The 111,682-nt window shown below is 64.8% G+C and carries 105 protein-coding genes (2 of these 105 only partly in view); 53 read left to right on the forward strand and 52 right to left on the reverse strand.

From position 1 onward, the window contains the following. The 4 genes from ACOXXX_RS08985 to ACOXXX_RS09000 form a co-directional block, all read left to right on the forward strand. A protein-coding gene (locus ACOXXX_RS08985) for a competence/damage-inducible protein A (RefSeq protein ID WP_422826232.1) crosses the window boundary here: on the forward strand, window positions 1–78 show its 3' end. The gene continues 645 nt to the left of window position 1, outside the view; only the last 78 of its 723 coding nucleotides appear in the window; its start codon lies off the left edge, out of view; the stop codon is at window positions 76–78. Then, window positions 75–809, forward strand: coding sequence for a GNAT family N-acetyltransferase (locus ACOXXX_RS08990; RefSeq protein WP_422826233.1), 735 nt, complete (start codon window positions 75–77; stop codon window positions 807–809). The genes ACOXXX_RS08985 and ACOXXX_RS08990 overlap by 4 nt, the downstream gene beginning before the upstream one ends. Window positions 810–822: 13 nt before the next feature. Next, window positions 823–1,380 (forward strand): peroxidase-related enzyme, encoded by a 558-nt coding sequence (locus ACOXXX_RS08995; RefSeq protein WP_422826431.1) that lies wholly within the window; start codon window positions 823–825, stop codon window positions 1,378–1,380. A gap of 79 nt (window positions 1,381–1,459) precedes the next feature. Beyond that, window positions 1,460–2,296 (forward strand): OmpA family protein, encoded by an 837-nt coding sequence (locus tag ACOXXX_RS09000; protein ID WP_422826234.1) that lies wholly within the window; start codon window positions 1,460–1,462, stop codon window positions 2,294–2,296. A 66-nt stretch (window positions 2,297–2,362) separates the two neighbouring features. On the opposite strand, the gene ACOXXX_RS09005 is transcribed toward ACOXXX_RS09000, so the two are convergent. Then, complete coding sequence (locus tag ACOXXX_RS09005) at window positions 2,363–3,274, reverse strand: LysR family transcriptional regulator (RefSeq protein WP_422826235.1); 912 nt, start codon at window positions 3,272–3,274, stop codon at window positions 2,363–2,365. A 215-nt stretch (window positions 3,275–3,489) separates the two neighbouring features. Between ACOXXX_RS09005 and ACOXXX_RS09010 the strand changes: the two genes are divergently transcribed. Then, the gene (locus ACOXXX_RS09010; RefSeq protein WP_422826236.1) at window positions 3,490–3,933 is read left to right on the forward strand and encodes a DUF4399 domain-containing protein; all 444 of its coding nucleotides are present in this window, start codon (window positions 3,490–3,492) and stop codon (window positions 3,931–3,933) included. A 53-nt stretch (window positions 3,934–3,986) separates the two neighbouring features. Here ACOXXX_RS09010 and ACOXXX_RS09015 read toward each other — a convergent pair whose 3' ends face one another. From ACOXXX_RS09015 to ACOXXX_RS09050, 8 genes are all read right to left on the reverse strand, one after another. After that, on the reverse strand, window positions 3,987–4,547 hold the full coding sequence (locus ACOXXX_RS09015) for a type 1 glutamine amidotransferase domain-containing protein (protein WP_422826237.1): 561 nt from the start codon (window positions 4,545–4,547) through the stop codon (window positions 3,987–3,989). A gap of 132 nt (window positions 4,548–4,679) precedes the next feature. Continuing rightward, on the reverse strand, window positions 4,680–6,707 hold the full coding sequence (locus ACOXXX_RS09020) for an FAD-dependent oxidoreductase (protein WP_422826238.1): 2,028 nt from the start codon (window positions 6,705–6,707) through the stop codon (window positions 4,680–4,682). 62 nt (window positions 6,708–6,769) lie between these two features. Beyond that, window positions 6,770–7,435, reverse strand: coding sequence for a DUF2306 domain-containing protein (locus ACOXXX_RS09025; protein WP_422826239.1), 666 nt, complete (start codon window positions 7,433–7,435; stop codon window positions 6,770–6,772). A 45-nt stretch (window positions 7,436–7,480) separates the two neighbouring features. After that, window positions 7,481–7,987 carry a peptide-methionine (S)-S-oxide reductase MsrA gene (gene msrA, locus ACOXXX_RS09030; protein WP_422826240.1) on the reverse strand — a complete coding sequence of 169 codons (507 nt, stop codon included), beginning with the start codon at window positions 7,985–7,987 and terminating at the stop codon, window positions 7,481–7,483. Continuing rightward, window positions 7,984–8,433, reverse strand: coding sequence for a peptide-methionine (R)-S-oxide reductase MsrB (gene msrB, locus ACOXXX_RS09035; RefSeq protein ID WP_422826241.1), 450 nt, complete (start codon window positions 8,431–8,433; stop codon window positions 7,984–7,986). The genes msrA and msrB overlap by 4 nt, the downstream gene beginning before the upstream one ends. Before the next feature lie 148 nt (window positions 8,434–8,581). Further along, window positions 8,582–10,573 (reverse strand): hydantoinase/oxoprolinase N-terminal domain-containing protein, encoded by a 1,992-nt coding sequence (locus tag ACOXXX_RS09040; RefSeq protein ID WP_422826242.1) that lies wholly within the window; start codon window positions 10,571–10,573, stop codon window positions 8,582–8,584. After that, the gene (queG, locus tag ACOXXX_RS09045; RefSeq protein ID WP_422826432.1) at window positions 10,573–11,613 is read right to left on the reverse strand and encodes a tRNA epoxyqueuosine(34) reductase QueG; all 1,041 of its coding nucleotides are present in this window, start codon (window positions 11,611–11,613) and stop codon (window positions 10,573–10,575) included. Before queG ends, ACOXXX_RS09040 begins: the two co-directional genes overlap by 1 nt. A gap of 72 nt (window positions 11,614–11,685) precedes the next feature. Next, window positions 11,686–12,351, reverse strand: a complete 666-nt coding sequence (locus ACOXXX_RS09050; RefSeq protein ID WP_422826243.1) for a glutathione S-transferase family protein — start codon at window positions 12,349–12,351, stop codon at window positions 11,686–11,688. A gap of 184 nt (window positions 12,352–12,535) precedes the next feature. Here ACOXXX_RS09050 and ACOXXX_RS09055 point away from each other — a divergent pair, with 184 nt between their 5' ends. Continuing rightward, window positions 12,536–13,159 carry a LysE family translocator gene (locus ACOXXX_RS09055; RefSeq protein WP_422826244.1) on the forward strand — a complete coding sequence of 208 codons (624 nt, stop codon included), beginning with the start codon at window positions 12,536–12,538 and terminating at the stop codon, window positions 13,157–13,159. 25 nt (window positions 13,160–13,184) lie between these two features. Here the strand turns inward: ACOXXX_RS09055 and mtgA are convergent, their stop codons facing one another. From mtgA to ACOXXX_RS09080, 5 genes are all read right to left on the reverse strand, one after another. Continuing rightward, window positions 13,185–13,928, reverse strand: coding sequence for a monofunctional biosynthetic peptidoglycan transglycosylase (mtgA, locus tag ACOXXX_RS09060; RefSeq protein WP_422826245.1), 744 nt, complete (start codon window positions 13,926–13,928; stop codon window positions 13,185–13,187). 314 nt (window positions 13,929–14,242) lie between these two features. Continuing rightward, entirely contained in the window at window positions 14,243–18,781 is a 4,539-nt protein-coding gene (gene gltB / locus ACOXXX_RS09065; protein ID WP_422826246.1) for a glutamate synthase large subunit, read from the reverse strand. A gap of 12 nt (window positions 18,782–18,793) precedes the next feature. After that, a complete protein-coding gene (locus tag ACOXXX_RS09070) occupies window positions 18,794–19,333 on the reverse strand; it encodes a hypothetical protein (protein WP_422826247.1) in 540 nt (179 codons plus the stop codon). Further along, window positions 19,330–19,761 (reverse strand): GFA family protein, encoded by a 432-nt coding sequence (locus ACOXXX_RS09075; protein WP_422826248.1) that lies wholly within the window; start codon window positions 19,759–19,761, stop codon window positions 19,330–19,332. The genes ACOXXX_RS09070 and ACOXXX_RS09075 overlap by 4 nt, the downstream gene beginning before the upstream one ends. Beyond that, window positions 19,758–21,191 (reverse strand): NAD(P)-dependent oxidoreductase, encoded by a 1,434-nt coding sequence (locus ACOXXX_RS09080; protein ID WP_422826249.1) that lies wholly within the window; start codon window positions 21,189–21,191, stop codon window positions 19,758–19,760. The genes ACOXXX_RS09075 and ACOXXX_RS09080 overlap by 4 nt, the downstream gene beginning before the upstream one ends. A 220-nt stretch (window positions 21,192–21,411) precedes the next feature. Between ACOXXX_RS09080 and ACOXXX_RS09085 the strand changes: the two genes are divergently transcribed. Then, window positions 21,412–22,215: an undecaprenyl-diphosphate phosphatase gene (locus tag ACOXXX_RS09085; protein WP_422826250.1), complete on the forward strand. Its 804-nt coding sequence runs from the start codon at window positions 21,412–21,414 to the stop codon at window positions 22,213–22,215. A gap of 76 nt (window positions 22,216–22,291) precedes the next feature. On the opposite strand, the gene rlmH is transcribed toward ACOXXX_RS09085, so the two are convergent. From rlmH to ACOXXX_RS09100, 3 genes are all read right to left on the reverse strand, one after another. Next, complete coding sequence (gene rlmH, locus ACOXXX_RS09090) at window positions 22,292–22,762, reverse strand: 23S rRNA (pseudouridine(1915)-N(3))-methyltransferase RlmH (protein ID WP_422826251.1); 471 nt, start codon at window positions 22,760–22,762, stop codon at window positions 22,292–22,294. Next, window positions 22,762–23,142, reverse strand: coding sequence for a ribosome silencing factor (gene rsfS / locus ACOXXX_RS09095; protein WP_422826252.1), 381 nt, complete (start codon window positions 23,140–23,142; stop codon window positions 22,762–22,764). The genes rlmH and rsfS overlap by 1 nt, the downstream gene beginning before the upstream one ends. 131 nt (window positions 23,143–23,273) lie before the next feature. Beyond that, window positions 23,274–23,816, reverse strand: coding sequence for a hypothetical protein (locus ACOXXX_RS09100; protein ID WP_422826253.1), 543 nt, complete (start codon window positions 23,814–23,816; stop codon window positions 23,274–23,276). Between the two features lie 74 nt (window positions 23,817–23,890). Here ACOXXX_RS09100 and ACOXXX_RS09105 point away from each other — a divergent pair, with 74 nt between their 5' ends. Together ACOXXX_RS09105 and ACOXXX_RS09110 are read left to right on the forward strand one after the other, a co-directional pair. Then, entirely contained in the window at window positions 23,891–24,430 is a 540-nt protein-coding gene (locus tag ACOXXX_RS09105) for a DUF2975 domain-containing protein (protein ID WP_422826254.1), read from the forward strand. After that, window positions 24,430–24,657 (forward strand): helix-turn-helix domain-containing protein, encoded by a 228-nt coding sequence (locus tag ACOXXX_RS09110; protein WP_422826255.1) that lies wholly within the window; start codon window positions 24,430–24,432, stop codon window positions 24,655–24,657. The genes ACOXXX_RS09105 and ACOXXX_RS09110 overlap by 1 nt, the downstream gene beginning before the upstream one ends. Here the strand turns inward: ACOXXX_RS09110 and ACOXXX_RS09115 are convergent. Both ACOXXX_RS09115 and deoC read right to left on the reverse strand, forming a co-directional pair. Continuing rightward, window positions 24,645–26,984, reverse strand: a complete 2,340-nt coding sequence (locus tag ACOXXX_RS09115) for an aldehyde dehydrogenase family protein (RefSeq protein WP_422826256.1) — start codon at window positions 26,982–26,984, stop codon at window positions 24,645–24,647. The genes ACOXXX_RS09110 and ACOXXX_RS09115 overlap by 13 nt on opposite strands. Window positions 26,985–27,057: 73 nt before the next feature. Then, complete coding sequence (deoC, locus tag ACOXXX_RS09120) at window positions 27,058–28,053, reverse strand: deoxyribose-phosphate aldolase (RefSeq protein WP_422826257.1); 996 nt, start codon at window positions 28,051–28,053, stop codon at window positions 27,058–27,060. Between the two features lie 237 nt (window positions 28,054–28,290). Between deoC and ACOXXX_RS09125 the strand changes: the two genes are divergently transcribed. The 9 genes from ACOXXX_RS09125 to infB all read left to right on the forward strand — a co-directional run bounded on the left by ACOXXX_RS09125 (window position 28,291) and on the right by infB (window position 38,795). Further along, entirely contained in the window at window positions 28,291–29,259 is a 969-nt protein-coding gene (locus ACOXXX_RS09125) for a metal ABC transporter solute-binding protein, Zn/Mn family (protein ID WP_422826433.1), read from the forward strand. A 3-nt stretch (window positions 29,260–29,262) separates the two neighbouring features. Beyond that, window positions 29,263–30,069 carry a metal ABC transporter ATP-binding protein gene (locus tag ACOXXX_RS09130; protein ID WP_422826258.1) on the forward strand — a complete coding sequence of 269 codons (807 nt, stop codon included), beginning with the start codon at window positions 29,263–29,265 and terminating at the stop codon, window positions 30,067–30,069. Between the two features lie 7 nt (window positions 30,070–30,076). After that, a complete protein-coding gene (locus ACOXXX_RS09135; RefSeq protein WP_422826259.1) occupies window positions 30,077–31,282 on the forward strand; it encodes a metal ABC transporter permease in 1,206 nt (401 codons plus the stop codon). Beyond that, entirely contained in the window at window positions 31,282–32,187 is a 906-nt protein-coding gene (locus ACOXXX_RS09140) for a metal ABC transporter permease (protein ID WP_422826260.1), read from the forward strand. Before ACOXXX_RS09135 ends, ACOXXX_RS09140 begins: the two co-directional genes overlap by 1 nt. A 74-nt stretch (window positions 32,188–32,261) precedes the next feature. Continuing rightward, window positions 32,262–33,263, forward strand: a complete 1,002-nt coding sequence (locus ACOXXX_RS09145) for an aldose epimerase family protein (protein ID WP_422826261.1) — start codon at window positions 32,262–32,264, stop codon at window positions 33,261–33,263. 163 nt (window positions 33,264–33,426) lie between these two features. Beyond that, a complete protein-coding gene (gene rimP / locus ACOXXX_RS09150) occupies window positions 33,427–33,996 on the forward strand; it encodes a ribosome maturation factor RimP (RefSeq protein ID WP_422826262.1) in 570 nt (189 codons plus the stop codon). A 5-nt stretch (window positions 33,997–34,001) separates the two neighbouring features. Next, a complete protein-coding gene (gene nusA / locus ACOXXX_RS09155) occupies window positions 34,002–35,621 on the forward strand; it encodes a transcription termination factor NusA (RefSeq protein WP_422826263.1) in 1,620 nt (539 codons plus the stop codon). Window positions 35,622–35,633: 12 nt separating this feature from the next. Further along, window positions 35,634–36,269, forward strand: a complete 636-nt coding sequence (locus ACOXXX_RS09160; protein ID WP_422826264.1) for an RNA-binding protein — start codon at window positions 35,634–35,636, stop codon at window positions 36,267–36,269. Between the two features lie 9 nt (window positions 36,270–36,278). Continuing rightward, window positions 36,279–38,795: a translation initiation factor IF-2 gene (gene infB, locus ACOXXX_RS09165; protein WP_422826265.1), complete on the forward strand. Its 2,517-nt coding sequence runs from the start codon at window positions 36,279–36,281 to the stop codon at window positions 38,793–38,795. A 77-nt stretch (window positions 38,796–38,872) separates the two neighbouring features. Here infB and ACOXXX_RS09170 read toward each other — a convergent pair whose 3' ends face one another. From ACOXXX_RS09170 to ACOXXX_RS09185, 4 genes are all read right to left on the reverse strand, one after another. Continuing rightward, window positions 38,873–38,995 (reverse strand): hypothetical protein, encoded by a 123-nt coding sequence (locus ACOXXX_RS09170; protein ID WP_422826266.1) that lies wholly within the window; start codon window positions 38,993–38,995, stop codon window positions 38,873–38,875. Between the two features lie 134 nt (window positions 38,996–39,129). Beyond that, entirely contained in the window at window positions 39,130–39,528 is a 399-nt protein-coding gene (locus tag ACOXXX_RS09175; protein WP_422826267.1) for a (deoxy)nucleoside triphosphate pyrophosphohydrolase, read from the reverse strand. 104 nt (window positions 39,529–39,632) lie between these two features. After that, on the reverse strand, window positions 39,633–40,862 hold the full coding sequence (gene argJ / locus ACOXXX_RS09180; RefSeq protein ID WP_422826268.1) for a bifunctional glutamate N-acetyltransferase/amino-acid acetyltransferase ArgJ: 1,230 nt from the start codon (window positions 40,860–40,862) through the stop codon (window positions 39,633–39,635). 3 nt (window positions 40,863–40,865) lie between these two features. Further along, complete coding sequence (locus ACOXXX_RS09185) at window positions 40,866–41,732, reverse strand: peptidylprolyl isomerase (RefSeq protein ID WP_422826269.1); 867 nt, start codon at window positions 41,730–41,732, stop codon at window positions 40,866–40,868. A gap of 178 nt (window positions 41,733–41,910) precedes the next feature. On the opposite strand from ACOXXX_RS09185, the gene secA reads away from it, so the two are divergent. From secA to ACOXXX_RS09200, 3 genes are all read left to right on the forward strand, one after another. Next, window positions 41,911–44,643, forward strand: a complete 2,733-nt coding sequence (gene secA / locus ACOXXX_RS09190; protein WP_422826270.1) for a preprotein translocase subunit SecA — start codon at window positions 41,911–41,913, stop codon at window positions 44,641–44,643. A gap of 124 nt (window positions 44,644–44,767) precedes the next feature. Next, the gene (locus ACOXXX_RS09195; protein ID WP_422826271.1) at window positions 44,768–45,739 is read left to right on the forward strand and encodes a translocase; all 972 of its coding nucleotides are present in this window, start codon (window positions 44,768–44,770) and stop codon (window positions 45,737–45,739) included. A 22-nt stretch (window positions 45,740–45,761) separates the two neighbouring features. Then, complete coding sequence (locus ACOXXX_RS09200; RefSeq protein ID WP_422826272.1) at window positions 45,762–47,321, forward strand: substrate-binding domain-containing protein; 1,560 nt, start codon at window positions 45,762–45,764, stop codon at window positions 47,319–47,321. Window positions 47,322–47,330: 9 nt separating this feature from the next. On the opposite strand, the gene radC is transcribed toward ACOXXX_RS09200, so the two are convergent. From radC to dnaK, 3 genes are all read right to left on the reverse strand, one after another. Further along, window positions 47,331–48,092: a RadC family protein gene (gene radC, locus ACOXXX_RS09205; RefSeq protein WP_422826273.1), complete on the reverse strand. Its 762-nt coding sequence runs from the start codon at window positions 48,090–48,092 to the stop codon at window positions 47,331–47,333. Between the two features lie 108 nt (window positions 48,093–48,200). After that, window positions 48,201–49,361, reverse strand: a complete 1,161-nt coding sequence (gene dnaJ, locus ACOXXX_RS09210) for a molecular chaperone DnaJ (protein WP_422826274.1) — start codon at window positions 49,359–49,361, stop codon at window positions 48,201–48,203. An 80-nt stretch (window positions 49,362–49,441) separates the two neighbouring features. Beyond that, window positions 49,442–51,352 (reverse strand): molecular chaperone DnaK, encoded by a 1,911-nt coding sequence (gene dnaK, locus ACOXXX_RS09215; RefSeq protein WP_422826275.1) that lies wholly within the window; start codon window positions 51,350–51,352, stop codon window positions 49,442–49,444. Window positions 51,353–51,575: 223 nt separating this feature from the next. Here dnaK and ACOXXX_RS09220 point away from each other — a divergent pair, with 223 nt between their 5' ends. Further along, window positions 51,576–52,181 (forward strand): alpha-ketoglutarate-dependent dioxygenase AlkB family protein, encoded by a 606-nt coding sequence (locus ACOXXX_RS09220; RefSeq protein ID WP_422826276.1) that lies wholly within the window; start codon window positions 51,576–51,578, stop codon window positions 52,179–52,181. Window positions 52,182–52,200: 19 nt separating this feature from the next. Here the strand turns inward: ACOXXX_RS09220 and ACOXXX_RS09225 are convergent, their stop codons facing one another. Next, a complete protein-coding gene (locus ACOXXX_RS09225; RefSeq protein WP_422826277.1) occupies window positions 52,201–52,791 on the reverse strand; it encodes a COG3650 family protein in 591 nt (196 codons plus the stop codon). Beyond that, a complete protein-coding gene (locus ACOXXX_RS09230; RefSeq protein ID WP_422826278.1) occupies window positions 52,788–53,618 on the reverse strand; it encodes an ABC transporter permease in 831 nt (276 codons plus the stop codon). The genes ACOXXX_RS09225 and ACOXXX_RS09230 overlap by 4 nt, the downstream gene beginning before the upstream one ends. Window positions 53,619–53,747: 129 nt before the next feature. Between ACOXXX_RS09230 and cysQ the strand changes: the two genes are divergently transcribed. The 8 genes from cysQ (at window position 53,748) to ACOXXX_RS09270 (ending at window position 63,180) form a co-directional block, all read left to right on the forward strand. Beyond that, a complete protein-coding gene (gene cysQ / locus ACOXXX_RS09235; protein ID WP_422826279.1) occupies window positions 53,748–54,545 on the forward strand; it encodes a 3'(2'),5'-bisphosphate nucleotidase CysQ in 798 nt (265 codons plus the stop codon). Window positions 54,546–54,548: 3 nt separating this feature from the next. Next, window positions 54,549–55,778 carry a glycosyltransferase family 2 protein gene (locus tag ACOXXX_RS09240; protein WP_422826280.1) on the forward strand — a complete coding sequence of 410 codons (1,230 nt, stop codon included), beginning with the start codon at window positions 54,549–54,551 and terminating at the stop codon, window positions 55,776–55,778. A gap of 141 nt (window positions 55,779–55,919) precedes the next feature. Next, on the forward strand, window positions 55,920–56,813 hold the full coding sequence (gene galU, locus ACOXXX_RS09245) for a UTP--glucose-1-phosphate uridylyltransferase GalU (protein WP_422826281.1): 894 nt from the start codon (window positions 55,920–55,922) through the stop codon (window positions 56,811–56,813). A gap of 6 nt (window positions 56,814–56,819) precedes the next feature. Then, on the forward strand, window positions 56,820–57,803 hold the full coding sequence (gene galE / locus ACOXXX_RS09250; protein ID WP_422826282.1) for a UDP-glucose 4-epimerase GalE: 984 nt from the start codon (window positions 56,820–56,822) through the stop codon (window positions 57,801–57,803). Then, window positions 57,757–58,989 (forward strand): glycosyltransferase, encoded by a 1,233-nt coding sequence (locus ACOXXX_RS09255; protein ID WP_422826283.1) that lies wholly within the window; start codon window positions 57,757–57,759, stop codon window positions 58,987–58,989. Before galE ends, ACOXXX_RS09255 begins: the two co-directional genes overlap by 47 nt. Before the next feature lie 70 nt (window positions 58,990–59,059). Continuing rightward, on the forward strand, window positions 59,060–60,046 hold the full coding sequence (locus ACOXXX_RS09260) for a glycosyltransferase family 2 protein (RefSeq protein ID WP_422826434.1): 987 nt from the start codon (window positions 59,060–59,062) through the stop codon (window positions 60,044–60,046). After that, on the forward strand, window positions 60,043–61,743 hold the full coding sequence (locus tag ACOXXX_RS09265; RefSeq protein WP_422826284.1) for a beta-1,6-N-acetylglucosaminyltransferase: 1,701 nt from the start codon (window positions 60,043–60,045) through the stop codon (window positions 61,741–61,743). The genes ACOXXX_RS09260 and ACOXXX_RS09265 overlap by 4 nt, the downstream gene beginning before the upstream one ends. A gap of 6 nt (window positions 61,744–61,749) precedes the next feature. Then, window positions 61,750–63,180 (forward strand): sulfotransferase family 2 domain-containing protein, encoded by a 1,431-nt coding sequence (locus tag ACOXXX_RS09270; RefSeq protein WP_422826285.1) that lies wholly within the window; start codon window positions 61,750–61,752, stop codon window positions 63,178–63,180. A gap of 21 nt (window positions 63,181–63,201) precedes the next feature. On the opposite strand, the gene ACOXXX_RS09275 is transcribed toward ACOXXX_RS09270, so the two are convergent. The 6 genes from ACOXXX_RS09275 to ACOXXX_RS09300 form a co-directional block, all read right to left on the reverse strand. Beyond that, window positions 63,202–63,666, reverse strand: a complete 465-nt coding sequence (locus ACOXXX_RS09275) for a PTS sugar transporter subunit IIA (protein WP_422826286.1) — start codon at window positions 63,664–63,666, stop codon at window positions 63,202–63,204. Window positions 63,667–63,720: 54 nt separating this feature from the next. Then, complete coding sequence (gene hpf / locus ACOXXX_RS09280; RefSeq protein WP_422826287.1) at window positions 63,721–64,284, reverse strand: ribosome hibernation-promoting factor, HPF/YfiA family; 564 nt, start codon at window positions 64,282–64,284, stop codon at window positions 63,721–63,723. Window positions 64,285–64,536: 252 nt separating this feature from the next. Further along, window positions 64,537–65,295, reverse strand: a complete 759-nt coding sequence (lptB, locus tag ACOXXX_RS09285) for an LPS export ABC transporter ATP-binding protein (protein WP_422826288.1) — start codon at window positions 65,293–65,295, stop codon at window positions 64,537–64,539. Further along, window positions 65,295–65,789 carry a lipopolysaccharide transport periplasmic protein LptA gene (gene lptA, locus ACOXXX_RS09290; protein ID WP_422826289.1) on the reverse strand — a complete coding sequence of 165 codons (495 nt, stop codon included), beginning with the start codon at window positions 65,787–65,789 and terminating at the stop codon, window positions 65,295–65,297. Before lptA ends, lptB begins: the two co-directional genes overlap by 1 nt. A 10-nt stretch (window positions 65,790–65,799) precedes the next feature. After that, the gene (gene lptC, locus ACOXXX_RS09295; RefSeq protein ID WP_422826290.1) at window positions 65,800–66,408 is read right to left on the reverse strand and encodes an LPS export ABC transporter periplasmic protein LptC; all 609 of its coding nucleotides are present in this window, start codon (window positions 66,406–66,408) and stop codon (window positions 65,800–65,802) included. Between the two features lie 14 nt (window positions 66,409–66,422). Next, on the reverse strand, window positions 66,423–67,037 hold the full coding sequence (locus ACOXXX_RS09300) for a ribonuclease D (RefSeq protein WP_422826291.1): 615 nt from the start codon (window positions 67,035–67,037) through the stop codon (window positions 66,423–66,425). A 953-nt stretch (window positions 67,038–67,990) separates the two neighbouring features. Here ACOXXX_RS09300 and ACOXXX_RS09305 point away from each other — a divergent pair. After that, the gene (locus ACOXXX_RS09305) at window positions 67,991–68,680 is read left to right on the forward strand and encodes a sugar transferase (RefSeq protein ID WP_422826292.1); all 690 of its coding nucleotides are present in this window, start codon (window positions 67,991–67,993) and stop codon (window positions 68,678–68,680) included. A gap of 149 nt (window positions 68,681–68,829) precedes the next feature. On the opposite strand, the gene ACOXXX_RS09310 is transcribed toward ACOXXX_RS09305, so the two are convergent. Further along, window positions 68,830–69,636, reverse strand: coding sequence for an FAS1-like dehydratase domain-containing protein (locus ACOXXX_RS09310; RefSeq protein ID WP_422826293.1), 807 nt, complete (start codon window positions 69,634–69,636; stop codon window positions 68,830–68,832). Between the two features lie 41 nt (window positions 69,637–69,677). On the opposite strand from ACOXXX_RS09310, the gene ACOXXX_RS09315 reads away from it, so the two are divergent. Together ACOXXX_RS09315 and ACOXXX_RS09320 are read left to right on the forward strand one after the other, a co-directional pair. After that, window positions 69,678–70,076 (forward strand): VOC family protein, encoded by a 399-nt coding sequence (locus tag ACOXXX_RS09315; protein ID WP_422826294.1) that lies wholly within the window; start codon window positions 69,678–69,680, stop codon window positions 70,074–70,076. Between the two features lie 169 nt (window positions 70,077–70,245). Next, a complete protein-coding gene (locus tag ACOXXX_RS09320; RefSeq protein WP_422826295.1) occupies window positions 70,246–72,342 on the forward strand; it encodes a Hint domain-containing protein in 2,097 nt (698 codons plus the stop codon). A 416-nt stretch (window positions 72,343–72,758) separates the two neighbouring features. On the opposite strand, the gene ACOXXX_RS09325 is transcribed toward ACOXXX_RS09320, so the two are convergent. The 3 genes from ACOXXX_RS09325 to ACOXXX_RS09335 form a co-directional block, all read right to left on the reverse strand. Continuing rightward, window positions 72,759–73,310 carry an NADPH-dependent FMN reductase gene (locus ACOXXX_RS09325; RefSeq protein WP_422826296.1) on the reverse strand — a complete coding sequence of 184 codons (552 nt, stop codon included), beginning with the start codon at window positions 73,308–73,310 and terminating at the stop codon, window positions 72,759–72,761. A gap of 105 nt (window positions 73,311–73,415) precedes the next feature. Continuing rightward, entirely contained in the window at window positions 73,416–74,084 is a 669-nt protein-coding gene (locus ACOXXX_RS09330) for an OmpA family protein (protein WP_422826297.1), read from the reverse strand. 158 nt (window positions 74,085–74,242) lie between these two features. Further along, on the reverse strand, window positions 74,243–75,088 hold the full coding sequence (locus tag ACOXXX_RS09335) for a methylated-DNA--[protein]-cysteine S-methyltransferase (RefSeq protein ID WP_422826298.1): 846 nt from the start codon (window positions 75,086–75,088) through the stop codon (window positions 74,243–74,245). Between the two features lie 118 nt (window positions 75,089–75,206). Between ACOXXX_RS09335 and nth the strand changes: the two genes are divergently transcribed. From nth to ACOXXX_RS09350, 3 genes are all read left to right on the forward strand, one after another. After that, window positions 75,207–75,851: an endonuclease III gene (gene nth / locus ACOXXX_RS09340; protein ID WP_422826299.1), complete on the forward strand. Its 645-nt coding sequence runs from the start codon at window positions 75,207–75,209 to the stop codon at window positions 75,849–75,851. Then, window positions 75,848–76,837, forward strand: a complete 990-nt coding sequence (locus tag ACOXXX_RS09345; RefSeq protein ID WP_422826300.1) for an adenosine kinase — start codon at window positions 75,848–75,850, stop codon at window positions 76,835–76,837. Before nth ends, ACOXXX_RS09345 begins: the two co-directional genes overlap by 4 nt. Before the next feature lie 177 nt (window positions 76,838–77,014). After that, on the forward strand, window positions 77,015–78,154 hold the full coding sequence (locus ACOXXX_RS09350) for a S8 family serine peptidase (RefSeq protein ID WP_422826301.1): 1,140 nt from the start codon (window positions 77,015–77,017) through the stop codon (window positions 78,152–78,154). A gap of 10 nt (window positions 78,155–78,164) precedes the next feature. Here ACOXXX_RS09350 and polA read toward each other — a convergent pair whose 3' ends face one another. The 3 genes from polA to ACOXXX_RS09365 form a co-directional block, all read right to left on the reverse strand. Then, entirely contained in the window at window positions 78,165–81,236 is a 3,072-nt protein-coding gene (polA, locus tag ACOXXX_RS09355) for a DNA polymerase I (RefSeq protein WP_422826302.1), read from the reverse strand. Between the two features lie 61 nt (window positions 81,237–81,297). Further along, window positions 81,298–82,296 carry a hypothetical protein gene (locus ACOXXX_RS09360; RefSeq protein ID WP_422826303.1) on the reverse strand — a complete coding sequence of 333 codons (999 nt, stop codon included), beginning with the start codon at window positions 82,294–82,296 and terminating at the stop codon, window positions 81,298–81,300. Between the two features lie 262 nt (window positions 82,297–82,558). Further along, entirely contained in the window at window positions 82,559–82,735 is a 177-nt protein-coding gene (locus ACOXXX_RS09365) for a zinc-finger domain-containing protein (protein WP_422826304.1), read from the reverse strand. 74 nt (window positions 82,736–82,809) lie between these two features. Here ACOXXX_RS09365 and ACOXXX_RS09370 point away from each other — a divergent pair, with 74 nt between their 5' ends. Next, window positions 82,810–83,748 (forward strand): ABC transporter ATP-binding protein, encoded by a 939-nt coding sequence (locus tag ACOXXX_RS09370; protein WP_422826305.1) that lies wholly within the window; start codon window positions 82,810–82,812, stop codon window positions 83,746–83,748. A gap of 94 nt (window positions 83,749–83,842) precedes the next feature. On the opposite strand, the gene ACOXXX_RS09375 is transcribed toward ACOXXX_RS09370, so the two are convergent. Together ACOXXX_RS09375 and ACOXXX_RS09380 are read right to left on the reverse strand one after the other, a co-directional pair. Continuing rightward, the gene (locus ACOXXX_RS09375) at window positions 83,843–84,211 is read right to left on the reverse strand and encodes a histidine triad nucleotide-binding protein (protein ID WP_422826306.1); all 369 of its coding nucleotides are present in this window, start codon (window positions 84,209–84,211) and stop codon (window positions 83,843–83,845) included. Window positions 84,212–84,224: 13 nt separating this feature from the next. Further along, on the reverse strand, window positions 84,225–85,802 hold the full coding sequence (locus tag ACOXXX_RS09380; protein WP_422826307.1) for a DUF5928 domain-containing protein: 1,578 nt from the start codon (window positions 85,800–85,802) through the stop codon (window positions 84,225–84,227). Window positions 85,803–85,945: 143 nt separating this feature from the next. On the opposite strand from ACOXXX_RS09380, the gene ACOXXX_RS09385 reads away from it, so the two are divergent. Then, a complete protein-coding gene (locus ACOXXX_RS09385) occupies window positions 85,946–86,764 on the forward strand; it encodes a sulfotransferase family protein (RefSeq protein ID WP_422826308.1) in 819 nt (272 codons plus the stop codon). 10 nt (window positions 86,765–86,774) lie between these two features. On the opposite strand, the gene ACOXXX_RS09390 is transcribed toward ACOXXX_RS09385, so the two are convergent. Next, window positions 86,775–87,365 (reverse strand): DUF1285 domain-containing protein, encoded by a 591-nt coding sequence (locus tag ACOXXX_RS09390; protein WP_422826309.1) that lies wholly within the window; start codon window positions 87,363–87,365, stop codon window positions 86,775–86,777. A 69-nt stretch (window positions 87,366–87,434) separates the two neighbouring features. Here ACOXXX_RS09390 and ACOXXX_RS09395 point away from each other — a divergent pair, with 69 nt between their 5' ends. The 4 genes from ACOXXX_RS09395 to ACOXXX_RS09410 are packed head-to-tail and all read left to right on the forward strand — an operon-like array spanning window position 87,435 to window position 94,109. Continuing rightward, the gene (locus tag ACOXXX_RS09395) at window positions 87,435–88,442 is read left to right on the forward strand and encodes an AAA family ATPase (protein WP_422826310.1); all 1,008 of its coding nucleotides are present in this window, start codon (window positions 87,435–87,437) and stop codon (window positions 88,440–88,442) included. Continuing rightward, the gene (locus ACOXXX_RS09400; protein WP_422826311.1) at window positions 88,439–89,314 is read left to right on the forward strand and encodes a DUF58 domain-containing protein; all 876 of its coding nucleotides are present in this window, start codon (window positions 88,439–88,441) and stop codon (window positions 89,312–89,314) included. Before ACOXXX_RS09395 ends, ACOXXX_RS09400 begins: the two co-directional genes overlap by 4 nt. Further along, window positions 89,311–92,070 carry a DUF4159 domain-containing protein gene (locus ACOXXX_RS09405; protein WP_422826312.1) on the forward strand — a complete coding sequence of 920 codons (2,760 nt, stop codon included), beginning with the start codon at window positions 89,311–89,313 and terminating at the stop codon, window positions 92,068–92,070. Before ACOXXX_RS09400 ends, ACOXXX_RS09405 begins: the two co-directional genes overlap by 4 nt. Continuing rightward, entirely contained in the window at window positions 92,067–94,109 is a 2,043-nt protein-coding gene (locus ACOXXX_RS09410) for a glutamine amidotransferase (protein ID WP_422826313.1), read from the forward strand. Before ACOXXX_RS09405 ends, ACOXXX_RS09410 begins: the two co-directional genes overlap by 4 nt. Window positions 94,110–94,168: 59 nt before the next feature. Here ACOXXX_RS09410 and ACOXXX_RS09415 read toward each other — a convergent pair whose 3' ends face one another. Genes ACOXXX_RS09415 through ACOXXX_RS09425 form a run of 3 tightly spaced genes read right to left on the reverse strand, consistent with a single transcriptional unit; the run spans window position 94,169 to window position 95,704 of the window. After that, window positions 94,169–94,534 carry a hypothetical protein gene (locus ACOXXX_RS09415; RefSeq protein WP_422826314.1) on the reverse strand — a complete coding sequence of 122 codons (366 nt, stop codon included), beginning with the start codon at window positions 94,532–94,534 and terminating at the stop codon, window positions 94,169–94,171. A gap of 36 nt (window positions 94,535–94,570) precedes the next feature. Next, window positions 94,571–95,290 (reverse strand): DUF599 domain-containing protein, encoded by a 720-nt coding sequence (locus ACOXXX_RS09420; protein ID WP_422826315.1) that lies wholly within the window; start codon window positions 95,288–95,290, stop codon window positions 94,571–94,573. 3 nt (window positions 95,291–95,293) lie between these two features. After that, on the reverse strand, window positions 95,294–95,704 hold the full coding sequence (locus ACOXXX_RS09425; RefSeq protein ID WP_422826316.1) for a CopD family protein: 411 nt from the start codon (window positions 95,702–95,704) through the stop codon (window positions 95,294–95,296). A gap of 116 nt (window positions 95,705–95,820) precedes the next feature. Between ACOXXX_RS09425 and ACOXXX_RS09430 the strand changes: the two genes are divergently transcribed. From ACOXXX_RS09430 to ACOXXX_RS09460, 7 genes are all read left to right on the forward strand, one after another. After that, window positions 95,821–97,269 (forward strand): FAD-linked oxidase C-terminal domain-containing protein, encoded by a 1,449-nt coding sequence (locus ACOXXX_RS09430; protein ID WP_422826317.1) that lies wholly within the window; start codon window positions 95,821–95,823, stop codon window positions 97,267–97,269. Between the two features lie 67 nt (window positions 97,270–97,336). Beyond that, window positions 97,337–98,464 carry an FAD-binding protein gene (locus ACOXXX_RS09435; protein WP_422826318.1) on the forward strand — a complete coding sequence of 376 codons (1,128 nt, stop codon included), beginning with the start codon at window positions 97,337–97,339 and terminating at the stop codon, window positions 98,462–98,464. Next, the gene (locus ACOXXX_RS09440) at window positions 98,461–98,802 is read left to right on the forward strand and encodes a hypothetical protein (protein ID WP_422826319.1); all 342 of its coding nucleotides are present in this window, start codon (window positions 98,461–98,463) and stop codon (window positions 98,800–98,802) included. Before ACOXXX_RS09435 ends, ACOXXX_RS09440 begins: the two co-directional genes overlap by 4 nt. A 1-nt stretch (window position 98,803) precedes the next feature. Next, entirely contained in the window at window positions 98,804–100,165 is a 1,362-nt protein-coding gene (gene glcF / locus ACOXXX_RS09445; RefSeq protein ID WP_422826320.1) for a glycolate oxidase subunit GlcF, read from the forward strand. 168 nt (window positions 100,166–100,333) lie between these two features. Then, window positions 100,334–101,059 (forward strand): trypsin-like serine peptidase, encoded by a 726-nt coding sequence (locus tag ACOXXX_RS09450; protein ID WP_422826321.1) that lies wholly within the window; start codon window positions 100,334–100,336, stop codon window positions 101,057–101,059. Further along, window positions 101,059–101,883, forward strand: a complete 825-nt coding sequence (locus ACOXXX_RS09455) for a trypsin-like serine peptidase (protein ID WP_422826322.1) — start codon at window positions 101,059–101,061, stop codon at window positions 101,881–101,883. Before ACOXXX_RS09450 ends, ACOXXX_RS09455 begins: the two co-directional genes overlap by 1 nt. Window positions 101,884–102,022: 139 nt before the next feature. Then, window positions 102,023–102,490, forward strand: coding sequence for an Hsp20 family protein (locus ACOXXX_RS09460; protein ID WP_422826323.1), 468 nt, complete (start codon window positions 102,023–102,025; stop codon window positions 102,488–102,490). Between the two features lie 95 nt (window positions 102,491–102,585). On the opposite strand, the gene ACOXXX_RS09465 is transcribed toward ACOXXX_RS09460, so the two are convergent. Both ACOXXX_RS09465 and ACOXXX_RS09470 read right to left on the reverse strand, forming a co-directional pair. Next, window positions 102,586–104,745, reverse strand: coding sequence for an esterase-like activity of phytase family protein (locus ACOXXX_RS09465; RefSeq protein ID WP_422826324.1), 2,160 nt, complete (start codon window positions 104,743–104,745; stop codon window positions 102,586–102,588). A 159-nt stretch (window positions 104,746–104,904) separates the two neighbouring features. Continuing rightward, complete coding sequence (locus ACOXXX_RS09470) at window positions 104,905–106,380, reverse strand: NAD-dependent succinate-semialdehyde dehydrogenase (protein ID WP_422826325.1); 1,476 nt, start codon at window positions 106,378–106,380, stop codon at window positions 104,905–104,907. 78 nt (window positions 106,381–106,458) lie between these two features. Between ACOXXX_RS09470 and ACOXXX_RS09475 the strand changes: the two genes are divergently transcribed. Continuing rightward, entirely contained in the window at window positions 106,459–107,250 is a 792-nt protein-coding gene (locus tag ACOXXX_RS09475; RefSeq protein ID WP_422826326.1) for an alpha/beta hydrolase, read from the forward strand. Between the two features lie 223 nt (window positions 107,251–107,473). After that, window positions 107,474–108,679, forward strand: a complete 1,206-nt coding sequence (locus ACOXXX_RS09480) for an aminopeptidase P family protein (RefSeq protein ID WP_422826327.1) — start codon at window positions 107,474–107,476, stop codon at window positions 108,677–108,679. A gap of 45 nt (window positions 108,680–108,724) precedes the next feature. Here the strand turns inward: ACOXXX_RS09480 and ACOXXX_RS09485 are convergent, their stop codons facing one another. The 3 genes from ACOXXX_RS09485 to ACOXXX_RS09495 form a co-directional block, all read right to left on the reverse strand. Continuing rightward, window positions 108,725–109,279 carry a hypothetical protein gene (locus tag ACOXXX_RS09485; protein ID WP_422826328.1) on the reverse strand — a complete coding sequence of 185 codons (555 nt, stop codon included), beginning with the start codon at window positions 109,277–109,279 and terminating at the stop codon, window positions 108,725–108,727. A gap of 78 nt (window positions 109,280–109,357) precedes the next feature. Next, the gene (locus ACOXXX_RS09490; RefSeq protein WP_422826329.1) at window positions 109,358–109,693 is read right to left on the reverse strand and encodes a cupin domain-containing protein; all 336 of its coding nucleotides are present in this window, start codon (window positions 109,691–109,693) and stop codon (window positions 109,358–109,360) included. 120 nt (window positions 109,694–109,813) lie between these two features. Beyond that, window positions 109,814–110,242, reverse strand: a complete 429-nt coding sequence (locus ACOXXX_RS09495) for an organic hydroperoxide resistance protein (RefSeq protein ID WP_422826330.1) — start codon at window positions 110,240–110,242, stop codon at window positions 109,814–109,816. 120 nt (window positions 110,243–110,362) lie between these two features. On the opposite strand from ACOXXX_RS09495, the gene ACOXXX_RS09500 reads away from it, so the two are divergent. Continuing rightward, the gene (locus ACOXXX_RS09500) at window positions 110,363–110,806 is read left to right on the forward strand and encodes a MarR family winged helix-turn-helix transcriptional regulator (RefSeq protein WP_422826331.1); all 444 of its coding nucleotides are present in this window, start codon (window positions 110,363–110,365) and stop codon (window positions 110,804–110,806) included. Between the two features lie 121 nt (window positions 110,807–110,927). Beyond that, on the forward strand, window positions 110,928–111,682 hold the 5' portion of the coding sequence (locus tag ACOXXX_RS09505) for a hypothetical protein (RefSeq protein WP_422826332.1). 322 nt of this gene lie beyond the right edge of the window; only the first 755 of its 1,077 coding nucleotides appear in the window; its start codon is at window positions 110,928–110,930; its stop codon lies off the right edge, out of view.

Genomic DNA, 111,682 nt, shown 5'->3' on the forward strand with positions numbered 1-111,682 from the left:
AATATCGTGATCCGGGGCACCGATGGCGCGCGGATCGACGCCGCCATGGCACGGCTGTCAAAGCTGTTCCCGGAATGACCCCCGACGCGCAGACGCTTTACGACGTGACCGAGGCGACATGGCCGCCCGCAGCGCGCACCGACGCAGGCCCCTGGGTGCTGCGCGACGGGGCGGGCGGCGGCAAACGGGTGTCAGCGGCCACGGCGCAGGGCGACTGGCAGACCGACGATGTGCCCGCCGCCGAACAGGCGATGCGGATGCTTGGCCAGACCCCGCTTTTCATGATCCGGCAGGGAGAGGACGCGCTGGACGCCGCATTGGCCGCGCGCGGCTATCAGGTGATCGACCCGGTCACCCTCTGGCTTTGCCCGATCGCGAAACTGACCGACAAACCCCTGCCCCGTGTCACGGCCTTCGCGATCTGGGAGCCGCTGGCCATCATGCGCGAGATCTGGGCCGCGGGCGGCATCGGGCCCGACCGGCTGCGCGTCATGGCCCGTGTCACCGGGCCCAAGACCGGGATTTTCGGGCGCACCGGCGACAAACCGGCAGGGGCGGGCTTTTGCGCGCTGCACGGTGACATCGCCATGGTGCACGCGCTGGAAATCGCGCCCGCGCACCGCCGCAAGGGTCTGGGCGACTGGATGATGCGCTGCGCCGCGATCTGGGCCGAGAAACAGGGGGCGGCCTGGATGTCGGTGCTCTGTACACAGGCCAATGACGGGGCCAACGGTCTCTATGCTTCCCTCGGCATGACGGCTGTGGGACAGTACCACTATCGCATCCTGCCCAACCCGGAAGGCCCCTGACGTGACCAAGGACATGCCCACCGCGCTCGACCTGCCGATGGTCGATCCGCTGCCGCCCGAGACGCAAAAGTATTTCGACATCTGCCAGGACAAGCTGGGCATGATCCCCAACGTCCTGCGCGCCTATGCCTTCGACATCGACAAGCTCAACGCCTTTACCGCGCTCTACAACGATCTGATGCTGGCCGACTCGGGCCTGAGCAAGCTGGAGCGCGAGATGATCGCGGTGGTCGTGTCGTCGGTGAACAAGTGCTTTTACTGCCTGACCGCGCATGGTGCCGCCGTCCGCCAGCTGTCCGGCGATCCCAAGCTGGGCGAGATGATGGTGATGAACTGGCGCGTGGCCGATCTGGACCCACGCCAGACCGCGATGCTGGGCTTTGCCGAAAAGATCACTAGATCCAGCGCCGAGGTGGTCGAGGCCGACCGCGCCGTCCTGCGCGATGCCGGGTTCAGCGACCGCGACATCTGGGACATCGCCAACGTCGCGGGATTCTTCAACATGACCAACCGCGTCGCCTCTGCCACCGACATGCGCCCCAATGACGACTACCACGCGCAGGCGCGCTAGGGCCTTTTTGGCCGCGTGCTTCCTGGCTGCTCCGGCCTGGGCTGCCGAACTGGCACTGCCCGGGGGCGCGCGGCTGCAGATGGAATCAACATCCGACGCGGCCAGCTACCGGCTGCCCATCGGCCCCTGGACGGGCGAAGAGGGCATCGCCGCGCTGCGCATCGAAGGGGCCAAGACCCGGCAGGCCTGGCGGGTGGACGGGCAAAGCGCCACGACCCTGCAGATCCTGGCACCGCTGCGCGACCAGCTTCAAGCGGCGGGGTACGAGGTGATCTTTGAATGCAGCGCCGCGGCCTGCGGCGGTTTCGATTTCCGGTTCGAGACCGAAGTGCTGCCCGGCCCGGCGATGTACGTGAACCTCAGCGATTACCGCTTTCTATCGGCGCGCAAACCCGGCGAGGCCACCGATGCGGTCAGCCTGTTGGTCAGCCGGTCATCGGCGGCGGCGTTCATCCAGATCATCCGCCTGACCGACGCGGCCACCACGGCGCCGGTCACGGTCACCACCAGCCAGCGCCCCGTCCTGTCGCAAAGCACCGAGGAGCTGGCCCGGCGGTTGGACAGCACCGGGCATGTGGCGCTTCTGGACCTGGAGTTTGCCATCGGGTCGTTCGACCTGGGCGACGCGGCGATACCGTCGCTGGAACAGATCGCGGAATACATGGCGGCCAATCCCGACCGCCGGATCGTCTTTGTCGGGCATACAGACGCCACCGGATCGCTCGAGGCCAATATCGCCCTGTCGCGGCGTCGTGCCAGCGCCGCGGTCCGGTACCTGATCGACCGTCACGGCATCGCGCCGGGCCGTCTGTCGGCGGACGGGGTGGGCTATCTTTCGCCGCTGTCCACGAACCTCACCGAAGAGGGCCGTGCGCTCAACCGCCGGATCGAGGCGGTTGTCCTGCCCGAGAATTGACCCTGCAAAAGAAAACGCCCCAGCCAAAGCCGGGGCGCAAGGTGGCCTTGAAAAGGCTGGGAAAACTCAGACCTTCCAGTCGACGGGTCCCTTGTCGGCAAAGGCGTGAACCAGAAAGTCGATGAAGGCGCGAACCTTGGGCTGGGTGAACCGCCCCGGCGGATAGACGGCGTAGATGCCTTGCGTCTCGGCCGGAAGATCGGGAATCGCATCCTCGACCAGCCCCTGTTCCATCGCATCGGCGTAAAGGAACGATGGCAGGTAGGCGATGCCAAGACCGGCCACGCACGCATTGAGCAGCGATTGCCCGTCGTTCACCGACAGCCAGCCCGCGGTGCGCACCTGGCGCTTTTCACCGGAGGGTGCGGTGACCTTCCAGACGTTGCCGCTGGCCTGGTTGGAATAATGCAGAAGCTTGTGTTCGTTCAGATCATCGATCTTTTGCGGGCGCCCGAATTTCTGGAAATACGACGGGCTCGCGATCATCCGCTTGGTGGTTTCGGTCAGCTTGCGGGCGCGCAAGGTGCTGTCTTCCAGCTCTCCGATGCGCACAGCCATGTCGAAGCCTTCGGAAATCAGCTCAACATAGCGGTTGTTCAGCACCATGTTGACGGTGATGTCGGGGAATTCGGCCAGGAAGTCGCCCAGCACCGGGCTCAGATGATTGACGCCGAAATCGGTGGCGACGCTGATCCGCAGAAGCCCCGACGGCGCGCTTTGCATCGAGGTCACCAGCGCATCCGCCTCGCCCGCGTCGTTCAGCACGCGCCGCGCGCGGTCGTAATAGGCCAGGCCAATCTCGGTCGGGCTGACACGTCGGGTGGTGCGGTTCAGCAGCCGCGCACCAAGCCGTGCCTCAAGCGACGACACATGCTTTGACACGGCAGATTTCGAGATCCCCATTTTTTTAGCGGCATCGGTAAAGCCCCCCTGGTCCACGACCATGGCAAAGGCCTCCATTTCCGTCAGACGATCCATCCGTCACTCCCAAAGCATTAAAATACGAGGCACTGTATGCTGGCGAATTCGGGCACAACTGCGGCGCGGGACGGACAATACAAGGGTAATTGGTGGCAGTGTCCGGCTGAGGGAAACAACCTCCGGCTTGGCGTCAGGCACAGCAGCGCTACTTATTCGCGAGCGATGGGTGCCCGAATTCCGGTGTGCCATCGCCACATTTGGGAGGAGAGAATATGCTGTTCAAATCGACCCTGGCCGCAGCGGCCCTGTCGCTGCTTGCGCTGCCCGTGCTGGCGCAGGACACTGAAGCCAACCCCGATGCGTCGCTTTATTTCATCGGGATTGAGGATGGCGATACCGTCAGTTCGCCGCTGACCTTGCGGTTCGGCCTGTCGGGCATGGGCGTGGCCCCGGCGGGCACCGAGAAAGAGATGACGGGCCATCATCACCTTCTGATCGACCGCCCGCCGCTGGGAGAAGGCGAGATGGGCGAAGACGAGCTGACCTCGTCGCTACCGTCCGACGACAATCACCGGCATTTCGGCGGCGGTCAGACCGAAACCAGCATCGAGCTGGAGCCGGGCGAGCACACGCTGCAGCTGGTTCTGGGGAACATGAACCACGTGCCCCACAATCCGCCGGTCACATCAGACCAGATCACCGTGACGGTGGAATAGGCGCAAAAAGGGCCGCAGAAACTGCGGCCCTTTCTCGTTCGTTGGAAGAGGGTTCAAGCGGCCCGACGGTCGTGCGCACCTTCTTCGATCTCTTCAATGATCTTGGCGACAAACGCCGACAAATCGCCGGGGTTGCGGCTGGTCACGATGCCTTGGTCGGCAATGACCTCAACATCTTGCCAGTGGGCACCGGCGTTCTGAACGTCGGTCTTGATCGAATGGTAAGACGTCATCTGGCGCCCTTTGGCAATTCCGGCCTCGACCAGAATCCACGGCGCGTGGCAGATGGCGGCGATGGTCTTGCCCGCGCCGAAAAAGCCCGTCACGGTTTTCAGGGCATCGTTTTCAACGCGCAGCAGATCGGGGTTGATCTGGCCGCCCGGCAGCACCAGCGCGTCGTAGTCGGCGACGTTCACGTCAGCCAAGGCAAGATCGGCCTCGGCCTCGTTTCCCCAGTCGTCGGTATCCCAGCCCTTGATCGGCTTGCCGTCAAGGCTGGCCACATGGACGGTCGCGCCTGCCTTGCGCAGCTCGTCGCGCGGCACTTCCAGCTCGGACTGTTCAAAGCCGTGGGTGGACAGGATCAGGATCTTCGATTCGGTAATGCTCGGCATCACGTCCTCCTTTCGGTTTGGCGCCGGATCATGCCGCCGCCTTCACCAAGAGAACGCGCATCGCGACGCTCTGTTCCGCGTCATCTGGCCTTGTGCGCGACGTCGCGCCGTCACCCGACCGGGCGCCGGGGGTCAGAGCGTGGCGGCGAGCCGCGTGCCCTGGTCGATGGCGCGCTTGGCGTCCAGTTCAGCGGCCACATCCGCCCCGCCGATCACGTGGCAGGTCACGCCGCGCGCCTCCAAAGCGTCCGCCAGCGACCGTTCCGACACCTGCCCCGCGCAAAGCACCACGTTGTCGCAGGCGATGACGCCAGGCCGTTCCCGGGCTTCGCCATAGGACACATGCAGCCCCTCGGCGTCGATGCGCTCGTAATTCACACCGGCCTGCATCTCGACCCGCTTCATCTGCAGCGCCGCGCGATGGATCCAGCCAGTCGTCTTGCCCAGCCGCTTGCCGGGCTTTTCCGCCTTGCGCTGAAGCATGGTGACCTGTCGGGCCGGGGCCTCAGGCTGCGGACCTTCGGGGGCCAGACCGGCGCGCGCCTCGGCCGGATCGGTGACCCCCCATTCGCGCATCCATTCGGGCAGGTGTTCGGTCGGGCTGTCGCCGTTGTGCACCAGGAATTCCGACACGTCGAAGCCGATGCCGCCTGCGCCAACGACGGCGACGCGCTGACCCACTGGGGCCTTGCCGCGCAGCACATCGACATAACCAAGCACGTTGTCGCCGTCCTGACCCGGGATGCCGGGATCACGCGGCAGCACGCCGGTGGCCACGATCACCTCGTCAAAGCCGGTCAGATCCTCGGCGCCGACCGCCTGTCCCAGCCGGGTTTCGACCCCGTGCAGATCGACCATGGTCCGGAACCAGTCCACCAGGCCCCAGAACTCTTCCTTGCCGGGCACCTGCTTGGCCATGTTGAGCTGGCCGCCAATCTCGTCGGCCTTGTCGAAAAGCGTGACGCTGTGCCCGCGTTCCGCCGCGGTGATCGCCGCCGACAGGCCCGCGGGGCCTGCGCCCACGACGGCCACGGTCTTGGGGGTGTCGGTCCTGGTCACCACCAGCTCGGTCTCGAAACAGGCCTTGGGGTTGACCAGGCAGGATGAAATCTTGCCCTGGAAGGTGTGATCCAGACAGGCCTGGTTGCAGGCGATGCAGGGGGCGATCTGCGCGGCGCGGCCCGATGCGGCCTTGGATACGAATTCGGGGTCGGCCAGAAACGGGCGCGCCATGCTGACCATGTCGGCGCAGCCCGTCGCCAGCACCTCTTCGGCCACGTCAGGCGTGTTGATCCGGTTCGAGGTGATGATCGGGATGCCGACCTTGCCCATCAGCTTTTTCGTGACCCAGGCAAAGGCCGCGCGCGGGACCGAGGTGGCGATGGTGGGCACCCGCGCCTCGTGCCAGCCGATGCCGGTGTTGAGGATCGTCGCGCCCGCCTCCTCGATCCGTTGGGCAAGTTCGACCACCTCTTCGTGGGTCGAGCCGTTGGGCACCAGGTCGATCATCGACAACCGGTAGATCACGATGAACTGGGGCCCCACAGCTTTGCGCACGCGGCGGACGACCTCGATCGGCAGGCGCATGCGGTTTTCGTAAGAGCCGCCCCAGCGGTCGGTGCGCTTGTTGGTGTGGGTGACGAGGAACTGGTTGATGAAATACCCCTCGGACCCCATCACTTCGACGCCGTCATAGCCCGCCTCCTTCGCCCTGCGGGCGGCCTCGGCAATGTCGGCGATCTGCTTTTCGATGCCGTCCTCATCCAGCTCTTTCGGCGCGAAGGGCGAGATCGGGGATTTCACCGCGCTGGCCGACACGCATTCGGGGCCGTAGGCGTAGCGCCCGGCGTGCAGGATCTGCATGGCGATCTTGCCGCCGCCGTCATGGACGCGGTCGGTGACCATCCGGTGATTGGCGATGTCCTGATCGGTGAAAAGGCCCGCCGCCCCCGGAAACACCCCGCCTTCGCGGTTGGGGGCCATGCCGCCGGTGACCATAAGCGCCACGTCGGTGCGGGCGCGCGCGGCATAGAATTCCGCAACGCGGTTCCAGTCGCCGGTTTCCTCGAGGTTGGTGTGCATCGATCCCATCAGCACGCGGTTCTTGAGCGTGGTGAACCCCAGATCGAGCGGTTCCAGCAGCTTCGGATAATCGGACATGGACGGCCTCCCTCGGTTTGCGCCACATCACCCGATTGCGCCGCCCCTGTCACGGCGGAACGTCACGTCAGATGCGCCACGGGTCGCGCGCGCCGTCGCAGCCAAAGCTCCAGAAGCAGTAGATACGGCAGGTAGAAGGCGACGTTCTGCACCAGATCGAACGGCCCGGTAAAGGCCTTGTTCGACCCCGCGCCGTCTGTCGCAAGGTACCAGAGGCCGTAGTGCACACGATATATCCACGACCCGATGGCCAACACGAAAAGCCGCAGCGCCCAGGTGCGGTGGCGCATGAAATCACGGGCCCGGGCAAAACGGATGGTTTGCAGCGCCGCCGCGATCATCAGAAGGCCGTAAAGCAGAAAGCCCGCATCCATCGGCGCGCCGCCGATGGTGCCGCGGGTGACGATAAAGACCGATCCGGCCACGCCCGTGAGCAGGGCACCGACCACCAGCACCCTGCCCGCGCCGCGATGCCAGCACGGATACCGTCGGCGCAGCGTGCTGCTGAGTTGCAATGGCACCAGCAAGGTGATCACCGCGCCGGTCAGCATATGCGCAAAGATCGACGCGTTGCCCAGCGGCGCATCCGGTGCATGCAGGTAGGTGTCGCGCAGCGGCGCCAGCCCCAGACCTTCGCCCCCGAAGGTGACCGCGTGCAGCGCAAAGGGGGCCACCAGAAGGACCAACAGGCCCAGGGCCAGGCCCGGCCAGGGCACCCGCGCCAGCATCACGGCAAAACGCCCCGCCGGTCGGGCGGGGCGCAGATTGTCACATCATTCCGCCGCATCGCGACGAGGCAGAACCCAGTCGGGCCGCGGGAAATGGCAGGTGTAGCCATTTGGAAACCGCTCCAGGTAATCCTGATGCTCCGGCTCTGCTTCCCAGAAATCCCCGACAGGTTCGACTTCGGTCACCACCTTGCCGGGCCAGAGACCGCTGGCATTCACATCCGCGATGGTGTCCTCGGCCACGGCTTTCTGATCCTCGTCGACATAATAGATCGCGGAGCGATAGCTCAGACCGATGTCGTTGCCCTGACGGTTCTTCGTGGTCGGGTCGTGAATCTGGAAAAACACCTCGAGGATGCGGCGATAGCTGATCACCTCGGGGTCAAAGATGATCTCGATCCCCTCGGCATGGGTGCCGTGGTTGCGATAGGTCGCATTGGGCACATCCCCGCCGGTATAGCCGACGCGGGTCGAATCGACCCCCGGCAGCTTGCGGATCAGATCCTGCATGCCCCAGAAACAGCCACCGGCCAGTACAGCGCGTTCACTCATGCCACATCCTCCACCTGATCCAGATAGGCACCATAGCCTTCATCCTCCATATCGTCGCGGTGAATGAACCGCAGCGAGGCAGAGTTGATGCAATAGCGCAGCCCGCCCCGATCCGCGGGGCCGTCGGGGAACACATGCCCCAGGTGCGAATCACCGTTGGTAGACCGCACCTCGGTGCGGATCATACCATGGCTGGTGTCGCGCAACTCGTTCACATGCGCGGGTTCGATCGGCTTGGTAAAGCTGGGCCAGCCACAGCCCGATTCGTACTTGTCGGCGCTGGCAAACAGCGGCTCACCGCTGACGATGTCGACGTAGATGCCGGGTTCCTTGTTGTCGAGGTACGCGCCGGTGCCGGGGCGTTCGGTCCCGTTTTCCTGGGTCACACGAAACTGCTCGGGCGTCAGCGAGGCGATCACGTCCGGGTCTCTGGTATATTGGGTCATCTTGTCCCCTTTGCTTGATCTCTGCCCCATAAGATGGGGTTTCGGGCGCAAAAGCAAAGCTCTGTTACAGCGGGGTCAGAACCGCGTGACCGGGGTTTCATCCGGGCCGACGCCGCCCCATCTACAAGGTGCTGGGTCCTGACCCGGCTCACACCGCGATACGCGGCCTGCCCGAGGCTTCGGCGGTAACCACAGCTTCCAGAAAGACCTCGCGGGCCTCGGCCTCGACGGTCTTGACCTCGCGCCGAAGGGTCACACCGATATCGCCTGCGCCCGCCGCCTCGGCCTCGGCGCGGGCCTCTGCCGATAACACGGCTTCCAACGCCGCTATCGCCGCCTCGGCGGTGCGGTGATCCTGCGGCCCTTCGGTCAGATGCACGCGGAACAGTCCCTCGGCCGGGGCGGTGACAGTGCCGGTGCGCCGGAACGCGACCTGCCCCACCACCGCGCCGATGGCATTGGCGACATCGCCATGCTCTGGCAGTTCCACCTGCGCATTCAGCCAGTCGCCCACCGCCGGATAATGGCACCGGGCCGAGGCCCCCAACCCCACCACCGGCAGGCGCAGCCGCGCATCAAGGCCCAGCACACCGCGATGGCCCCGCAGACCCGCCTGCATCAGCGGATGGCGCGCCAGATCGCCCGGCGCGCCGTCCCATCCATCCTCGGCAAAGGCCGTCTCCAACAGCGCCAGCCCGGTCTGCGTCACCAGCTGATCGACGATGCGCTGCGCCAACGCCTCGGGCCCTTCGGCCAGCCGTGCGCCCGACCCGGTGCGCCGCCGGGCCATCAGCCCAAGCGCCAGCCGCGCCGCATCCGCGTCCCAGTCACCAAGCCGCCCCAGCACATGCACCGCATCCGTCGGCGTGACGCCCGCCACCTGCACCAGCCCGCGCCCCACCAGCCGCTGGAGAGCCTGTGTTTCCAGCCGGTTGCGCAGCACCGCCTCCAGCGGCTGAACGCCGTCGCCGATCCGCTCGAGCACCGCCGCGTCGCGCGCGCCAAGGCCGCCCGTGTCCTGCCCCGGCACGGCGCGCACGAACCGCCCGTCGTGATCGCCCGGCAGGACCGACCGCGCCTGCCGTTCCAGCGCCGCATGCACCGCGTCAGGGGCATCGCGTGCGATCAGCGACACCGGGATCAGCCGCCGCGGTCCCAGCGTCACACCGCCCGCCAACCCTTCACCGATCACATGCACCTCGGAATCGCCGCCCAACCCGTGGGTGCGCATCGCCACCGCCTCGACCATCGTGCGGTAGGGGCCGACCTGCGCACCGGCGGGGTCGATCTGCGGCACGCCAGCCCGCAACAGCGCGATATCCGTGGTGGTGCCACCGATGTCGGACACCAGCGCATCTTGCGCGCCGGTCAGCCAGCGCGCGCCGACGATGCTGGCCGCCGGGCCGCTCAAGATCGTCTCGATCGGGCGTTCCTGCGCCTGCGCGGCGGAAATCAGCGCCCCGTCGCCGCGCACCACCATCATCGGCGCGACAATGCCCAGATCGCGCAGCGTCTCTTCGGCCCGGGCAATCAACCGGTGCGTCAACCCCACCAGCCGCGCGTTAAGAAGCGCGGTAAGCGCCCGCTTCGGCCCCCCGAGCTTGGCCGAAAGCTCATGCGATGAGGTCACGGGCCGTCCGGTCACCCGGCGCAACAGGTCGCGCGCCGCAAGTTCATGTGCCGGATTGCGCACCGCGAACTGCGCGGCCACCGCAAATGCCGACACCTCCTGCGCGCCCGCCCACTCCTCGAGCACGGCCAGATCAAGCGGCGCGGCCTCGCCCCCCGCATGGCTGTGCCCCCCGGCCAGCAGCAGCACCGGATCGCCACCCAGCGCCGCGTTGAGCCCGTGGGTTTCCAGATCACGCGCCGCGAACCCGATGTAGACAAGGCCAATCCGCCCGCCCTGCCCTTCGACCAGCGCATTCGTGGCCAGCGTCGTCGACAGCGAGGCCAGGGCCACGTCGCCCGCCGCCACATCCGCCTGTTGCAGGACCTGGCGGACCGCCGCGCCGATGCCGACGGCCAGATCGTGCCGCGTCGTCAAAGCCTTGGCCTTGGCCAGGACCTCGACTTCGTCGCGGATCAGCACCGCGTCGGTATAGGTGCCCCCGGTGTCCACGCCCAACAGGATCGCCATTACGCCCTCTCCAACCGTTGCGCGGCCCATCGCGCCGCATCACGCACCGTCTCGTCCACATCCTCGCACAGCGCCTGCGCCGGGGCCCGCAGCCGCGCCGCGCCGGAATTGCCGATGGCGTAGAGCACATTGCGCACGAACCGCCCGCGCCCGATCCGCTTGATCGGTGAGCCCGAGAACAGCGCCCGGAACGCTGCATCGTCCAGCCCCGCCAGATGCGCGAGATCAGGGGCCAGCAGATCGGGCCGGGCGTGATATTTCACCTCGCGCGCCCGCTGCGCGAACTTGTTCCACGGGCAGACCGCCAGACAGTCGTCGCAGCCGTAGATGCGGTTGCCCATCCACGCCCGCAAACCCGGATCAACCGGCCCTTTATGCTCGATCGTCAGGTACGAAATGCAGCGCCGCGCATCCAGCTGGTAGGGCGCGGGAAAGGCGTCGGTCGGGCAGATATCAAGGCAGGCGCGGCACGAGCCGCAGTGATCCACCTCGGCCTCGTCCACCGGCAGATCGAGCGTGGTGAAGATCGACCCGATAAAGAACCAGGACCCCATGTCGCGGCTCACAAGGTTGGTGTGCTTGCCCTGCCAGCCTAGACCCGCCGCCTGCCCCAGCGGCTTTTCCGGTACGGGGGCGGTGTCGACGAAAACCTTGACCTCGGTCTCGGCGCCCGCCTGCGCGATCAGCCAGCGCGCCAGCCGTTTCAGCCGCTTCTTGACCACGTCGTGGTAATCCCGGTTCTGCGCATAGACCGAAATCGCGGCCTCTTCGCGCCGGTCCAGAACCTCCAGGGGATCATGTTCGGGCGTATAGCTTTCGCCCAGCATGATCACAGACCGCGCCTCCGGCCACAGCACCTGCGGCGCGCCGCGCCACTCGGCCCGATCGGCAAGCCAGGTCATCTGCCCGTGATAGCCCTTGTCCAGAAAGGCCCTGAGCCTTTCGGGTACATGGCCCACGTCCCAGGGGCGGCAGATGCGGCAAAGGTTGAATCCAGCCGTCTCGGCCTCGGCCCGCAGCAGCGCTTTCAGGTCCGTCATCGATGCGCCCTGCGGGATGGCGGGCGGGGCGTCGCCGCAGGCGCGCGTCCGTCCTGCCATGCCGCCCCCGGATCAGAAATCCAGATCGGCATAATGCGCCGGCGGCGGGAATCCCGGCACCTGGTCGGCCAGGATCGACCGGAACGCCGGGCGCGACTTGATCTTGGCGTACCAGTCCTTGACCGTATCGCTGCGGTTCCAGTCCACGTCCGAGATATAATCGAGCGACGACAGATGCGCCGCAGCTGCGAAATCCGCCAGCGTCATCGAATCCCCCGCCAGCCAGCGCCGGTGATCCAGAAGCCAGGCCATGTAGTCCAGGTGATACTTGATCGCCTTGGCCCCCGCCTTCACGTTCGAACTGTCGGGATAGCCCTTTCCCATGACCTTCTTGTTGACCCGCTCGTACAGCAGTTTCGACGTGACCTCGTTGTGGAACTTGTCGTCGAACCAGCCCACCAGCCGCCGCACCTCATAGCGGTTTTCGGCCTGCCGGGGCATCAGCGGCGGTTCGGGGTGCACCTCTTCGATGTATTCACAGATGGCAAAGGACTCTGCCATCGTCTTGCCGTCGATCTTGAGCACCGGAACCTTGGCCGCCGGGTTGCGGCGCAGGAAATCGGCGTCCTTCTCCCAGTAACGCTCCTCCACCAGCTCGCATTCGATCTTCTTCTCCGCAAGGCTCAACCGCACCTTGCGGCAGAAGGGCGAGAGCGGCACGTGGTAGAGCTTGGCCATGGTGGAGGATATCCGGGGTTGCGGCGTATCCACCCTACTTGCCGCGAATTGGCTGGTAGTTCAACTGGTCGCGCATGGGTCCGGCCCGAAAGCGCCGGGCACCTGCGCCCGCCCGCTTGACCTGCGCCGCCGCTGCCGGGAGAGTCGGACGCACCCGAAACGCGGCATGACAAGGAAGAGCGGAATGGTGGACATGATCGGCATCTGGGCCGCCCTAGCGGCCTTTGTGGTCGTCGCTGCGGCCCCCGGTCCGGCAACGCTGGCGCTGGCCACGGTCGCGATGCGCGCCGGGCGCGGCCCGGGCCTGCGGTTCAGTCTGGGCCTGGCGGTTGGCCTGGCGTTCTGGGGGCTGGTGGCCGCGGCGGGGCTGGGCGCGCTGCTCCAGGCCTCGGCGCAGGGGCTCACGGTGCTGAAGCTCCTCGGCGGCGCCTACTTGCTCTGGCTTGCCGTCGGTGCTGCCCGCAGCGTCTGGGAGGGGACGGACGATGACGCTGCGCAGAACGGGCGCAGCGCTTGGTTCCGGCAGGGTCTTCTGCTGAACCTCTCCAACCCCAAGGCCGTTCTCGCGTGGATGGCAACGCTGTCGCTGGGGCTCGACGCGCAGGGCGGCGTTGCGCAGGTGATGATCGTCACCGCCCTGTGCAGCGGCGCAGGCTGCGCCATCTATGCCGTCTACGCTCTTGCCTTTTCGGTGAGCGGCGTCCGGGCGGGATACCGGCGGGCGCGCCGCTGGATCGACGCCGCGGCGGCGGGGCTATTCGCACTTGCCGGGTTCGGGCTGATCCGGTCGGCGCTGTCACGCGGCTGATCGCGGCCCGCCCCCTGCGCCCCGGTCAGTCCGCCTCGAAACAAGCGGCGCGGCCGTCGCGCTGGATCGTCGCGGCGCCGTCGCGGATGCTGTTTGCCCGGCGCTGGACAAAGCGGGTGGGCTGCGATGCCGACCGGTCCTTGGGATCGGGCAGGATCGCCGCCAGCCGGGCGGCCTGCGTGGCGCTCAGCTGGTCCGGCGTGACGCCGAAATAGTGGTCGGCGGCGGCATGCACGCCGAAAACGCCCTCGTCGAATTCCGCGACGTTCAGATAGACCTCGACGATCCGGCGCTTGGACCACAGCGCCTCCATCACCGGGGTGATCAGCGCCTCCATCGCCTTGCGGGTATAATTGCGCCCGTGCCAGAGGAACGTGTTCTTGACCACCTGCTGGCTGATCGTGCTGGCGCCGCGTGTGCCCCCCTCTTCGATGGCGTCGCGGATCGCATCCATGTCAAAGCCCCAGTGGGTGCAGAAATTCGCATCCTCCGCCGCCACGACCGAGCGCAGCATCACCGGCGCGATCCGGTCGGCATCGACCCAAGTGTGATCGACCGACGCGCCAAGGCGCTGGCCTTCCTGCACCATGTAGATCGTCGTGGGCGGGTTCACGACCTTGTAGAGCAGCACCAGCAACACGACCACGGACGCCGCCACGAAAACCGCGCGCCACAGCCAGCGCAGAAGCCAGCGCACCGGACGGATACGGGGCTTTGCGGCCTTGGCCTTTTTCGATATTCCGGAGGTGGATGCGCGCGCTTTTGCCATGACCTCATGCTATCTTTGGCACCGCGATGCGGGAAACCCTTTTCGTCAACCAACGGCCCGAATGTCGCGCCGGGTCGGCGTCGACAGCCACAGAGGAGGATGGCCGTTCGAGCGCCGTTTCGGCGATCCGGGATTGATGCAACATCTGCGTGCCCGCCGCGGGCATTGTCCTTGTCGCCCAGACAATCAGTGGATCGCATCCGAATTGGGTGACAGTCTGGGAATAATGTGGCGGTTCCGGGGCGATTTCACACCGCCCGACGGAAAAGGACCACGCCATGCGACGCGGCCCCTCATGATCCGTGATCCGGCACCTATTCGGCAGGCATCGCCGAGGCTTCGATGCTCAGAGGATGCGGAATCTTGTCCAGCATTTCCTTCGGGCAGACCTGCACGAAGTTGCCGCGCTCCAGCTCCCAATGCTGCAGGATGTCCTGCGCCTTGCGGCTGCCGGTCTCAGCCGCGTGCCGTTCGATCAGCTCTTCCAGCTCGGTCAGCCAGTGATCCACGGTGACTGGACAGGTCACGATGCTTTCGTGGTTCATCAGGTCATTGGCCTTGCCATCGGGATCGTACAGATAGGCCATCCCGCCGGTCATGCCCGCACCAAAGTTGGCGCCTACAGCCCCCAGGATCACCGCGACCCCGCCGGTCATGTATTCGCAACCGTTCGACCCGCAGCCTTCAACCACGACCTTGGCGCCCGAGTTGCGCACCGCGAACCGTTCGCCCGCGCGGCCTGCGGCGAACAGGTACCCCTCGGTCGCGCCATAAAGCACGGTGTTGCCGATGATGGTATTGTCCGACGCGGTAAGCGGCGAATGCATCGGCGGACGCACGACGATGGTGCCACCCGACAGGCCCTTGCCGACATAGTCGTTGGCATCGCCCGACACCTCGAGCTTCAGCCCCGGTGCGGCAAAGGCCCCCAGCGACTGTCCGGCAGAGCCCGACAGCTTGATCGTCAGGTGGTTGGGTTGCAGTGCGTTGCGCATGCCGAACTTGCGCACGATGTGGCTGCTGGTGCGCGTGCCGACGGTGCGGTGGGTATTCTGCACCGCATAGGACAGCTGCATCTTCTCTCCTTCCTCCAGGAACCGCGCGGCGTCGCGCACGATTTCCGCATCCAGCGTGTCCAGCACCGGGTTGCGGGGCTTGTCGCGGTCATAGACGATGTCGTCGGACCCATCGACCTTGATCAGCAGAGGGTTGAGGTCGAGATCGTCCAGATGATCCGAGCCGCGGCTGACTTGCCGCAGAAGGTCGGCCCGCCCGATCACGTCATCCAGCGACCGCGCCCCGATAGAGGCGAGGATTTCGCGCACCTCGGTGGCGTAGAAGGTGATCAGGTTGACCACCTTGTCGGCATTGCCAGTGAACTTGGCGCGCAGATCCTCGTCCTGCGTGCAGACGCCGACGGGGCAGGTGTTCGACTGGCACTGGCGCACCATGATGCAGCCCATGGCGATCAGCGCGGCGGTGCCGATGCCGTATTCCTCGGCCCCCATCATCGCCGCCATGACGATGTCGCGCCCGGTGCGCAGACCGCCGTCGGTGCGCAGGGTGACCCGGCTGCGCAGGTTGTTCATCGACAGCACCTGGTGCGCTTCGGTCAGGCCCATTTCCCAGGGCAGACCGGCGTATTTGATGCTGGTCGCCGGGCTGGCACCCGTACCGCCGTTATGGCCGGAAATCAGGATGATGTCGGCCTTGGCCTTGGCCACACCCGCCGCGATCGTGCCGACACCGCTGGACGCCACAAGCTTGACCGTCACCTTGCAGCGCGGGTTGATCTGCTTGAGGTCGTAGATCAGCTGCGCCAGATCCTCGATCGAATAGATGTCGTGGTGCGGCGGCGGGCTGATCAGGGTGACACCCTTGGTCGAATGGCGCAGCCGCGCGATCAGGTCGGTGACCTTCATCCCCGGAAGCTGGCCGCCCTCACCGGGCTTGGCGCCCTGGGCCACCTTGATCTCAAGCTCTTCGCATTGGTTGAGGTATTCCGCCGTCACACCGAACCGGCCCGACGCCACCTGCTTGATCTTGGCAGACGGGTTGTCGCCGTTGGGTTCGGGCACGAAATGTGCCGGATCCTCGCCGCCCTCGCCGCTGTCGGACTTGGCACCGATGCGGTTCATCGCAACGTTCAGCGTCTTGTGCGCCTCGGGGCTCAGCGCACCCAGCGACATGCCCGGCGTCACGAACCGCTTGCGGATCGAGGTGATGCTTTCCACCTCTTCCAGTGGCACGGCGGGGCCGATGGGTTTCATCGCCAGCAGGTCCCGCAGATGGATCGGCGGGTTGGCCTGCATCGCCTTGGAATAGGTCTTCCACAGCTCATAGCTGGCCTTGTTGCAGGCCGCCTGCATCAGGTGCATCGTCTGCGCGCCCCAGGCATGGGTTTCGCCGGTCTTGCGCGCCTTGTAGAAACCGCCGATGGGCAGCACGTCACGTCCGCCGCGGAACCCGAGGCTGTGCACCTCTTCGGCCTTGGTCTGGATGCCGCTGACACCGATGCCGCTGATCCGGCTGATCATGCCGGGGAAGTATTCCGCACACATCGCGCGGCTCAGGCCAACGGCCTCGAAATTCAGGCCGCCACGATAGGACGAGATCACCGAGATGCCCATCTTCGACATGATCTTGAGCAGGCCCTGATCCACCGCCTCGCGGTACTTGGCCACGGCTTCGGTCAGGCTCAGGTCAAGCAGACCGCGGCTGATGCGGTCGGCCAGGCTGTCCTCGGCGAGGTAGGCGTTGACCACCGTGGCACCGGCACCGATCAGCACGGCAAAGTAATGCGGGTCGATGCATTCGGCGCTGCGCACATTGAGCGAACAGAAGGTCCGCAGGCCCTTGCGCGTCAGATGGCTGTGCACCGCGCTGGTGGCCAGGATCATTGGCATCGCGACCTTGTCTTCGGACTGGTGCTGATCGGTCAGGTTCAGATGCCCCGCGCCCGAGCGCACCGCATCCTCGGCCTCTGCGCGGATCCGCTCCAACCCGTGGCGCAGCGCGTCCTTGCCCGCGCCCACGGGGAATGTGCAGTCGATCTCGACCATGCCGGCGTTGAAATGCGTGCTCAGATCGTCGAACTGCGCGTTGCCCACGAACGGGCTGTCGAGCACCAGAATTTCAGTCTGGGCCGAGGATTCGTCGAGCACGTTCTTGAGGTTGCCGAACCGGGTCTTCAGGCTCATCACACGGAATTCGCGCAAGCTGTCGATCGGCGGGTTCGTCACCTGACTGAAATTCTGGCGGAAATAGTGCGACAGCGGGCGGTACTTCTTCGAAAGCACCGCAGAGGGCGTGTCATCGCCCATCGACGCCAGCGTTTCCTTGCCGTCCTCGGCCATCGGGGCGAGGATCTGCTCGAGCTCTTCGATGGTGTAACCGGCGGCGATCTGACGGCGGCGCAATTCCGCGCCTTCGAAGATCGGCTTTTCGGTGATCTTGGCCATCGCGGAATCAAGTTCATTGATCTTGCCGACCCATTCACCGAATGGCTGATTGCCCGCAAGACGGTCCTTGATTTCGACGTCGTGGTAAAGCTTGCCCTCTTTCATGTCGACGGCGATCATCTGGCCTGGGCCCAGCGCGCCCTTTTCTCGCACCGTGCCTTCGTTCACCGGGACCATCCCAGCCTCGGATCCGGCGATCAGCAGCCCGTCGCCGGTGACGACATAGCGCATCGGGCGCAGGCCGTTGCGGTCCAGCCCGCCGCAGACCCAGCGGCCATCGGTCATGGCCAGGGCGGCTGGGCCGTCCCACGGCTCCATCACCGAGTTGCAGTAGGAATACATGTCGCGCCACGACTGCGGCAACTCAATGGCCTGCTTGGACCACGATTCAGGGATCAGCATGGTCTTGGCCATCGGCGCCGACCGGCCCGCGCGCACCAGCACCTCGAACACCCCGTCAAGCGCGGCGGAGTCGGACGCGCCGTTGGCGATGATCGGCTTGATATCCTCGGCCATGTCGCCAAAGGTCGCCGAGGCCATGCGGATTTCATGGCTTTTCATCCAGTTGACGTTGCCCTTGAGCGTGTTGATCTCGCCGTTGTGGGCGAGCATGCGGAAGGGCTGCGCCAGCCACCACTGCGGAAAGGTGTTGGTGGAATAGCGCTGGTGATAGATCGCGAAGGCCGATTCAAACCGTTCGTCCTGCAGATCGGGATAGAAATCCGCCACCTGCTCGGCCAGCATCATGCCCTTGTAGATGATCGACCGGCAGGACAGTGACGCGATGTAAAGTCCGTTGATCCCGGCGCTGGCCGCGGCCTTTTCGATGCGGCGGCGGATCACGTAAAGCTCGCGTTCAAAGGTTTCCTCGTCCACGCCCTTGGCGTTCGAGATCAGGATCTGCTCGATCTCGGGCCGCGTCGCGTTGGCTTTTTCCCCCAAGCAGTCGACGTTCACCGGCACGTGCCGCCAGCCGTAGATATAATGCCCCATGCGCAGCACTTCGGTTTCCACGATGGTCCGGCAGGCTTCCTGCGCGCCAAAGTTCGTGCGCGGCAGGAACACCTGGCCCACGGCAATCAGCTCGTCCTTGCGGGGGGCGTGACCAGTGCGGTCGATCTGATCGTAGAAGAACGACACCGGAATCTGCACGTGAATGCCCGCGCCGTCACCGGTCTTGCCATCCGCATCGACAGCGCCGCGGTGCCAGATCGCCTTGAGCGCGTTGATTCCCGAATCCACGACCTGCCGGCTGGGTTTTCCGTCCAGACTGACCACAAGACCGACGCCGCAGGAGGAATGCTCGTCGGCTTCGGAATACATGCCGTTCTCGGCCATCCACTTGCGCTTGGCTTCTTCTGCCCGCACCCAGTTTTCATCGTACTTGGTCATAGGAGGTCCTCCTTAGTGGCCGTCGTGCTGGCCGTGTCCGGCATCGCCGTAACCGCGGGCCTGATTGTAAAGCATGGTTTGGTGCCGCGTCAGAATCGGCGCGGTTTCAAGATGTGCCGCCAGATGTACGGCGCGCAACTGCGCCTCGATCCGCGCCGCGTCAGCGGTCAGGTCGGTCAATGTCTCGGCGTCGATCACGCCTTCGGCAAAGCCGCGGTCCAGTGCTGCCTCGGCGGCGACATATTCCGCCCCCAGCACCCGCGCCTCTGCCTGCATCGCGTCGAACACGGCCTGCACCTGCGCGCGCTGATCGTCGCTCAGCCCCAGGTCCGGGGCGAGGTCGAGCACATGTGACGGACCGGGATAGCCGTTGAGTTCCGCTGCCTTGGCAAAGCCCCAGCCGCGACCCGCCAGCAGCGCCTCGATATCCTGCTCGGACAGAGACGCGATGGCGCGCTGGTCCTGTCCGGCATAAGGCTGCGTTTCGGCCTGCGCCGTCTCGCTGGCGAGCAAAACCGCTGCGAATGTGATAGCCAGCTTGGTCTGTCTCATGTCGGCTCTCCCACGGGGGATGGGTTCATTGCTTCGTATTCTGCTTCGGTCGCCCGATTATGGTCGCCCTGCGGCTGCGCCCAGCACAGGGCGCGGTCGGTGTAGATTTCGGATTTCACCGGCCAGTCCCGCGCCCCGGCGAAAAGCCCCGGCATCAGGTCGTGTTCGTCGCGGCCTTCGTCACGCATGTAAAGGTGGCTGCCGCAGGTCCCGCAGAACGCCCGGAACGATGCAGGCGATGAGGCGTGTTCGACCACCGGACCGGTCAGCGCCACCTCTTTCGCGGGAAAGGCGGCAAAGACCGCCCCGGACCAGCGCTTGCACATGTCGCAATGGCAGATGCCGACCCAGCCCGGCGGATCGCCCACCGAAACCTCGACCGCGCCGCAGAGGCAGCGGCCATGCAGCTTTTGGCGCTCCGCGCTCATTCCGCCGCCACCGATCCCGCGGTGTTGAACCGCTCGAGGATGGCTTCGGCGCAATCGCGTCCGTCACGGATGGCCCAGACCACGAGGCTCGCGCCGCGAACGATGTCGCCGATGGCATAGACCCCGTCCAGATCGGTCGCGCCGGTGGTGAATTCCGCCCGCACCGTGCCCCAGCGGGTCACGGCGAGTTCCGGCTGACCCCAGAGCGTCGGCAGGTCCTCGGGCTCGAACCCCAGCGCCTTGATCACGATGTCGGCCTCTTCGACATAATCCGACCCCTCGATCACCTCGGGGCTTTGGCGGCCCGTGGCGTCGGGCAGCCCCAGGCGCATCTTTTCGACGATGACACCGGTCACCGGATCGCCCTTGAACCCCTTGGGCGCGGTCAGCCATTCGAACTTCACGCCTTCTTCCTCGGCATTCTGCACCTCGCGCTGCGAGCCGGGCATGTTGGCGCGGTCCCGGCGATAGAGGCATTTGACAGATGTCGCGCCCTGACGGATCGCGGTCCGCACGCAGTCCATCGCGGTGTCGCCGCCGCCGATCACGACGATCTTCTTGCCCTCGGCATTCAACTCACCGCTGTCGAATTCCGGCACCTCGTCGCCGAAACTCTTGCGGTTGGACGCAGTCAGGTAATCGATGGCGCGGACGATGCCCTTGGCCCCCGATCCCGGGCCCTGAAGGTCGCGGGTCTTGTAGACGCCGGTGGCGATGATGACCGCGTCGTGCTGGTCGCGGATCTCTTCGAACGAAAGATCCTCTCCGACGCTGCAGTTCATCTTGAAGCGCACGCCGCCCTCTTCCAGCTGCGCGTTGCGGCGCATCACCACATCTTTCTCCAGCTTGAAGCCGGGAATGCCATAGGTCAGCAGCCCGCCCGACCGGTCGTAGCGGTCGTAGATCGTGACCTGAACGCCCTGCCGCCGCAGCACATCCGCCGCCGCCAGCCCGCCTGGGCCGGCACCGATGATGCCGACGGATTCGGTGCGTTCGGCACGGGGCTTGATCGGCTGGACCCAGCCTTCTTCCCATGCCGTGTCGGTGATGTATTTTTCGACCGCGCCGATGGTGACAGTGCCGTGGCCCGACTGCTCGATCACGCAGTTGCCTTCGCACAGGCGGTCCTGCGGGCAGATGCGGCCGCAGATCTCGGGGAAGGTGTTGGTGGCCTGGCTGACCTCATAGGCCTCTTGCAGGCGGCCTTCGGCGGTCAGGCGCAGCCAGTCTGGGATGTTGTTGTGCAGCGGGCAATGGCTTTGGCAATAGGGCACGCCGCACTGGCTGCAACGTCCGGACTGCTCTTTCGCCTTCGCATCGGCATATTCCGCATAGATCTCGTGAAAATCCTTCGCGCGGACGTTTGCATCCCGCTTTTCGGGCATGGCCCGCTCGATCTTAACGAACTTCAACATCGGCTGCTTCGCCATGGCGCGTACAACTCCGCTTTTTGAGTGGTTGCGCTTCTTTACGCAATGACAGGACAGAAGAAAAGTAAAAGATGCTGACCTATATTCAGAAAGTTTTCGCTGCGGAGCCGATTTTCATGCTGCACTACAGCATTTTAGGTATCATTTCGGACCTAAATTACAGCTTCCCTTTGAAAATGGGCCGCTTATACCCGTCTGCGAACAGACACAGAGCAGCCGCATGAGCCTTTTTCACCTTCTCCTCCTGGCGCTGGTCCAGGGGATCACCGAGTTCCTGCCGGTTTCCTCTTCGGGCCACCTGATTCTGATGCCCGGCCTGACCGGGATGCAGGATCAGGGGCAGGTGCTTGATGTGGCGGTGCATCTGGGCACCCTGCTTGCGGTCATCCTGTATTTCTGGGCCGACGTGAAGATCGCCGCCGCCGGGACCCTGAGACTGCTGCAAGGCCGGGTCGACACGCAAGGGGCATTCCTTGCGCTTTGCCTTGCCATCGCGACCGTCCCGGTGATCCTGGTCGGACTTGCCTTGAAATTAAGCGGACTTGATGACGCCTTGCGCTCGGTCGCGGTGATCGGCTGGGCGATGCTGATCTTCGGGCTGGTGCTTTACTGGGCTGACCGGACCGGGGCCGAGGCCAAGACCGCGCGTGACTGGACGTTGCGGGATGCCCTTGTCATGGGGCTCTGGCAGGCGGTGGCGCTGATCCCCGGCACATCGCGGTCGGGCATCACGATCACCGCGGCGCGGCAGTTGGGCTATGCCCGGACCGACGCGGCGAAGCTGGCGATGCTGATGTCGATCCCGACGATCCTGGCCTCGGGCGCGCTGCTGGGGATCGAGGTGGTGGGTACCGCCGACCTGCAGGCGGCCCGCGACGGGGCGATCGCCGCCGCCTTTGCCTTTCTCGCGGCGCTTCTGGCGCTGAGCCTGATGATGCGGCTCTTGCGGTCGGTGAGCTACACGCCGTACGTGATCTACCGCGTCATTCTGGGCGTCGTGCTGCTGGTCTATGCCTACAGCTGAAGGATCGCCAGGGCGATACGAGAGACGCTGTCTCTCGTGCTCTCTGGAGGTATTTTGCCAAGAAGAAGGGGGAGGATCAGGCCCGGTGGTAGGGGCCGCCCGAAAGGATCGACGCGGCGCGGTAGAGCTGTTCGGCGAGCATTACCCGCGCCAGCATGTGCGGCCAGACCATCTTGCCGAAGGACAGAAGCTGCTGCGCCTCGTCGCGCAGCGCAGGATCGATGCCGTCGGCGCCGCCGATGACAAAGGCCAGATCGCCGGTGCCCGCGTCGCGCCAGCCGACCATCCGTTGCGCGAAATCGGGTGAGGTCATGACCTGCCCGCGCTCATCCAGCGCGCAGAGCGTCGCGCCCGCGGGCAGCGCCTTGCGCAGGAGCGCCGCCTCGGCCGCCATGCCGCCGCCCTTGCGGTCCTCGACCTCGTGCACCGCAGCCGGGCCGAGGCCGATGCCCCGCCCGGTTCGGTCGAACCGCTGCAGATAGTCCTGGATCAGGTCGCGTTCGGGACCGGCCCGCAGCCGGCCCACGACGCACAGATGCACCCGCATTACTGGGTCTTGGCACCCGTTTGCAGACCGGCGGGCAGCCACATCTTTTCAAGCTGGTAGAAGTCGCGCACTTCCGGGCGGAAGACGTGCACGATCACGTCGCCTGCGTCGATGAGAACCCAGTCGCCGGTGTCCTTGCCTTCGACCTTGGCCGAGATGCCGAAGTCGTGCTTGAGATCCTCGATCAGCTTGTCGGCCAGCGCCGCCACCTGACGCGAGGACCGGCCCGAGCAGATCACCATGTAATCGCCAATAGCGGTCTTGCCGCGCAGATCGATCTGCACGACCTCTTCGGCCTTGTTGTCATCGAGGGATTTGAGGATTGCCGCGAGGATCGTTTCGCTGGTCACATCCAGGTCGGTCACACCCATCACGGGCATTCCCGGGGTTGCGGCTGCGGCCGCATTTGCCGTTGCTGACAGGACATTGTCCTCCTTCAGGTCGCGCGCCGCAAAACGTCCCGGCGCCGGACGTGGTCAAAAGATAACATCGGCATTGTGAAATCTCAATGTCATGGGACATCCGTGCAGGCCTTTACGCCGCTTTTTGCCGTTTCAGCGAGCATTTCTTCGTAGCGCCGCACCTTGACCGGGCGCAGCAGCGGCCGCTCCGGGCCGCCGGGTTCGAGGATGATCCCGGCGGACATCCGGTCGTCGGGGTCGGGGCCCGCGCCGGTGCGGCAGGCGGTGATGGACAGGCTCATGCTGCCGGTGGTGCCGTCGGGATCGACCGCTTCCCACGCACGGATCCGGGCCTGCAGACGGCGCAGCGGCACCAGATCCGCCGGGGCCACACGCAGGCGCCGTGCCTCGGCGGCGCCGCGGCGTTCGAGGATGTACCGCCCTTCAAGGCTTTGGTCCCCGCGGGTGGCGGAGAGGCTGAGTTCCGCGCCGCCGTCGGGCAGATCCAGCCCGTCCGGCAGGTGCGCGATCACCTCAAAGTCGCCGGGGTCGGCCTCGAGCGGGGAAAGGCCCGACAGGCGCATCAGCGTGACCGGGTCGACCGCGCTGCAGGCGGTGAGGGCGAAGAACAGGGCGAGGACGGCAGTTTTCATGATATTCTCCTATTGTGGAATCATTTTTTATTGTTATACGTTAATTTATAAAAGCAAGACAAGAGGTCACGCCAATGACATCCCTGCCTACCGACACCCGCCGCTTTGCGGAATTCCTGCGTTACGCCGCCCTGGCCGGCATCGTCATCGTTGTCCTGTCCTGGGGCTGGACCGTGCTCGACCCGCAGCGGCTGGCCGATGCCCGCGCCGAAGAGCTGGGCCTGGATCGGGTCGGCGCGGCGCTGGGGCCGGGCGCGCGGATCCTACTGCTGGTCATGGCGGCGCTGTCGGGCGCGGCGGTGATCGCGACGCTGATCCCGGCGGCGCGCCTCTGCCGGGCCTATTCCCGCGACGCGGCGCTGAGCGTCGAGGCGGCGGCAGCGATCAGCGGAATCGGTTGCGGGCTGGTCGCACAGGCGGCGATGGGGGTGCTGCGGCGCACAGGGGACACGCTGGCCCTGACGCTGGGCGCACCGGCGGGCGAGCGGACGCTGGCCCTTGGCTTTGGCAGCACCGACCTGGGCCTTGCCCTTGCCGCGTCGCTGATGCTGATGATCGGGCTGGTGATGCGCCAAGCGGTCGACATCGCGCGCGACAACGCCGGGTTCGTCTGATGCAGATCGTGGTGCGGCTGGACGTGATGCTGGCGCGGCGCAAGATGCGGTCGCGCGAACTGGCCGAACGGGTCGGAATCACCGAGCAGAACATTTCGCTGCTGAAATCGGGCAAGGTCAAGGGCATCCGCTTCGAGACGCTGGCCCGCATCTGCGACGTGCTCGATTGTCAGCCTGGCGATCTGCTCGAGGCGGTGGACGACGCCGGAGGCACTCAGGCGCCGTAGGGCACCCAAACGGTCTTGACCTCGGTCGCGGCGTCCAGAAAGGCGCGGCCTTCGCCCTCTGCCGACATCCAGTCGCGCGACCGGGAGTCGTTGACCCAGCTGCGTTTGAGGTTGCCCGCTGACGCGCGTTCGATCCCTTCGGAAAGGTCGCTGGACGAAAAGCTCCAGATCGCGTCGATATCCATGTGGCTGGCCAGGGTCGGGGCAAGCTCTTCGTGCTTGCCGGTCAGGATGTTCACCACCCCGCCCGGCACGTCGGATGTCTCGAGCACCTGATAGAACTCCGTCGCGGCCAGCGGGAACGGCTCTGACGCCACCAGCACCACGCGGTTGCCCATGGCGATGGCAGGCGCCATGGCCGATACCAGCCCCAATAGTGGCAGGTGGTCCGGGCAAAGCGCACCGATCACGCCGCAGGGTTCGCGCATCGCCAGCGCCACGCCGCGCATCGGCACGGACCGGACCTGCCCGTCGAACTTGTCGGCCCACGCGGCATAGGTGAAAAGGCGCTTGATGGCTGCGTCCACCTCTTTCGCGCCTGAACGTGCGCCGGTCAGGCGGTTGATCAGCGTGGCGAACCCGTCCGCGCGGGCGGCAAGGTTTTCCGCGATGTAGTAAAGGATTTGCGCACGCAGATGCGCCGTGGTGCCGGACCACGCCTTGGCGCCGCGCGCCGCCTCGACCGCGTTGCGGATGTCCTTGCGATTTGCAATGGGGGCCTGCCCGATCAGCTTGCCCGACCGGTCAAAGATGTTGCGGGCATAGCCACCGTCCGGCCGCGCCTGTTTGCCCCCGATGTAAAGCTTCGCGGTGCGGTCAACCGGCTGCGCCTCTGCCGTGTCGCCGCTGAACGGCTTGACCGGCTGCAGCCTTTTCGCTGTGCCCTTGGCGCGGGTGTAGGCCATCAGCCCTTCCCAGCCACCTTCGCGCCCGAAGCCGGATTCGCGCACGCCACCAAAGCCTGCCGCGGCGTCGAACATGTTGGTGCCGTTGATCCAGACCACGCCGGCGGCCAGTTTCGGCGCGATGTCGAGCGCGACGTTGACGTTCTCGGACCAGAGCGTCGCGGCCAGCCCGTAGCGGGTGTTGTTGGCGATCTCGACCGCCTCAGCCGGGGTGCGAAATGTCGTCGCGGTGAGGACCGGGCCAAAGATCTCTTCCTGCATGAGATGCGACGCCGGGCTGAGCCCGGTGATCAGCGTCGGCGGGTAAAAGCAGCCGTCCGGCAGCGGCGTGGCGGCCTGGTAGGTGTCGCCTTCGGCATTGGCGCCGACCAGATCGGTGATCCGGGCATGCTGCACCGGATCGACGATGGCGCCCACGTCGATGCATTTGTCGAGCGGATCGCCGATGCGCAGCTTGTCCATCCGCGCGCGCAGCTTGGCATAGAAGGCCTCGGCTATGCCCTCCTGCACGATCAGCCGCGATCCGGCACAGCAGACCTGCCCCTGGTTGAACCAGATTGCATCGACCAGACCTTCGATGGCGCTGTCGATATCGGCATCCTCGAAGACGATGTAGGGCGACTTGCCGCCAAGCTCGAGCGTGAGCGCCTTGCCCGACCCCGCCGTCGCCTCGCGGATGCGGCGCCCGACCTCGGTCGAGCCGGTGAAGGCGATCTTGTCGACCTTTGCGTTGACGATCATTTCGCCCACGGCGCCATCGCCGGTGACGATGTTGACCACGCCTTTGGGCAGCCCGGCCTGGCGGCAGATGTCGGCGAAAAGCAGCGCGGTGAGCGACGTGTATTCCGCCGGTTTCAGCACCACCGTGTTGCCCATGGCCAGGGCCGGCGCGACTTTCCAGGCCAGCATCAGCAGCGGAAAGTTCCACGGGATGATCTGGCCGCCGACGCCCAGCGCCTCGCGGTCGGGTAATTCGCTGTCCATCAGCTGCGCCATGCCGGCGTGGTAATAGAAATGCCGCTGCGCCAGCGGAATGTCGATGTCGCGGCTTTCGCGGATGGGTTTGCCGTTGTCGAGCGTTTCCAGCACCGCGAAAAGCCGCGCGTGTTTCTGCAAGAGCCGCGCAAGCGCATAAAGGTAGCGCGCCCGCCCCGGCCCGCCGAGGTCCGCCCATTTGGCTTGCGCGCGCCGCGCGGCGGCGACGGCGGCGTCGACATCGGACTGCGTCGCCTGTGTCAGCGTCGCCAGCACCTCACCGGTGGCGGGATTGCGGCTGTCGAAGCCGTCGCCGGGCGCGGTCATCGCGCCGTCGATGAAATGTCCGAAGCGGCTGCCCTGATCGACGATCCAGGCCAGCGCATCCCCCGCGCTTTCGGGGGCGGGGCCGTATTCCATTGTCTCGAAAATCTCGCTGACTGTCATTGTCCTGCCCTCTCCTCTGGGGCGCGTTTTCCTTCAGGAAAACGGATCGGAATTCTTGAGAATTCCGCGCCCGTCAACTCATCGCGTGTCGCCAGGAGGCGGAATAGGCCCCAGTGACATGGTGTTCCAACTGCCGCTCTATGTCGCCCAGAAGGCTCGAGGCGCCAAAGCGGAACAGATCGGGCATCAGCCAGCGATTTCCCAGCTCCTCCTTGATCAGGGCCAGGTAAACCAGCGCATCCTTGGCCTTGGATATCCCGCCCGCCGGTTTGTACCCGACGCGAAAGCCGGTCGCCTGGTGATAGTCCCGGATCGCGCGCAGCATCACCAGCGTCACGGGCAGCGTCGCGTTCACGCCTTCCTTGCCGGTCGATGTCTTGATGAAATCCGCCCCGGCCATCATGCAAACGAGCGACGCGCGGGCGACGTTCTGCAGCGTTCCCAACTCTCCGGTCGCAAGAATCGCCTTGACGTGTGCGGTGCCGCAGGCGGCGCGGAAGGCGGCCATCTCGTCGTACAGTCCCTGCCAGTTGCCGGTCAGCACGTGGCGGCGCGAGATCACGATGTCGATTTCCGCAGCCCCCGCCGCCACCGATTCGCCGATCTCGGCCACGCGCAGGTGAAACGGCGACAACCCCGCCGGAAAGCCCGTGCTGACCGCGGCGACGGGTATGCCCGATCCCTGAAGCGCCGCCACCGCAGACGCGATCATGTCGTGATAGACACAGACCGCGCCGGTGGTCAGGTTTGGCAGGCCCAGGGCCTCCAGCAGGTCGGCCCGCACCGGCTGGCGCGCCTTGGCGCAGAGCCGCGCAACGCGGCCGGGCGTGTCGTCGCCCGCCAAGGTCGTGAGGTCGATGCAGGACACCGCGCGCGCCAGCCAGGCCGCCTGATACTCCTTCTTGACCGACCGCCGCCCCGGCAGGCCGGCCGCGCGACGTTCGATCGCCGACCGGTTCGCGGTCGCGCGCATCACCCAGTCCAGATCCAGCGGCTGGCCGGGATTGCGCGGCTCCAGTGTCTGCGGCAGGTGATGCGTATCGGTTGTGCTGGCCCCGTGTCCCGGCATGTCACCCTCCGTCCGGTGCGGCTGTTTTCCTGCCGACTTTGGCGACTGCCCCGGCCAAGTTCAAGCGCAACGCCACGCAACCCTTTGCGCAATAACCTGTCGAGATGTGGCGCGGCCCTGCCAGACGCTCGGATTAAAGGCATTTCAGCTTTGCTCTTGCGAATTATTCGCAATTTACTTGATGTTTTGCGAATGACTCTCATATACATCTGGATATACCCGCTGGAGGCGCCCCCGATGATCCTTGACCGCCGTACGCTTCTCACCGGCCTTGCCGCATCGGCCCTGGTCGGCGCCCTGCCCGGCCGTGTGGCCGCGGCGGAGACTTTGAACGTGGTGGCGACGACCGGCATGATCGGCGATGCCGCCCGCGCCATCGGCGGCGACGCGATCAGCCTCAGCACGCTGATGGGGCCGGGGGTCGATCCGCACAGCTATCGCCAGACCCGGACCGATATCGTGGCGCTGTCCCGCGCGGATGTCGTGCTTTGGAATGGCCTCTACCTCGAGGCGCAGATGGAAGATTTCCTGCTGCGCCTGGGTGCGCAGAAACCCGTCGTGCCGGTGGCCGAGGCCTTGCCCGACACCGAACTGCTGCGGCATGCCGATTACGAGGGCCGCGCCGATCCGCACATCTGGATGGTGCCCGACCTGTGGCAGCACGCCGTGGGCGAGGTGCGCGATACGCTGATGGCCGCGCGCCCCGACGCCGCGGACAGCTTTGCCTCCGCCGCCGACGCCTACCTGGCGGATCTGGCGGCGGTCGGCGACTATGCCCGCGCGACTCTGGCGCAGGTGCCGGAAGATGCCCGGGTGCTGGTCACCGCGCACGACGCCTTTGGCTATTTCGGGCGCGCCTACGGGTTCGAGGTCATGGGAATCCAGGGCATCTCGACCGAAAGCGAGGCGGGTCTGCAACGCATCGGTGCGCTGGTCGATACGCTGGTAAATCGCAGGATCAAGGCAGTCTTTGTCGAAAGCTCTGTCTCTGACCGCAATATCCGCGCGCTGATCGAAGGTGCCGCGGCTCAGGGCCACGAGGTGGTGGTCGGGGGCGAGCTGTTCTCGGACGCGATGGGCGTGCCCGGCACTTACGAAGGTACCTATGTCGGCATGATCGACCACAACGCCACCGTCATTGCCCGTGCGCTGGGGGCCGATGTGGCGCCGCGTGGCATGACCGGCAAACTGTCGGCGGGGCTCTGATCCATGTCCTCGAAGATCAGCCTTGCCGCAGAGGGCGGACGCCCCGTCACCCCCGATCCCGCGCACAGCCCGCTGGCGCTGCGCGGCATCACCGTGTCTTACGGTGAACAGCCGGTGGTCTTTTCCGTCGACATGACCGTGCAAGAGGGCGCGATTACCGCCATCATCGGGCCCAACGGCGCCGGGAAATCCACGCTATTGAAGGCGGCGCTTGGCATCGTAACACCGCTTGCCGGGCGCGCCATGGTCTTTGGCCAGCCTTTGGCCCAGGCGCGCGACCGCATCGCCTATGTTCCACAACGGGCCAGCGTCGACTGGGATTTCCCGACCGAAGTGCTCGACGTGGTGCTGATGGGGCTTTACCGCGAACTGGGATTGCTGCGCCGGGTGCGGCCGCGCCATGTGGCCAAGGCGATGGCCTGCCTTGCGCGCGTCGGCATGCAGGATTTCGCCGAACGCCAGATCGGCCAGCTGTCGGGCGGTCAGCAGCAGCGCGTGTTTCTGGCGCGCGCTCTGGCGCAGGAGGCGGATCTTTACTTGCTGGACGAACCCTTTGCCGGGGTGGATGCCGCCACCGAAAAAGCGATCATCGAGGTGCTGAAATCCCTGCGGTCCGAAGGCAAGACGGTCGTCGCGGTGCACCATGACCTGTCCACGGTGCGGGCCTATTTCGACAATGTGTTCCTGATCAATCGCCGCAAGATGGGCGAAGGGCCGGTCGATGCGGCCTTTACCGCCGAGGCGCTGCAGGCGACCTATGGCGGGCGGCTGGCGGACGGCCAGATCACGCAATTATCGCTGGGCGTCTGAGGCCACGATGCTGACCGACGCCCTGCTTCTGCAACTGGGCTACAACGCCACGCTGGTGGCGCTGGGGTCCGCCGCCTTGGGTCTGGCGGCGGGGGCCACTGGCACGTTTCTGGTCCTGCGCAAGCGGGCGCTGGTGTCCGATGCGGTCAGCCACGCCACCCTGCCCGGGCTGGCACTGGCGTTCATGGTGATGGTGGCGCTGGGCGGCGACGGGCGCGGGCTGGCCGGGCTGATGGCCGGATCGGCGCTGTCGGCGTTCCTGGGCCTGCTCTGCGTCAGTTGGCTGACGCGCCACACGCGCCTGGCCGAGGATGCGGCCATCGGGTCGGTGCTGTCGGTGTTCTTCGGGTTCGGCATCGTGCTTCTGACCGTGGTGCAGACGATGTCGGCCGGGCGACAGGCGGGGCTGGAGAGCTTCTTGCTGGGGTCGACCGCCGGCATGCTCTTCCAGGACGCCGTGCTGATCGCGGGCGGCGGGCTGATCGTGCTGGCGCTGGTGCTGGCGCTGCGGCGCCCCATGCTCATGGTCGCCTTCGACCCCGGATTCGCCGAAACCCAGGGCATTCCGGTCGCCCGGGTGGACCTTGCGATCATGGCGCTGGTCATGGCGATCACGGTCGTGGGGCTCAAGGTCGTGGGGCTCATCCTCATCGTGGCGCTGCTGATTATTCCCGCCGTCACCGCCCGGTTCTGGACCAACCGCGCCGACCGCGTTGTGCTGCTGGCGGGCCTTTTCGGTGGGCTGGCAGGCTATTCCGGCGCCGCGATTTCGGCCACGGCGCCGGACCTTCCGACCGGTCCGATCATCGTGCTGGTGGGCTTTGGCCTTTTTGTCCTGTCGCTGCTTTTCGCGCCGGGGCGCGGGGTGCTGGCATCGGTCCTGAGGCATCTGCGGTTCCAGCGCCGGGTGCACCTGCGTCAGGGGCTGCTGTCGCTTGCCATGGGTCAGCCGGTCTATGAGGGGCTGACCCGCCGGATGCTGCGCACCCGCGGCCTGATGCGCGCCGACGGCGTGCCCACCGACGAAGGCCGCGCGCAGGCGCAATCGGCGCTTCGGGATGAAAACCGCTGGCAGGCGCTGCGCACCAGCACGCATCTGTCGGAGCTGGCCACTCGCGACGACGGGCTGACCGGCATCGAAGAGGTGCTGACCCCCGACCAGATCGCGGACATCGACGCCCGCCTGCGCGGCCCCAGAAAGGTTGGCCCCTGATGGGTATGGAGTTCGTCGCCCTGTCGCTGCCGCCGCTTCTGATCGGCATCTTTGCCGCCGTGGCCTGCGCTCTGCCGGGCAATTTTCTGGTGTTGCGCCGCCAGTCGCTGATCGGCGACGCGATCAGCCATGTGGTCCTGCCGGGGATCGTCGTCGCCTTTCTTCTGACGGGCCGCATCGCAGCGGGGCCGATGATGCTGGGCGCGGCTGGGGCGGCGTTCGTCGCGGTGATCCTGATCGAGACGATCCGCCGCCTGGGCCGGATCGACACCGGGGCGGCGATGGGCGTGGTCTTTACCGCGATGTTCGCGGCGGGGGTGCTGCTGCTGGAGCAATCCGACACCTCGTCGGTCCATCTGGATGTGGAACACGCGCTGTTCGGCAACCTCGAAAGCCTGATCTGGCTCGAGGCAACGGGATGGTCGTCGCTGCTCGACCCCGCGGCGCTGGCCGGGCTGCCGGTGGAACTGCCCCGGATGGCGGGCACGCTTCTGGTGGTGAGCCTTTTCACCTGGCTCTTCTGGCGACCCCTGAAGCTTGCCACCTTTGACGAGGATTTCGCCCGGACGCTGGGCCTGCCGGTGGCCGCGCTCAGCCTTGGCCTGGTCATTTCCGCAGCGGTGGCGGCGGTGGCGGCATTCGACGCAGTAGGGTCGATCATCGTGATCGCGATGTTCATCTGCCCGCCTGCCGCTGCGCGCCTGATGACCAACCGCCTGTCCCACCAGCTTTGGTGCAGCGTGGTCTTCGCCACGCTGTCGGCCATCCTGGGATATGTTCTGGCGGGCTACGGACCCTTGTGGTTCGGCGCTTTGAACGCCGTGTCCGCGGCCGGGATGATCGCCACGGTGTCGGGTCTGATCCTCGCGGTCACCGCCGTGATCGGACCGCATCGCCGCGGCTGAGGCATCGCCTTCCCGGCGCAATGTGCTATCTCCAGGGTCCGGCTGCTGAAGGAACAAGGACAAGGGATACCGCGATGACCCCGACAGACACCCCGCAGGAATTCGGCACCTTGCCCGACGGCAAGACGGTCAAGGCCATTCGCCTGCGGGGTGGCGGGCTGTCTGCAACGCTTTTGACCTTTGGCGCCCGGGTGCAGGACCTGCGCCTTGACGGGGCCGACCATCCGCTGGTGCTGGGGGCCGACACGCTCGAACCCTATCTCGACCCGATGATCTATCACGGGGCCATCGTGGGGCGCTTTGCCAACCGCATCGCGGACGGGCGGTTCACGCTTGATGGCGAAACCTACCGGACCGATCCCAACGAAGGTAAACGGCAGACGCTGCATGGCGGGGCGGATGGCACCGCGGCGCATCTGTGGGAGATCCGGGAGGTGTCGGCCGACAGCGCCACGCTGTCGCTGACGCTGCCGGACGGGCACATGGGCTTTCCCGGTGCGCTGACGATCCTCGCCACGCACAGCCTGCCCGGTGACGGGACCCTGGCGATCGAGATCACCGCCACCACCGACGTGCCGACCCCGTGCAGCTTGGCGCATCACGGCTATTTCACCCTGGCCGACGGACGACCGGTGTCTGAGCAGGAACTCTGGATCGACGCGGACCGTTATCTGCCGGTGGACGACCGGCTGATCCCGGTGCCCGAGGCGCCCGCCCCGGTCGCGGACACCCGGTTCGATTTCCGCACCCCCCGGCGGATCGGCACCGACGGGATCGATCACAATTTCTGCCTGAACGAGACGCCGGGCGACATGCGCAAGGTCGTCCGCGTGACGGCTGACAACGGCCTGTCGCTGGAGGTCGAAACCGACCAGCCGGGCCTGCAGGTCTATGACGCCAACAGCCAGCCAAAGCTGACCGGGCTGGGCGGCAGGGCCTATGGCGCCTTTGCCGGGCTGGCGCTGGAAACCCAGGCTTGGCCCGATGCCGTGAACCGCCCGAATTTTCCGGATGCCATCCTGCGCCCCGGCGAAACCTACCGCCACCGCGTACACTACCGCTTCGCGCGGGACTGACGCCCACGGCGCAACCCCCTTGCAGACTCGGATGGGTGCGCGTATATCCCCTTCAACAGCGGCGCGTCGGGGTCCACACCCGAGGCTCCACCGGGAAATATCAACGGGCCGCGCGCCCGTTTTTTTGTGCCTGATCGCCAGAACACCAAGACCCAAGGACAGCATGACCGACCTGATCGCAAAATCCGCCATGGACCGGCGCCTGGCCGAGATCGTGACACCCGTGATCGAAGACATGGGGTTCGAACTTGTGCGCATCCGCCTGATGGGCGGCAACACGCCGACGCTTCAGATCATGGCCGAACGCCCCGAGGGCGGGATCGAAGTGGACGAATGCGCCGACATCTCGAACGCCGTCAGCGCCATTCTGGATGTCGAGGATCCGATCCTCGATGCCTACACGCTCGAAGTGTCCAGCCCCGGCATCGACCGCCCGCTGACCCGGCTCAAGGATTTCGACACCTTCGAAGGGTACGAAGCCAAGCTCGAGACGGCAGAGCTGATCGACGGGCGCAAGCGGTTCAAGGGCGAACTGGCCGGTGTCGAAGGCAGCGAAGTGCTGATCAACATCGCCGAAGGCACGGTCGGTCTGCAGTTCGACTGGCTGACCGAGGCCAAGCTGGTGCTGACCGACGAACTGATCAAGGAAATGCTGCGCGCGCGCAAGGCGGCGGCAGTGGATGAAAGCAAATTTGACGAGATCGCGGCCGACGACGGCCCTGAGGAGGAGTAAGAACGATGGCGATAACCTCTGCCAACCAGCTTGAGCTGCTGCAAACCGCCGAAGCCGTGGCGCGCGAAAAGATGATCGACCCCGCGCTGGTGGTCGAAGCGATGGAGGAAAGCCTCGCCCGGGCGGCCAAGTCCCGCTACGGCGCCGAAATGGACATCCGCGTCAGCATCGACCGCAAGACCGGACGCGCGCATTTCACCCGCGTGCGCACCGTGGTCGAGGATGAAGAGCTTGAAAACTACCAGGCCGAAATGACCGTCGAGCAGGCCAAGCAGTACCTGGCCGATCCCAAGGTCGGCGACACCTTTGTCGAGGAAGTGCCCCCCGTGGACATGGGCCGGATCGCGGCGCAATCGGCCAAGCAGGTGATCCTGCAGAAGGTGCGCGAAGCCGAACGCGACCGCCAGTTCGAGGAATTCCAGGACCGCGCGGGCACGATCATCAACGGCCAGGTCAAGCGCGAGGAATACGGCAACGTCATCGTCGACGTGGGCCGGGGCGAAGCCATCCTGCGCCGCAACGAAAAGATCGGCCGCGAAAGCTATCGGCCGAACGACCGCATCCGCTGCTACATCAAGGATGTCCGTCGCGAGGCGCGCGGGCCGCAGATTTTCCTGTCGCGCACCGATCCGCAGTTCATGGCCGAGCTTTTCAAGATGGAAGTGCCGGAAATCTATGACGGCATCATCGAGATCAAGGCCGTCGCCCGCGACCCGGGCAGCCGCGCCAAGATCGCCGTCATTTCCTATGACAACTCCATCGACCCGGTCGGTGCCTGCGTCGGTATGCGCGGCAGCCGCGTGCAGGCGGTGGTGAACGAACTGCAGGGCGAAAAGATCGACATCATCCCCTGGAACGAGGATATGCCGACCTTCCTGGTGAACGCGCTGCAGCCCGCCGAGGTCAGCAAGGTGGTTCTGGACGAAGAGGCCGAGCGCATCGAGGTCGTCGTCCCCGACGAACAGCTGAGCCTGGCCATCGGCCGCCGTGGTCAGAATGTGCGGCTGGCATCGCAACTGACCGGTCTTGATATCGACATCATGACCGAGGAAGAGGAATCCAAGCGGCGTCAGGCGGAGTTCGAAGAGCGCACCAAGCTCTTTGTCGACACGCTGGACCTGGATGAGTTCTTTGCCCAGCTTCTGGTCGCCGAAGGTTTTACCAACCTCGAAGAGGTGGCCTATGTCGAACTGGACGAACTGACCGTGATCGACGGCGTCGACGACGACACGGCGCAGGAACTTCAGACCCGTGCCCGCGAACAGCTGGAAGAGCAGGCCCGCAAGGCCATCGAGCGCGCCAAGGAACTGGGTGTCGAGGACAGCCTTATTGCATTCGAGGGCCTGACACCCCAAATGATCGAGGCGCTGGCAAAGGACGGCATCAAGACGCTGGAAGACTTCGCCACCTGCGCCGACTGGGAACTGGCAGGCGGCTGGACCACCGAAGGCGGTCAGCGCATCAAGGACGACGGTCTTCTGGAACCCTTCGATGTCAGCCTTGAAGAGGCGCAGACCATGGTCATGACCGCGCGCGTCCTGCTGGGCTGGGTCGACCCGACCGAGCTTGAGGCCGAGGAAGAAGGCGAAGGCGAGGACGACGTCGAGACGGAAGAAGAGGCGTAAAAGAGACCGCCGATGACCCGTGGAGGCCGCACAAAGGACCGCGACGCCGGACCCGAGCGTAAATGCATCGCCACGGGCGAGGTGCAGCCTGCGTCCGGTCTGATCCGGTTTGTCGTGGGGCCGGACAACCAGATCGTCCCCGATCTGATGGGCAAACTGCCCGGACGGGGCATCTGGGTGACGGCGAACCGGGCGGCGCTGGACAAGGCGGTCAAGAAAGGCCTCTTTGCCCGCGCGGCCAAACAACCGGTCACCGTGCCCGACGGCATGGTCGATACGCTGGAACCAATGCTGGCGCGGCGCGTTGTGGACCTTGTCAGCCTTGCGCGGAAATCCGGGGCTGCGGTGGCGGGCTATGAAAAGGTGAAGGACTGGCTGTCGAAAGAGGTGGCAGAGGTTCTGATCCAGTCCAGCGACGGATCCGAACGGGGCAAGAGCAAGCTCAGCACCCCGCATTATGGCCGCTTTATCGGCTGGCTGACATCGGATGAGCTGGGGTTGGCCTTTGGGCGACAAACTGTGATACACGCGGCCCTTGGCTCTGGTGGACTCACGCAACGTGTTGTAGAGGAAGCCCAACGATTGAAGGGCCTGCGCATCGGACCGACCGATGAACGGAGTGGCGGCAGGGGCCGCCCGAAAGGATAAGAGAGCTTTATGAGCGATAACGACGGCAAGAAGACATTGGGATTGCGTGGTGGTGGCCCCCGTTCGGGCAACGTGAAGCAGAGCTTCAGCCACGGGCGGACCAAGAACGTCGTGGTGGAAACCAAGCGCAAGCGCGTTGTGGTGCCCAAGCCGGGTGCGACATCGACCGGCACACCTGGTGGCGTGGCCAGCAAGCCGCTGCCAACTGCCGGATCGAAACGCCCCGCCGGCATTTCGGACGCCGAGATGGAGCGCCGCCTCAAGGCATTGCAGGCCGCCAAAGCCCGCGAGGCTGACGAGGCCGCACAGCGTGCAGCCGAAGAAAAAGAGCGTGCCGAAGAGCGTGACCGTCGCCGGGCCGAGGCCGAAGCGAAGGAACGCGAACAGCGCGAAGCGGCAGAGGCCGCCAAGGCCAAGGCCGAGGAAGAAGAGCGCAAGGCGCGCGAAGCGGCAGAAGCCGCCAAGGCAGCGAGCCAGCCCGGTGCGGCAGCGCCAGCGGCGCGTGCCGAAGAGCCGGCCGCGCGCGGTGGCGGTGCAGCGGGCAAGCCCGCAGCGGCCCCCGGCCCCCGCAAGTCCGAGCGTGAGCGCGAGGAACGCGGCCGTGGCGTCAAGACCCGCGACGACAGCAACCGCCGCTCGGGCAAGCTGACCCTGAACCAGGCGCTTTCGGGCGAAGGCGGGCGTCAGAAGTCCATGGCCGCGATGAAGCGCAAGCAGGAACGTGCACGGCAGAAGGCCATGGGTGGTCAAGTGCAGCGCGAAAAGGTGGTGCGCAACGTCAATCTGCCGCCTGCGATCATGGTGTCTGAACTGGCCAACCGGATGACCGAAAAGGTCGGCGACGTGGTCAAGGCGCTGATGCAGAACGGCATGATGGTGACGCAGAACGAAACCATCGACGCCGATACCGCCGAACTCATCATCGAGGAGTTCGGGCACAAGGTCGTCCGGGTGTCCGACGCCGATGTCGAAGATGTCATCAAAGAGATCGTCGATGCCGAGGAAGATCTCAAGCCGCGTCCGCCGGTCATCACCATCATGGGCCATGTCGACCACGGCAAGACCTCGCTGCTGGATGCGATCCGCAAGACCAAGGTCGTCGCGGGCGAAGCCGGCGGGATCACCCAGCACATCGGCGCCTATCAGGTGACCACCGATGGCGGTTCGGTACTGTCTTTCCTCGACACGCCGGGCCACGCGGCCTTTACCTCCATGCGGTCGCGCGGTGCGCAGGTCACGGATATCGTGGTGCTCGTCGTTGCCGCCGACGACGCGGTAATGCCGCAGACCATCGAGGCGATCAATCACGCCAAGGCCGCAAAGGTCCCGATGATCGTGGCGATCAACAAGATCGACAAGCCCGAAGCGAACCCGACCAAGGTGCGCACCGACCTTCTGCAGCACGAAATTGTGGTCGAGCAGATGTCCGGTGACGTTCAGGACGTCGAGGTGTCGGCGCAGACCGGCCAAGGTCTCGACGACCTGCTCGAAGCCATCGCGCTACAGGCGGAAATCCTCGAACTCAAGGCCAACCCCGACCGCGCCGCCCAAGGTGCCGTGATCGAGGCGCAGCTTGACGTGGGCCGCGGCCCCGTCGCCACCGTCCTCGTGCAGAACGGCACGCTGCGGCAGGGCGATGTCTTTGTTGTTGGCGAACAGTACGGCAAGGTGCGCGCGCTGATCAACGACAAGGGCGAGCGTGTCAAAGAGGCCGGCCCGTCCGTCCCGGTCGAGGTTCTTGGTCTGAACGGCACACCCGAAGCGGGCGACGTGTTGAACGTGACCGAAACCGAAGCGCAGGCGCGCGAGATCGCGGAATATCGCGAAAAAGCCGCCAAGGAAAAGCGCGCCGCGGCAGGCGCGGCCACGACGCTGGAACAGCTGATGCAGAAGGCCAAGGACGACGAGTCCGTGTCCGAACTGCCGATCTTGGTCAAGGCGGACGTGCAAGGCTCTGCCGAGGCGATCGTTCAGGCGCTGGAGAAGGTCGGCAACGACGAGGTGCGCGTGCGTGTCCTGCATTCGGGCGTCGGCGCGATCACCGAAACCGACGTGGGCCTGGCCGAAGCGTCAGGTTGTCCGGTCATCGGCTTCAACGTCCGTGCCAATGCCAGCGCGCGGAACACCGCGAACCAGAAGGGTGTGGAAATTCGCTATTACAGCGTGATCTACGACCTCGTGGATGATGTGAAAGCGGCGGCCTCAGGCCTGCTGTCGAACGAGATCCGCGAAAAGTTCATTGGCTACGCCACGATCAAGGAGGTCTTCAAGGTCTCGAACGTCGGCAAGGTCGCGGGCTGTCTGGTCACCGAAGGGGTGGCGCGCCGCTCTGCCGGGGTGCGTCTGCTGCGCGACGACGTGGTGATCCACGAAGGCACGCTGAAAACGCTCAAGCGCTTCAAGGACGAGGTGCCCGAGGTGCAGTCCGGTCAGGAATGCGGCATGGCTTTCGAGAACTACGAAGACATCCGCCCCGACGACGTGATCGAGATTTTCGAGCGCGAGGAGATTGAGCGCAAGCTTTGATCGCTCTTGTCCGAGACATGAAGAAAGGGAGGCATCGCGCCTCCCTTTTTTGTATTCTCGTCGTTATCGGATGCGTTTCAGACCGGCAGGCCGGTGAAAAGCTCTGACCCGACCCGCACCGAAATGCGGCCGTCCGGAAGAGTGCTTTCCAGGATCCCCTGAACCATTACGCAGCTTCCCATCATGATCGTTCGCAGCATGTCATTTTTCCCCAGTGTCCATGACTAACTCTATAAATAGGGCAGGTCCGGGGACGAGACCATGTCAAAGATTCATCAAAGTGTCATATTTGTTCAAATTATATGCAGTTTGAGAAACAAAATTAGCTGAAACTTCACAGCCAGTCGCGAAGAATGGGAATCAGCGGAACATCGGCGGCGGGCATGGGGTATTTCGCCAGGTCGCGGGCGTGCACCCATCTGAGTGCCTGATTCTCTTTTGATCGCGGAATGCCCTCCCATTTGCGGCAGGCAAAGAGGGGCATGAGCAGGTGAAAATCGTCGTAGCTGTGGCTGGCGAAGGTCAGCGGCGCCAGGCAGGACGCCCAGGTGTCGATGCCCAACTCCTCTTGCAACTCGCGGATCAGCGCGGCCTCGGGTGTCTCTCCGGGTTCGACCTTGCCGCCCGGAAACTCCCACAAGCCCGCCATCGCCTTGCCTTCGGGCCGCTGTGCCAGCAGCACACGCCCGTCCACGTCGATGAGGGCGACGGCAGAGACGAGGACCATCTTCATTGTCCGTACGCCCGCATGCGGTCGACGAGAGACGTTTTCTCTCGTGCTCTCTGAGGTATTTTGGAACCGAAGAAGGAAAGGACCGTCATTGCCAGAAGCTTAGGTCAGGACCGGTAGTCGGCATTGATGGAGATGTAGCCATGCGTCAGGTCACAGGTCCAAACCGTGGCGGCACCGCTTCCCAGCCCCAGATCGACCGCGATGGTGATCTCGGGCTGTTTCATCAGGGCGGCCCCCTGCTCTTCCTGGTAGTCGGGCGAGACCCATCCGTTTTCCGCCACCAACACATCTCCGAAGCGGATCGACAAGAGGTCGCGATCAGCCTTGGCACCGGACTTGCCGATGGCCATCACGATGCGGCCCCAGTTCGGATCCTCGCCCGCGATGGCGGTCTTGACCAGCGGCGAATTGGCGATGGAAAGCGCGTGGGTTCTGGCATCGGCATCGCTGTCCGCGCCGGTCACGGTGACGGTCACGAATTTTGTCGCACCCTCGCCATCACGCACGACCTGGTGCGCGAGGTCCGTCATAACGTCTTCGAGCGCCGTGGCAAACGCGGTGTCTTGTGCGGTCACGGTCACGCCGGACGCCCCCGTCGCCCCCATTAGCAGCGTGTCAGAGGTCGAGGTGTCGCTGTCCACGGTGATGCAGTTGAACGTCTTGTCATTGGTCGCGCTGACCAGCGTTTGCAGATCGGCGCGACTGATCGCGGCATCGGTGAAGATATAGACCAGCATCGTCGCCATATCCGGCGCGATCATGCCCGACCCCTTGGCGATCCCGGCGATCTGCACCCGCCCTCCCGGCAGATCGACCGCGGCCATGGCACCCTTTGGAAAGGTGTCGGTGGTCATGATCGCCTGCGCGGCGTCCGAGATGCCGCCCTCATCAAGGCTGGCGACAAGCTCGTCGATCTTGGCGGTGATCCGGGCGTGCGGCAGCGGTTCGCCGATCACGCCGGTTGAGGATGAAAAGACCCGCCCCTCGGGCAGGTCCATGGCCGAGGCGACGGCGCTGGTCACTGCGCGGGTCGCTTCGACCCCGTTGCGTCCGGTGAATGCGTTGGAGTTGCCGGAATTGACGATGATCGCCGCGCCGTCGGGGCTATCGACCCCGATCTTGTCCTGACAGTCCAGTACCGGCGCCGACCGCGTGGCCGACAGGGTAAAGACCCCCGCCACCACCGATCCCGGCACCAAATGGGCCAGCATCACGTCGGTGCGCCCGGCATAGCGCACGCCCGCCGCCACCGAAGAAAACCGCACGCCCTTGATCACGGGCAGATCGGGGAAATGGTCCGGTGCCAGAGGCGACCGCGCGGTGATCTTGGCCACGCTTCAGTCCTCCAGCAGATCAAGCTGGTTGAGCAGGGATGTGTCGATATCGCCGGGGGCCATACGGGTCACCTCGGCGGCGCCAACCACCTCTTCGATGCGGTTTTCGACCAGTTGGCCCTGCAGTTCGGACAGAAGCTCGGCGCGCACGGCCTCAAGCGCCGGTGCCTCTTCGGTGCGGGTGTCGTTGAGGCGGATCACATGCCAGCCGAACTGGGTCTGCACCGGCGCAGAGATCGTGCCGACCTCCATTTCCTCGACCGCGGCCTGGAAGGGGGCCACCATCATGCCTGCGCCGAACCAGCCCAGCGACCCGCCGTTCGGGCCGGACGGGCCGGTGGATTTTTCCGCTGCCAGCTCGGCGAAATCGGCACCGCCGTTCAGTTCCTCGACAATAGCCTGGGCCTCTTCCTCGGTCTCGACCAGGATGTGCGAGGCGTCGTATTCGTTGCCAAGGGTTTCGGCGGCGTATTTCGCGTCATAGGCGGCCTGCACCTGTTCTTCGGTGACCTGCTCTTCGGCGACGACGGCAATCGCCTCGGCCGCCAGCAGGGCGCGGCGTTCATTTTCGAGCGCCAGCGTCACGCGCTTCGTTTCGGCCGCATCGTCCGTCTGCGACAGCGCGGTCTGTTGCACCAGCTGATCCATGATGCCGTTCCACAGCACGTCCGCCGGCAGTTGCTGGTACTGCTCGGGCAGACCCGCGCGCACCATCAGCATGTGACCCAGCGTGATTTCGGTCCCGTTCACGGTGGCCACGACGGTATCGGCGCCGGGGGTGGCCGTGTCGGTGCTGTCCTGGGCCTGCACCGGCAGCGCCAGCATAAGCGCGGTTGCCGTGATCGACAGTTTCGTGATGAGTTTCGACATCGTTTCGTCCTTCCGGGCCGACCACATACGCGGGCGACGTTGACACTGTTTGACCCGGCCCTTACATCGCCCTGTGGGCGCTGAAGCAAGCCGTTCTTCCCTCCGTGTCATATGGGCTGTGTGCGAGGCGGGCAAGCAGATGCCGCACACGATGACGTCAAACCACGAAAGTGAGACCATGCTGGGTATCGGAAAAATCGCGCGCAAGGTGTTCGGAACGCCGAATGACCGCAAAGTGAAGGCGACGCGCCCGCTGGTCGACCAGATCAACGCGCTGGAGCCGGAGTTTCAGGCACTGGACGACGCAGGCCTGATCGCCAAGACCGAAGAATTCCGCCAGCGGATCAAGAACGGCGAAAGCCTTGAGGATCTGCTGCCCGAAGCCTTTGCCAACTGCCGCGAAGGCGCCTGGCGGGCGCTGGGTCTGCGCGCCTTTGACGTGCAGCTGATGGGCGGCATCTTCCTGCATCAGGGCAACATCTCGGAAATGAAGACCGGTGAGGGCAAGACCCTTGTCGCGACCTTCCCGGCCTACCTCAACGCCCTGGGCGGTGACGGTGTGCATATCGTGACGGTCAACGACTATCTGGCCAAACGGGACGCGGAATGGATGTCCAAGGTCTACGGCGCCCTCGGCCTGACCACCGGCGTGGTCTATCCGCGCCAGCCCGAGGACGAGAAAAAGGCCGCCTACGCCGCCGACATCACCTATGCCACGAACAACGAACTGGGCTTTGACTACCTGCGCGACAACATGAAGGCCGAGCTCGAGCAGATGTTCCAGCGCGGCCACAACTTCGCCATCGTGGACGAGGTCGACAGCATCCTGATCGACGAGGCGCGCACGCCGCTGATCATCTCGGGGCCCGCGCAGGACCGGTCAGAGCTTTACAAGGCTATCGACAAGGTCATTCCCGACCTCACGGCCGAGCATTTCTCGCTTGACGAAAAGACCCGCAACGTGACCTTCACCGACGAAGGCAACGAATTCCTCGAAGAACGTCTGCACGCGCACGGCCTGCTGGAAGAGGGGCAAACGCTGTACGACCCTGAATCCACCACCGTCGTGCACCACGTCAACCAGGGCCTGCGCGCCCACAAGCTGTTCCAGAAGGACAAGGATTACATCGTCCGCGACGGTGAGGTCGTGCTGATCGACGAATTCACCGGCCGCATGATGGCCGGCCGCCGCCTCTCCGAAGGTCTGCACCAGGCGATCGAGGCCAAGGAAGGCTGCGCCATCCAGCCCGAAAACGTGACACTGGCGCAGGTGACGTTCCAGAACTATTTCCGGCTTTACAAGAAGCTCGCCGGCATGACCGGTACCGCCTCGACCGAGGCCGAAGAATTCTCGGAAATCTACGGGCTGGGCGTGGTCGAGGTGCCGACCAACAAGCCCATCGCGCGGGTCGATGACGACGACAAGGTCTACCGCACCGCGAAGGAAAAATACGAAGCCATCGTCGACGAGATCAAGGGCGCGCACGAAAAGGGCATGCCGGTCCTGGTCGGCACCACCTCGATCGAAAAGTCCGAGATGCTGTCGACCCTGCTGACCAATGCCGGGCTCAAGCACAACGTCCTGAACGCCCGCCAGCACGAACAAGAGGCGCAGATCGTCGGTGACGCGGGCAAGCTGGGGGCGGTGACCATCGCCACCAACATGGCCGGACGCGGCACTGACATCAAACTGGGCGGCAACGTCGATTTCAAGATAATGGACGCGCTGGCCGCCGATCCCGATGGCGATCCCGAAGAGATCCGGCAACGGATCGAAGAGGGGCACGCCGCCGACGAACAGGCGGTCAAGGATGCGGGCGGGCTGTTCGTGCTGGCCACCGAACGCCACGAAAGCCGCCGCATCGACAACCAGCTGCGCGGCCGCTCGGGCCGTCAGGGCGACCCCGGAAAATCCTCGTTCTTCCTCTCGCTCGAAGACGACCTGATGCGCATCTTCGGCTCTGAACGGCTTGAAAAGGTGCTCTCGACCCTCGGCATGAAGGAAGGCGAGGCGATTGTGCACCCTTGGGTCAACAAGTCGCTCGAACGCGCCCAGGCCAAGGTCGAAGGCCGCAACTTCGATATCCGCAAGCAGCTGCTGAAATTCGATGACGTGATGAACGATCAGCGCAAAGTGATCTTCTCGCAACGACGCGAGATCATGGAAGCCGAGGATCTGTCGGAAATCGCACAGGACATGCGCCACCAAGTCATCGACGACCTGGTGACGCGCTACGTGCCCGCCAAGGCCTATGCCGATCAGTGGGATACGCGCGGGCTTTACGCCGCATGCATCGAAAAGCTGGGCTTCGAGGCGCCGGTGATCGCTTGGGGCGAAGAGGAAGGCGTGGATGCCGACGTGATCCGCGAACGGCTCGAAGACCTCAGCGACGAACAGATGGCCAAGAAGGCCGAGGCGTTCGGCCCCGACACCATGCGCCAGATCGAAAAGCAGGTGCTGCTGCAGACCATCGACGGCAAATGGCGCGAACACCTGCTGACGCTGGAACACCTGCGCTCGGTCGTCGGATTCCGCGGCTACGCACAGCGCGACCCGCTCAACGAATACAAGAACGAGGCGTTCCAGCTTTTTGAGTCGATGCTCGATTCCCTGCGAGAGGATGTGAGCCAGAAGCTCGGCCAGATCCGCCCGATGACCAAGGAAGAGCAGGAAAAGATGCTCCAGCAGGTCGCCGAACAACAGGCGCAGCTGGCCAAGGCGGCGCAGGCCGCCCCGGCGGGCGCCGCCGAAGAAGGCGCGCAGGCGGCAGGGCCCGCAGTGGCCGGCGAACCGCTGGTCGAGGGCTTTGACGAAACTGACCGCGACACCTGGGGCAACCCCGGCCGCAACGATCCCTGCCCCTGCGGATCTGGCAACAAGTTCAAGCATTGCCACGGTCGTCTGACCTGATCCGGACCGTGGCGGCGGGCCTCGCCGCCACGCAATTTTCAACGAACCTCCTTACCGGCGCCGCAGTCGCGCCATCTTTCTGAAGCATCTCCAAACCTTGCGGAACCCTGTCCCGGAGGCTGAGATGCAATACGAAAAGACCAAGAAACTGGCCGCAGGCGCGCTTTGCTGCGCCATTGGCATCGGTTACGTCATGCAATTCGGCCTTGGACTGCCTGGCCAGTCCTCGGCGGTCGCGCCTGCCAGCCTGACGGTGACCAGCATCACGCCCACCTCGGCCGCCGCTGTGCCCAAGCTCCCGCAAGACCGGTCCGCCGTGGAGCCCCTGCCCGACGCAAAGATCGAACGTGCCGCCGTGGAATCCGCACCGGTCGAAGCGATGGACCTGCCCCAGGACAAAACCGGCGGTGGCTTTGATTGCGAGGTCACGCTGAACGCCAGCCCCGTCGCGGGGGCGATGGTAACGCTCGATCTGGCCGCGCCCTGCATGGGCAGCGAACGCGTCACCTTCCACCATAACGGCCTGATGTTCACTGAGGTGACGCAGCCCGACGGCACGCTTCAGATCAGCGTTCCGGCGATGTCCGAACAGGCGATGTTCATCGCGTCCTTCGACAACGGCGACGGCGCCGTGGCGCAGGCCAACGTGACGTCGCTGCCGTTCTACGACCGCGTGGCGGTGCAGTGGAAGGGCCAGAGCGGCCTGCAACTGCATGCCCGCGAATTCAGCGCCGACTATTTCACCGACGGCCATGTCTGGGCTGCCGCCGCGGGTGATGTCGCGCAGGCGGCACAGGGCAAGGGCGGGTTCCTCACCGAGCTGGGCGACGACGCATCGCCCGAGGCGCTGCAGGCGGAAATCTACAGCTTCCCCGCGGGAACCACCCGCCAAAGCGGCGATATCACCATCACGGTCGAGGCCGAGATCACCCAGGCCAATTGCAACAGCGATGTGGAGGCGCAGACCCTCGAACTGCATCAGGGCGCCAACCTGCGGGTGCGCGACCTGACGCTGGCGATGCCGGAATGCGATACGGTGGGTGACTTTCTGGTGTTGAAAAACCTTCTGGAAGACCTGACAATCGCCGCCAACTGACAAAGGCGACGCGAGGGCGCAGATGGGTGGCTTACGTGCGGCGGTACTCGCCGCACTTTTTCTTGGCGGTCTGCCGGGCTGGGCCGCCGCGCAGGATGTCACCCTGCGGTCGCGCGATGGCGCGATCGAGGTGACGGGCACTCTGCTGGGCTTTGACGGCGATTTCTACCGGGTCGAAACCCGCTACGGCGAGCTGACGGTCGATGGCTCGGGCGTGCTCTGCGAGGGGCCGGGATGTCCGTCGCTGACCGATTTCGTCGCCGAACTCTCGGTCTCGGGCTCGGCCACGGCCGGAGAGGTGCTGATGCCCGCGCTGGTCGAAAGCTTTGCCCTGCGCAGCGGCATGACCGCCGAGCGACAAAGCCTTGGGCCGAACCATTTTCGCTACGATCTGGCGCATGCCGATACCGGCAAGCTGGTGGGGCAGTTCGAATTCCGCGTGACAAATACCGACGAAGGCTTTGCCGATCTGCTGGCGGACGAGGCCGACATCGTCATGGCGCTGCGCGAAATTCGCCCGTCCGAGGTCAGCCTCGCGCGCGAGGCGGGGCTGGGCGATCTGCGCGATGCGCGTCGCAGCCGGGTTCTGGCGCTGGATGCGCTGGTGCCGGTCGTCGCCACGCGCAACCCGCTCGATGCGATCTCGATCAGCGATCTGGCGCGGATCGCTGTCGGCGAGGTGACGAACTGGCGCGAGCTTGGCGGCCCGGATGCGCCGATTGCCCTGCATCTGCGCGATGCCGCATCCGGTCTGGCGCAAGGGATCGAGGATCGGATCATCGCCCGCACGCGCGGCGAGCTGCGCAGCGACGTCGTCCGGCACGCCAGCAATACCGAACTGTCGCAGGCGGTGGCGCGCGATCCGTTCGGCATCGGCATCGTCAGTTTTTCCGAGATCGGCAACGCCAAGCCGCTGGTGCTGACCGGCGGCTGCGGCTTTTCGCTGCGCAACACCCGCCGCAACATCAAGACCGAGGATTATCCGCTGACCGCGCCGATGTTCCTCTATCTGCCCGCCCGCCGTCTGCCCGCCCTCGCGCGCGACTTCCTGGCCTTCACCCGCTCTGCGCCCGCGCAGATCGTCATCCGCCGCGCCGGGTTCGTCGACCAATCCCCCGAAGAGATCCCAATCGATCTGCAGGGCGACCGGCTGGCCAACGCGATCAGTGTGGCCGACAGTGACGCAGCACTGGCGGAACTGCGACGCATGATCGACACGCTGGCGCCCATGCAGCGCCTGACCACCTCGTTCCGGTTCGAAGCCGGGTCGGCGCGGCTCGATGCGCAGTCCCGATCCAACATCGCGCAGCTGGCCCGCGCGCTCGAAGACGGAGTCTATACTGCACGGCGGCTGGTCTTCGTGGGCTTTTCCGACGGCGTGGGACCGGCCGAGCCAAACCTTCAGATCGCCCGAAAGCGCGCGGCAGCCGTGCGGGATGCGGTCGTTCTGGCCGCTGAAACCGCCGACCTGGCACAGATCGAGATTTCGACTGATGCGTTCGGCGAGGCGATGCCGATGGCCTGCGACGACACCGAATGGGGCCGTCAGGTCAACCGCCGGGTCGAGGTCTGGGTGCGCTAGGCACGGACGTCACAGCAAGCCTTCCGAGCGAAAGCTCAGATGCCGCGATTTCCCGACAATGAGGTGATCGTGCAAGGTCACATCCAGTGCGCGGGCAGCGGCGTCGATCTGGCCGGTCATGTCGATATCCGCCGTCGATGGTGTCGGATCGCCTGAGGGATGATTGTGCACCAGAATGAGCGCGCTGGCGTTCAGCTCCAGCGCCCGCTTGACCACCTCGCGCGGATAGACCGGCACGTGATCGACGGTGCCGCGGGCCTGCAGTTCATCGGCGATCAGCACGTTCTTGCGGTCCAGGTACAGCACCCGGAATTGTTCGGTGTCGCGGTGTGCCATCGTCGTCTGGCAATAACTGATCAGCGCGTCCCAAGAGCTGATCACGTCGCGGCGCAGAACCCGCGCCTGCGACAGGCGATGGGCGGCCGCCTCGACGATCTTGAGTTCGGCCACGACCGCCTCTCCGACACCCGGCACCTGGGCCAGGCGCACTGGCGGGGCGGAGAGCACATGGTTGAAATCGCCGAAGACCTCGATCAGCTGCCGCGCCAGGGGTTTGACATCGCGTCGCGGTATCGCGCGAAAAAGCACCAGCTCCAGCAACTCATAGTCCGGCAGTGCATCCGCCCCGCCCACCATGAACCGTTCGCGCAGCCGGGCGCGATGGTCGCGGATATAGCTGGGTTGCCGCGCCGCCGGTTCAGGTCCGGCCGGTGCCTCGTCAGGCGCGAAAAGGGCGATCTGGGAATCGCGAAAGTGCCGCGGCTTGCTCATGGGGCAAGCTTCCAGTGGCAGCGTTAGCAAAAGGTTAAAGACGCTGCGAGGAGGCCCGCCAGGGCCAACGAGCGGCACCTCCTCAAGCTCGGACGGGCTTTCGTCGGATCAGCCCTTCATCGAATCCCAGAAGCTTTTGACCGATGAGAAGAAGCTTTTCGATTCCGGGTTGTTGTCTTCGGAAAGCTCCTCGAATTCGCGCAGCAGGTCACGCTGCTTCGACGTGAGGTTGACGGGGGTTTCCACCGCCAGTTCGATGAACATGTCCCCCGTAGGCCCGCCACGCAGCGCGGGCATGCCCTTGGCCCTCAGGCGCATCTGCCGCCCGGACTGCGACCCCGCCGGAATCTTCACCCGGCTGCGTCCGCCGTCGATCGTCGGCACCTCGATATCACCGCCCAGGGCGGCCGCGGTCATCGACACCGGCACCCGGCAGTGCAGCGCCGTCCCGTCGCGTTCGAAAAGCTCGTGCGGCTTTACATCGATAAAGATGTAAAGATCGCCCGGCGGCCCGCCGCGCATCCCGGCCTCGCCTTCGCCGGCCAGCCGGATCCGCGTGCCCGTTTCCACGCCTGCGGGAATGTTGACCGACAGCGCGCGTTCTTTTTGCACACGGCCCGCCCCGCCGCAGGATTTGCAGGGGTTCTTGATGATCTGGCCCAGACCCGAACAGGTGGGACAGGTCCGTTCCACCGTAAAGAAGCCTTGGGTGGCGCGCACCTTGCCCATGCCGGAGCATGTGGGACAGGTCGTGGGTTCGGCCCCGCCTTCGGCGCCGGACCCGTTGCACGATCCGCATTGCACGCTGGTGGGCACGCTGATGGTCTTTTGCAGCCCGCCATAGGCATCTTCGAGCGACACCCGCAGGTTATAGCGCAGATCGGCACCGCGCGCTGCGCGTTGACGGCCCCCGCCGCCGCGTCCGCCGCCCATGAAATCGCCGAAAAGATCGTCGAACACGTCGGAGAAGGCGCTGGCAAAGTCCCCCTGCTGGCCACCGAATCCGCCGCCACCGGGCCGGGGACCGCCCCCGCCCATACCACCTTCGAACGCGGCGTGACCAAAGCGGTCGTAGGCCGCCTTTTTCTCGGCGTCCTTCAGAACCTCGTAGGCTTCGTTCGCCTCTTTGAACTGGTTTTCGGCGTCGGGGTTGTCGGCATTGCGGTCGGGATGCAGTTCCTTGGCCTTGGTGCGATAGGCCTTCTTGATCTCGTCCGCCGAGGCGCCCTTTTTCAGGCCGAGCACATCGTAATAATCACGCTTGGACATCACTGCCCTCCTTTTCCACGAAACGTCGAGGGGCCGGCCCGGTGTCCGGACCGGCCCCTGATTGGTTCCGCGTTATGACCTTAGGCCCGCTTGCTGTCGTCGAGGTCCTCGAAATCGGCATCGACGATATCGTCGTCGCCAGCCCCGCCCTCGTCGGCACCCTTGGGGGCATCCTCGCCCTCTTCGGCCTGCGCCTTGTAGATCGCCTCGCCCAGCTTCATCGCCGCTTCGGTCACGTTCTGGATGCCCGACTTGATCTTGTCGGGGTCGTCATTCTCCAGCTCGTCCTTGAGCGCGGCAATGGCCAGTTCGATCGCTTCGACGGTGGTCGGGTCGACCTTGTCCGAATGCTCTTCCACCGACTTTTCGGTCGAATGGATGAGGCTTTCGGCCTGGTTACGTGCCTCGACCAGCTCGCGGCGCTTCTTGTCGCCTTCGGCATTCTCTTCGGCGTCCTTGACCATCTTTTCGATGTCGTCGTCGGACAGCCCGCCCGAGGCCTGGATGGTGATCTTGTGTTCCTTGTTGGTGCCTTTATCCTTGGCACTCACCGACACGATGCCGTTGGCGTCGATGTCGAAGGTCACTTCGATCTGCGGCATGCCGCGCGGGGCCGGCGGGATATCCTCGAGGTTGAACTGGCCCAGCATCTTGTTGTCCGCGGCCATTTCACGCTCGCCCTGGAACACACGGATCGTCACGGCGTTCTGGTTGTCCTCGGCGGTCGAGAAGATCTGCGACTTCTTGGTCGGGATCGTCGTGTTGCGGTCGATCAGGCGGGTAAAGACACCACCCAGCGTTTCGATCCCCAGCGACAGCGGCGTCACGTCGAGCAGGACCACGTCCTTCACGTCACCTTGCAGAACACCGGCCTGAATGGCGGCGCCCATGGCCACGACCTCGTCGGGGTTCACACCCTTGTGCGGTTCTTTTCCGAAGAACTTGGTCACCTCTTCGATGACCTTCGGCATCCGGGTCATACCGCCGACCAGCACGACCTCATCGATGTCGGAGGTCGACAGACCCGCATCCTTGAGCGCGGCCTGGCACGGCTTCAGCGAGCCCTTGATCAGGTCACCGACAAGGCTTTCCAGCTTTGCGCGGGTCAGCTTCATGACCATGTGCAGCGGCTGACCGTTCGACCCCATCGAGATGAACGGCTGGTTGATCTCGGTCTGGCTCGAGGACGACAGTTCGATCTTGGCCTTTTCCGCCGCTTCCTTCAGGCGCTGCAGGGCCATCTTGTCCTGGGTCAGATCGACGTTGTTCTCTTTCTTGAACTCGCCCGCCAGGTAGTTGACGATCCGCATGTCAAAGTCTTCGCCGCCCAGGAAGGTGTCGCCGTTGGTCGACTTGACCTCGAACAGGCCATCGTCGATTTCCAGAATGGTCACGTCGAAAGTACCGCCACCAAGGTCATAGACCGCGATGGTTTTCGAATCCTTCTTGTCGAGGCCGTAGGCCAGAGCAGCCGCCGTCGGTTCGTTGATGATGCGCAGAACCTCTAGACCGGCGATCTTGCCCGCGTCCTTGGTGGCCTGACGCTGGGCGTCGTTGAAGTAGGCGGGCACGGTGATGACGGCCTGCGTCACTTCTTCACCCAGATAGCTTTCGGCGGTTTCCTTCATCTTTTGCAGGATGAATGCGGAAATCTGCGAGGGGCTGTACTTGTCGCCCTTGGCGCGCACCCATGCGTCGCCATTGCCGCCGTCGATCACTTCGAACGGCATGTTCTTGCGGTCCTTGGCCAGATCCGGGTCATCGTTGCGACGACCGATCAGACGCTTGACGCCAAAGACGGTGTTTTCGGGGTTGGTGACCGCCTGGCGTTTCGCCGGCTGGCCCACAAGGCGTTCGTCGTCCGTAAAGGCGACGATCGAGGGCGTCGTGCGCGCCCCTTCAGAGTTCTCGATCACACGCGGCTGTGCGCCATCCATGATGGCGATGCAGCTGTTGGTGGTGCCGAGGTCAATACCAATCACTTTGGCCATGTTTTCGATCCCTTCTCGTATTTCAAGGCGATGAACGAGACGCGGACCCGTTTCGGCATCCCCGCCCCGATGGTTGTGCGCCCCGGGGGCGTGGCCCCGGTCAACGCTTCGCAGGGTATATAAGGAGGGGTCTGGGGTGCTGCAAGCGCCGTGGCTGATCGGATTTTGCGATTTGGCGGGTTTTTCTTTGCAATTGGCGCGGCTTCGCGGGGAAACTGGTGTCATGTCAGGTATTTTGCGCATCCGTGGCTTCGAAGTGCATCAGGGGTTCCTGCCGCGTCCCGAGCAGGAGGCGCTGGTGGACGACCTGCGCGCCGTGCTGGCCCGTGCGCCGCTGGTCCAGCCGGTGACGCCACGCGGGCGGCCGATGTCGGTGCGCATGTCGGCGGCGGGGCGCTTTGGCTGGATCACCGACCGCCAGGGGTACCGCTATGCGCCCACCCATCCGCAAGGCACCGACTGGCCGCCGATCCCCGCGTCGGTACTGGCCATCTGGGAGGCGGTCGCGGGCACCGACCGGCAGCCGGAATGCTGCCTGATCAACTGGTACGGGAACGGCGCGCGCATGGGCCTGCACCAGGACCGCGACGAGGCGGATTTTTCGCAGCCTGTGGTCTCGGTCTCATTGGGGGACGACGGGCTGTTCCGTATGGGCAACGAGGAACGCGGCGGCAAGACCGAGTCGCTGTGGCTGCGGTCGGGTGACGTGGTGGTCATGGGGGGCGAGGCGCGGCTGCGGCATCACGGTGTGGACCGGATCCGCTTCGGATCCTCGACGCTGTTGCCCGACGGCGGACGGATCAACCTAACGCTGCGGGTGGTGACCTGAGCGTCGCCCGCGCTTGTCCTTATTGCTGGGAAACCGAGCAGCAGCCGGAAAAAAGCGCCTCGTTCGACAGAATCACATCCGCCCACAGGCCGTAGCCGCGATCGGACATGCCATCGTTGCAGGCGGCGCGGCGCAGGACCACGGTGATGTCAGGGCCAGTGACGGCCATCACGTCGGTGCGTCCTGCCGCGGCGATTGCGGCGCCAGTCTCAAAATTAAGCGGTTCCTGGCCCGCCTCTTCAAAGACGCTTTGCCCGCCCTGCGCGACGTCCAGCCGCCAGAAAGGTTCGGTGCCGAAACAGGCCAGGGTCTGCGGCAAGGATCCGTCGCCCGGCCCTTGCGCCTGCAGATAGGCCATGGAGACCCAGCCGGCTTGTTCGCCCAGGTTCACGCGCCCCCAGCGACCGGTGTCGTCGAGCACCGTCACCTCGACCCCGCGGGCGTCGGGTGCGAGACTGCCAAGGATGGCGGCATCGCCACTTGGTCCTTCGCGCACGTTCAGCACATCATCGCCGGCCACGCCCGCGACATCGAACACCGCGGGCAAGCGGAAATCCTGCGCCGCGACCGGCAGCGCCAGCATCAACCACAATACCAGAGCCCGGATCATCTGCGCGCACTCCACGAGGCCGAAGCATGTTTGCGGGTATAGAATTCGCCCATGAGTCCGATCATAAGGAAAACGAGCGAGAAATACAGCGCGTATTCCCAGGACGAATTGCGCGGGTTGTAATCGATGAAGGCATAGCCGCGCGACTGGTCGATGGTGTGAAATAGCGGGTTCCAGTCGAACATCACCAGCATCGTTGGCGGCAGGGTATTGGCCACGAACATCTTGCCCGACGCGATCATGTTGGCGCGCTGGTAGACGGTCGAGATGATCGACACGGGCGTCGGGAACCACGGCTTGGCGGCCAGCAGCACCATGCCGATGGCGGCCCCCGAAAACCACGACAGCAGGATCATCGCGATACAGCCTATGGGGTCGTGAATTTCTTCCAGCACGAAGGGGTTGAACGCCACGTCGTAGATGAACAGGATCACGAAGAGCGACAGCATCTGGATGTAAAGCGTGCTGAGCATGGCCGATGCGATGGCGATGGCGGTGTTCATCGGCGCGTGCTGCATCATCGGGCTTGCCGGTCCTTCGGATCCGGCGACCGCCCCCAACGTCTTGGAATGCGTCATGTAAAGAAAGATGCCGGTCATGATGTAGATCATGAAATCGCCGCGCAGCGCCGTGCCGCGCAGCCCCAGGATCATGAACATGAAATAGAAGGCCAGCACGAAGATCGCGGTCTGCAGCATGTTCATCAGGATCGACATCATGGCGTTGCCATGGGTCTTGCGCACCGCCCGGACGGAGTTGTGGTACACCAGTTCAAGGATATAGAGCGCCGATCCGAGCCGCGTCTTGGGGGCGGATTGCTGAAACATGATGCCTGCTCCGATACGCGGTTATTGCTGGCAAGGCTGCCTTGCCCATCCGCTTTTGCCGCAGCATAAGGGTCACAAGGTTTTAAATCAATGAATCCGCGTCTGCTCCGGATGAAAGGAATTCCCGCCATGAACTATGCAACACTGACCAAAGTGATGCGCCGCCTGGCGCTTGAGGCCGGCGACAAGATCATGGAGATCTATCGGGCCGACGAAATGGATGTCGAGGTCAAGTCGGACGACAGCCCGGTGACCGCAGCGGACAAGGCTGCGGATGCTTTGATCTCGCGAGGGTTGAAAGAGGCGTTTCCCGATGTGGCGCTGGTCACCGAGGAACAGGCCGACAGCCATTCGGTCGATGAGCGCACTTTCCTGATCGTCGATCCGCTGGACGGGACCAAGGAATTCATCCACCGGCGCGGCGATTTCACCGTGAACATCGCCCTGGTCGAAGACGGCTGCCCGGTGCGCGGCGTGGTCTATGCCCCGGCGAAGGGCCGGATGTTCTATACCGACAGCGTCGGCAATTCGGTCGAGGAAACCGGCGATTTCGACAAGGACACCCCGGGCGACACGACGCCGCTGATGGTGTCGACGCCCAACAACGACGCGCTGATGGTGGTGGCGTCGAAATCCCACCGGGATCAGGCCACCGACGATTACATCGCAAAGTACGGCGTCAAGGACATGACCAGCGCGGGGTCGTCGCTCAAGTTCTGCCTTGTCGCCACCGGTGAGGCGGACATCTACCCCCGGCTGGGCCGCACCATGGAATGGGACACCGCCGCCGGTCACGCGGTTCTGGCAGGCGCGGGCGGGCGCGTCGTGCGCTTTGACGATCACACGCCGCTGGCCTACGGCAAGCCCGGCTTTGCCAACCCGTTCTTCATCGCCTACGCGCCCGGGGTCACGCTCAAGGACGGCTGATCCTTGGAGGGCCTGGCCGTCAGCGTCGTCGTGGTCAGCCGGGATCGTCCCGCCGCCCTGACGCGCTGCCTGACGGGCCTGTCGCAGTTGGACCATCCGCGGTTCGAGGTCATCGTCGTCGCCTGCCCGCACGGGATCGCAGCGGTACAGGGCCGCGCAGATGCGGAACTGATCAAGCAGGTGCCGTTCGATGAGGCGAACATCTCTGCCGCGCGCAATCTGGGCATCGCGCAGGCCGCCGGCGACATCGTGGCCTTCATCGACGACGACGCGGTGCCCGAACCCCTTTGGCTGCGCCATCTGACAGAGCCTTTCGCCAACCCTCTGGTGGCCGCGGCCGGGGGCTATGTGCGCGGGCGCAACGGCATCGGCTTTCAATGGAGGGCGCGGACGGTCGATGCGACCGGCGCGGCGCAGGCCCTGCCGGTCGAAAACGACGCCCCGCTGATCCGCCCCGCCGACCCCGAGGCCGCGACCAAGACCGAGGGCACGAACATGGCGGTGCGGCGCGCGGTTCTGGCCGATATGGGCGGCTTTGATCCGGCGTTCCGGTTCTACCTGGACGAAACCGACCTCAACATGCGGTTGGCGCTGGCGGGGCGCGCCACGGCGATCGTGCCGCTGGCACAAGTCCATCACGGCTATGCCCCCAGCGCCCGCCGCGCCGCCGACCGCACGCCACGCGACCTGAGCGAAATCGGCGCATCGCTGGCAGTATACCTGCGCAAGCACGCCCACGAAGATGCCGGTCACGATGCCTGGGGACGGATGCAGGCGGAACAGCACACCCGGCTTTTGCGGCTGATGCAGCGCGGCCCGCTTGGGCCCGACGACGTCATGCGCCTGATGCGCGGGCTGCGGCGCGGCTGGGCCGACGGTATGGACCGACCGCTGACCCCGCTTCCGCAGATTGCGGGGGCGGCCACGGCCTTTCTGGCCTACCCCGGCCGCCCCGGCGCGCGCCACACCATTCTGAGCGGGCGCAGCTGGCAACGTAGGACATTGGAGGAAAGGGCGGCAAAGGCGGTAGCCGAAGGTGATACCGTTACGCTTTTCCGCTTTTCCCCCACCGCGATCTATCACCGGATGGAGTTTCGTGCAGAGGGATACTGGCAACAGACCGGTGGGCAGTTCGGGCGCAGCGACCGCGATGGGCCGCTTTTTCGCCTGACCACCCTGCGCCGCCGGGTGGCGCAGGAGCGGGCCAGGATCGCCATGTTTCGCGGGAACTGACGGCTTTTGAGGGGCGTTTTGTCAAGACGCCGGTTTCGTGAATCGTTTGGCCCCTAGCGTATGGCATCTTGGGTCCGACCGGGGTAATGCAATCTGCGACCACTTGCGCTAGGGTGGATGGAACCGAAGAAGGAACAGAGCATGCGCACCAAAGTGACCAAGGCGATCTTTCCGGTGGCCGGTCTTGGAACCCGATTTCTGCCTGCGACAAAGTCGGTCCCGAAGGAGATCATGACTCTGGTCGACCGCCCGCTTGTGCAATACGCCATCGACGAGGCGCGCGCGGCCGGGATCAGGGAATTCATCTTTGTCACCTCGCGCGGCAAGGGCGCGCTTGAGGATTACTTTGACCACGCGCCGCAGCTTGAACAGGAACTGCGCAAGTCCGAAAAGCTCGAACTTCTGGACATCCTCAAATCCACCAACATGGACTCGGGCGAAATCGCCTATATCCGCCAGCACAAGGCGCTGGGTCTGGGTCACGCCGTCTGGTGCGCTCGGCGGCTAGTGGGCAACGAACCCTTTGCGGTGATGCTGCCTGATGACGTGATCGCGGCGGAAAAACCCTGCCTGCAACAGATGGTCGAGGCTTACGAGGAAACCGGCGGCAACATGGTCGCGGCGATGGAAGTGCCGTCGGACATGGCCGAGAAATACGGTATCCTGGATGTCGAGAAGGACAACGGAAACCTGGTCGAGGTCAAGGGCATGGTCGAAAAGCCCAAGGCCGGTACCGCGCCGTCGAATCTGGCCGTGATCGGGCGCTATATCCTGACGCCGCAGATTCTGCGCAACCTCAACAAGATGAAATCCGGCGCGGGCGGTGAGATCCAGCTGACCGACGCGATCGCGCAGGAAATCGGCGGCGATGACGGCGTCTACGGCCTGAGATTTGGCGGGCAGCGGTTCGATTGCGGATCGAAGGCCGGGTTCCTGCAGGCCACCGTGGCCTTTGGCCTCGCGCGTCCCGACCTCAAGGACGATCTGCGGCGCTATCTCGATGAAATCATGTCGGTCGAGAAAGCGGCGGAGTAAGTATCAGTGAAGCATGTACTGGTGACGGGCGGCGCGGGCTATATCGGTTCGCATGCCTGCAAGGCGCTGGCGCGGGCGGGCTATGTGCCCGTCACCTACGACAACCTCAGCACCGGCTGGCAGGATGCCGTCAAATTCGGCCCGTTCGAGCAGGGCGAGCTGAGCGACCGCGCGCGACTGGATCAGGTCTTTGCCACCTGGTCCCCGGTCGCGGTCATGCATTTCGCCGCGCTCAGCCAAGTGGGCGAGGCGATGTCGAAACCGGGGCTTTACTGGCGCAACAATGTCGAAGGATCGCTGACGCTGATCGAGGCGGCGGTGGCGGCGGGCTGTCTCGATTTCGTCTTCAGCTCCACCTGCGCGACCTATGGCGAGCAGGACAATGTCGTGCTTGACGAAGACAGCGCGCAGATGCCGGTCAACGCCTACGGCGCGTCGAAACGCGCGATCGAGGATATCCTTGTCGATTTCGAGGCGGCATACGGCCTGCGCCACGTGATCTTTCGCTATTTCAACGTGGCTGGTGCCGACCCCGAGGCTGAGGTGGGCGAACATCACCAGCCCGAAACACATCTTGTTCCGGTGATGCTCGAGGCGATCGAAGGCAAGCGCCCGGCGCTGACCATCCACGGCACCGATTACGACACGCCCGACGGCACCTGCATCCGCGATTACGTGCATGTCTGCGATCTGGTCGATGCGCATCTGCTGGGGCTGCGGTGGCTTGAGGATGGCAAGGGCAGCCGCGTTTTCAACCTCGGCACCGGCAAAGGCTTTTCCGTGCGCGAGGTGGTGGATGCCTCGCGCGCCGTTACCAACCGCGAGGTGCCGATGACCGAAGGCCCGCGCCGCGGCGGCGACTGTACGAAACTGGTGTCGGGTTCCACCCGCGCCAAGGAGGAGCTGGGCTGGCAGCCGCAGCGGTCGACCCTGACCGAGATGATTGCCGACGCCTGGCGCTGGCATCAGTCTGGACACTACGACAGATAATCCGCCCGCGCGGCTTCTGGACCTGACCCGGCTGGTGCGCCGCGCGGGGCGGCGGATGACCGGCGTGGACCGGGTGGAATTCGCCTATCTCGATCACCTTCTGACCGACCCGGTGCCGCTTTTCGGGCTGGTGCGGACGTCTTTGGGCTATGCGCTGCTGGATGCGGCGGGCTGTGCGGCGCTGCACGAGCGCGTCCGGACGGATGGCTGGGGCGCCGTGGGATGGCTGTCACGCGGACTGGCCCGGCGGGACGAGATGCGGGCCCGCGCCGAAAGCGATGTGCGAAGGCTCGCCAGGGCGCGGTGCCTGACGCCGGGGCTGGCACGCATGCTGCGGCGGGTGCCTGCGGGGGCAAGTTACCTCAACACCGGGCACAGCAACCTGACCGTCCGGTTACTTGCGGCACTGAAGGCGCGCAAGGCGCGGATCGCGGTCCTGATCCACGACACCATACCGCTGGATACGCCGCAGTTCCAAAGGCCCGAAACGCTGGCCAAGTTCGACGCCTTCCTGCAAAGGGCAGGGCGGCAGGCCGATCTGATCATCTGCAACTCCGCCCAGACCCAAAAGGACGTGATCCGCCACCTTGCAGGGCCCCCGCCCGACACCCTTGTTGCGCATCTTGGCGTGCCCGTTCCCACGCCCGGCCCCGTTCCGCAGGGCGCATGGACCAATCGCCCCTACTTCGTCGCTCTCGGCACCGTCGAGCCGCGCAAGAACCACACGCTTTTGCTCGACCTCTGGGACGATCTCACCGCGGAGCAAGGCGGCGAGGCCCCGCGCCTGCTGATCTGTGGCGCGCGCGGCTGGGAAAACGACGCGGTTCTGGCACGGCTCGACCGGGGTGTTCGCCACGTGCACGAGCTTCCCGGACTGGACGATGGCGCTGTTTTTGGCCTGCTGGCGGGCAGCGCCGGGTTGCTCTTTCCCAGCTTGGCCGAAGGCTACGGCCTGCCCCCGATCGAGGCCGCGGCACTGGGTGTGCCGGTGCTATGTCACGATCTGCCAATCTACAGGGAAGTTCTGGCCGACATTCCCGTTTACGCAGACGTAAATGACCGCTATCTGTGGAAAATAACGATAAATGAACTGGTTCAGCGCCAGACGACAGGTCGGGACCATAAGAACGTATTTGCGCCGCCAACCTGGACGGCGCATTTCAAGACGGTCTTAACCCTGGTCTGATAGCGCCGGAATCATGGTCGGACCGACCGGTTAAGAGGTACAAGAGTTGGGGGCATGGCAGTCATACCGGCTGAGGCTTCAGCGCAGGCGTTGGCGTATCCGCGCCTTTCGCAAGCGTCGGGACCTGCGGCCCGTGGCTATTCGCACCGATCAGATCACGCCATCGGACCTTCTGCTGTTCTCGACCCAGCGCAACGAAGGCGTGCGCCTGCCTTATTTCCTCAAGTATTACCGCGACATGGGTGTGAACCACTTTTTCTTCGTGGACAACGACAGCACCGACGGTTCGCTTGACTACCTGTCCCGCCAGGACGACGTATCGGTCTGGACCACGCGCGCCAGCTACAAGCGTGCGCGCTTTGGCGTCGACTGGCTGAACTGGCTGCAGATGAAGTACGCCCACGGCCACTGGGCGCTGGTCGTCGACCCGGACGAGCTTTTTCTTTATCCCTTCTGCGACACCCGGCCGCTCCGGGCGCTGACCGACTGGCTGGACGCGTCGTCGATCAAATCCTTCAGCGCCATGCTGCTCGACATGTATCCCAAGGGCCGGATCGATGCGGAGCCCTACCGCGCCGGCCAGAACCCGATCGAAATCGCGTCGTGGTTCGATGCAGGCAACTACACGATCCGCAAGAACCCCAAATTCGGCAACCTGTGGATACAGGGCGGCCCGCGGTCGCGGATGTTCTTTGCCGATCAGCCGGACCGGGCGCCCGCGCTCAACAAGATCCCGCTGGTGAAATGGGACCGGCGCTATGCCTACGTCTCTTCCACCCACAACCTGCTGCCGCGCGGGCTGAACCTGGTCTACGACGAATGGGGCGGCGAAAAGGCCAGCGGCGTGCTGCTGCACACCAAGTTCCTCGATACCTTCACGATCAAGGCGCAGGAGGAGCTGGAGCGCAAGCAGCACTATGCCGGGTCCAAGGAATACCTGGCCTATGCCGCGGGCATTCGCGACAATCCCGAACTGTGGTGCAAGTGGTCAGAGAAATACATCAACTGGCGCCAGCTCGAGATTCTGGGGCTCATGTCAAAAGGTAACTGGGCATGAGCGTCGGCATCGTCATGTTGGTGCATACCGCGCTGGGGCGGGCCGAACAGGTGGCGCGGCACTGGACCCGGGCCGGGTGCCCGGTGGTGATCCACGTCGACAAATCCGTGTCGCGCAAGGTCTACGACGCCTTCATGCGGTCGCTCGAGGATCTGCCGACGGTGCTGTTTTCGCGCAGGCACCGCTGCGAATGGGGCACCTGGGGGCTGGTGGCGGCAAGCCAGGACGCCTCTGAACTGATGCTCGACCGGTTTGCCGATGTGCGCCACGTCTATCTGGCGTCGGGGTCCTGCCTGCCCCTGCGCCCGGTGCAGGAGCTGGTGGATTACCTGGCCGAACGCCCGCGCACCGATTTCATCGAAAGCGCCACCACCGCCGATGTGCCCTGGACCGTGGGCGGGCTGGATCAGGAACGGTTCACCATGCGCTTCCCGTTTTCCTGGCGCAGGAATCGCTATCTGTTCGACCGGTTCGTCGATTTCCAGCGCAGGATCGGCTACAAGCGCCGCATCCCGCGCGGAATCGTGCCGCATATGGGCAGCCAATGGTGGTGCCTGACCCGGCAGACCCTGTCGGCGATCCTGCAAGACCCCGAACGCGGCAAGTTCGACGCCTATTTCCGCCATGTCTGGATCCCCGACGAATCCTACTTCCAGACGCTCGCACGGCTCTATTCCACCAATATCGAAAGCCGGTCGCTGACCCTGTCGAAGTTCGATTTCCAGGGCAAGCCGCACATCTTCTATGACGATCACCTGCAGCTTTTGCGCCGCTCAGACTGCTTTGTGGCGCGCAAGATCTGGCCGCATGCGGAACGGCTTTACGAGGCGTTCCTGACCGATGCCGAAGGCGCGATGAGCCGTCAGGAACCCAACCCCGGCAAGATCGACCGCATTTTCGCCAAGGCGGTGGACCGCCGGACCCGCGGCCGCGCCGGTCTTTACATGCACAGCCGCTATCCCAACCCCGGCTGGGAAAACGGCGTGACGGCCGGCAAATATTCGGTCTTTCAGGGATTTTCCGAGCTTTTCCAGGATTTCGAGGCCTGGCTGGCCCGCGCCACCGGCGCGCAGGTGCATGGACATCTATTTGCGCCCGAACGCGCGGAATTCGCAGGCGGTCAGACGATCATCAACGGCGCGCTGCCCGATACCGCGCTGCTGCGCGACGCCAATCCGCGGGCCTTTCTGACCAATCTTCTGTGGAACACCCGCGGCGAACGACAGTGCTTTCAATACGGGCCCCGCGATACCGCGCTGATCAACCGGCATTTTGCCGAGGATCCGAATGCACAGATCTCGGTGATCTCGGGCGCGTGGTCGGTGCCGCTCTTCAAGTCCAACGCCAATTTCGCCGACATCCGCAAACAGGCCGCGGCCCTGCAAAAGATCGAAAGCAAGATGCTGGACGAACTGCGTTCGCCCTACGCCAAGGCGCGCATCCGGATCTGGACCATGGCGGAATTCATCGAATCCCCGATGGAGCCGCTGCAGGTCATCATCGACGAGATCGGCCAGAAAAGCCTGCGCCGTCTGGCCGAGGTGCCGCTGATGGCGGACCTGACCGGATTTGGCCAGTTCCTGCAGAACCTCAAGAACCAGGGGATGCATCCCTACCTGATGGGCGATTTCCCCGTCGACCCGATACCGAACATGCCCGGGATGCGCCCCCGCAAACCCTATCTGGTCAAGAAGTAGGCCCTGATGACCGAACGTTTCGACTATTTCGTGGTCTTTGCCGAGATGCGGACCGGGTCCAATTTCCTCGAGGCGAACCTGAATGCCTTTGACGGCATCACCTGCCACGGAGAGGCGTTCAACCCGCATTTCATCGGCTACCCCAACAGCCGCGACATTCTGGGGGTGACGCAGTACCGCCGCGATCAGGACCCCGAGGAACTGCTGGGCACCATCGCCAAGGCGACCCCCGGGGGCATCGGCGGATTCAGGTTCTTTCACGACCATGATCCCCGCATCCTGCCCCGGCTTCTGGCCGATCCGCGCTGCGCCAAGATCATCCTGACCCGTAATCCGGTCGACAGCTACGTCAGCTGGAAGATCGCGCAGGCCACAGGTCAGTGGAAACTGACCAACGTGAAGCGTCGCAAGGACGCCAAGGTGCTCTTCGACACCTCCGATTTCGAGGAGCATCTGGCCAAGCTGCAGGATTTCCAGGTCACGCTGATGAACGCGCTGCAGACCTCTGGCCAGACGGCGTTCTATGTGGCGTACGAGGATCTGCAGGACGTCGCGGTGATGAACGGGTTGGCGAAATGGCTGGGCGTCAAGACGCAGCTCGACAGTCTGAACAAATCCCTGAAAAGGCAGAACCCCGAACCGGTGTCGGACAAGGTCGAAAATTTTCCCGAGATGGAGACCGCGCTGGCACGGCTCGACCGGTTCAACCTGAACCGCACTCCAAATTTCGAACCGCGCCGCGGGCCGGTGGTGCCGTCCTACGTCGCGGCGGTGAAGACCGGGCTGCTTTACATGCCGATCCGCTCCGGCCCCGAAGGCGTGGTTGCCGGATGGCTGGCGGCGCTGGACGGTGTCGAACGGGGCGACCTCTTGCGCGATTTCAGCCAGAAGACCCTGCGCCAGTGGAAGCGCGAGCGGGAAGGGCATCGCAGCTTTACGGTGCTGCGTCACCCGCTCGCCCGCGCGCACGAGGCTTTCTGTTCGCGGATCCTGACCACCGGGCCGGGAAGTTTCAACGCCATCCGAAAGACGCTGATCCGCGCTCACAACCTGCCTCTGCCCGAAGGCGAGCCGGACGATTCCTATGACGTGACAGCACATCGCGCGGCGTTCACCGCGTGGCTGGCGTTCCTCAAGGCGTGTCTTTCGGGGCAAACCGGCGTTCGGGTCGATGCGCATTGGGCGACGCAGGCGCAGTGCCTACAGGGCATGGCCGAATTCACCCTGCCCGACATGATCATCCGCGAAGACGAGATGGCGGCATACCTTCCGGCGCTGGCCATGCAGGTGGGCCACCCGGCACCGCCCGATCCCGAACGTGTACCGGTGCGCGCGCCCTTTTCGCTGGCTGAAATCTACGACGACGAGATCGAACAACTGGCCCGCGACGCGTATCAGCGCGACTATCTGATGTTCGGGTTTTCCGACTGGGGCTGACTCAGCAGCGGGTCAGGCGGCTCAGGCCGCCTGCACCGAATGGGTTTCCGTCAGGATGGTGTAAAGCGTGCCCGGGTCGCGGTTGGCGCGCAGTTTCGCGCGGATGCTTTCCTCGCGCAGGGTGCGCGACACCAGCGCCAGCGCCTTGAGGTGTTCGACGCCGGCCTCCTCGGGTGCGAAAAGGCCAAAAATCACGTCCACCGGCTGACGGTCCACCGCGTCGAAATCAATCGGCTTTTCCAGCAGGATGAACACGCCCACCACGTCGTCGAGGCCCGCAAGCCGGGCATGCGGCAACGCAACCCCATGCCCCACACCGGTCGGACCCAGGCTTTCGCGTTCCATCAGCGCATCCACCGCCAAACCGGCGTCGATGCCATGCGCGGCCGAGGCCAGATCGGCAAGATCGTGCATCAGCCGCTTCTTGCTCGAGCACGTGTTGATGACCTTGACGGCGGATGGTTTGATGAGGTCCGCGAATTTCATGCCTGCCTGACTCCGTCTGGTGAAGGTCCGTTCCGGCGGTCGCAGGGACGCGGCTTACGGGTCGATCCACCCGATGTTGCCATCCTCCCGGCGATACACGACGTTGACCCCGTCTTTTTTCTCGTTCCGGAACACCAGCACGGGCGCACCTGCAAGTTCCATTTGCATCACCGCCTCACCGACGGTCAACGATGGAATCTTGGTTTCCATCTCGGCCACGATGATCGGTTGAAGCGTCTCCGGCTCGGATTCCTCTACCTCGGATTCGCTGGCGAGGATATACGAGGCCGCTCCGAAGAGTTCAACAGGTTCCACGCGGTCCTTGTGGTGGTCCTTCAACCGGCGCTTGTAGCGGCGCAACTGTTTGTCCAGCTTTTCGGTACAGGCGTCGAATGCGGCGTAGATCTCGTTCGCATGGGCCTTGGCCGTTGCGGTCAGACCGGTCGACAGATGGATCGTCGCCTCGGCCACGAATTCATGCGCGCTCTTGGAAAAAATGACGGTCGCATCGGTCGGACGACCGGAATACTTTTCGATCACGGCCCCCAGTTCGGTCTGAACATGGGTCTGCAGCGCCGCACCGATGTCGATTTGTTTTCCCGAGATTTGATAGCGCATGATGTTTCCTTTTTATTGGCGGGTCGGCCCACCCAGTGGCGCGGGGCCCTGGGTCTTCACGGTCGGCAAACCCTGACTGGACGCCCCGGGCCGAACTAGAAAAGGCCCGCCCTTTGCAAAGGGGTCGGGCCAGTCAAAGATACGAACCATCAAGGGCGTCATACCCCTATTTGAGCGTTCAAAACGGCGCCTTGTCAATTGAATCCGCGCGGTCCACGCGGAAAAGAGCCGTCAGCCTGACGCCCGCCAGCGTCAGCCGATGCGGAAATTGTCACCGAGATAGACCCGGCGCACGTTTTCGTTGCGCACGACCTCGTCCGGGGTGCCCGACATCAGCATGGTGCCATCGTGCAGGATGTAGGCCCGGTCAACAATTTCAAGCGTTTCCCGCACGTTATGGTCGGTGATCAGCACCCCGATCCCGCGCTTCTTGAGGTCGGCCACCAACGCCCGGATGTCACCGACGCTGATCGGATCGACCCCTGCGAACGGTTCGTCCAGCAGCAGGTACTTGGGATCGGCGGCCAGGCAGCGCGCGATTTCCACCCGCCGCCGTTCACCGCCCGACAGCGCCAGCGCCGGGGCGCGGCGCAGGTGTTCGATCGAGAATTCTCCCAACAACTCTTCCAGCCGCTCGCGGCGCTTGTAGCGGTCGGGCTGGCTGATATCGAGGATCGCGGCGATGTTGTCTTCGACCGTGAGGCCGCGAAAGATCGACATTTCCTGCGGCAGGTACCCGATGCCCATCCGGGCGCGGCGGTACATCGGCAGGAACGTCGCATCGCGCCCGTCGATCAGCACCTGCCCGCCCTCGGGATTAACCAGACCGGCGATGGCGTAGAATGTCGTCGTCTTGCCCGACCCGTTGGGCCCCAGCAGCGCCACGACCTCGCCCCGGTTCAGCTCCATGCTGACGTCACGGATCACGACCCGCTTGCGATAGCTCTTGCGCAGATGCGATACGCGCAGACCGCTCGACCCTTCCGTGACACTCAGCTGCGGCGCCGCCATTACGGGTCCCCGGAGTCTTGCTGCTGTTGAAGGACCGTGCGCACGCGGCCGTCCATCTGCGCGGTGCCGGTTTCCAGGTTCACGGTCATCTGGTTCGAGGTCAGGGCGTTCTGGCCCTGCGTGACCAGAACATTGCCCTTCATCACCACGGTGCCGCGGTTGACATTATAATCCGCGCTTTCGGCCTCTGCCGCCTCGTCGCCATTGACCAGCGTCACGCCGCCCGTCGCCTCGAGCCGTTCGATGCGATTGGCGCTGCTGGCATAGACCACCAGAACCCGCGGCGCCGACAGGCGCATTTCGCCCTGCCCGATCACCACATTGCCGGTGTAAAGGGCGGTGCCGTCGCTTTGGTTCACCGACAGGCTGTCGGCGCTGACCTCGATCGGGGCAGAGGTGTCCTGCTGCATTCCGCCAAAGCTCACCTGCGCCTGTGCAGCCACAGACGTAGACAGCGCCGAAAGCGCCAAGGCAGCGATAAGGGATCTCAACATGCGGCAGCACTCATTCCGTTTGCGGGAGGTATATCAGGTTTACGCCTCCGGTGAACAGCAAATGGAGGTCGTCGCTGCCCTCGGGCGTGGTGATCTGCATCCGGCCCGCCTTGAGCGTGCCCAGAGGCCCGTCACCTTCGACCCGGCCGCGGCTTTCCGCCTCGACCCGGGCGAGCGAGGTCAGCAGGCTTTGCGTGGTCAGGGTATAGCCGGTCGAGCTCTGGATCGTGACCCCGCCTTTCAGCTCGGCCTGGTCATCGCTGTCGCGCATGCTTGCGGTGGGGGCGGTCAACTCAATCTCGCTGCCGTCATCCATCACGATGCGCGCATCCAGCTGGTCGGCGTCCACCTGCCCTTCGACATCGGGCGATGGCCGGGCGACCCGCGCGTTCATCGTCAGCGACGCGCCGGTGGTGGTGGTCCCGGCAAACCGCGGCTCGCTCACCTGTTCGCGCGCGATGTCGCCGTCGATGCCGACCACCGAAAACGGCACCCGGTCGGTCGGGTCGCTGTCACGCGACAGCAGAAAGATCGTCGACAGCAGGCCAAGCGCCACCATCGGCAGCAGGATCTTCAGCCAGGCGACCATCCGGGAATATCTGCTGTAGGTGCGCGCCATCCCGGATGCGTCCTTCAGGAATGCGCAAAGATATCGGTGTCGGGCCAGCCCGCGATATCCAGCTTGGCGCGGACCGGCAGAAAGTCGAAACAGGCCTGCGCCAGCCCATCCCGGCCTTCGCGCGCCAGCATCCCGTCCAGCGCCTCACGCAGGCGATGAAGATACAGCACGTCCGACGCGGCATAATCCAGCTGCGCGGCGCTGAGCTTTTCCGCGCCCCAGTCGCTCGATTGCTGGTGTTTCGAGATATCGACGCCCAGCAGCTCCTGCAGAAGGTATTTGAGACCGTGCCGATCCGTATAGGTGCGCACCAGCCTGCTGGCGATCTTGGTGCAATAAACCGGTGCGGTCAGCGCCCCGAAGGTGTGATACATCAATGCGATGTCGAAGCGCCCGAAATGAAAGAGCTTGAGGACCTGCGGGTCCTCGAGCATCCGGCACAAGTTCGGCGCCGCGCTCTGGCCCTTGGCGACCTGCACCAGATGGGCGTCGCCGTCGCCGCCCGACATCTGCACCAGGCACAGCCGGTCGCGATGGGCATGCAGCCCCATGGCCTCGCAATCGATGGCGACGACCGGACCCAGATCCAGACCGTCGGGCAGATCGCCCTGATAAAGGTGGTTGGCCATGCGTGTGTCCTTGTCCGTGCGCCCTACGTGTGATCCCGCGGACATAGCCATTCGCCCCCCCCTCCGCAACTGTCGGCGCTGCCACATTCCGGCGCAACGGACGTCGAAATGAGGCACGATTCGGACCGAATATGGCAAAATCGGGGCCGATCGGGGCGGGCGATTCGGGTCGAAAATCGCGCCCCCTCAACGCCTGTAACATTTCGTGAGCGTTAATACTCGACCTTAGCGTGTCGGTTTTCCGCCGCCCGAACGGCGGCGATCCGCAGGTCGCGCAAGTGACGTTGCGTCGCTCGATGGACGCGTTCGGCCATCCGCGCGATCACTCCCGCCGCAAGGGGAGATTTCCGCACTGTTTCCCGATGAGCTGAAATTTTCCTTGGAAATCCGACGTCGGCGCTCCGACCCGGGCAGCGCCGAAATACAATCGGACGTCACACTGGGATTACTGCGGATTTGCGAACAGTGATCCGCCCGAAAACCGCGCTTTGTTTCCTGGCTTTCAGCGCGGAACGCGCCTCGGGATTCGGCGCTTCTTTCAAGGAAAAGAATATCTTGGACGCAGCTTTTCGTGGTGACGTTGCGTCAAAAAAACCGTGCGGCGTGTGTCGCTTACAGGAGGAGAAAAACACCTCCATTCAACCAAAAAGTGTGACCCTTCCTCTCTGTTGACGGAGCTCAAACCGCAGATCATAAGAATTCGTGTTGAATGCGAGTGAACACATTTCGGTCGCAATTTGTGAAAGGCACTGGGGGGTTGGTGCGTCCACCTTGGGAGTAAATGGTAAGTCTGCGACGAACAGTAACGACCTAATCTGAACATGGCGCGACCCGGGCCTGCCCCCGGGTCAAAAGGTAAAAACACGGTTTTCCGTGCATTGCTCTGCTGTGTCCAAAGGTCCTGATCAAGGCCTTATCACACATCTCCCGTCATCTGCCTCAAGGAGGCCAAAATGACGATGCAATTGCGCCATCCGCTGTCCTCAGTGGAACTGGAAACCCTCATTGACGATGCGCTGGGAACAGCGCCCCGCCGTCACCTTTACCGCGACCTCTTCAAGCGCGGCCTGGATGTGACGCTGGTGCTGGTGGCGGCGATCCCGGTCTTGATGGTGCTTGTCGTGCTCTGCGCCCTGATCGCGCTCGACGGCAAATCCCCGATCTATCTGCAGAAACGCCTGGGCCGGTCGGGCCGCGTCTTCTACATGTGGAAGCTGCGCAGCATGGTCGCCGATGCCGACCACATGCTGGAAACGCATCTGGCCAGCGATCCGGCGCTGCGCCGCGAATGGGACCGCACCCAGAAACTGCGTCACGACCCGCGCATCACCCGCATCGGCAAGATCATCCGCAAGACCTCGCTCGACGAACTGCCGCAGCTCTGGAACGTGCTGCGGGGCGACATGTCGCTGGTCGGCCCCCGCCCGATGATGGTCGAACAGCAGGCGCTCTATCCCGGCACAGCCTATTACGCGCTGCGTCCCGGCATCACCGGCTTCTGGCAGACCTCGCTGCGCAATGAATCGAGCTTTGCCGAACGCGCGGGCTTCGACACCGACTATTTGCGCAAGCTGTCCTTCGGCACCGACGTCGCGGTGCTGTTGCGCACGGTCAAGGTGGTGGTGAACGGCACCGGCTGCTGACCAAGCCTGTCTCTCTCCGTAGACAGCAAAGGCCCCGCTCTCACCGGGGCCTTTTTCTTGTCCGTCGCCCTGCCCCTTCTTCTTGGCCGAAACTCCAGAGAGCACGAGAGACAGCGTCTCTCGTATCGCCCCCGGGGGCGATTGCTCGCTCAGCCGTTGACCACCGCCGTCAGGCATTGCCGCCCCCCGGGGCCGCGCACCCAGGCGTCGGTGCCCTTGCGGCAGAGCGTGGCAGTTTCCCAGTGCATCAGCGGCGCGGTCATGCGGAATTTAAACGAGCGCAGTGGGTCTTCGGGCCGGTCCAGCATCAGCATCAGCAGTTGTGCCTGCAGCGGTCCGTGCACCACCAGCCCGTCATAGCCTTCGACCCTTTTGGCATATTCGCCGTCGTAGTGGATGCGGTGGCCGTTGAAGGTCAGCGCGGAATAGCGAAAGAGCATGGTGGAATCGAACGCCACCTCGCGCGCCTCCTCCTCGTCGGTGCGGGCCTCGGGCGGGGTGGGTTTCGGCGCGTCGGGGTCGGCGTCTTCGCGGTAGACGATGTCGCGCACCTCGGTACAGATCGCCGCCCCGTCCTGTTCGACCGCGTATTCCACTGTGACAAAGGCCAGCGGCCCGCTGCGCCCGTCCTTGCGTTCGGCCTTGAGCACGCGCACCGTCTGCACCGCTGGCACCCCTGCGATCAGCGGGCTGTGGAAATTGAGCGTGCCGCCCGCCCACATCCGCCGGGGCAGCCCCATGTCGGGGATCAGCCCCTCGCCGACGCGCGGATGGCCGTCCCGGCCCAGTTTGGCCGGAATCTCGATTTCCCAGAAATAGATGTAGTGAAAGAACGGCGGCAGCGGCATCCCCGTCTCGATATCCGGCACGATGCCCAGCGTCGCCTGCAGCGCGCGGGCGCGTGCGGGGTCGATGAGATCGCTTTGACTCGCTTCGCGCGGGGGATCAGACTGCATATGTGCCTCCTCAGAACTCACTGCACAGGACTATTCCCGACATGACGCCGTTCGTCCACTCGCTCGACCATCTCGTGCTCACGGTGCGCGATCTGGATGCGACCATCGGGTTCTACACCACCATCCTCGGCATGACAGCCGAGACCTTTTTCCCCGCCGACGGCCCGCCGCGGCAGGCGCTCAGCTTCGGCACGCAAAAGATCAACCTGCACCTCGCCGGCTCCGAATTCACCCCGCACGCACAGGCGCCCGGCCCCGGCACAGCCGACCTCTGCTTTCTGAGCGGGACGCCCCTGCCCGCCTGGCAGGCGCATCTCGCCTGCCATGATATCGCCATCGAGGCGGGTCCGGTGCAGCGCACCGGCGCGCAGGGGCCGCTCTTGTCGATCTACCTGCGCGACCCCGATGGAAACCTCGTTGAAATCTCCAATCCGCTTTAGCCCCCAGGCCCACGAGCCGCCCGTGCGCACCCGCGCCGCTGCCACGGTTTTTCCATCCACGCGCCGCAGTTTCCACGCTTTGTAAAGCCATCCTGCCTAAACCTTATCTGTTGAGGCAAGGCCGTGCCGGCATGGTCCGGGCGCTTGTCCATGCGCTGCGGGAGCCTGCATGGCACAGAACTACGAGGTGATCTTTCTCGGCACGCTGCCGCTGATCGACACCGACACGGATGATGAAATCGCCGAAAACGCGGCCGGTATCCTGGGCACCTACGGGTCCGGCGCCGACCCGCTTGCCAGCCATATCCAGAACCTGACGGCGGTCGACCTGTCAGAGGATGCAAACGACACTTACGACGTCGACAATGGCGGCGGCTACGACTCCTTCAGCATCAATGGCGGGGGCGCTCAGAACTTTGACGCCGTCGCGATCTACAACGCCACCATCACCTATATCGACGGCACCACCGCCACGGTCACCGCCGTTGTTTTCCAGGATGTCAGCGGCAACACCTACCTGGCTCCGGAAATCAGCAACAACGCCGATCAGGCCGCCCTGACCTCCAAACCGATCGAGTCGCTGCAACTGACCTCGGTCAGCAGCAACACCGGCGACAACGCCGGCGACATGGACGGCGACCGCATCGCCGGGGATTTCAAGGGCGTGGTCGACGGCACCGCGGGCAGCGATAGCATGGCGCCGGGCTATGTCGATGCCCAGGGCGATGCGATCACCGCCGGCAACGACGCGATCTATGGATACGGCGGCAACGATACGATCTCGGGCGGCCAGGGTGCCGACACCATTCGCGGCGGCGACGGCAACGACTCGATCATGGGATCGGCCGGATCGGGCAACGTGTCCTTCGGCGATGCGGGCAACGATACGATCTGGAACGGCGCGGGCGACGACAGTGCCTATGGCGGCGACGGCGACGACCTTATCTACGCGGACCAGGGGTCAGACCTGCTCGATGGCGGGTCGGGCGACGACACCTTCGCAGTCAACACCACCTTCGGCCCCTACGGCAGCGACACGATCATCGGCGGCGAGACCGGCGAAACGCAGGGTGACCTGCTTGATTTCGCCGGCATGGGCACCGGCGTCAACTTGACCGCTACCGGTGCCGACTCAGGCACCGCGACGGACGGCGCGAGCACGCTGAACTTTATCGAGATTGAGCAGTTCAACCTCAGCAGCCTCGCCGACACCGCCAACATGAGCGCGATGACCTCTGCCGTAGCGATCACGGCGGGGGCGGGCGACGACACGATCACCGGTGGCAGCGGCAACGACACAATCACCGGCGGGGCGGGCAGCGACAGCCTGACCGGCGGAAGCGGCGATGACGTCTTTGTCTACACGCCCGGCGACGGCGCCGACACGATCACCGATTTCAACACCGGCAATTCCGGCGCGCTCAGCGACGGCGACACCACGAACAACGACTTCATCGACCTTAGCGCCTTTTACGATTCGGTCTTCGAAATCCGCAAGGATTTCGCCGACGACGGCATCCTGAACCAGTCCACCGGCGGCGATTACAGCGACAACAGCCAGTTCGGCGCGGACAGCCTGACCTTTCAGGGGGCCAATGCGTCGAGCTTCAGCACCGATAACACCGGGGTTGCCTGTTTCGCGCGGGGCACGCTGATTCTGACGCCGCAGGGCGAGGTCCCGATTGAAGAACTGGAGGTCGGCGCGCTGGTCATCACCCGCGATCACGGGCCGCAGCCCATCCGCTGGCTGGGGCGGCGCGACATCACGCCAGAACTCATGAAGGGCAGCGCCGCGCTCAAACCCATCCGGCTGCGTCAGGGGCTGTTCGGGGGCCAGCGCGACCTGATCGTATCGGCTCAGCACGCCATCATTCTGCCAGATGCACCGGCGCGGCTGTTGCGCGCCACCCATCTGGTCAAGCACGCGTATCGCGGCGCGCGGATTGCCCGCGGCAAGCGCGAGATTCAGTACCATCACATGATGCTGGACCGGCACGAAATCATCTATGCCGAAGGGGTGGCCGCCGAAACCATGTATCCCGGCCCCGTGGCGCTCAAGGGCCTTGGCCCGGTCGACCGCGCCGCAGTTTTTGCCGCCTTCCCGGGGCTTGACCGGATCGCCACCATCGCCGACGCGCGGCGCATCTACGGCCCCGCCGTCGGTATCTATGCCCGCAAACCGCCGGTGCAGATCACCGCCGACAGATCCGCCCCGCCACCCCATACGAGGCGCGGGGCGGGCCATGCCACCTGCGCGCCATTTTAGTGGCCGCCTGCGCTTAGGCGGCCAGAGCAAGAAGCAGACAGATTGAAACGCGCGCGAGCAGCCTGAAGCGGACCTTGCGCAAACGGGGTGGTGAGCCGCGTCATTGCAGTCGCGCGCGGATGCCATCCGGTCTTTCCGCTCAGCGCTTTATGCCAGCCAAACCGCACGCCACCGCCGCTTTGCACCAAGCTCAACCCAATCGCAGCCGCGTGTGCGCGCGACTGCCCCTCTCGGCAGACTTGGCAAAGCCGAGTCGCCTGCCGGGCAATGGATGGCGCGGCGGCCTTCGGCCTTTATTCCGCGCCGGGTGATTGGCTCTTACGTCCGCCCAAGGCCGTTTCAGGCCAATCGCCTCGCGCGATATGCCAGCGCCTAGACGCCTGGAACTTGGGCAGCCTCTTGAATTCAGACGCCCGCTAGGCGGCCATCCGGCGCACTTCGCGGCGCAGCTCGTCGGTCAGCTCGGTCACCAGCTTGATCGCCATGTCGTTGGTCAGGGTGCCGTTTTCATCCAATTGGCTCTTGATCTGCCCGGCCATGACCTCTGGCGCGGCCACCAGACGCGGGCGGAATGGCAGCAGCAGCGTGCGCAGCATCGAATGCGCCCGCGCGGCCCCCTGCGCGCCGGGAGAGGCGGACACAACCGCGACCGGCTTGTCCTTCCAGCAATTGCCTTCGGTCCGGCTGATCCAGTCCAGCGCGTTCTTCATCACGCCCGACGTGCCCTTGTTGTATTCCGGTGTCGACAGGATCACCGCATCGGCGTCGGCGATCTGATCCGCCAGTCTCTGCACCTTGTCCGGGATGCCGGGGCCGTTTTCGATGTCTTCGTTGTAAAGCGGAAAATCGATGTCCCCGACGACAAAGCTTTCGGGATCGAAAATGCGCGCCACCTCGTGCAGCAGCATCAGGTTGGTCGAAGCCTTGCGGAGCGAACCGCACAGGCCCACAAGTTTGAATTCAGCCATTGTGTCGTCTCCAGTGATTGCGTTGCCCCATCACTTACAACGCAAAAGCGCCGCGGCAAGCCGCGGCGCTGTGCATGAGGTCAGACAGGCTGTGCGCCCGCCCAATCAGGCGTTTGGCAGAATCACGATTTCGACCCGGCGGTTCTGCTGACGGCCCTCGGGGGTCAGGTTCGACGCGATCGGGGCGTCCTCGCCGCGGCCGATGCTCTGGATCCGGCCCGACGACACGCCGTTGGCGATCAGGATGCCCGCGACCGACTGCGCGCGGCGCTGGCTGAGCGACTGGTTGTAGCCCGCGTCGCCGGTATTGTCGGTGTGGCCGATCACCTGAACGGTGGTGTTGGGGTACTGGTTCAGGTTCTGCGCCACGGTGCGTAGGTCGGCCTGCAGGTCGGACCGAACCGTCGCGCTGTCGGTGGCGAACAGGATGTCCTGCGGCAGGGTCACGATCAGGCGGTCACCGGTGTTCTGGATGGTGACGTTGTCGTTGCCCATCTGGGCGCGCAGCGCGGCTTCTTGCTTGTCGAGCTGGTTGCCGATGATGGCACCGCCCGCGGCGCCGACGATGGCACCGCCCAGGGCGTTGGCTCGACGCTCTTCGGGGTCGTTGCCGGCCAGTGCGCCTGCGACGGCACCGACGCCCGCGCCGATCAGCGCGCCCTGCTTGGCCTGGCGGTTGGGGTCATTGGGGTCCATCAGCGGACCGGATGTGCAGGCGGTCAGGCCCAGAAGGGCGACGGATGCGGTCAGAAGGGAAGTCTTGGCTCGGGTCATATCATGCCTCTTTGTGTCTCTGGGCCGGTTGGGCCTTGGTGTTGCTATACAGGCAACATGCCGCACAACCAAAGGGGCGTCACGGGGAAATCGGCATCAATCCGCGCATCGTGATCGCGCAGTGAAACGCCCGTTTGCCGGCGCCCGGCACCGCCCGGTCAGGCCTCGGCGCGGGCAGCCTCCCACGCCAGGATCGCGCGCTTGACAGGCAATCCCCAGTGATAGCCGCCCAGACCCCCGGATTTGCGCAGAGCACGGTGGCACGGGATCAGATAGCTCACCGGGTTGCGCCCCACCGCCGTGCCCACGGCGCGCACCGCGCGCGGGTGTCCGACCGATTGCGCGATCTCGGAATAGGTGGTGACATGCCCCGACGGCACCTGCATCAGCGCCTCCCATACCTTGATCTGAAAGGGCGCGCCGATCATGAAGATCGGCACGGCATCATTGGCTTTGGCGACCCCGAACGCCGCATCGACCCAGGGTTTCAGCCGCATCGGATCCTCCACGAAGTTGGCCTTGGGCCAGCGCCCGACAAGATCCTCCATCGCGTGCGCCTCGCCGGTTTCGGCGAAAAGGCCAATGCCGCAGATGCCCCGATCGGTGCCCATGACCAAGGCCGGGCCAAAGGGGCTTTCGAACCTGCCCCAGTAGATCGTCAGCCCCGCACCGCCCTTGGCATAATCGCCGGGGCGCATCGCCTCCCACCGGAGAAAGAGGTCGTGCAGTCGCCCACCGCCCGACAGGCCCGTCGCATGAGCAGTTTCCAGCGTGGTAAAGCGTTCGGCCAGCAGCGCCTTGGCATGGCCCAGCGTCAGGTATTGCTGGTAGCGCTTCGGGCTGACCCCGACCCAGCGCGAAAACAGCCGCTGGAAATGCGCCGGGCTCATGTCCATTTCGCGCGCCAGCACCTCGAGCGACGGGTCGGGGCCACCCGCGTCGATCAGGTCGATGGCCCGCCGCATGACGTGGAAATGGTATCCCTGGTTCTGCATCTCGGTCATGGCGACCTCCTTGATTGCACGGTCTTTCATCATCGCCCATCCGCAATCTAGCCGCCGCGACCCACCCGCCGCGACCCGAATATTGCGCATCCCGCCCCAGTCATGCATCAAGGCGCGGATGGCACGCCAACTTGATTATCACACGATCCGCGCGATCTTTGACCGGTTTCAGGCCGCCGAGCCCGAACCCAGGGGCGAACTGCATCACGTCAACGCCTACACGCTTGTGGTGGCGGTGGCGCTGTCGGCGCAGGCCACCGATGCGGGCGTGAACAAGGCGACGGGGCCGCTCTTCCAGATCGCCGATACGCCGGAAAAGATGCTGGCGCTCGGCATCGACGGCGTGACCGAGCATATCAAGACCATCGGCCTGTTTCGGCAGAAGGCCAAGAACGTCATCAAGCTGAGCCAGATCCTGGTGGATGAATACGGCGGCGAGGTGCCCAATTCCCGCGCCGCGCTGCAATCTCTGCCGGGGGTCGGGCGCAAGACCGCGAATGTGGTGCTGAACATGTGGTGGCATTATCCGGCGCAGGCGGTCGATACGCATATCTTCCGCGTCGGCAATCGTACCGGCATCTGCCCGGGCAAGGATGTCGTCGCCACCGAACGCGCGATCGAGGATCACGTGCCGGTCGATTATCAGCAGCACGCGCATCACTGGCTTATCCTACATGGCCGGTATATCTGCGTCGCGCGCAAACCGAAATGCGGAGCCTGCCTGATCCGCGATCTCTGTCCATTTGAGGAAAAGACCATATGAAGAAGTACCAGATTGTTGGCATCGGGAACGCCGTCGTCGATGTGATTTCACGGACCGAAGACGCATTTCTCGAGGAGATGGGCATCGAAAAGGGCATCATGCAGCTGATCGAACAGGACCGGGGCGAGGCACTGTATGCCGCTATGGGCAACCGCGTGCAGACGCCGGGCGGTTCGGTCGCCAACACCATCGCCGGGGCCGGTCACCTGGGCCTGCGGGCGGCCTTTATCGGGCGGGTCAGCGATGATGAACTTGGCCATTTCTACGCCGATGCGATGACCAACGACGGCATCGATTTCGTCAACCCGCCGGTGTCGGGCGGCGAACTGCCGACATCGCGGTCGATGATCTTCGTGTCGCCCGATGGCGAACGGTCGATGAACACCTACCTCGGCATCTCTGCCGAGCTGGGGCCCGAGGACGTGTCCGACGATGTCGCGTCAGAGGCCGAGATCGTGTTCCTCGAGGGGTATCTCTTCGACAAGGACAAGGGCAAGGAGGCGTTCATCCGCACCGCCCGCGCCTGCCGCGCGGCAGGCGGCAAGGCCGGGATCGCGATTTCCGATCCTTTCTGCGTCGAACGCCATCGCGACGATTTCCTGACCCTGATCGAGAACGAACTGGATTACGTCATCGGCAACGAGGCCGAGATCCGTGCGCTTTACGGCAACGGCGATCTGGATGCCGATCTGGCTGCGGTGGCGGCAATCTGCCCGCTGGTGGTCTGCACCCGCTCGGGCGACGGTGTCAGCGTCATCCGCGACGGAGAGCGCACCGATGTCGCGGTGTCCAAGGTCACGCCGGTCGACGCCACCGGGGCGGGCGACCAGTTCGCCGCGGGCTTTCTTTACGGGCTGGCCACCGGTCAGGACATGCAGACCGCTGCGCGCATGGGCTGCGTCGCCGCGGGCGAGGTGATCAGCCACATGGGCCCGCGCCCGGAAACCGACGTGCAGCGGCTTTTCCGCGAAAACGGGCTGGTCTGACCGGCCTGGACGCCTCGGGGCGATGCCCCGGGGCGGCGCAAACCGCTATTATTAACGACAGATTCACGGGAACGGCCTTCCCGTGCTCAACCCGCGGCTGTAGCCTTTTGGCGTGCGGTGCGGGTTTATTGATCACCGGCTATCCATTCGCACATCGGCTGTATTCGGGGGCCTGCGATGGCGAAATTCATTGTTCTGCGCACCGGCCAGCCCGAAGGACACCGCAGCGGATCCGCCCCGACCGCCCCCCTGATCGACATCGCCGATCTGTCGGCCAGCGACCTGCGCGAAACGGATCGTGACCCCGCGGTGATCGCCGTGGCGCGCTCAATGCCCACGCAGCTGATCGAACCCGAACCGCTTGACGATATCCGCCCCGACGAGGCCGTGCCGGGCTGGGGTTTGACCGCCGTGGGGGCCGAAACCTGCCCGGTCACCGGGTCGGGCGTAAGGGTTGCGGTGCTCGATACCGGGGTGGATGCGGATCACCCGGCCTTTGCCGGAGTCACGCTTGAGCGGTGCGATTTCGCCGGATCGGGCGATGACGATGCGCATGGCCACGGCACGCATTTCACCGGCACGGTGCTAGGCCGCGCGGTCGAGGGCACGCGCATCGGGGTCGCTCCCGGCGTGACCGAGGCGCTGATCGGCAAGGTGCTGACCGATGATGGCCATGGCACGACCGCGATGCTGATCCGCGGCCTTGCCTGGGCGCTCCGCGCCCGCGCGCAAGTGATCGCCCTGTCGCTGGCCTTTGACCTCACATCACTGGTGCAGGCGCTGATCGGCGAAGAGGACCTGCCGCAGCTGCTGGCCAGCGCCGTGGCGCTGGAAAGCTACCGCGACAACCTGGCCCTGGTCGAGGCGCTGATCGCGCAGCCGCAGGCCGGGGCCGGAACCGTGATCCTGGCCGCGGCGGGCAACGACAGCCGCCGCACCGTGTCGCCGGATTTCGAGGTCGGCACGCCCGCCCCCGCCACGGCTTGCGGCGTGATGCCCGTCGGCGCGCTCAGCAACGGCGACGAGGGGCTGGCCCCCGCGCCCTTTTCCAACACCCGGCCCGGCGTCGCTGCACCGGGCGGTGCGGTGATGTCGGCAGCCCTGGGGGGCGGGTTGCGGGCGCTCAACGGTACATCCATGGCCTGCGCCCATGCCGCCGGGGTGGCGGCCTTGTGGTGGGCGCATCTGGATCGCAGCGAACCCGCGACCGCAGCCGAGGTGACGCGCCGGATGCTGGCCGACGCGCGGCGCGACGGGCCGCTGGCGGCGCTTTCGCCGCTGGACATCGGCCAGGGCCTCGTGCGCGCGCCCGGCTAGCCCGTGCAGGTCAGTGCGCCTTGGCCCAGTTGGCACCCTGACCCGCATCCACGACCAGCGGCACGTCCAGCTTGACCACCGGATCGGCGGCACCTTCCATGACGGCGCGCGCGGCGGAGATCAGGTCGTCAACGCCGCCCTCCTCGACCTCGAACAGCAGTTCGTCATGCACCTGCAACAGCATCTTCGCAGGCATCCCCCCAATGGCATCCGGCATCCTGATCATCGCGCGGCGGATGATGTCGGCGGCGGTGCCCTGGATCGGCGCGTTGATCGCGGCGCGCTTGGCAAATCCGGCGCGCGGCCCCTTGGCCCCGATCTCGGGCGTGTGGATCACCCGCCCGAACAGCGTCTCGACCCGGTTGTGCTTCTTGGCGAACTCCACCGTGGCATCCATGTAATCCTTGATGCCGGGGAAGCGTTCGAAATAGCGGTCGATGAAGCCCTGCGCCTCGGACCGTGGAATGCGCAGGTTGCGCGCCAGACCAAAGCCGCTGATGCCGTAGATCACGCCAAAGTTGATCGCCTTGGCCTGCCGCCGCACGTCCGGGGTCATCTCCTCCATCGGCACGTTGAACATCTCGGACGCGGTCATGGCATGGATGTCCTGCCCGTCGCGGAAGGCCTGTTTCAGCGCATCGATGCCCGCCACATGCCCCAGGATGCGCAGTTCGATCTGGCTGTAGTCCAGCGACACCAGCACCTTGCCCTCTTCGGCCACGAAAGCCTCGCGGATGCGGCGGCCTTCCTCTGAGCGGACGGGAATGTTCTGCAAGTTTGGATCGGTCGAGGCGAGCCGCCCGGTGGCCGCACCCGAGATCACGTAAGAGGTGTGGACCCGGCCGGTTTCGGCGTTGATATGCTCCTGAAGTGCGTCGGTATAGGTCGACTTCAGCTTCGACAGCTGCCGCCAGTCCAGCACCCGGCGCGGCAATTCGTGTTCTGTGGCCAGATCCTCGAGCACGTCGGCCCCGGTGGCGTAGGCCCCGGTCTTGCCCTTTTTGCCGCCTTCGAGGCTCATCTTGTCAAAGAGGATCTCGCCCAGCTGCTTGGGCGATCCGACGTTGAACGTCTCGCCCGCCAGTTCGTGAATTTCCGCCTCCAGCCCGGCCATCTTCTGCGCAAAGGCGCTCGACATCCGGCTCAGCGTGTTGCGGTCGACCTTGATGCCCGCCATCTCCATCTGTGCCAGCACCGGCACCAGCGGACGCTCCATCCGCTCGTAGACGCGGGTGACGCGCGCGCGGTGGAGTTGCGGCTTGAAAAGCTGCCAAAGCCGCAGGGTGATGTCGGCATCTTCAGAGGCGTATTTCACCGCATCCTCGATCGGCACGCGGTCAAAGGTGATCATGCTCTTGCCCGTTCCCAGCAGGTCCTTGATCGGGATCGGTGTGTGGCTCAGGTAGCGTTCGGCCAGCGTGTCCATGCCGTGGCCATGCAGGCCCGCGTTCATCGCGTAGGACATCAACATCGTGTCGTCGATGGGATCGATCCGGATGCCGTTGCGGGCAAAGATCTTGGCATCGTATTTCATGTTCTGCCCGATCTTCATGACGCTCGGGTCTTCCAGCAGCGGCTTGAGCGCGGCCAGCGCGTCTTGAACCGGTATCTGCCCTTCGGCCAGGGCGTTCTGATCCTTGTCGGCAAAGAGGTCCTCGTCCCCGCCCTTGCCCGCCTTGTGGGTCAGGGGGATGTAACAGGCCTCTCCGGCCTCGACGCAAAGCGAGATGCCGACCAGCTCTGCGGTCATTTCATTCAGCGCCGTGGTTTCGGTGTCCACCGCCACCCAGCCGCGGTCGCGGGCCTTGGCGATCCAGCGGTCGAGCGCGGCCATGTCGGACACGCATTCGTATTTCTCGGGGTCGATGGCGGGTGCCTCGGGTGCATCCTCGCCTGCCGGGTTCGCGCCTTCGGGCGTGGTGTCGGCGATCACCGGCGCCTCGACCCCAAGCGCGTCGGAAATGCGCTTGGTCAGGGTGCGGAATTCCATCTCTTTCAGAAACGACAGGAGTTTCTCGGGTTCGGGTTTCTTCACCTTAAGATCGTCGAGCGAGAAATCGAGCGGCGTTTCGCTATCAAGCATCACCAGCTTTTTCGACAATCGCACCATGTCTTCCTGCTCCAGCACCTTCGGAAGCAGGCTGGAGATCAACTTGGCGATTTCGCGGGCCGCAAGGATGTCCGAGGCCACCTCGTAGCCTCGCTTGACGAGCGCTTCGAGACCCGAGACGGTGACGTTGGGATCATTGAGTTCGGGATAGTGGTCGGTCAGAAGCGCCTGCGCGTCGTTCTTGGAGTTGGCGTTGACCTTGCGGCCTAGTCGTTCCTCGAAATTCGCGTTTAGCGCATCCAGCCGCTCCTGCAGTTTCGCGGTGGCGGCGGCGCGGACCTCTCCGTCAAAGATGTTCTCGACCCGGTCGAAGGCCTGGATGATACCGGGCGCGGTTTTCTCGCCGATGCCCTTGGCACCGGGCACGTTGTCGATCGGATCGCCCAGAAGCGCCTGCACGTCGATCACGCGATCCGGCGGCACGCCGAAATAAGCGACTACTCCTTCGGCATCAATTCGTTCGTCGGCCTTGCCCTGCATTCCGGGGCGGATCATGTCCACATTATCGCCAACAAGCTGCATAAGGTCCTTGTCCGATGATATGATGGTACATCGCCCGCCGGCCTCTCGGGCCTTGCGCGCAAGCGTGGCAATGATGTCGTCGGCCTCGTAGCCGTCTCTTTCTTCGCAGGCTACATTAAAGGCGCGGGTTGCCTCGCGGGTCAGCGGAATCTGCGGGCGCAGGTCCTCAGGCATCTCGTCCCGGTTGGCCTTGTACTGGTTGTACATGTCGTTTCGAAAGGTGTGGCTGCCCTTGTCGAAGATCACCGCGATATGGGTGGCTTCGTCTCGTCCATGATCCTTGTTAAGCTGACTCCACAACATGTTGCAGAATAGACCAACTGCACCTGTGGGTGTTCCGTCCGAGCGAAAGTTATACTTCTCATTTCGGTTGGAAGCCTGAAAAAAGGCGCGAAAGATAAAGGCCGATCCGTCGATCAGATACAGGTGACATCCTTTGCCAAAGGCCATGGGCGCGCTCCTATGGGTGTGCGGCCCAGATGTGCCACGCCCGGCGGGCGGAGGCCAGCCCTCACGGATCGGCAAGCAGCGAGCAAAACTTCAGTACGGCGATCTCGGGCGTCTTCTGGCGCATCAAGTCGAGCGTGGCCGCATCCAGCGGGTAGGGCGGGTGCGCATAGCAGACCTCTTCCGTCGCGCGGGTCGACAGCGCGCTGTCGAGCGCGGCACGGAAAACGGTATTGTCGAACCGGTCCCGGTCATACAGATCGCCGGTCGTCGATGGGCGATCAAAAAGGAGCCTGGCCAGCGGACGATCCGGGTTCCTCCCCTTGCCCGGCGCGGCATCCTTATAAACCGAGACCCTATCCAGGGTCTTGCCGGTCGCCGTTTCGACCAGATCGACCTGAAAAATCGCAGTCTCGGTCCCGGTCTCGGATTCGGGCACGGGATCGGCGCGGATGTGCATTGTCGCCTCCGCCTCCGCGACCGGAACGACGCGCAGGCACCCACCCTGGTGCGGGGCCAGAACGTGCATGTAGACGGAGTGCCGCCACGGAGACAGCGCGCCATCCTCGCGCACCGGGTCGAAACAGCGAATATCCCGCCAGAGCCATGTCCAGCGCATGACGGGGTCGGTCCCCGTCTCGACGGCATCGAACGTGCCCGCGGCAAGCCAGAGGTGCGGCGCGAAGGCACATCCCGGCGGCGTTTCGAAAATGTCGCTTTTAACGCACAGGCGCGTGTCACCCGGCGCGATTTCGGGAAAATGCACGACCCGCGGCATCGCATAGTCGGGCAGGTCCGCCGGTGCGGCGGCCTCTGTCCATGCCGCGAACCTGGCCTCCTTGCGCCAGTCACGCAGGGCGTCGAAGGTGGCGGGCCCGAAGAGGAATGCCAGGCCCAGCGTCGTCGCCCCGCCCCAGAACAATGCACTGCGGAACGATCCGCGCAAGAGCTGCACCAGGGCGCCGATGCCCGTGATCGCGATGAAGCAGAACAAAGCCAGGGCGGCATAAACAGTGCTTGTGTCGAGTTGAAAACCGGGACCGAGCCTGGGACGAAAGGACATGCGGATCTTTGGAGGCAGTGCGGACCGACAGGGCTATGACAGATGCCTGCGGCTGTTCAAAGGCGCGGACGAGGCCATTTGCGGGCACGCTCGACAGCGGCCATCATTGCGCTTGGTCTGAAACCCGCCCGGGGCCCAGCTGCCCGCTGAAGACTCCGAACCGGACGCGAGGTTTCGTATACAGGCCAAGGTTTCCTGCGGGGCCGCGTGGCGGAGAATTGCGTTCGAGGACGTTCGGCGGCGTGGCGCGCCCGGACGGCGCTCAGACCTTGCCTTCGAAATCCTTGTGAATGAATTTCGCGTCGCAATAACCGCATTCCACGAAACCCTTGTCCTGCGGGATTTGCAGCCAGACCCGGGGGTGGCCCAGCGCGCCTTCGCCGCCGTCGCAGGCGATCCGGTAGCTGTCCACGATCTTGGTTTCGGGGGCATCTGTCATCGGGCACATTCCCTTTTGGCTGCGGTTGAACTACCTGCGTTATGAGCGAAGGCCACCAAAGGAGCAAGAGAGCGATGAGCCATGACGCGATCCGCATCGAAGGGCTGCGCAAGACCTATCGCGGCGCCAAGAACGAGCCTGCGCAAGAGGCGCTCAAGGGCATCGACCTCACGGTGCCGCGCGGATCGGTCTTCGGGCTGCTGGGGGCCAACGGCGCGGGCAAGTCGACGCTGATCAACATCCTGGCCGGTCTGGTGGTGAAATCCGCGGGGCGGGTCGAAATCTGCGGCTGGGACCAGGACGTGAACCCGCGCCAGTCGCGCGCCGCCATCGGGGTGATGCCGCAAGAGCTGAACCTCGATCCGTTCTTCACCCCGCGCGGCGCGCTCGAGGTGCAGGCGGGGCTGTACGGCGTGCCGAAATCCGAACGCCGCAGCGACGCCATCCTCGAGATGGTCGGGCTTTCCGACAAGGCCGAGGCCTATGCCCGCACCCTGTCGGGCGGAATGCGGCGGCGGCTTCTGCTGGGCAAGGCGCTGGTGCACAGCCCGTCGGTGCTGGTGCTTGATGAACCCACCGCGGGCGTCGACATCGAACTGCGCAAGATGCTTTGGGAAAACGTCCGCAAGCTCAACCAGGAACGCGGCATGACGATCATCCTCACGACGCATTACCTCGAAGAGGCGGAAGAGATGTGCGACGAGATCGCGATCATGCACCAGGGCGCAGTGGTGGCGCGCGACAGCACCCGCAACCTGCTGGGCCAGCTGGACAGCAAGACGATGGTGATCGAACCCGCCGAGGCGGTCAGCACCCTGCCCGAGGTCGAAAATCTGACTGCCGAATCCCGCAGCGACGGCACGTTGGCGCTGACCTACAGCGCCAGCCAGCTTTCCGCCGATGCGGTGCTCGAGGCGGTGCGCGCCGCCAATATCCGCATCCGCGACGTGCGCACCGAACAGGCGGATCTCGAGGATGTGTTCCTGTCGCTGACCCGGTCCGGCGCCGCGTGACACCGCGCCTTGCGCGTCACACCAGACACCCCTTGCCCGCCCCACCGGGGGCGGGGTCAACTGCCTGCGCGCGCCCCGCGCGCAGACCGCCGGATCAGGCCTTGGCCAGCATCCGTCCCAGCGGGCGTCCGGCCAGGATATGCACATGCAGATGCGGCACCTCCTGCACGCCGGCCTCCCCGGCGTTCGAGATCAGGCGAAAGCCGCCCTCCTCCACCCCTTCGAGCGCGCAGACCTTGCCGATGGCGCGGGTGTAGTCGAGGATTTCCGCGTCCGACGCCTCCTGCGCGAAGTGGTCGTAACAGACGTAAGGCCCCTTGGGGATCACCAGCACGTGCAGCGGCGCCTGCGGATGGATGTCGCGGAACGCGAGGCTGTAATCGGTCTCCAGCACCGTGTCGTTGGGGATCTCGCCGCGCAGGATCTTGGCGAAAATGTTCTGGTCGTCGTAGTCATAGGCCATCGGGCGGGCATCCTTAGTCAGCAAAAAGGTATTCGGTCTGGGCGATTTCCATCGCCTTGTCGGGCGGGATCGTCAGAAAGCCGGAAATCAGCCGGGCATTGACCTCGGTCGGGTCGATCTCGCGCATCCGGGCATGGTTGGCAAAGCCCGCGTCGCGGATGCGGTCCGATTCGTGGGTCATGTCGTGGCGGATCGTCGGCAAGAGCCGCGCCAGCGTTTCCCGCGGCGTGCGGTCGCCCGCCAGCCCCACGCGCATCGCATGGCCGATGAGGTATTCATCGCTGAACTGGCATTCCACCTCGAGCAGCCGCGTCACCGACCGGTCGCCGCAGAAATCCTCGAGCAGGTCGAGGTTCGCGGGGTCCATGCAGACGATCAGCCGGTCGGTTTCGTAATAGTCGAACAGCATCCGCATCAGCGCCCGACGATGCCGGTGACGCTTGCCCAGGGTCGACTGGATGCCGCCCAGATCGGGCAAATCGGTATCCTCTTCGTTGAAAAGGTATTCGATCGCGGGCACGTTGGTGACCTGGCGGATCCGGTCCAGCAGGCGCTTGGCCACGTGCCATTTCTTGCAGACCACGATCAGCAGTTCCCGTTCGCGGCCAAGCGAGCTTTCGGTTTCCCAGAACCGCGAGGCAAAGCGCCGACCGATCCGCCCCTTGCTGGTCAGAAACTTGTAAAGCGACCGGCCTTCGTTCGAGATCTGGAACCGCGACCCTTCCGAGGAATAGAGCACCCCCAGCCGCCGCTTGAGCTCTTTCGCGCCGGGGCTGATCTTGCGGGCAAAGAGGAAATCCTGGCTGAGCAGCAGATCGTAATGGTCGTTGTAGAAGGTGACCGGCATGCCGTAGTCGGAAAACATCAGGAAAGTCAGCGTGCGGCTGTCGATCTCGTTTTCCGGCACCAGGTGCCGCACGAGGGTCTGAAAGAACGTCTCGTCCGGAATCCAGGTGGTGCGGAAGAACCGCACCACGTTGGGCCGCTGGCGGCAGAAATCCAGTACCCATTCCACCGTGCGCCTGCGCAGGCACCACCACTGGCTGCCGATCTGGATCTGCAGGTCGTCGGGGATCTTGCGGGTCAGTCCCAGCCGTTTCTGAAGCTCGAACGCGGCGTAGAACCGGCGTTTCTGGGTGCGTTCGTTGAACCAGTGGCGGTAGATCAGCCGCTCTTCCTTCCAGCCGGTCTTGATCCAGTCGCTATCGAAATAATCGAAGCTTTCGATGTAGTCGATTTCGCGCCGGTCGAGGAATTCATGCGCGTACTGGGCCGACTTGATCGCCATGCAATCGCCCGACAGCATGTAGAAATGCGTGGCCCGCGGAAAGGCGTCCACCGCCGCCTCGACCGCGTGCAGCGTGGCCTGCACCAGGCTCCATTCCCCCCAGCCGCAGCGCACGCGCCTTTTCGCGAAGGTCACGTTCGGGTTGTCGGCCAGAGCCTTGGTGATCCGCGCATAGTCAGAAGCGCGCGCGCTCGCGTCGAAATGGATCGCCATATAATCGCCCACGGCCGTCAGGCTCTGCGCCTGCTTGATGATGGCGTCAGGATCCTTGTGGCACAGCAGAATGAACGCGATTTTCGCCATTTTCGAAACGATCTGCCCTAGTTTCGCCTGATTGTTTATGTTGATAGAGGTGAAGAGGCGTTGAATAAACCGGGTTTCTTTGCTTTTTTGACCCTATAAAGCGCCCGGGACAAGACGGTGCAGTATTTTCGGAGGCGGCAGGCATGGGGTTTCCAGGAACTTGGATGACCGAAAGCGAAAGCGTGGTTTATCGGGTCGTGCCGAAATGCGCCTGTTCGACCATCGGCCAGATCATGTTTTATTCCGACCACGGCACGTTCTTTGACGGTGACATTCACGACGCCGAACAGGGGCTGCACAAATGGGCGCGCGAGGACAGCCAGAAGCTGATCAACGCCAACGTCAAGACCCACACCTCCTATGCCTTCACCTGCGTGCGCAATCCCTACACGCGCATCCTGTCGTCCTTCTTCGACAAGATCTGCGGCATCCAGCGCAACGGCAAGCGCTACCGCGGAAACCTCGTTCCGCTGCTGATCCAGAAATACGGGATCGAGGTCGGGGGCGAGGACGGCAAGCAGGACTTCGACCAGATCCGCAGCTTTCGCCGGTTCCTGCTGTTCGTGCGCGACACCATCCGATGGCGCCGCCCGATGGAGCCGGACATCCACTGGTCCGCGATGTCGGGGCACGTCAGCACCTTCATCGTCAACGGCGGCCGCTACAACAAGATCTTCTGGACCGAGACCTTCAACGACGGGATGCAGGATGTGCTGTCGGCCATCGAGACGCCGCACAAGGTCGATCTGAAGGCGATCCCGCGGTTCAATGAATCCGAAGGGCACGGGCCGAAACGCGCCCACCCGGTCGAGGACTATTTCGACGACATGGCGATGCACCTGATCTACGAAATCTACCGGCGCGACTTCGACCTTTTCAAATACGACTTCGAAAATCCCGGCAACAAGATGCCGATCGGTGAGATCGATCTGGACGAGGTGCACGCCAAGCTGGGCGACTGACGCAGGCCTGTCAGTCCGGCAGGTCGGCCGAGGGGATCATCGGAAAGAACTGACCGCCAGACCAGAGGCCGAACCAGCTTTGCCCGTCCACGTCGTGATGCGCGCCGATATCCACCAGCCGGTAAAAGCTCTTGCGGTCGATCAGCGCCTCAAGGTTGGCGCGGATCAGGATATAGGGCGACGGCTCTCCAGTTTCGGCATCCCGCTCGACCCGGATCGGGTGGTCCGGCCCGGCCTCGGCCACGTCGCCCATGTGGGTGGTGAAGGTCAGCACCTGTGCTTCGCCTTCGCCCTTGACCTCGAAATCCGTGGCCACGAAGGGCGCGTCGTCGACGGTGATCCCGACCTTTTCGACCGGGGTGACAAGGAAATATTTGTCCCCGTCCTTGCGCAGGATCGATGAAAAAAGTCGCACAAGCTCGAACCGGCCGATGGGCGTGCCGAGGTAGAACCATGTGCCATCGCGCGCGATGCGCATGTCCAGATCGCCGCAGAACGGCGGATTCCACTTGTGAACGGGCGGCAGGCCCCGTCCCTTGGCGGCGCGGGCCGATGCGGCGATGCCGTCGGCAGAGGGTGTCACAACTTTTTGTGCGTTCATTGCTTTTGCCATTTCCTCGCTGCGCGATACACTCATACCAACAAAGATAGCCTGCAAGGGAGAGTTGTCATGGCCGAGGCCGAAAATCTGGTCGCCGAAATCGAGGCGCTGGAACAGAAATTGGCCGAGGCCAAGCAGGCGATCACCAAGCGGTTCATCGGTCAGGAACGGGTCGTCGATCTGACACTGACCTCACTGCTGTGCGGCGGCCACGCGATCCTGATCGGCCTGCCGGGCCTGGGCAAGACCCGGCTGGTGGAAACGCTGAGCACGGTCATGGGCCTGCACGGCAACCGGGTGCAGTTCACGCCCGACCTGATGCCTGCCGACATCCTTGGCTCCGAAGTTCTGGAAACCGGCGCCGATGGCAGCCGCGCGTTCAAGTTCATCCCCGGCCCGATCTTCTGTCAGCTGCTGATGGCGGACGAGATCAACCGCGCCTCGCCGCGCACGCAATCGGCGCTGTTGCAGGCGATGCAGGAAAAAACGGTGACGGTCGCGGGCGCCGACCGCCCGCTTGACGCGCCGTTCCATGTGCTCGCCACCCAGAATCCGATCGAGCAGGAAGGCACCTATCCCCTGCCCGAAGCGCAGCTTGACCGTTTTCTGGTGCAGATCGACGTGGCCTATCCCGACCGCGCGACGGAACGTGACATCCTGCTGGCCACCACCGGCACGGAAGATGCCCAGGCGCACCAGGTCTTTGACACGCCCAGCCTACTGGCCGCGCAGACGCTGCTGCGGCGGATGCCGGTGGGCGACGCGGTAGTCGAGATGATCCTTGATCTCGTACGCGCCTTCCGCCCGTCCGATCCGTCGGCCAGCGAACGGGTGCGCGACACCGTGGCCTGGGGCCCCGGCCCCCGCGCCGCGCAGGCGCTGATGCTGACCGTGCGCGCCCGCGCCCTGCTGCAAGGCCGTCTGGCCCCCGCGCCCGAGGATGTGATCGACCTTGCCCGCCCGGTGCTGACCCATCGCATGGCGCTGTCCTTCTCGGCCAGGGCGCGTGGCGAAGACCTGGGTGCGCTGATCGAATCCGTCGCCGAAGGGATGATGCGGTCCGAGGCGGCTGCGTGAAACCAGCCCTCGCCCTTCGTCAGGTTGCCGAGGAAGAGGCGGCCCGCCTTCCGGCGTTGCTTGCGCGCGCCGAACATCTGGCGGGCACGGTGCTTCTGGGCGACCACGGGCGCAGGCGCGCCGGTCTGGGCGACGACTTCTGGCAATACCGCCCGCTGCAGCCCGGCGATGCCCGACGCAGCATCGACTGGCGGCGGTCGGCAAAGGGCGATGCGGATTTCGTGCGCGAACGCGAATGGCAGATCGCGCAAAGTGTTATCCTGTGGCTCGACGATGCTGCCGCCATGCGGTTCCGGTCGGAAAAAAACCTGCCGACCAAGGCCGAAAGGGCGCGCATCCTGACGCTGGCCGCATCGATCCTGCTGATCCGGGGCGGTGAACGGGTGGGGCTCACGGGCTGGGGCCTGCCGCCGCGCCGCGGGCAGGAACAGATCCTGCGGCTGGCCGAGGCCTTCTGCACCGAAGCGCCCGAAGATTACCGCGAACCAGAGGCGCGTGGTATGCTGCCGCATTCGCGCGCGATGTTCGTGTCCGACTTTCTGGGCGACGTCGCGCCCGTTGAGGCGGCGCTGACCAAGGCGGCGGATCGCGGCGTGCGCGGCGTCCTGCTACAGGTGCTCGACCCGAGCGAAGAGGTGTTCCCCTTCGAAGGCCGCACCATCTTTGAAAGCGTCGGCAAATCGGTGTCGCATGAAACGCTCAAGGCGGGCGATCTGCGCGACCGCTATCTGCAGCGGCTGGCCGCGCGCAAGGACAGGCTGACGCAGCTTTGCCGCCTGACCGGCTGGCAATACCGCTGCCACCACACCAACGACAGCGCCCAATCCGCCCTGCTGTGGATTTACCGCGCGATGGACGGAGGTCACGGATGACCCTTTTCGGCGTGCTTGGTTTCACCACGCCCTGGCTTCTGCTTGGCCTGCTGGCCCTGCCGATCCTGTGGCTGATCCTGCGCGCCGTTCCGCCCGCCCCAATCCGCCGGATGTTCCCCGGCGTCGTGCTGCTCTTGGGCCTCAAAGACGAGGAACAGGTCAGCGACCGCACCCCCTGGTGGCTGCTGCTCTTGCGGATGCTGGCGGTCGCGGCTGTGATCCTAGGCCTCGCCGGGCCGGTGCTGAACCCCGAGGACAACGCCGCCGATGCCGGTGGCAATGCCCCGCTTCTGGTGCTGATGGATGCCAGCTGGGCCAGTGCTGCGGACTGGAGCGCGCGTTCGGACGCGATGGATGCGTTGCTGACCCGCGCGGCGCGTGACGACCGGCCCGTGGCGATGGTGCGGCTGAGCGCGCCCGAAGCGCCGGTCTTCCAGTCTGCCGACAGCTGGCGCACCCGGCTGGGCGGTATCGTGCCGGAACCCTGGCAACCCGGGCCGGAACAGACCGCGCGGGTGCTTGCGGCCCTGCCGGACGAGGATTTCGACACCTACTGGCTCTCCGACGGTCTGGCGCGCGACGACCGGGCCGAGCTTTTGGCGGCGCTCGAAGATCGCGGCCAGGTCACCGTTTTCGAAAGCCCGCGCAGCCTTTACGGGCTGGAGCCAGCGCAATTCGCCGATGGCACGCTCGCGCTGACCCTGCGCCGCCTGCGCCCCGGCCCGGTGGCCGAGGTTTCGCTGGCCGCGCGCGGACTCGATCCCGCAGGCAACCCCGCCGTGCTCGCGCGCATTCCGGCAACCTTCGACGCAGACACGCTCACCACCACGGCTGAACTGTCTCTGCCCGCCGAACTGCGCGCCCGCATCACCCGGTTCGAGATCGAAGGCCAGAAAAGCGCGGGCGCCATCGCCCTGCCCGACGACAGCCTGCGCCGCCGCGAGGTCGCGCTGATCGCCGGACGCGAAGACCGCGAAGGGCTGGAACTGCTGTCGCCGCTGCATTTTCTCAGCCGCGCGCTGGAGCCGACCGCCGATCTGCTGGATGGCGCGCTGCTGGACATCCTGCCCGCGAACCCCGACGTGATCGTGCTGGCCGATGTCGCGACGCTCAGCACCGCCGAGGAAGAGGCGGTGCTGGACTGGCTGGACCGGGGCGGGCTGCTCTTGCGCTTTGCCGGGCCGCGCATCGCCGCCAGCGACCTCAGCCGCGAGGAAGAGGACCCGCTGATGCCCGTGCGTCTGCGCGCGGGCGGCCGCACCGTGGGCGGCGCGATGAGCTGGGGGGAGCCGAAATCGCTTGCCCCCTTCAACGCCGACAGCCCGTTCTTCGGCCTGCCGGTGCCTGACGATGTCAACGTCACCGCCCAGGTCATGGCGCAGCCCGATCCGACGCTGGCCGAACGGGTGATCGCCCAGCTGGACGACGGGACGCCGCTGGTGACCCGCAAGCGCGTGGGTCAGGGGCAAGTGGTGCTGGTGCATGTGACCGCCAATGCCGAATGGTCGTCGCTGCCGCTGTCGGGCCTGTTCGTGCAGATGCTGGAACGGCTGGCGGTCTCGTCGACCCCCACCACGCCCGAGGCCGACGATCTGACCGGCACGGTCTGGCAACCCGCCACGGTGCTCGATGCCTTTGGCGCCGAACGCGATGGCGGCACCCTGCCGGGTGTCGCGGGCGAGGATCTTGTGACCGCCGCCCTTGGTCCCGATCTGCGCCCCGGCCTTTATCAGGGGGAAGACCGCAGCCTTGCGCGCAACGTCGTCACCGCCGACACGGTTCTGGAGCCGGTGGTCTGGCCCGACCGGGTTCCGGTCGAGGGTCTGAACCGACCCGAGGAAACGCCGCTGGCGGGGTGGCTGCTGGCGCTGGCCATCGGACTGTTGCTCGCGGATGTCATCGCGTCGCTGGCGCTGTCTGGCCGGTTGCGCGGTGCGCGTGTCGCGGCGACGATGCTGGCCGCCCTGGCGCTGATGCCGCAGCAGGGCCGCGCGCAGGATGACACGCTTGCGCTGGCCGCCACGTCCGAGGTGACGCTGGCGCATGTGATCACCGGCGATGCGGCGCTGGACGACACCGCCGCCGCCGGGTTGCGCGGCCTTTCGGAAACGCTGTTCTTCCGCACCTCGGTCGAACCGGCCGATCCGGTGGGGGTCGATCTGGAAACCGACGAACTGGCGTTCTTCCCGATCCTTTACTGGCCCGTCACCCCCGACCAGCCGACACCCTCGGCCGAGGCTTATGCCAAGCTCAACACCTATCTGCGGTCGGGCGGGATGATCCTTTTCGACACCCGTGATGCCGATATCGCCCGGTTCGGCGGATCAAGCCCCAACGGCCGCAAGCTGCGCGAACTGGCAGCACCTCTGGACATTCCGCCGCTGGAACCGATCCCGCAGGATCATGTGCTGACCCGCACCTTCTACCTGCTTCAGGATTTTCCCGGCCGCCACGCGGGCCGCGATGTCTGGGTCGAGGCGGCACCGCCCGACGCCGAACTGATCGAGGGCATGCCGTTTCGCAACCTCAACGACAACGTGACGCCCGTGGTGATCGGCGGCAACGACTGGGCTGCAGCCTGGGCGATGGATGCGCGCGGCAACCCGACCTTTCCGGTGGGGCGCGGCTTTGCCGGGGAACGCCAGCGCGAAATCGCCTACCGTTTCGGCGTCAACCTGGTCATGCACGTGCTGACCGGGAACTATAAATCCGATCAGGTTCACGTGCCTGCGCTTCTCGACAGGTTGGGCCAATGACCGGAACCATCGTCTTTGATCCGCTCTTGCCATGGCTGCTGATCGCCGTCCTGGCCGTGATCGCCGCGATTGGCGTCGGGCTTGCGCTGTGGCGCGGCCTGTCGGGCTGGGCCTTGCGGGCGCTCGCGGCACTGGTGCTGGTGGGGGCGCTTGCGCAGCCGTCCTACCAGGTCGAGGATCGCGCACCGCTGTCCGATATCGTGCTGATGCTGGTGGACACCAGCGCCAGCCAGACCCTCGCCGAGCGTGCGGGCGTGACCGAAGACGCCGCCACGACGCTCGAGACGCGGCTCGCGGGCCGTCCCAACACCGAGGTGCGGCGGATCGAGGTCGGCGATGGCGAGGCCGACACCGGCACGCTGCTCATGACCGCACTCAACGCCGCGCTGGCCGAAGAACCGCGTGCGCGGATCGCGGGCATCCTGCTGCTATCGGACGGGCGGTTGCACGATCTCGAACGCGCCCCCGACCTGCCCGCGCCCATGCACCTTCTGCTGACCGGACGCGAAAGCGACTGGGACCGTCGCCTGATCGTCAAGAACGCCCCCGCCTTCGCGATTCTGGGCGAACCGGTCACCCTGACCCTGCGGATCGAGGATGAGGGCGCCGCGCCCGGGGCCGAGACTACCACGCTCGACATTTCGGTCGACGGGGCCGAGCCGCAAAGCTTCACCGTCGCCATCGGCGAGGATCTGGAACTGCCCGTGACCCTGCCGCACGGCGGGCTGAACGTCATCCAGTTCACCCTGCCCGAAGCCGAGGGCGAGTTGACCGACCGCAACAACACCGCGCTGGTGCAGATCAACGGCGTGCGCGACCGGCTGCGCGTGCTGCTGGTCAGCGGGGAGCCGCATGCCGGTGGCCGCACCTGGCGCAACCTGCTGAAATCCGACAGTTCCGTCGATCTGGTGCATTTCACCATCCTGCGCCCGCCGGAAAAGCAGGACGGCGTGCCGGTCACCGAACTGTCGCTGATCGCCTTTCCGACGCGCGAGCTGTTCCTGGAAAAGATCGAGGATTTCGATCTGATCATCTTTGACCGCTACAAGCGGCGGGGCATCCTGCCGTCGATCTACCTCGACAACGTGCGCAACTATGTCGAACAGGGCGGCGCCGTGCTGATCGCGGCGGGGCCCGACTTTGCCAGTGCCGACAGCATCTACCGCTCGTCCCTAGCCGAGGTTCTGCCTGCCGAACCGACCGCGCGTGTGCTGGAAGAAGGCTACCGCCCGGCGGTCACCGATCTGGGCGAACGCCATCCGGTGACTGCGGGCCTGACGGGGCAGGACAGCTGGGGCCGCTGGATGCGCCAGATCGAGGTGATGCCCAACGACAACGGTGACGTGGTGATGTCCGGTATCGACGACCGGCCGTTGCTGATGCTCGACCGGGTGGGCGAGGGGCGTGTGGCGCTGCTGGCCTCCGATCACGCGTGGCTCTGGAACCGCGGCTTCGAAGGCGGCGGGCCGCAGTTGGAGCTGCTGCGGCGGCTGGCGCACTGGATGATGAAGGAACCCGAGCTTGAGGAAGAGGCGCTTTGGGCCGAACCCACTGGCCAGACCATGCGCATCATCCGCCGCACGCTTGAGGACACCGTTGGCGCGGTGACCGTGACGCGGCCCGATGGCGAAACCGAAGAGGTGACGCTGGAAGAGGTCAGCCCGGGCCGGTTCGAGGCGCTGTATGAAGGCCCGGAGATCGGGCTTTACCGTCTGAGCGAAGGTGACGAGGACGCGGTGATCGGGCTAGGGCCTGCCGCGCCGCGCGAATTCGAGCAGACCATCGCGTCGGGCGCCGCACTCGAGCCGGTGATCGACAGCATGCGCGGCGGCACCCCGCGGCTTGAGGACGGTGTGCCGCAACTGCGCGAGGTCAGCCTGGGCCGCCCCGCCGCCGGGCGCGGCTGGATCGGCCTGACCGCGCGTGATGCGTTCGAGACGCTGAACGTCACCCAGACGCCGATGCTGCCCGCGTGGCTGGTGCTGCTGCTGGCGTCAGGGCTGATCATCGGAGCGTGGCTGCGCGAAGGCCGCAGCTAGGGCACGCATCGGCGGTGTTGCGCGGCGCTATCATTGCTGCGCTCTGTGCGACTCGGGGCCTAGCCTTCCGGCGACAGCTCCAGCTCGTAAACCGGTCCGGTCCAGCCGTCGACCGAGCAGCGCGCGCGGATGAAGACCGTGCGCGTGCCGTCGGGCGCCGAAACCGCGCTTAGCGACCGGGTGAAGGGCTGTTCGTTCACATGCGGGTGCATCAACTCTCGGGTGCCCAGCACGTGGCCATTCACGTCCACCACGTCCCAGCCGTCGGCATAGTGGTCCCAGCCGGTGTCGTCGTGACGCAGCGTCACCTCGAACCGCCAGCTCATCCCCGACTTGGTGGCCGTGGCGTTCACGACCTCGGGCGCGCCAGCCAGTGACAGGCTGGGCAGCGCCAGGGCGGCCAGAAGGGGTGGCAGGTATCTCATGCGCTCATCCTATCAGCTGTGCCCGGTATAGGCGCGTCACGACTGCGTGTCGAATATGTCATCCGACCGGTCCAGCAGCACCCGCCGCGACAGGGACGCAAATTCACGCCGCAGCACCACCAGCAGGGTGAACAGCACCGCGATGACAAGCGGCAGCGCGCCCAAAAGCCAGGCGGCAGAGGCGATGCCGAAATAGACCGAGCGCAGACCGCGGTTGTAGGCCCGGGCCGCCGCGATATTCAGCTCGCCCGCCTTGTCCGCGCGAATATGCGCCATGGGATGCTTTGCATCGTTCGGCACCGCGGCCATCAGAACAGCGCAATAGCCAAAAAGCCGGTGCGCCCAGACGAATTTCAGAAAGGCATTGGCGGCAAAGACCAGCATCAGCAGAAGTTTGATTTCCCAGACGATCGTGGGCACCGTGCCCAGCGTCAGGTCCGCCGCCACGCCGCGCAACAGATCGGCATTGCCGATCAGCGCCAGCCCGCCCCCGATGGCGATCATGCTGGCCGAGGCGAAGAACGCCGTGCCTTGCCGCAAATTCCCGATGATCTGAGAATCAAAGATACGCGGGTCGCGGGTCACGAACTGGCGCATCCATTCGCGTCGGTAGGCCGACATCAGCTTGCTGACCGACGGCCACCGCAACGGCGGGTGTTCGATCACCAGACTGCACAGGATCCACGAAGCGAAAAGCAGGCCCAGCCCGATCTGGTCGACCAACGGAAACTGGTAGATTTGCGCCAGCAGGTCCATCGGCTAGAACGGCTTGACCACGACGACCCAAAGGATCGCGATGACGCCGAACACGCTAACCTCGTTGAAGATGCGCAGGTAGCGGTCGGATTCGGTGAACACACCGCGCCGCGCCCGCAGCACCAGCCGCCCGGTCCAGCCGTAATGCGCGGCCAGCGCCAGCACCAGCACCAGCTTCAGCCAGACCCAGGCCGGAAAGCCCCATGTCGCGCCCAGCCACAGCCCGGTCAGCAGCGCGATAACCCCCAGCCCCGCCGAAAATCGGTAAAGCCGGATCGTGAGATCGCCGAGCGGGCCGAATTCGCCCAGACGGTCGTATTCACGTTTCCAGTAGATCAGCGCCCGGGGCACCGCGAAAATGCTGGTCATCCACCCCATGACGCAGAGTATGTGTATGATCTTGACCCAAGCCATGCCTGTTCCCTGCGCCAGCCGCAGAGGATGCGCAAGATGTCGCGCCCTTTGTCGGCGATTCAAATTGTGATATCCTTATATTGGTTATATTATCTTACCAATCAGGGGGATTGCCGATGCAGATGCCACAGCCCGACGCGGGAATTCTAGCCCGCAAGTCGCAGATCATCGACCGGCTGCGCAAGGTGCTGCGCGGCGATGCGGTGATTTCGGACCTGGCGGAAACCCGGGCCTATGAATGCGACGCGCTGACCGCCTATCGCTGCCCGCCGCTGGCCGTGGTGCTGCCAGGCTCGACCGAAGAGGTGTCAGCCGTACTGCGCGTCTGCTTCGAAGAGGGTGTGCCGGTGGTACCACGCGGATCGGGCACGTCGCTGGCGGGCGGCGCGCTGCCCACGGCGGACAGTGTGATCCTGGGGGTCGCGCGGCTCAATGAGGTCCTGGAGACCGACTATGACAACCGGTTCATCCGGGTCCAGACCGGCCGCACGAACCTGAGCGTCACCGGCGCGGTGGAAGAGAACGACTTTTTCTATGCCCCCGACCCGTCGTCGCAGCTGGCTTGCGCCATCGCCGGCAATATCGCGATGAATTCGGGCGGGGCGCATTGCCTGAAATACGGCGTGACCACGAACAACCTGCTGGGCGTCACCATGGTGATGATGGACGGCACGGTGACCGAGATTGGCGGCGCGCATCTGGACGCAGCGGGCTATGACCTCTTGGGCCTGATCTGCGGGTCCGAGGGTCAACTGGGCGTCGTGACAGAGGCGACGCTGCGCATCCTGCGCAAACCCGAAGGCGCGCGGCCCGTCCTCATGGCGTTCGATTCGAACGAGGTCGCAGGTGCCTGCGTGTCGGATATCATCAAGGCGGGCGTCCTGCCGGTGGCCATCGAATTCATGGATCGCCCCTGTATCGAGGCCTGCGAGGCCTTCGCCAAGGCGGGCTATCCGATGTGCGAGGCGCTGCTGATCGTCGAGGTCGAGGGATCACCGGACGAGATTGACGCGCAACTGGCGCTGATCCTCGACATCGCGCGGCGCCATGATCCGGTTGAATTGCGCGAGGCCAAGGACGCAGACGAGGCCGGGCGCATCTGGCTGGGGCGCAAATCAGCGTTTGGCGCGATGGGCCAGATCAACGATTACATGTGCCTGGATGGCACGATCCCGGTGACCGCGCTGCCGCAGGTGCTGCGCCGTATCGGAGAACTTTCCAAGCAATATGGTCTGGGCGTTGCCAATGTCTTTCACGCAGGCGACGGCAACATGCACCCGCTGATCCTGTTCGATGCCAACAAGGAGGGCGATCTGGAGCTTTGCGAGGCGATGGGGGCGGATGTCCTGCGGCTTTGTGTCGAGGTCGGCGGCTGCCTCACCGGCGAACATGGCGTGGGCATCGAGAAACGCGACCTGATGGTCGATCAGTTCGCGCCTGAGGATCTGGAATGCCAGATGGCCGTGAAAGACGTGTTCGACCCCAAATGGCTGCTGAATCCGGCCAAGGTGTTTCCGCTGGACGCATCGGAAAGCCGCCGTATCGTCCCGCTCGCGGCAGAGTAGTTTGGGGGCGCTGCCCCCACGCGGCAGGGCCGCGTTCCCCCGAGGTATTTGGAAACCAGAGAAGATCATGAGACCCGAGACAGAGACCGACCTGGCCGAGATGGTCGCCGCCGCCAGCGGCCCGCTGCACATCCGCGGCGGCAGCACGCGGGGGCAAGGCACGCCCGTGGGCGCGGTGCTGGAAACCGGCGGGCTGTCCGGGATCACGCTGTACGAGCCGGGCGCGCTGACAATGGTGGCGCAGGCCGGCACCCCGCTGGCCGAGATCGAGGCGGCGCTGGATGCGGAGAACCAGCGCCTCGCGTTCGAGCCGATGGATCACCGCCCGCTTCTGGGCACGACAGGCACGCCAACCATCGGCGGCGTGGTTGCCGCCAACGTGTCGGGGCCGCGGCGCATCCAGGCCGGGGCCTGTCGGGATTTCATGCTGGGTGTGCGATTTGTCGATGGCCGCGGCAACGTGATCAAGAACGGCGGCCGGGTGATGAAGAATGTGACCGGCTACGATCTGGTCAAGCTGCTGACCGGTAGCCGTGGCACCTTGGGGATACTAAGCGAGGTAAGCTTCAAGGTGCTGCCGAAGCCCGAATTCAGCGCCACGCTGTGCCTGCACGGGCAGGATGTGGATGCGGCGGTGCGGGCCATGGCGCAGGCGGCGGGATCGCCCTACGAGGTCACGGGGCTTGCCGTCGCACCGCTTGCGTCGGGTGAGGTGCCTGTCACCCTCATGCGTCTTGAGGGGTTCGAAACCTCTGTGCGCTACCGTCTGGGCGCAGTCAGGACACTGATGGCGGGGCAAGCCGAGATGACGACGCTGGAAGGCGCGCAGAGCGCAGAGATTTGGGAGGGCGTGCGCGATGTCGCGGCCTTTGCGCAGGAGCCGGGCGATGTTTGGCGGATTTCCGTCACACCCGGCGATGCGCCGGGGATGATCGCGCGTATGGGCAAAGATGCGCACACCCTGCTTGACTGGGCCGGAGGGCTGATCTGGGTCCGCGTCGCCGCGGGCACCGACCTGCGGGCGCGACTGGGCGGATTTTCCGGCCATGCCACGCTGGTGCGCGGGGGTGATGCTACCCGCGCGTCGCTGCCGGTTTTTCACCCGGAACCCGCGCCGCTGGCACAGATCAGTGCAGGGCTGCGGGCGCGATTCGATCCGCGCGGCATCCTCAACCCCGGGCTGATGGGCGCATGAGCGGCCCGTTTCTGCTGGCATTCGCCGCAAGCTTTGTCATCGGGCCGGTGACCTATGCCACGCTCCTGCGCGCCACGCCGCGGGGAACAGCCTTTGGCCTGCTGGCCGCGGGCACCGTCGCGGCGGTTCTGGGCGCCTTTGCGCTGCGCCAGCCTGCGCCGGTGGCGTCCCTGGCCTGCTTGTGGTTCGCCTGGGTCCTCGCGATCACGCTTTTCGTGCTGGCGCTGCGCCGTCGACTGGGCACCTCGCCCGCCTGGCGGCCCAGCTTTGTCACGGGGCTTCTTGCAACGACGCTGCCGTGGTTCGGCCTTGCCACGGCGCAAATGGTGATGTCCTGACATGCAAACGACCTTTTCGCCCGAACAGCTGGAAAAGCCCGACTTTGCCCGCAGCCATGACATTCTGCGCGCCTGCGTGCATTGCGGATTCTGCACCGCGACCTGCCCGACCTACCAGGTGCTGGGCGATGAGCTCGACAGCCCGCGCGGGCGCATCTACCTGATCAAGGACATGCTCGAGAACGAGCGGGTGCCGGATGAAAAGACGGTCAAGCATATCGACCGCTGCCTGAGTTGCCTGGCCTGCATGACAACCTGCCCGTCGGGTGTGCATTACATGCACCTGGTCGACCACGCCCGCGCCTATATCGAGGAACGGTACGAACGCCCCTGGTCCGACCGGGCTTTGCGCTGGATCCTGTCCAAGGTGCTGCCCTACCCGACCAGGTTCCGCGTGGCGCTGCTGGGTGCCAAGATCGGGCGGCCCTTCGCCTTTCTGATGCCCGACGCGCGGCTCAAGGCGATGCTGCAGATGGCGCCCCGGACGATTCCACCGGTCAGCCGCAACGACGACCCGCAAAGTTTCGCGCCGACCGCACCCCGCCGCAAGCGCGTGGCGCTGATGACCGGCTGTGCGCAAAAGGCGCTGAACACCGATATCAATGACGCGACCATCCGCCTGCTGACCCGGCTGGGCTGCGAGGTGGTGGTGGCCAAGGGCGCGGGGTGCTGCGGGGCGCTGACCCATCACATGGGCAAGGTCGGCGAAAGCCACAGAACCGCGGCGCTGAACATCCGCGCCTGGACGCGCGAGATTGACGGCGACGGGCTGGATGCGATCGTGATCAACACCAGCGGCTGCGGCACCACCGTCAAGGATTACGGCCACATGTTTCGCAATGACTCGCTGGCTGAGGATGCGGCGCGGATATCTGCGATTGCCAAGGATATCTCGGAGTTGCTGATGGAGTTGGCCGATGACACACCGCAAGAACAGGCCTCCCGCCCCGCGCGCGACAATATTGCCGGTATCGACGCCCCGCAAGAGGGCAAGCCTTGCCCCACAGGCCTGGTGGTGACCTATCACGCCGCCTGTTCGCTGCAGCACGGCCAGCAGATCAAGACCTTTCCCAAGGAACTGTTGAAACGCGCAGGGTTTACCGTGGTCGAACCCGCCGACAGCCACCTGTGCTGCGGATCTGCAGGGACCTACAACCTGATGCAGCCGGAAATCTCGGCCCGGCTCAAGGCGCGCAAGGTCCGCACGCTCGAGGCCAAGGCGCCCGATGTGATCGCGGCGGGCAACATCGGCTGCATGATGCAGATCGGAACGGGCACACAGGTGCCTGTCGTGCACACGGTCGAGCTTTTGGATTGGGCCGCGGGCGGGCCGAAACCACCCGCGCTTGATCGGACGGATTGAACCATTAACCGGGCGGCGATTGAGACGGATTTGCCCTAATTTCGCCTTATCCGCCCCGTACATCCGAAGCCATCTGCGGGAGATGTTTGCGTGCGTGTTGTTGTTGCCCTTTTTGTGGCGGTTTTCTGGACGGGTCCGTTGGCGGCCCAGGGGTTGGGTCTCTTTTCCATGGAGTCCCGGCAGGATGGTCGTGTGTGGGAGGCCGTCGGCCGACTTGAATTGTCAGGGCGGGCGTTCTGCACCGGCGCGCTGATCGAACCGAGGCTGGTGCTGACAGCGGCGCACTGCCTCTTCGACCCGGAAACCGGCGAACGGGTCCGGGCCGAGGATATCCAGTTCCTGGCCGGATGGCGCAACGGCCGGGCCGCCGCCTATCGCCATGTGCGCAAGGCCGAACCGCATCCCGAGTATGACTTTGCCGCGGCGTCCGACGCGTCGCGCGTGCGGGTCGATATCGCGCTGCTGGAGCTTCAGCATCCGATCCAGGATGGCGCGATCATCCCCTTCGAAACCGATGCCCGCCCCGAAACGGGTGCCAGCGTCGGCGTCGTGTCCTATGCACACGACCGGTCCGAGGCGCCCACCCTGCAAGAGCTTTGCAGCGTGCTGTCGCGCCAGCAGGGGGTGCTTGTGCTGTCCTGCTCTGTGGATTTCGGCAGCTCCGGCTCTCCGGTCTTCTCTTTCGAAAGTGGCAGCCCGCGAATCGTGTCCGTGGTGTCTGCCAAAGCCGAGGCCAATGGCGAACCGGTGTCTCTGGGCACTTCGCTGGCTGGACCGCTGGCGGAACTGCGCAAAATCATGGATGCGCCGCAGGGCCTCAGGCTGAACGGTACCAGCAGCCTGCGTGCGGGCAGCCGCAACACCACAACCGGTGCGAAGTTCGTGAAACCGTGATGCGGCGGGCCGTCCTGACCCTGCTGGCTCTGGTTCTGGCCCTGCCGGTCGCCGCGCAGACATCGGGCACCCTGACCCCGATGCAGCGCCGTGGCGAGATCCTGGGATGGGAGGCGGTGGGCCGGATCAACACGCCCAAGGGCATGTGCACCGGGGTGCTGATCGCGCCCGATGTGGCGCTGACAGCCGCGCATTGCGTCTATGAGGCGCACGGCGCGCGGATCCCCGCCAGGGACATCGTGTTCCGCGCCGGGTATCATCGCGGCACCTCCATGGCGGACCGGCGGGGGGCGGCGCTTTTCCCGCACCGGGCCTACAAGCACGATGTCAGCGGCCGCGTGTCAGGGGCGATGATGGCCTACGACGTGGCGCTGCTGCGGCTCGATGCGCCGATCAATTCGGCCGAGGCCGACCCCTTCAAGCTTTTCAACGGCGACATGGGCAATCTGCCGGTGAGCGTCGTGTCCTACGGGCAGGACCGGGCGGAATACCTGTCACGGCAGGCGGAATGCGCGGTGCTGCGGCGCTACCGCAATGGCCAGATCGCGTTCGACTGCAACGTCACCTACGGGTCCTCCGGCGCGCCGGTCTTTGCCCGGCAGGATGGCCGCATCCGCATCGTATCGCTGATTTCGGCGATGGCCACCGAACAGGATGGCGACCGGCTGGGCGAATCTTACGGCATGGCCCTGCCCGGCGTGGTGGCGCAGTTGATGGGGGAAATGCGCCGTGACAACGCCCGGCCAAAGGCCAGCGCCGGGGCGCGACGCGTCTCTGTCGGGCAGCGTATGACCAGCGGCGGCGCGCGGTTCGTGCGCCCCTGACAAGGGTCTTGAAACCGCGGTTTCGGCTTCCAATATGTGCATGACCGGGGCGCCTCTTCTGGGTCCCGGGACGATCAACCGCCTGTCCCATGTCGGGAAGGCGTACTTGAAAATGGTATCGCTCAATGGAGGATGACCCATGCGAAGCTTTGATCTTGCACCGCTTTACCGTGCAACCGTCGGTTTTGACCAAATTGCCGACATGATGGACCGGGTGCTGGCCAACGACGTGGCCCAGCCGACATATCCGCCCTACAACATCGAAAAAACCGCCGACGATTCCTATCGCATCTCGATCGCCGTGGCCGGCTTCTGTGACGCCGACCTGAACGTCGAAGTGAAGGATCACGCGCTTGTCGTGTCCGCCCGCAAAGTCGAAGACACGCAAGAGCGCACCTATCTGCATCGCGGCATCGCCACCCGCGCGTTCGAGCGTCGGTTCCAGCTGGCCGATCACGTCCGCGTCGTCGGCGCAAGCCATGCCGACGGCATGCTGCACATCGACCTTGAGCGCGAGATTCCCGAAGCGCTGAAACCGCGCCGGATCGAAATCGCCAAGGCCGACAGCGTGTCCAAGGACGTCGTGGACGCTAAATCGGTGAACTGAGGCAGGGGGCCGGGTGGGCCGGCACCTTTCGCCAGACCAAAAGAACGCCCCGCAGATCACTCTGCGGGGCGTTTGCGTTTGCACGGGACTGCGCGTCAGAGCTGGCCGATGGTCCAGAAGAACGTCTCGCCCGAACTGTCGTCGACCCCGTCGTTGTCGGTGCTGACCCAGGCGGTGCCGTCTTCGAAGATCGCCAGCCCCTCGACCTTGTCGACGACGTAGCCGCCCCAGGCCTTGAGGTCGGGGATCAGGTCGCGGACCTCTTCCTTGCTGACCACGGGCAGGTCGCCACCGATCGGCGCGGGCACCATTTCAGCGGCAGGAATGCGGTAGATCTTCTTGATCTTTGCCGCCTCGCCGATCTGGTTGTCGCGTTCAATCACATAGACGTAATCGCCGTGCGCGACGATTTCCGACAGGCCGGTCCAACCGGTGTCAACCGCGGCCTTGGGGTAGAGGACGGCGCCCCATTCCTCGGTCTCGGTGTTGTAGGCGACCAGCTTGACGTGATCCTTGGGATCGCCGCCCCATTCGCGCTGCACGGCCATCCAGAGCCAGTCACCAGTCTTGGTGATGCCTTCGAAGCCAAAGCGCTTTTCACCGGCCAGCAGATCGGCGGGCAGCGCGATCTCCTGCTCGATCTCGCCCTTGGCGTTGACGTGGTACAGGCCGTGCGGAACCATCCGGTCGGTGCGCCCTTCGGAGGCGACCCAGAAACCGCCGTCGCCATCAAGCGTGATGCCCTCCATATCGAGCTTTTGCGCCGGGTGCCCGCCGCGGGTGACGGCCATTGCGTCGGTGATCTGCGCCGGCGTGACCGAGGTGTCGATGGTGAAGATCGTCGGCTGATAGCCATAGAAGCTGTCGTTCACGGCATAGACCGTGCTGCCCTCGCCCGCGACCATGCCAGAGATCGCGCCCCAACCGATCAGGCTGTCCGCCCCGGCGCTGGTCAGGGTCGGATAGGTGGCCTGGCCTTCGGCGTATTCGAAGATCATCACGTGCGCGCGCACGCCGCCATCCTCGACCAAGTCGGTTTCGTTGGCCGAGATCAGAAGGTTGCGGTCCGGCAGCGCGACATAGCCTTCGGGCCCGATGCCCGAGGGCAGGATCTGTTTCAGCACCGGGTTCGCCGGATCGGTGGCATCGTAAACCCCCACGGCAGAGCCGCGTTCGGACCCGACGAAGACCATCGGCGTGCCGTCGAAGGTGGCGGTTTCGATGGATTCGGGTTCCACCCCCTTGGCATCCGACCGTTTGTCCGGGTAATGGCCGATCTGGATCAGCGCCTGTTCAAAGCTGGTGCCGGATTCGTAGACGACCGTGCCGTCCTTGTTGAAGATCGTCCAGCCGCGCGAGCCGCCGTCCATGTCGCCCTCGTTCGCGGTGGCGAAGTGGTCGTCGTCAAGCCATTTCACCGCATCGGGTTCCCGTACGCGGCCCGGCTGGCTTTCATCGAAAATCAGCGCGGCGCGTTCATCGGTAGCGTCGATCCCGTCAAGATCGACCGCCCCGGCAGAGAAGTGATTGAGGATCGACCCGTCGCGGGCGACCACGACCATGTGGTTGTTTTCCTGCATGGTCATCACGGTTTCACCCAGGCTGTTGATATCGACGAATTCCGGTTCGGGATCCTCGGGGCTGACCTCGGCCAGGCCGGTGACGTCGACCGTCTTCAGCGTCGCGCAGTCGGCAGAGGTGCCTGCGACATCGACCATGACCAGGAAGCCGGCGGGCATCTGGCCGGTGCGGCCATCGCCTGCATCCTCGTCCCGTTCATTTTCGATGGCGATGGACAGAAAGCTGCCGTCCTTGGCGATGACGATCGAATCCGGCTGGCCGCCCAGATCGCAGCGGCCGATTTCGGCGCCGCTGTCGAGGTCGATGGCCAGCAGGTGGCCCGACGGGTCGGTATAGCTTGCAGAGGTGTTCACGCCGACAAAGGCGGTGCGCCCCTGGATGGCAACCGATGTCGGCTCTCCGTCCAGCGCGATGTTGCCCAGCGGTTTGGGGTTGGCGGGGTCACTGATGTCGATGCGGCCCAGCACGCCCAGCGGGCTGTCGGTGTAGGCCAGCGTCATGCCGTCGGCGGTGGCGGCGATGATCTCGGCCGAGGTTTCGCGCGCCGTGTCTTCGCCGTCGGCCATGTTGTGCGGCGTGGCAAAGCTGGCGATACGGTTGAAACTCATGTCGGCCATCGCGGAACCGGCGGTCAGCGCGGCGATGGAGGTCAGGCAAAGAAGGTGTTTCGGCATCAAAGTCCCCGGAATTGTTGTCTGGGGGCTAGGTGAGCCACAGCGGTGACGCCCGTGTGACGGTTGCGTAACAGATGCATGACAGCGCCGCGCGGGCCAAAAAGAAACCCGGCGCGCAGGATCACCGCGCGCCGGGTCGATCATGGGGTGCCGGTCGGATCAGACCGACAGACAGACGTATTTCATCTCAAGGTAGTCGTCGATGCCGTGGTGGCTGCCTTCGCGGCCCAGGCCCGACTGCTTGACGCCGCCGAAGGGCGCGACCTCGGTCGAGATAATGCCGGTGTTCACGCCGACGATGCCGTATTCCAGCGCCTCGGCCACCTTGTAGACGCGGCTCAGATCCTTGGCGTAGAAATACGACGCAAGGCCGAAGATGGTGTCGTTGGCCAGTTCGATCACCTCGTCCTCGTCCTCGAACTTGAAGAGCGGGGCGAGCGGGCCAAAGGTTTCCTCGGTCGAGAACGCCATCTCCTTGGTCGCACCGGTCACGATGGTCGGGCCGAAGAAGTTGCCGGACATCTCGTGCTCTTCACCGCCCAGGATCACCTTTGCGCCCTTGGCCTTGGCATCTGCGATATGCTCCTGCACCTTGTCGAGCGCATCGTGGTTGATCAGCGGGCCAAGCTCGGTGCCGTCTTCCAGACCGTCGCCGACCTTCATCTTCTCGACGCGCGCTTTCAGCTTTTCGGCAAAGGCGTCATATACCCCCGCCTGCACATAGATGCGGTTCGCGCAGACGCAGGTCTGGCCGTTGTTGCGGAACTTGCACATGATCGCCCCTTCGACGGCGGCATCGAGGTCGGCGTCATCGAACACGATGAACGGCGCGTTGCCGCCCAGCTCCATCGAGCATTTCATCACCTGATCGGCGGCCTGCTTGAGCAGGATGCGCCCCACCTCGGTCGAGCCGGTGAAGGTCAGCTTGCGCACGGCGGGGTTTTCGCAGAACTCCTTGCCCACGGCCGAGGACGAGGACGAGGTTACGACGTTGAAGACACCTGCGGGAATGCCTGCGCGTTCCGCCAGAACCCCCAGCACGATGGCCGACAGCGGCGTTTCCTTGGCCGGGCGTGCGACAAAGGCACAGCCCGCCGCAAGCGCCGGGCCGCATTTGCGGGTGATCATCGCGTTGGGGAAGTTCCACGGCGTGATCGAGGCCGCGACGCCGATGGGCTGTTTCAGCACCATGATGCGCTTGTCGCGCTGGTGGCCGGGAATCATCTCGCCGTAGACGCGCTTGGCCTCTTCGCCAAAGAATTCGATGAAGGACGCGCCATAACCGATCTCGCCCTTGGCCTCGGCCAGCGGCTTGCCCTGTTCGGCGGTCAGGATGACACCCAGATCGTGCTGGTTTTCCATCATCAGGTCGAACCACTTGCGCAGCACGCCTGCGCGTTCCTTGCCGGTCCAGCTGGCCCATTCCTTCTGCGCCGCATGCGCCTGCGCGATGGCATCGGCGACCTGTTCGCGGCTCAGGTCCGCGACTTCGGCGATGACATCGCCGCGCGCCGGGTTGGTTACGTCGAACGTGCCGTTGTCGCCATCGATCCACTGGCCGCCCACATAGGCGCGGGTTTCCAGAAGTGATGGATCCTTGAGCAGGCTGGCAAGATTTGTTGTCTGGTCGAGCATGATATTCTCCGGTTTTGATACTGCCTCTGGCAGATCATCTGCTATGCCTATAATCCAGCGCCCTGCGGAGGGAAAGTGATGGACCTGGACGATGCCTATGCCAACGCGGCCCATATTCCCGGGGCCGAAGCCTTTCCGCTGCGGTGGGCGGCGGAGGCCGAGACGTTTCGGCAAAGGCTGGGGGTCACGGGGCGGGCGCGCCTTGGATTGATGTACGGGCATGCAACGCGGCAGGCGTTCGATCTGTTCCTGCCCGACCTCACGCCGCGCGGCCTGTTGATCTTTGTGCACGGCGGCTATTGGCGGCGGTTCGACCGGTCCGACTGGTCGCATTTCGCCACGGGCGCGCTGGCGCGGGGCTGGGCCGTGGCGATGCCGTCCTACGATCTTTGCCCACGCGTGCGGATCAGCGCCATCACCCGGCAGATCGCCCAGGCCGTGACCGTCGCCGCGAACGAGGTGCCGGGACCGATCCGGCTGGCGGGCCATTCCGCGGGCGGGCATCTGGTCGCGCGGATGATCGCGCCTGATATGCTGACACCCGAAGTGGCGGAGCGGATCGAACACGTCATGCCGATCTCGCCGCTGGCGGACCTGCGCCCGCTGATCAAGACGCAGATGAACGACGACCTGCGGCTCGACAAGGACGAGGCGCTGGCCGAAAGCCCGGCCTTGCAGCAGCGCCTGCCGGTGCCCGTCACGGTCTGGGTGGGGGCCGACGAACGGCCGGTGTTTCTGGATCAGGCGATGCTGCTGGCCAAGGCCTGGCGCTGCGGCCATATCATCGACGATGGCAAGCACCATTTCGACGTGATCGACGGGCTGCTGGACCCGGAAAGCGCGATGATGCGGCGGCTTCTGACGCTCTGATCGCTGCGGCTGCACCTGTTCGCCGGATGGCCCGCAAATCACGCTTGCCAGATCGCGATTTCAGGCGTAACGCCACGCTCAGAGGCGGGCGATGGCGTCGCCCGGCGCCGCATGCGGCACCTTTTTCCTGTCCTGAACGCCGGGACCTTTCTTTGCCGCATGCGCGGTGGGGGCGGGTCACTGACACTCCCCCGCCCGGTGCGGCGGTTGATCGGAGGGTCACATGTCGGAACGTCCTGAATTCTATCGCTTTCACAACGGTCAAAAGGCGCCATTGCCGTTTAACGCCGCCGAATACGACGCGCGCCTCAAGGGCCTGCGCGCGATCATGGCCGACCTTGGGGTCGATGCCTGCGTCTTCACCTCGATGCACAACATCGCCTATTACTCGGGCTTCCTCTACTGCAGCTTCGGGCGGCCCTACGGGCTTGTCGTGACAGCGCAGGAATCGGTCACGATCAGCGCGGGCATAGACGCAGGCCAGCCCTGGCGGCGCTGTCACGGCGACAACATCACCTACACCGACTGGCAACGCGACAATTTCTGGCGGGCGATCCTGTCGGTCACGGGCACCGGACGGGCCATCGGGTTCGAAGAGGATCACCTGACACTTCAGGGGTTGGCCACGCTCGATGCCTTTCTGGCCCCGTCCCGCAAGATCGCGGTCAACGACGCCACGATGCGCCAGCGGATGAGGAAATCAGCCGCCGAAATCGCGCTGATCCGCGAAGGCGCTCGGGTGGCGGATGTGGGTGGCTATGCCATCAAGGACGCGATCCGCGCAGGCACCCGTGAAATCGACGTGGCCATGGCGGGCCGCGACGCGATGGAGGCCGAGATTGCGCGCGCCTTTCCCGATGCCGAATACCGCGACACCTGGGTCTGGTTCCAGTCGGGACTGAACACCGATGGCGCGCACAACCCGGTCACCGGCCGGGTGCTGGAGCGGGGCGATATCCTGTCGCTGAACACCTTTCCGATGATCTCGGGCTATTACACCGCGCTGGAACGCACGCTTTTCGTGGAAGAGGTCGACGACGCATCGCTCGCCATCTGGGAAGCGAACGTGGCGACCCATGAATACGGCATGTCTCTGCTCAAGCCCGGTGTCAGCTGCGCCGAGGTCACGCACAAGATCAACGCCTTTCTGGCGGACCGCGATCTGCTGCAATACCGCACCTTCGGCTACGGCCATTCCTTTGGGGTGCTGTCGCATTTCTACGGGCGCGAGGCCGGGCTGGAACTGCGCGAGGATATCGACACGGTGCTGGAACCGGGCATGGTCATCTCGATGGAGCCGATGCTGACCCTTCCGGACGGTCAGCCGGGTGCCGGCGGCTACCGTGAACACGACATCCTGATCGTGACCGAAGACGGCAACGAAAACATCACCGGCTATCCCTACGGACCGGCCTTCAACGTGGTGTGATACGGACCGCGGCCCCGGATCGTCCCGGGGCCGCGTGACCCAGGCCTACTGGCCGAACCCGGACAGGGCGGCGAAATCCATCGCCTCAAGGGCGGCCATCATCGTGTCGGTATCCGCGCCCGATACCTGAATCAGGAAACGGTTGGCGACCAGTCCCGTCATTTCGTTATCCTGCACCATGAAGCGCTGGCGGCCGACGCGTTCGACCTTGAGCCCCATCGCCGCGGCATTGGTGACCATCGCGGCCATGCTGGCCACCATCGGATTGTCGGCCATCATCGTGATCTTGTAGGATTTGCCGCCGTCGTCCTGGGTATAGGTCGCCTCGGCCCCGACGCCGCCGCCCATCATCGCCAGACCCTGGTTCATCTCGGTATTGACCTCGCGCGTCCAGCCATCCGGCGCGGCGGGCAGGAAGGCGCCCAGGGCGTCGGTCTTTGCCTCGAGCAGCTTGTTGCGGGCGAAATCAAGCTCGTCCAGCGCGTACTGGATGTCGCCATCGGCATAGGCCTCTTGCGCGGCGGTCAGGGCGTCGGAAATTTCGTCTGCCGCGGCAAGCGATGGCAGGACAAGGAAAAGGGAAAGCAGGATGGATTTCATAATGGCCCCGTCACAATGTGAATATGGCCGAAGTCTAGCCATGCGCACGCGGCCCGCAAGCCGGGAATCCCTGACCCTTCAAAGCCGGATCACGTATTCCTTGCGCGTGGTTTCGACCACGTCCCAAGTGCCCGAGAAACCGGGGCGCAGGATGAAACTGTCGCCCGCCCGGTAAGTCTGCGGCGTGCCGCCATCCTCGGTCAGGATCGAAACGCCGGACAGGATGCGGCAGTATTCCCATTCGTCATACTGGATGCGCCATTTGCCGGGCGTCGCCTCCCAGATGCCGCAGTAGAGCCCGTCACGCTCTTCCAGGTTCCAGGTTGTGAACCGCGGATTCCCAGCGATCACCCGGTCCGGGGCCGGTGCATCGTGTTCGGGTTCGACCGAGGCTATGACAGGAAAAAGGTGCATGATCGGGCTCCGCGCTTTGCTGCGGACAGTAGGGCCGGTATCGCGGCCCGTAGCAAGCCCAATCCAAAGCGGCGGACGGTCCCGGGCCCGCCCGCAGGCGGCCCGGGATTTTCAAAGCAGTCAGGCCAGGCGTGGCGTGACCGACAGGCCTTGGGTCACGGCGTTGGAATAGGGGCAGACATGGTGCCCGCCGGCGATGAGATCGCGGGCGGTCTTTTCGTCCATTCCCGGCAGATCGACCTTGATCGTGACATCCAGGCCAAAGCCGTTGTCCTCGCGCGGGCCGATGCCGACAGTGACATGCACCTTGGCGTCATCCGGCACCTTGATCTTTTCCTGGCTGGCATAGTGGCGCATCGCCCCCATGAAGCAGGCCGCGTAACCGCTGGCAAAGAGCTTTTCGGGGTTAAGCCCGTCACCGCCCGGTCCGCCCATTTCCTTGGGCACGACCAGATCGGCCGAAAAAGTCCCGTCGTCGGTGCCGGTCTTGCCGTCACGGCCCCCACCGGTGGCGGTGGCGGATGTGGTGTAGATGACTTCCTTGGGCATGGGTGCCTCCTTCTTTTCGGTTTACGCCGTGAGCGTTTAAATCGTGTGCGATTAAACTTAGCCTGCTTCGACAAACGTCAAGAGCCTTGCGATCAGTCGCGCGCGATATAACTATATCCTATGACTGACACCCGCACAGGCCCCGTCGGGTTGGAGCAGATGATCTGCTTTGACCTATATGCCGCGAACCACGCATTCGGACGGGTCTACCAGCCCCTGCTCGAACCGCTGGGCCTGACCTATCCTCAGTACCTCGTGATGATCCAGCTTTGGGCCGAGGCACCGCTGCGCGTGGGCGAGATTGGCCAGAGGCTCGGCCTTGGCTCCAACACGCTCACCCCCTTGCTCAAGCGGTTGGAAGCTGCCGGGTACGTCACGCGGCGCCGTGACACCGACGACGAACGCCGGGTCAGCGTCGATCTGACCGAAGCGGGGCGCAAGCTTCACGCCACAGCCGATCACATCCCGGGCTGCGTCGCCCGGGCCACCGGCATGACGATGGCAGAATTGCGCGCGCTACAGGCGCAGTTGCGGCGGCTCTCCGCAGAATTGCTGCACCCCTGACCGCATTGCGCTTTCCATTGCCGCGCGGTTTTGCAAAACTCTGGCCAAACCGAAGATGAAGGGATGTAAATCCTTTTTACATTCCTATATTGACCGTCAAGTGATTGAACCGGAGGACCCCATGTCAGAGTTCGATGCGCAAGTGCGCGAAAGCCAGGAGCAGGTGCTTGAGGCGCAGACCAAGATCGCCGAGCTGACGACGCGGATCGAAACCGCCCGTGCGAAGATGAAGTCGGGCGACGACGCGATGATCGACATCGAAAACGCCTCGCTCGAGGATGTGCACGCCCATACGGATGTGATGAACGCCAATATCGCGGAACTGATCATGGGGCTGGACGACGTGACGGCGGCCTTTTCGAAAGACTTTGACGAGATGCGCACCAAGACCGGCTGGGAAACCTTCGTCGGCATCTTCTCCGACGCCAAGGCGGAATCAATGCGGCAGGACCGGATCCGGATGGCCAGCATAGACGACAAGCTGCAGGACCTGATCGGCAAATCCGATGTGATCGTCGGTCTGCTCGAAGGGCAGCTGACGATGCTGAACGAACAAAAGGCATCGGTCGAGAGCAATCTGGCCGAGACGCTGGACGAACGCGAAATGACCGTGGGCGAGCTTGAGGCCGTGAAGGCCGAAATCCTGGCGATGGACCCGAAGATCATCGAGCTGGAAAACAAGATCAGCGTCGAACAGGACGCCGCCGCGCGCACCAAGCTGGAAACCGAACTGGCGGATGTGAACGCCCGCTACAACGCGCTGGTGCAGGACGAACAGGTCAAGCTCGCAAAATCCCAGACGCTTGAGCGCTACATCGAGAAGGGCAAGACCTGGATCGACAGCCTGCAGAACCAGGCGGCGACGCAGATGGTCCT

This window comes from Thalassococcus sp. BH17M4-6, assembly GCF_049323015.1.
Taxonomy (GTDB): domain Bacteria; phylum Pseudomonadota; class Alphaproteobacteria; order Rhodobacterales; family Rhodobacteraceae; genus Puniceibacterium.

Excerpts from the sequence above, each read along its gene's own strand:
- queG (WP_422826432.1), bottom strand. The coding sequence starts at position 11,613 with ATGACGGACCTGAAAGCGCTGCTGCGGGCCGAGGCCGAGACGGCTGGA.
- ACOXXX_RS09305 (WP_422826292.1), top strand. The coding sequence starts at position 67,991 with ATGACGATGCAATTGCGCCATCCGCTGTCCTCAGTGGAACTGGAAACC.
- dnaJ (WP_422826274.1), bottom strand. The coding sequence starts at position 49,361 with ATGTCCAAGCGTGATTATTACGATGTGCTCGGCCTGAAAAAGGGCGCC.
- ACOXXX_RS08995 (WP_422826431.1), top strand. The coding sequence starts at position 823 with ATGCCCACCGCGCTCGACCTGCCGATGGTCGATCCGCTGCCGCCCGAG.
- ACOXXX_RS09115 (WP_422826256.1), bottom strand. The coding sequence starts at position 26,984 with ATGACAGTCAGCGAGATTTTCGAGACAATGGAATACGGCCCCGCCCCC.
- cysQ (WP_422826279.1), top strand. The coding sequence starts at position 53,748 with ATGAACTATGCAACACTGACCAAAGTGATGCGCCGCCTGGCGCTTGAG.
- ACOXXX_RS09200 (WP_422826272.1), top strand. The coding sequence starts at position 45,762 with ATGGGTGGCTTACGTGCGGCGGTACTCGCCGCACTTTTTCTTGGCGGT.
- ACOXXX_RS09365 (WP_422826304.1), bottom strand. The coding sequence starts at position 82,735 with ATGACAGATGCCCCCGAAACCAAGATCGTGGACAGCTACCGGATCGCC.
- ACOXXX_RS09315 (WP_422826294.1), top strand. The coding sequence starts at position 69,678 with ATGACGCCGTTCGTCCACTCGCTCGACCATCTCGTGCTCACGGTGCGC.
- ACOXXX_RS09110 (WP_422826255.1), top strand. The coding sequence starts at position 24,430 with ATGCAGATCGTGGTGCGGCTGGACGTGATGCTGGCGCGGCGCAAGATG.
- ACOXXX_RS09440 (WP_422826319.1), top strand. The coding sequence starts at position 98,461 with ATGAGCGGCCCGTTTCTGCTGGCATTCGCCGCAAGCTTTGTCATCGGG.
- ACOXXX_RS09160 (WP_422826264.1), top strand. The coding sequence starts at position 35,634 with ATGACCCGTGGAGGCCGCACAAAGGACCGCGACGCCGGACCCGAGCGT.
- ACOXXX_RS09320 (WP_422826295.1), top strand. The coding sequence starts at position 70,246 with ATGGCACAGAACTACGAGGTGATCTTTCTCGGCACGCTGCCGCTGATC.
- lptA (WP_422826289.1), bottom strand. The coding sequence starts at position 65,789 with ATGTTGAGATCCCTTATCGCTGCCTTGGCGCTTTCGGCGCTGTCTACG.
- ACOXXX_RS09470 (WP_422826325.1), bottom strand. The coding sequence starts at position 106,380 with ATGCTCGACCAGACAACAAATCTTGCCAGCCTGCTCAAGGATCCATCA.
- glcF (WP_422826320.1), top strand. The coding sequence starts at position 98,804 with ATGCAAACGACCTTTTCGCCCGAACAGCTGGAAAAGCCCGACTTTGCC.
- ACOXXX_RS09020 (WP_422826238.1), bottom strand. The coding sequence starts at position 6,707 with ATGTCCGATTATCCGAAGCTGCTGGAACCGCTCGATCTGGGGTTCACC.
- dnaK (WP_422826275.1), bottom strand. The coding sequence starts at position 51,352 with ATGGCCAAAGTGATTGGTATTGACCTCGGCACCACCAACAGCTGCATC.
- secA (WP_422826270.1), top strand. The coding sequence starts at position 41,911 with ATGCTGGGTATCGGAAAAATCGCGCGCAAGGTGTTCGGAACGCCGAAT.
- ACOXXX_RS09270 (WP_422826285.1), top strand. The coding sequence starts at position 61,750 with ATGACCGAACGTTTCGACTATTTCGTGGTCTTTGCCGAGATGCGGACC.
- ACOXXX_RS09145 (WP_422826261.1), top strand. The coding sequence starts at position 32,262 with ATGACCCCGACAGACACCCCGCAGGAATTCGGCACCTTGCCCGACGGC.
- ACOXXX_RS09015 (WP_422826237.1), bottom strand. The coding sequence starts at position 4,547 with ATGCCGAGCATTACCGAATCGAAGATCCTGATCCTGTCCACCCACGGC.
- rsfS (WP_422826252.1), bottom strand. The coding sequence starts at position 23,142 with ATGCCCGTGATGGGTGTGACCGACCTGGATGTGACCAGCGAAACGATC.
- ACOXXX_RS09460 (WP_422826323.1), top strand. The coding sequence starts at position 102,023 with ATGCGAAGCTTTGATCTTGCACCGCTTTACCGTGCAACCGTCGGTTTT.
- msrA (WP_422826240.1), bottom strand. The coding sequence starts at position 7,987 with ATGAGTGAACGCGCTGTACTGGCCGGTGGCTGTTTCTGGGGCATGCAG.
- ACOXXX_RS09420 (WP_422826315.1), bottom strand. The coding sequence starts at position 95,290 with ATGGACCTGCTGGCGCAAATCTACCAGTTTCCGTTGGTCGACCAGATC.
- nth (WP_422826299.1), top strand. The coding sequence starts at position 75,207 with ATGGCACGCCAACTTGATTATCACACGATCCGCGCGATCTTTGACCGG.
- nusA (WP_422826263.1), top strand. The coding sequence starts at position 34,002 with ATGGCGATAACCTCTGCCAACCAGCTTGAGCTGCTGCAAACCGCCGAA.
- ACOXXX_RS09230 (WP_422826278.1), bottom strand. The coding sequence starts at position 53,618 with ATGTTTCAGCAATCCGCCCCCAAGACGCGGCTCGGATCGGCGCTCTAT.
- ACOXXX_RS09350 (WP_422826301.1), top strand. The coding sequence starts at position 77,015 with ATGGCGAAATTCATTGTTCTGCGCACCGGCCAGCCCGAAGGACACCGC.
- ACOXXX_RS09185 (WP_422826269.1), bottom strand. The coding sequence starts at position 41,732 with ATGTCGAAACTCATCACGAAACTGTCGATCACGGCAACCGCGCTTATG.
- infB (WP_422826265.1), top strand. The coding sequence starts at position 36,279 with ATGAGCGATAACGACGGCAAGAAGACATTGGGATTGCGTGGTGGTGGC.
- ACOXXX_RS09105 (WP_422826254.1), top strand. The coding sequence starts at position 23,891 with ATGACATCCCTGCCTACCGACACCCGCCGCTTTGCGGAATTCCTGCGT.
- ACOXXX_RS09330 (WP_422826297.1), bottom strand. The coding sequence starts at position 74,084 with ATGACCCGAGCCAAGACTTCCCTTCTGACCGCATCCGTCGCCCTTCTG.
- radC (WP_422826273.1), bottom strand. The coding sequence starts at position 48,092 with ATGAGCAAGCCGCGGCACTTTCGCGATTCCCAGATCGCCCTTTTCGCG.
- lptC (WP_422826290.1), bottom strand. The coding sequence starts at position 66,408 with ATGGCGCGCACCTACAGCAGATATTCCCGGATGGTCGCCTGGCTGAAG.
- ACOXXX_RS09405 (WP_422826312.1), top strand. The coding sequence starts at position 89,311 with ATGACCCTTTTCGGCGTGCTTGGTTTCACCACGCCCTGGCTTCTGCTT.
- ACOXXX_RS09265 (WP_422826284.1), top strand. The coding sequence starts at position 60,043 with ATGAGCGTCGGCATCGTCATGTTGGTGCATACCGCGCTGGGGCGGGCC.
- hpf (WP_422826287.1), bottom strand. The coding sequence starts at position 64,284 with ATGCGCTATCAAATCTCGGGAAAACAAATCGACATCGGTGCGGCGCTG.
- ACOXXX_RS09360 (WP_422826303.1), bottom strand. The coding sequence starts at position 82,296 with ATGTCCTTTCGTCCCAGGCTCGGTCCCGGTTTTCAACTCGACACAAGC.
- ACOXXX_RS09225 (WP_422826277.1), bottom strand. The coding sequence starts at position 52,791 with ATGATCCGGGCTCTGGTATTGTGGTTGATGCTGGCGCTGCCGGTCGCG.
- deoC (WP_422826257.1), bottom strand. The coding sequence starts at position 28,053 with ATGCCGGGACACGGGGCCAGCACAACCGATACGCATCACCTGCCGCAG.
- ACOXXX_RS09500 (WP_422826331.1), top strand. The coding sequence starts at position 110,363 with ATGACTGACACCCGCACAGGCCCCGTCGGGTTGGAGCAGATGATCTGC.
- ACOXXX_RS09100 (WP_422826253.1), bottom strand. The coding sequence starts at position 23,816 with ATGAAAACTGCCGTCCTCGCCCTGTTCTTCGCCCTCACCGCCTGCAGC.
- ACOXXX_RS09380 (WP_422826307.1), bottom strand. The coding sequence starts at position 85,802 with ATGGCGAAAATCGCGTTCATTCTGCTGTGCCACAAGGATCCTGACGCC.
- ACOXXX_RS09050 (WP_422826243.1), bottom strand. The coding sequence starts at position 12,351 with ATGGCCAAGCTCTACCACGTGCCGCTCTCGCCCTTCTGCCGCAAGGTG.
- ACOXXX_RS09080 (WP_422826249.1), bottom strand. The coding sequence starts at position 21,191 with ATGGCGAAGCAGCCGATGTTGAAGTTCGTTAAGATCGAGCGGGCCATG.
- ACOXXX_RS09475 (WP_422826326.1), top strand. The coding sequence starts at position 106,459 with ATGGACCTGGACGATGCCTATGCCAACGCGGCCCATATTCCCGGGGCC.
- ACOXXX_RS09025 (WP_422826239.1), bottom strand. The coding sequence starts at position 7,435 with ATGCTGGCGCGGGTGCCCTGGCCGGGCCTGGCCCTGGGCCTGTTGGTC.
- lptB (WP_422826288.1), bottom strand. The coding sequence starts at position 65,295 with ATGGCGGCGCCGCAGCTGAGTGTCACGGAAGGGTCGAGCGGTCTGCGC.
- ACOXXX_RS09485 (WP_422826328.1), bottom strand. The coding sequence starts at position 109,279 with ATGAAATCCATCCTGCTTTCCCTTTTCCTTGTCCTGCCATCGCTTGCC.
- ACOXXX_RS09345 (WP_422826300.1), top strand. The coding sequence starts at position 75,848 with ATGAAGAAGTACCAGATTGTTGGCATCGGGAACGCCGTCGTCGATGTG.
- msrB (WP_422826241.1), bottom strand. The coding sequence starts at position 8,433 with ATGACCCAATATACCAGAGACCCGGACGTGATCGCCTCGCTGACGCCC.
- ACOXXX_RS09335 (WP_422826298.1), bottom strand. The coding sequence starts at position 75,088 with ATGACCGAGATGCAGAACCAGGGATACCATTTCCACGTCATGCGGCGG.
- ACOXXX_RS09135 (WP_422826259.1), top strand. The coding sequence starts at position 30,077 with ATGCTGACCGACGCCCTGCTTCTGCAACTGGGCTACAACGCCACGCTG.
- ACOXXX_RS09325 (WP_422826296.1), bottom strand. The coding sequence starts at position 73,310 with ATGGCTGAATTCAAACTTGTGGGCCTGTGCGGTTCGCTCCGCAAGGCT.
- ACOXXX_RS09375 (WP_422826306.1), bottom strand. The coding sequence starts at position 84,211 with ATGGCCTATGACTACGACGACCAGAACATTTTCGCCAAGATCCTGCGC.
- ACOXXX_RS09275 (WP_422826286.1), bottom strand. The coding sequence starts at position 63,666 with ATGAAATTCGCGGACCTCATCAAACCATCCGCCGTCAAGGTCATCAAC.
- ACOXXX_RS08990 (WP_422826233.1), top strand. The coding sequence starts at position 75 with ATGACCCCCGACGCGCAGACGCTTTACGACGTGACCGAGGCGACATGG.
- ACOXXX_RS09455 (WP_422826322.1), top strand. The coding sequence starts at position 101,059 with ATGCGGCGGGCCGTCCTGACCCTGCTGGCTCTGGTTCTGGCCCTGCCG.
- ACOXXX_RS09220 (WP_422826276.1), top strand. The coding sequence starts at position 51,576 with ATGTCAGGTATTTTGCGCATCCGTGGCTTCGAAGTGCATCAGGGGTTC.
- ACOXXX_RS09175 (WP_422826267.1), bottom strand. The coding sequence starts at position 39,528 with ATGAAGATGGTCCTCGTCTCTGCCGTCGCCCTCATCGACGTGGACGGG.
- ACOXXX_RS09070 (WP_422826247.1), bottom strand. The coding sequence starts at position 19,333 with ATGAGACAGACCAAGCTGGCTATCACATTCGCAGCGGTTTTGCTCGCC.
- polA (WP_422826302.1), bottom strand. The coding sequence starts at position 81,236 with ATGGCCTTTGGCAAAGGATGTCACCTGTATCTGATCGACGGATCGGCC.
- ACOXXX_RS09125 (WP_422826433.1), top strand. The coding sequence starts at position 28,291 with ATGATCCTTGACCGCCGTACGCTTCTCACCGGCCTTGCCGCATCGGCC.
- ACOXXX_RS09480 (WP_422826327.1), top strand. The coding sequence starts at position 107,474 with ATGTCGGAACGTCCTGAATTCTATCGCTTTCACAACGGTCAAAAGGCG.
- rimP (WP_422826262.1), top strand. The coding sequence starts at position 33,427 with ATGACCGACCTGATCGCAAAATCCGCCATGGACCGGCGCCTGGCCGAG.
- ACOXXX_RS09000 (WP_422826234.1), top strand. The coding sequence starts at position 1,460 with ATGGAATCAACATCCGACGCGGCCAGCTACCGGCTGCCCATCGGCCCC.
- ACOXXX_RS09170 (WP_422826266.1), bottom strand. The coding sequence starts at position 38,995 with ATGCTGCGAACGATCATGATGGGAAGCTGCGTAATGGTTCAGGGGATC.
- ACOXXX_RS09140 (WP_422826260.1), top strand. The coding sequence starts at position 31,282 with ATGGGTATGGAGTTCGTCGCCCTGTCGCTGCCGCCGCTTCTGATCGGC.
- gltB (WP_422826246.1), bottom strand. The coding sequence starts at position 18,781 with ATGACCAAGTACGATGAAAACTGGGTGCGGGCAGAAGAAGCCAAGCGC.
- mtgA (WP_422826245.1), bottom strand. The coding sequence starts at position 13,928 with ATGGCAAAAGCGCGCGCATCCACCTCCGGAATATCGAAAAAGGCCAAG.
- ACOXXX_RS09450 (WP_422826321.1), top strand. The coding sequence starts at position 100,334 with ATGGAGTCCCGGCAGGATGGTCGTGTGTGGGAGGCCGTCGGCCGACTT.
- ACOXXX_RS09075 (WP_422826248.1), bottom strand. The coding sequence starts at position 19,761 with ATGAGCGCGGAGCGCCAAAAGCTGCATGGCCGCTGCCTCTGCGGCGCG.
- ACOXXX_RS09085 (WP_422826250.1), top strand. The coding sequence starts at position 21,412 with ATGAGCCTTTTTCACCTTCTCCTCCTGGCGCTGGTCCAGGGGATCACC.
- ACOXXX_RS09300 (WP_422826291.1), bottom strand. The coding sequence starts at position 67,037 with ATGGCCAACCACCTTTATCAGGGCGATCTGCCCGACGGTCTGGATCTG.
- ACOXXX_RS09430 (WP_422826317.1), top strand. The coding sequence starts at position 95,821 with ATGCAGATGCCACAGCCCGACGCGGGAATTCTAGCCCGCAAGTCGCAG.
- ACOXXX_RS09425 (WP_422826316.1), bottom strand. The coding sequence starts at position 95,704 with ATGGCTTGGGTCAAGATCATACACATACTCTGCGTCATGGGGTGGATG.
- ACOXXX_RS09410 (WP_422826313.1), top strand. The coding sequence starts at position 92,067 with ATGACCGGAACCATCGTCTTTGATCCGCTCTTGCCATGGCTGCTGATC.
- ACOXXX_RS09130 (WP_422826258.1), top strand. The coding sequence starts at position 29,263 with ATGTCCTCGAAGATCAGCCTTGCCGCAGAGGGCGGACGCCCCGTCACC.
- ACOXXX_RS09055 (WP_422826244.1), top strand. The coding sequence starts at position 12,536 with ATGGTGGACATGATCGGCATCTGGGCCGCCCTAGCGGCCTTTGTGGTC.
- ACOXXX_RS09395 (WP_422826310.1), top strand. The coding sequence starts at position 87,435 with ATGGCCGAGGCCGAAAATCTGGTCGCCGAAATCGAGGCGCTGGAACAG.
- rlmH (WP_422826251.1), bottom strand. The coding sequence starts at position 22,762 with ATGCGGGTGCATCTGTGCGTCGTGGGCCGGCTGCGGGCCGGTCCCGAA.
- ACOXXX_RS09435 (WP_422826318.1), top strand. The coding sequence starts at position 97,337 with ATGAGACCCGAGACAGAGACCGACCTGGCCGAGATGGTCGCCGCCGCC.
- ACOXXX_RS09040 (WP_422826242.1), bottom strand. The coding sequence starts at position 10,573 with ATGGCGATCCTGTTGGGCGTGGACACCGGGGGCACCTATACCGACGCG.
- galU (WP_422826281.1), top strand. The coding sequence starts at position 55,920 with ATGCGCACCAAAGTGACCAAGGCGATCTTTCCGGTGGCCGGTCTTGGA.
- ACOXXX_RS09195 (WP_422826271.1), top strand. The coding sequence starts at position 44,768 with ATGCAATACGAAAAGACCAAGAAACTGGCCGCAGGCGCGCTTTGCTGC.
- ACOXXX_RS09310 (WP_422826293.1), bottom strand. The coding sequence starts at position 69,636 with ATGCAGTCTGATCCCCCGCGCGAAGCGAGTCAAAGCGATCTCATCGAC.
- ACOXXX_RS09005 (WP_422826235.1), bottom strand. The coding sequence starts at position 3,274 with ATGGATCGTCTGACGGAAATGGAGGCCTTTGCCATGGTCGTGGACCAG.
- ACOXXX_RS09415 (WP_422826314.1), bottom strand. The coding sequence starts at position 94,534 with ATGAGATACCTGCCACCCCTTCTGGCCGCCCTGGCGCTGCCCAGCCTG.
- ACOXXX_RS09370 (WP_422826305.1), top strand. The coding sequence starts at position 82,810 with ATGAGCCATGACGCGATCCGCATCGAAGGGCTGCGCAAGACCTATCGC.
- ACOXXX_RS09465 (WP_422826324.1), bottom strand. The coding sequence starts at position 104,745 with ATGCCGAAACACCTTCTTTGCCTGACCTCCATCGCCGCGCTGACCGCC.
- ACOXXX_RS09385 (WP_422826308.1), top strand. The coding sequence starts at position 85,946 with ATGGGGTTTCCAGGAACTTGGATGACCGAAAGCGAAAGCGTGGTTTAT.
- ACOXXX_RS09390 (WP_422826309.1), bottom strand. The coding sequence starts at position 87,365 with ATGAACGCACAAAAAGTTGTGACACCCTCTGCCGACGGCATCGCCGCA.
- ACOXXX_RS09010 (WP_422826236.1), top strand. The coding sequence starts at position 3,490 with ATGCTGTTCAAATCGACCCTGGCCGCAGCGGCCCTGTCGCTGCTTGCG.
- ACOXXX_RS09490 (WP_422826329.1), bottom strand. The coding sequence starts at position 109,693 with ATGCACCTTTTTCCTGTCATAGCCTCGGTCGAACCCGAACACGATGCA.
- ACOXXX_RS09495 (WP_422826330.1), bottom strand. The coding sequence starts at position 110,242 with ATGCCCAAGGAAGTCATCTACACCACATCCGCCACCGCCACCGGTGGG.